Here is a 110990-nt window from a genome sequence, read left to right on the forward strand (position 1 = left end):
GCCGCCGGCCTCCGCGTCCCCCGCTGCTACGACATCGAGGCCGCCGAGCTCCTCCTCCTCGGCCACGAGGGCCGCCTCGGCGAGCCCCGCTCCGCCGCCGCGGCCCTCGCCCGCATCCGCAACACCCCGGTGCCCCCCGACCCCCCACCCCGCGCCGCCGAGCCCGGCACCCAGGACTCCCTCTTCGAGCCCCGCCCCGGCGGCACCGACGTCTCCCTCGCGGAGCTCGTGGAGGTCCACGCCGAGCAGCAGCGCAGACACGACGCGACCGCCCACCCCGGCCGCATGCGGCTGCTCACCGCGTCCGAGTCCGCCGGGATGCTCGTGGCCGCCGAGATGAACGCCGCGGGCCTGCCCTGGCGCGCCGACGTCCACCGCGCGCTCCTGACCGAACTGCTCGGCGAGCGGTACGCGGGCCGTGGTGAGCCCCGTCGTCTCGCCGAGCTCGCCGACGAGGTGTCCACCGCGTTCGGCCGCCGCGTCCGCCCGGATCTGGCCGCGGACGTCGTGAAGGCCTTCGCGCAGGCCGGCATCAGGGTGAAGTCGACGCGGCGCTGGGAGATCGAGGGGATCGACCACCCCGCGGTGAAGCCCCTCATCGAGTACAAGAAGCTGTACCGGATCTGGACAGCGCACGGCTGGAGCTGGCTCCAGGACTGGGTGCACGACGGCCGGTTCCGTCCGGAGTACACGCCGGGCGGCTCGGTCAGCGGCCGCTGGACGACCAACGGCGGCGGCGCGCTCCAGATCCCGAAGGTCATCCGCAGGGCCGTCGTCGCCGACCCCGGCTGGCGGCTCGTCGTCGCCGACGCCGATCAGATGGAGCCGAGGGTCCTCGCCGCGATCTCCCGCGACCGGGGCCTGATGGAGGTGGCGGGCAGCGAGGACGACCTGTACACCCGCCTCTCGGACCGCGCGTTCTCCGGCGACCGCGAGCACGCGAAGCTCGCGCTGCTCGGCGCGGTGTACGGGCAGACGTCGGGCGACGGCCTGAAGAACCTGGCGGCGCTGCGCCGCCGCTTCCCGCTCGCCGTCGCGTACGTCGACGACGCGGCGAAGGCGGGCGAGGAGGGCCGGCTCGTACGGACGTGGCTGGGCCGGACGAGTCCGCCGGCGGCGGGCGCCGGTGAGGACGACGAGGCGGGCATCCCTCAAGAGGGCCCGCCAGCCGCCCCCGAGGGGGGCCCGCCCTCCGACGGCGAGTTCACCCCGGGGTACGCCTCGTCCAACGCCCGCGCCCGCGGCCGCTTCACCCGCAACTTCGTGGTGCAGGGCAGCGCGGCGGACTGGGCGCTGTTGATGCTGGCCGCCCTGCGGCGGTCGATCGCGGAGGGCGGCCTCCGGGCCCAGCTCGTGTTCTTCCAGCACGACGAGGTCATCGTGCACTGCCCTGCCGAGGAGGCGGAGACGGTGGCGCTCGCGGTGCGCGAGGCGGGGGACCTCGCGGGCCGGATCGCGTTCGGGGAGACCCCGGTCCGCTTCCCGTTCACGACGGCTGTGGTGCGGTGCTACGCGGACGCGAAATAGACGAAGCGGCGGCGAGCTGACCGCCGACCGGGCAGTGAACCCACAGACCGGCACAGCGGACGGCACGGCGGACGACCCTGCGGGCGCTACGCCGCCGCCAGCAGCGTCCGCAGCTCGTCCGACACCTTGCTGTCCGTCCCGTCCAGCGCGCGCAGTGCGGCCCTCCACTGTTCGTACGCCTCTTCGTCGCGCCCCGCCGTCCGCAGGAGGAGGCCCCGCTGGTGCCGGGCGAGGCCTGTCATGTGGGTGTCGCCGCGCTGTTCGGCGCGGTCGAGCAGGGCGGCGCACTCACGCGTCGCGTCCACGGAACGGGAGAGTCCGCGCAGGGCGCGGACCAGCCCGAGGCGGGCCTGGGAGGCTCCGTGCCAGTCCTCGTACTCGCCGTGCAGCCGCAGGCTCTCCTCGAAGTGCCCGAGGGCGGCGGCCGGTTCGCCGAGGGTGAGGTGGGCATAGCCGATGTTGCAGTGGGCGGACTGGCGGACGACGGCGTGTCCGATGGTCTCGCCGATCGCGAGGCTGCGTTCGTGGTGGGCGATGGCGGCGCGGGCGTCGGTGTGCTCGTAGAGGTTGCCGAGGTGGCTGAGGGTGATCGCCTCGCTGAGCGGGTCGGCGAGGTCCTGCGCGAGGTCGAGGCTCTGGTGGAGTGCCTCGGCGGATTCGGCGTGGCGGCCGAGGCCTTCGAGGAGGAGCCCGCGGTTGTTGAGGCCGCGCCGTACGCAGGAGACGATGCCGAGGGTCCGCCAGAGGGTGAGGGCCTCGTCGTTGAGGGCGAGGGCCTCCCGGCTGCGGCCGGACATGAAGTGCAGGCCCGCGAGGTCGGTGAGGGCCTGCGCCTCGGCAGCGGCGTCGCCCTGCCGGCGTGCGCCGTCCAGGGCGAGGGCGCCGAGGACCGCCAACTCGGTGAGGCGGCCACGGCGTTGGAGGTACGGGAAGAGGCAGCGGACCAGGACGGGGAGCAGGCCGACGGGGTCGCTGTGGCGCTCGGCGAGGGCGAGGATGTTGGCGAGCTCGGTGTCGCCCCAGGCGAAGGCGGACTCGGCGGACATGGGGGCGTCCACCACGGACCGGGCGCCACCCTCCGACACCGACGCTGATGGGTACACGTCCGCCTCGGCGCGGTCGGCGCGTGCGAGGCGGGGCTCGACGCCGCGCAGGCGGTCGGAGCGGTCCAGGCCCTCGGGGAGGATCGCCAGCAGGACGCGGCGGGCGGACTCCGCGTACCAGCGGAAGGCCTCCTCGACGAGGCCCGCGCACACCGCTTCCCCGGTCCGGCCCTTGGTGGCCGTCTCCCGGGCGAAGTCGCGTACGAGATCGTGCGGTGCGTACCGCCCATACGACGTCTCTTCGAGGAGCGCGACGTCGACGAGGCGGTCGAGGGCCGCTCCCGCGCGCAGTTCGTCGGTGCCCAACAGGCGGGCCAGGAGCGGCACTCCGTACGTCGGCAGGTCGAGCGCGCCGATCCGGGTGAGGGCGCGCGCGGCGTCGCGGTCGGCCTCGCGGTCCGAGGTGCGCAGGGCGTCGAGGGCGACGGCGAGGGAGCGGCGCACGCTGAGGTCGTCGTACTCCAGGTGGTGCAGGCGGCCGCCGCTGACGGTGAGGAGTTCGGCGAGGGCGTCCGGGGTGAGGGCGCGGCGGGCGGCGAGCCGGGCCGCGACGATGCGCAGGGCGAGGGGGAGGCGGCCCGCGAGTTCGATCAGGGGGTGCCCGGCGTCGAGCCCCGCACGCCCGGAGACGGCACGCAGCAGTGCGGCGCTGTCCGCGTCGGACAGGGGTGCCAGCGGGAAGCGCGCGGCACCGTCGAGGGCCGTCAGCGGCGAACGGCTGGTGACGATCACCGCACAGCCGGCCCCCGCGGGCAGCAGGGGCCGCACCTGCGCCGCCGTCGCCGCGTCGTCCAGGACCATGAGGGTACGGGCGGGCGCGAGCAGCGACCGCAACAACGCACTCGCCGCGTCCTGCGACGCACAGCCCACGCCTGCCGCGTCCGGCGACGCGCAGCACGCGCCGCCGGCGGGGGTGGTGGGCGGTTCGCCGAGGTCGCGGAGGAGTGCGGCGAGGGCCTGGCACGGGGTGAGGGGGGTCATGCCCGGGGTCGCGCCGCGCAGGTTGACGTAGAGCTGCCCGTCCGGGAACTCCTCCCGCAGCGCGTGGGCCGCATGCACGGCGAGCGCGCTCTTTCCGACGCCGGCCATGCCGGAGACGACGGCGACGCGCGACCCGCCGGCCAGGGCGAGCCGGAGCGAGCGCACGGTGCCGTCCCGGCCGGTGAAGTGGGCGGGCGCGGGCGGCAGTTGTGCGGGGCGGGCGGCGCTCTCCGCGCGAATCGCCTCATCCGCGCCCGCACCCGCACCCGCACCCGCGCCCGCACTTGCATCCTCGGCCTGGGACGCTTCCGCGCGTACGGACGGCGGCGCGACCGCGGACGCCCCCACGCCTGACCCATCGGAGTGTCCCGCGCCTGACCCGTCGGGCTGTCCCGCGCCTGACCCATCGGACTGTCCCGCGCCCGGCACGTCGGGCTTCCCCGTCCCCGGAGCCGCCCCCAGCACCTCCCGGTGCGCGTCACGCACCGCTGCGCCCGGTTCCACGCCGAGTTCCTCGATGAGTCTGCGGCGCAGTTCGCGGTGGACGGCGAGGGCCTCGGCCTGGCGGCCCGTGCGGTGCAGGACGAGCATCAGTTGGCGGTGGAAGGCCTCACGGAGCGGGTGTTCCGCGACCAGCGCGGCGAGTTCGGGGGCGAGCGACGGCAGCCCGGTGCCGAGTGCCAGTTCGGCGTCGTACCGCCATTGGAGGGCGAGGAGACGTGCCTCTTCGAGACGCGGTACGAGGGGGTGGCCGTCCAGCGAGTCCGGGAGGCCGCTCAACGGCGTGCCGCGCCACAGCGCGAGCGCGTCCGTCGCGCGGGCGACGGTCCCCGCCCAGTCCCCCGCCGCGTGCGCGGCCCGCGCCTGCGCCACGCCGCGCTCGAAGACACGGACGTCCAACTCGCCCTCGGTGACGCGGAGTCGATACCCCGGCGGCACCGCTTGCAGCCGCTGCGGATCGTCGAGGAGGCGCCGCAGCCGGGTCACGTGGTTCTGTAGGGAGGCCTGTGCCGAAGCTGGCGGAAAGTCGCCCCACAGGGCGTCCTTGAGGGCGCCGAGGGAGACGACCCGGTCGGGTTCGAGCAGGAGCGCGGCCAGCAGGGCGCGCCCCTTCGCGCTGCGCACGGGATGCGGCTCGCCGTCGGCGTCGTACACGGCGGGTGCCCCGAGCAGACCGAACCGCAGCCCGCATCGCTCACTCACGCCGTTCCCCCGTGCCGTCCTCATATCGCCATGTCCCGCTGTGGGCCACGGAGTCCGAGTCGCAGTGCTCGGAGCCGTCGGCCCACATGTTAGCGATCTGTTGGCATGGCCTGATCTGATCACTGCATCGGATCTGGCCCGCCGGTACTCGCGCACAGCGCGTAGCTCGGGGGAGTGTCGCCGCCGCGGCCGGATCCGGGGGCAGAGAAAGCCCCGGTCGGCGGAGGTGACCGACCGGGGCTTTCGCCCTGCTGCCCTTTCCCCCCGGGGACCGGAAGCTACTGCTCCCCCACCAGCTCCCGCTCCCGCTCCCCCTCCCGCGGCAACCGCACCGTGAACAGCGATCCCTTCCCCGGCACGCTCTCTGCCGACACCGTCCCGTCGTGCGCCTCCACCAGCTTCCGTACGATCGACAGGCCGAGGCCGCTGCCGCCCGTCGCGCGGGTCCGTGACTTGTCGGCGCGCCAGAACCGGTCGAAGACGTGCGGCAGATCGGCGGGCACGATGCCGGTGCCCGTGTCGGCGACTTCGATGAGCACGGCGTCGGACGTGGTGCGGCAGGTGATGCGGACGTTGCCGCCCTCGGGGGTGTGGCGGACGGCGTTGGAGACGAGGTTGCCGATCGCCTGGCGCAGCCGCAGCGGGTCGGCCCTCACCCACGGGTCACCGAACGCGGTGGCCCTGAGCCTCACCCCGGCCGTGTCGGCGCGCGCCTGGTGCGCCGCCGCCACCTGGTCGGCGATCTCGGCGGCGCGCACCGGCTCGCGGTGCAGCCGGAGGGTGCCCGCGTCGGCGGCCGCCAGGTCCTGGAGGTCGTCGACGATGTGCTGGAGCAGCAGGGCCTCTTCGAGGAGCGAGGTGACCAGTTCGGGGTCGGTGTCGACGACGCCGTCCTCGGCCGCCTCCAGCCAGCCGCGGATGTTGGAGAGCGGGGTGCGCAGTTCGTGCGCCACGTCGCTGACCATGGCCTTGCGCTGTTCCTCCAGCGCCTTGCGGTGGGCGGCCATGTCGTTGAACGCGGCGGCCAGTTGGCTGATCTCACCCGCCGAGCGGGTGACCCGCTCGGGTACCGGCTCGGTCGGCTCGCCCGCCTTCATGCGGCGCGTCGCGGTGGTGAGCGCGCGCAGCGGCCGGGTGAGCCGGGTGGCGGCGAGCGCGGTGACGGCGACCGTGACGGCGAGGACGGCGGCGGCGAGCCCGGCCAGGCGGACGGTGTTGGCCCGGGAGAGGCTGAAGGCGGGGGTGCTGCGGGTGCCGTCGGAGCTGGTGATGAAGAGCAGGGCGGGTGAGGAGACGTAGGGGCCCAGTTGCTCGCGGCGCGCGGTGTCGACGCAGGATCTGATGGCGGCGTCGTTGGGCTCCCCTACTGCCTGCCCACCCTCTGCCTGCCCGCCCCCTGCCTGCGCACCTGACGCCTGCCCGCCTGCCGCCTGCTCGCCCGCGTCCGGCTCCGGGTATACGGGGGTGAGGGCTGGGTCGGGGTCGGGCTCGGCCGGAGAGCCGATGGGCGGGGTCTCGCGGGGCGCCACGGGCACCGCCGTCGGTGCGGCACCGATCGGCTTCGGTCCGGAGCGCGCGGTCAGGTCGAGGCTGATCGGGACGGGGGCGAGCCCGCGCCGCTTCATGCAGGCGTCGGCGAGGGAGTTGAGCTTGTCGAGGGCCTTCTGTTCGTGCGCGGTGGGTACGTCGAGCACACTCATGCGGCAGCGCGCGTCCATGAATTCGCCGGAGTGGTAGTCGAGTCGGACGAAGGGGCGCCCGCCGGTCCCGTGGACGACTTCGGGGCTCATGCCGAGCTCCGTCAGGCAGGCCGCGCTCCGGTCGGCGGCCTCCTTGAGCTCCCTGCGCTCCTGCTCGGGGAGGCGGTAGGGGCCGATCGCGCGCGGGTCGATGCGGTCGACGGCCGTGCCCTCGTCGGTGCTGCCAGGGGCCAGTGTCGTGTCGACGGAGAGGGGATCGAGCACGGCGGACGCGGTCGCGGGCAGGGCGGTGCGGCGGGCCGCCGAATCGGCGATGACCTTGTGGTCCTGGGTGGTGAGGGCGATGCGGCGGCCGGTGCTGCGGGACAGTTCGCGTACGGCCTTGTCGGCGCCCCGCCACTGCGGCGCGCCCGCGCCGACGCCGAGGAGCCGGTCGTAGATGCGGGCGTCGTCGGCGAGGAGCTGCCCCTGCTCCTGCCGCAGCGCACCGGACGTGGTCTGCGCAGCGAGCCACGCGGTGGCGGCGATGGAACCGATGGAGACCAGGACGGACACGGCGAGGAGCCGCGCGAGCAGGCTTTTGCGGAGCGGGACGTCACGCACGAGGGTGCGCCGCCACGCCGTCGACGGCCGTCCCTACGGAGCGCGTGCCACCCGCACCCGCACCCGCACCCGCACCCGCACCCGCACCCGCCAGCTTGTACCCCACCCCGAAGACCGTCACCAGCCGGTCGGGACGGCGCGGGTCGGATTCGATCTTCTTGCGCAGGTTGAGGATGTGCACGTCGACCGTGCGGGCGGATATGTAGCCGGACGAGCCGTGGATGCGGTCGAGGAGCTGCGGTCGGGTGAAGACGCGGTCCGGTTCCTCCGCGAGTGCGGAGAGCAGGTCGAACTCGCCCGGGGTGCAGTCCACGTGCCGCCCGTCGACCGTCACCTCGTGCCGCAGCGGGTCGACGACGAGGCCGCCGACGCGCAGGATCCGCCGGTCGGCGTCCGGCAGCGGCGGCTGGATGCCGCCCGCGCGGCGCAGCAGCGTCCGTACCCGGGCCATCAGCTCGCGCGGGCTGTACGGCTTGGTGAGGTAGTCGTCGGCGCCGGTGTCGAGGCCCGCGAGCAGGTCGTCCTCGGTGGTGCGGGCGGTCAGCATCAGGATGGGCAGCCGCGCGAGCTCGGGCGGCCCGCTGCCGTCCCGCAGGAGGCGGGTCACCTCCAGGCCGTCTGCACCCGGCATCATCACGTCGAGGATCAGCAGGTCCGGCAGCCGGTGCCGCACCTCGGCGAGGGCGGCGGAACCGTCGTGGACGACGGCGACCGCGTGGCCCTCGCGCTCCAGGTAGCGGCGGACCAGCTCGGCCTGTTTCTCGTCGTCCTCCGCGACCAGGACAAAAGCGCACATGGCGTTGAGGATAGGCATGCCGCGCCCGGTTCAGACGGGCCGAACGGGATCAGGACAGCGGCCTGACAGGATCCTCATAAGTGTCCGGCAGTCTGGTCCGGCCACGGAAGCGCCACCACTCACCGCACCCCGGGGCACCCGCACCCCCGGGGCACCCGCACCCCCAGGTCACCCGTTGCCCCGGGGCGCCCCGGGTCACCCGGGGCGCCTACCAGCCCGGCCCCGCCCCCACCCCGCCGTCCACCACCAGATCCGTCCCCGTGATCCACGACGCCGCGTCCGAGGCGAGGAACACGCAGGCGCTGCCGACGTCCTCGGGCCGTCCGAGCCGGCCGAGCGGCGCCGCCCTGCCCCATCGCGCCACGCCGTCGGGCCAGTCGTCGGCGAGGCCCGGCCGGTCGATGAGGCCGGGGGAGACACTGTTGACGCGGATGCCGCGCGGCCCGTACTCCAGGGCCGCCGAGCGGGCGAACATGATCAGGGCCGCCTTGGACGCGCTGTAGTGCGCATGGCCGGGCGCGGGGCTCGACCCCTCGATGGACGCGATATGGGTGACCGTGCCGCCGCCGTCCTGGCCCGCCATGACCTCGGCGGCCGCCTGCGTGCAGCAGAACGCGGCCGTCACGTTCGCCTCGGACACCTCGCGCCACTCGGCGGCCGTCATGCCGGGGAGCTCCCGCACCGGCTGGATCCCGGCACTGTTGACCAGCGCGTCCAGCCGCCCGCGCCATGCGTGCGCCTCCGCGACGAGGCGGTGGCACTCCTCCTCCCGCGTCAGGTCCGCCGCCACGGCGACGGCGTCGCCGCCCGCCGCGACGATCCGCCCGACCAGCTCCTCGGCCCGCTCACCGCCCCGCCGGTAGTGCACCACGACCGCGGCCCCCGCCTGCGCGAACCGCAGGGCGACCCCGGCACCGATGCCTCCGCTCGCCCCGGTCACCAGGGCGAGGCGGCCGTCCAGTCCGGGCAGTGTCCCGTCCCGCAGTGAGGTTCCGTCAGACATCGCCGCCACCGTCCCCGCCCAATCTCCCGCCATGTGCACCGCCGCCGTCCCCGGCGCCGTCCTCTTCCGGCATCCGCAGCGGCTCCCCGGCCCGGCACAGCTCCCGGATGAGTCCGGCGCGCCCCGGATGACGGGCACTCAGCTCCGCCGCGTCCCCGCCCTCGTAATCCTCGGGTACGAACCCGGGTGCCATCGTCGTCCCGAAGAGCGCCCACCCGTGCCGCCCGCCGGCGCGGACGCGCGCGCCCATCCACGTCCCCGCGGGCACCACCAGCTGCACCTGCCCCCCGGTGCCCAGCACGGCCGTCCGGTCCGTGCCGTCGGGCGCGAGGAGCAACAGTTCCAGCGCGTCGCCCTCGTATAAGTGCCAGACCTCGTCGATGGGCAGGCGGTGCAGGGCGGAGAAGTCACCGGGCGCCGTGGTCAGCAGCGCGACGATCGCCGACCCGGCGGGGCGCCCGGCCGCGTCCGGTGGCCCCGCCCAGACCCGCCGGAACAGTCCGCCCTCGACCGGCAGCGGGCGCAGCCCGTGCCGCGCGGCCACTTCATCAGCAGTTTCGATCTCCTCGACCATGGTCGATCGCTCCCCGGACCGCGGGCGTCATAACCGCGGAGGCCGAGACTCCGCTGAGCCCGCGACGGGGAGAGCCAGGTCACGGGGGTCGTGACCTGGCTCTGCCCGAAACTGCGCCCTGCGGGCGCGGGCCTACTGCGTCGGCGTCGCGTCGTACCCGAACCGAGCCGCCGTCGCGACCAGGCCCGGGTGGGCGAAGCGTTCGGCCAGGTCGCCCTCGCCGATCCACTCGCGCCACTCGCCCACCTGTCCGCGCCGCATGATGCGGGCGTTCTTCGTGGTGTCGCCCTCACCGGCGGACGCCGCGTCCTCGCGGGCGCGCATCGCCTTGAAGGAGCTGCGCTCGGCCGCCTGCTCGACGACCTCCGGCGGCACCGCGAGCCCCAGCGCCGCGAGCATCGCGGTGATGGCGCCCACGGGGTGCGACTTGAGATCCTCGAAGCGCACGACCGCGAACTTCGAGAACTCCGGCGCCGCCTCCAGCCAGCTCCGGTAGAAGCGGGCCCAGCCGGGGATCGAGGGCTCGCCGTCCCCGAGCCTGACGCGGTCCAGGAAGTCCGGGTACGTCAGCTTCCCGATCATGTCAGCGGCGTCCGGGATCCAGGAACCGCCGAAGGAGGAGAACCACTTGTACGACGAGTAGATGGTGTCGCGCGGGTCGCGCACCACCAGGATCGCGCTGTTCACCGACGACTCGGCGAACACCTCGGGGTAGAAGTGGGTCTTGATGAACCTCTTCGGCACGGCCCCGCTCGCCGCCCTGTCCAGCGCGGCCTGGCTCTTCTCGGAGGTGGCGGCGAGGCGCTGCCGGTAGTACTCGAGACGGCTCTCCACCGACTGGGCCGCGCCGTCCGCCTCGTCGGGCGACTCGACGTACGGGTCGAGGTAGTCGAAGCCGAGCTCGAACACGATGTTGGCCACGAGCGCCTGGCCGGACCCGGGGTCGCCGGCCACGACGATGTCGTTCTCGCCCAGCAGGCGCGCGCTGCGCCGGGCCAGTTCGTCGGGACGCAGTTCCCGGACGGATTCCTCGGTCATGTCAGAAGTCCTGTCTCTGGAGGGTCACTTCTTGGCGCGCGCCGCGACCGCCCTGGTCAGGTAGGTGACCTCGAGCTTCTCGGCGTCCGCAAGGCGCTCGCGGATGTAGTCGAGGAACTGCTCGAACTTGGCGTCGCCGAGCTGCACCCGCACGTCGTTCACGGACTGCCACAGGCCGATGTAGTGGTCGATGGTCTGCTCGACGGAGTGGCGGCCCTCCAGGACGACGACGTCGTCGAACCGCGGGCTGGCGTTGAACTTGTCCGACAGCTCCTTGATCATCTGCGGGTGCGCGGAGGTGATCCGCTTGCGCTCGCCCATCAGGCGCTTGAGCTCGTTCTCGATGTCCACGAGCACCGGGTTGACCTCGATCAGCCGCGGGTTGTAGAGCGCGACGAACCAGCCGCCCGGCCGCAGGACCCGGCAGAACTCGGCGGTGCCCACCTCGAAGTCCACCCAGTGGAAGGAGGACGCCATGCTGATGAGGTCGGCCGACTCGTCCGGCAGCCCGGTCTCTTCGCCCTTGCCGGCCCGCCAGGTGATCGAGTAGCCCGCCGAGTCGGAGATGCCCTCGGCGCGCATGTTGTCGTTCGGCTCGACCGCGGTCACCGAGCGGAATCCGCCGTCCGCCACGATGCGGGTCCACAGGCCCGTACCGGCGCCGACGTCGACGGCGTCGAGCTCGGCGGCCGGCCGGCCCACCAGGCCGATCAGCGCGTCCCGCACCGAGGTCGCGTACCCCTCACGGTACTTCGAGTAGTCCTTCGCCAGGTCGGTGAAATCTCCGTGCTTGAGCTTGGTCGACGTCGTCATGCGAGGCACAGCTCCTTATACATAGCTGAAACAGAAAATCCTTGTTGAGCCAGGCTCAAGAGGTTTATGAGGTGCGCGGAATGCGCACGGAATGCGCGCGGAACGCCAGGCAATACAGGGAGTACGAGGAATACGCGCGCGTCACGCCGCGGCGGACGGCACACGCTCCTCGTGCGCGAGTCGAATCATGGTGGCCGCGGCCTTCGGGTCGACGTCGCCGTAGTTGGTGACCACGAGGTCGGGGTGGGTGGGGAACTCGGCGGACTGCCCGATTCCGACCACGTCCTTGGCGTCGTTCCCGCTGTAGACGCCCTTGCTGTCCCGCCGCTTGAGTTCTTCGACGGGCACGTCGAGGAGCACCTCGAAGTAGTCGGGCTGGTTCTCGCGATTGTGCCGCTGCACCTCGTGGAAGAGCGAGATGGTCGCGACCACGACGAGATGCCCCTGTTCGGCGAGGAGCTGGGAAAGGCGCGCATAGGTCATGGATGTCTTTATGCGGCTTTCCCGGTCGAAACCGTGGGTCATCATGCCCAGCGCGGTCCGCACCTCGTTGCCGTCGAGCAGGATCGGCTGCCGTCCGCGCTGGACCAGCTGACGGACGAGCTCACGGGCGACCGTCGTCTTGCCGGCCTCGGCAAGCCCGGTCACCCAGATGACCGCGCCGCCGGAATCGGCGCCTCCAATTCCTGTGGTTCCCATGGATGACTCCCCTCAGTGCACGTACGGTGGCCCACTCGCCGCGGATGAACCCTTCACAGCCCGACCGCGCTGCTGTAAAGTTCCTCAGAAAATTTTGGGCACGCGCATTCCGCATGCATTACTCAGCAAATTCCGAGTATCCCCGTGAAAAGGCCGCTGACTGGCCGGCCGTTGAATGGCCGCTCTTTCATTCTTTTCCGAGCGACCCCGTCAGTATTGTCCCGGCGTTTACCGGGCGTCCAATATCTGTTCGTACTGAAGCCTAGATCGGTCAGTTATGGAGATACGCCAACTCGAGTACTTCGTCGCTGTCGTGGAGGACGGCAACTTCACCAGAGCCGCGGCCCGGGTCCATGTGACCCAGCCGGGAGTGAGCGCGCAGATCCGCCGCCTCGAACGGGAACTCGGGTACGAACTGCTCGACCGGTCCGGGCGCACCGTCCGCCCCACCGCCGCGGGTGAGGCCCTGCTCCCCCATGCCAAGGCCGCGCTTGCGGCGGTACGCAACGCCAGACTCGCCGTCGACCAGGTGGCCGGGCTGCTGCGGGGGCGGGTGAGCGTGGGCATGGTGACGGTGGTGGCGTCGCTGGACGTGCCCGGCATGCTCGCGGAGTTCCAGGCGAGCCATCCGACCGTGGAGATCGCGCTGCGTCAGGGCAGCACCGACGACCTCGTCGACGCGCTCAAGGACGGCGAGCTCGACATGGCCTTCCTCGGCATGGCGGTCGAACCGCCGTCCTTCCTGCGGACCGAGGTGGTCCGCGCCGACCCGCTCGTCGCGGTGGTGCGCGCGGACGACGAGTACGCGGACCGGGACTCCGTGCTCCTCAAGGAGCTCGCGTCCCGGCAGCTGATCTCACTGCCCGGCGACAGCGGCACCCGGCGCCAGCTGGACATCTCCCTGGCCACGGCCGGGATCGACGCGCCCATCGCCTTCTCGGCCAGCGACCCGCAGGTCCTGGTGGACATGGCGGCCCGGGGTTTCGGTGTGGCGATCCTGCCGCGGGGGGCGGTCCGGGCGGCCGGCGAGGATCTGCGGCTGATCCCGTTCCGCGACCCGGACATGCACGGGCGGCTGTACCTGGCGTGGCCGGACGACCGGACGATCGACCCGGCGGCACAGGCGGTCATCCAGCACGCGCTCGACCACATCCAGGAACGGGACGGGGCTGCGTGAGGTGACGGGGCTGTGTGACGTCACTTCACCGGCTGAGGCTCACCGGCCTCGACCCCGGCCCCGGCCTCCCGCGGCGGCGGCTTGGCGGCCAGGAAGTCCTTCGCGCGGATCAGGAAGAAGGAGAAGACCGCTCCGACCAGGGCCAGGACACCGGTGACGAGCAGCAGGTCGTTCAACGCTTCGGCGTACCCGGATTGGAGGGCGGTGGCCACCTGGTCCCGCAGCGGCGCCGGCACCTTCTCGGTGAGACCGGACACGTCACCGTGTTCGACGGCCGCGGCGATGCCCGGGGCGCTGCCCGCGAGTTCGGGGATGCCCGACAGGTTCCGCATGACGTCGTCGTGGAGCGACGCCGTGAAGATGGAGCCGAGCACCGGGATGCTGGCGGCCATGCCGACCTGGCGGAAGGTGATGTTGATGCCCGACGCCGTGCCCGACCGGTCCGGCGTGACGACGCCGACGGCGGTCGACGCGAGCGGCGGGTTGACGACGCCGCTGCCGATACCGGCGACGACGAAGCCCGGGATGAGGTGCGTCCAGCCGCTCGACGCGTCGTTGCCCGACATGAGGAGCAGGCCGACGCCGACGAGGAAGAGGCCGGGGCCGATGAGCCACTTCACCGGCACCTTCGCGCTCAGCCGGCCGGCGACGGTCGACGCGACCAGGGCGCACACGCTGATCACGAGCAGCCGCACGCTGGACTCCAGGACGGAGTAGCCGAGGCCGTTCTGGAGATAGAGCACCAGGTAGAGGAGCATCGCGAACAGCGAGCCGTTCATGGTGAACGCGGCGATCGACCCGCCGACGAACGTCGGCGTGCGGAACAGCGACAGGTCGAACAGCGGCTGCTCGGAGCGGAGTTCCACGATCAGGAAGGTGACGAGCAGGACGGCCGCCGCGCCGAGCCACAGCACGACGTCGGTGTTGCCCCACTCGGTCTCGCCGGCCCGGATCAGACCGTAGATCAGCGCGACCAGGCCGCTGGTGAAGAGGACGAACCCCGGCCAGTCCAGCCGCAGCTTGCGCCGCATCGGCGACTCGTCGACCTGCCACAGCGTCACCGCGATGGCGAGGAGACCGATGGGCACGTTGACGAGGAAGATGCCGCGCCAGCTGATGTTGCTGGCGATCAACCCGCCGAAGACGGGCCCGAGTCCGGTGGCGATGCCCGTCACCGCACCCCAGATGCCGAACGCGACGCCCCGCTCCTTCCCGGTGAAGTTCCGGGCGAGCAGCGCCAGCGACGTGGCGTACATGACGGAGCCGCCGATGCCCTGCGCGGCACGCGACAGGATCAGCATGAGAGGTGTGGAGGAGATACCGCAGAGCAGTGAGCTGACGGTGAAGACACCGAGGCCCACCAGGAACAGCTTGCGGTAGCCGAAGCGGTCCGCCAGTGAGCCACCGACCAGCAGCATCGCGGCGAGCGTCAACGAGTAGGCGTCGACCACCCATTGCGCGTCGGCGAAGCTGGTGTCGAGCCCGCTCTGGATCTGCGGCAGCACGACGGTGACGATGGTGGCGTCCAGCAGGATCATGAAGGTCGACGCGGAGACGACCACCAACGTCCACCATCGCTTGGCCATGACTGTTCTCCCCCACACTTCTTACGGCGACTGCGCGCCACTTCTTACGGCGGCCGCGCGCCGGCCGGGCCGGCTGCTTACTTGGGCTGGATGAACTCGGGCTGGTCGAGGATCCGCAGCCACGAGCCGTCGGGCTGGCGGCGCACCACCTGGGCGCGGGCGCCCGTGCCGTCCTTCGGCGGGGTGGACGTGAGCGCGATGTCACCGTTGATCAGAGTCGGAAGGGGCTCCTCCGGCTCGAACTTGGGGTTCCGCGTCATCGCCATCTCCCACAGCTTGCGGATGGCCTCGCGCCCCTGGGTGATCTGCCCGGGCGGGAAGGCGACGACCGCGTCCTCCGCGTAGAGCTCCGCGACACCGGTCGCATCGCCCTGGTTGGCGCGCTCGACGAACAGACGCGTGATGTCTTCCGGCTTGTAGGCCTTCTCATATTCGGACACAGGGGGGCCTCTCGTTCAGAGCTGATTTCCAGCACCAACAAGCTTGGCCGCGCGGAACTGACACGTCCAACTCCCCTTGCTTCTGGCAGCCAGAAGCAACAGATCTGGATCACGGCCGTCCGGGCGACTGAGGAATTCCTCAGTCGCCACCCCACGCGCCCGCGCCGACTCAGTCGTACGCTCACTGGCTTCACATCCCCACTGAGGTCACATCCCACTGAGGTCACATCCCCTCCCGCCGAAGACGGAGGCACCCATGACCAGTTACGCCCTGCGCATGCCAAGTCACCTTCTGCGAGTACCCCGATGAGGGTCGACGTCGCCTGGTGGCACCTCGACGGGACGCCCCAGACCATCGACTCCATGCGCGAACACCTGCGCGAGAACACCCTGGACCGGTGGACCAAGGTGCCGGGCCTGCGTCTCAAGATCTACTTCGCGGACCGCGAGCAGAACCGGTGGGGCGCGATGATGCTCTGGGAGAACGAGCGGCCACCGCTCGACCAGCTGCCGCCGAACGCCGCCCTCGCACTGATCGGCCGGCCACCGGACGTCCGCGTCACCTTCGAGGCGGAGGGCACCGTCGAGGGCCTGTACGAACTGGCCACGCTCCAGGCACTCGGCCCCGCCTTTGCGGGACAGAGGTCAGAAGAGATGGAACGGTTGGAACGGTGTTGACATTCCCGAATGGCCCCGTATCCAATGCCCTGGTTATTTCACGGGAAAAAATGCCGGGCGACCACGCGACAAGAATTCCAGGCAACAGCTGTACGACAAGGCCGGGAGGAAAACGACACCATGACGTCGACCACGTCGAGCACGCCACATGCGTCGCGTACGCCGAACGCGTCGAAGACCTGGGACATACTCGACCTGCCCCCCGGCGACCGGCCCGACCCCGACGAATACATCAGAGCCGCGATGGAGTGGCATTTCAGCCCCGAAACCGGCTCCCCCTACTGGCTGGAACGCGCGAAGTCCCTCGACTTCGACCCGCGCACCGACATCTCCTCGGTGGCCGACCTCGTCCGCTTCCCCAACGTCGCCTCCGAGCTGCGCACCGTCCCCGCCGAGGACCTCATCCCGCGTGGCTACGGCGATGATCCCGACGTACGAGGGGTGTTCGAGAGCGGTGGCACCACGGGCGCCCCCAAGCGGGTCGTCCTCCTCGGGGACTGGCGGAAGCGGCTGCTCCACTGGACCGCCGAACAGCTCGACGCCCATGGTTTCCCCCGGGGCGCAAACTGGCTGGGAATCGTTCCCAGCGGCCCGCACATCGTCGGCGAGTTCTTCCGGGGTTCGGCAACCACGCACGGCACCCACGGATTCACGCTCGACCTCGACCCGCGCTGGGTGAAGCGGCTGATATCCGCGGGCCGCGGCAGCGAGGCCGACGACTACGCCGAGCACGTCGTCGACCAGGCCGCGGAGGTGCTGCGCTCCCAGAACATCGGCGTCCTCACCGTCACCCCGCCGATCCTGGACCGCATCGCCCGCCGCGACGAACTGGTGGAGCTGATCAACGAGAAGGTACGGGCGATCCGCTGGGGCGGCACGCAGCTCGACCCCGACTCCCGCCAGGTGTACCGGACGGAGATCTTCCCCGACACCGTCTTCTCCGGGAACTACGGCAGCACGATGATCCTGGGCTTCGCCGGGGAGCGGCCCGGACTCGGCGACGACGACCCCTGCGTCTTCGACACCCTGAGCCCGTACGTCACCTTCTCGGTCGTCGACCCGGAGACACTCCGGCCGGTCCCCTACGGGGCGCGCGGCCGCGTCGTGGCCAGCCACGTCAGCAAGTCGTTCCTGCTCCCCAACAACCTCGAACGCGACATCGCCACCCGCGTCGAGCCGCTCGACGGCGGCCCCGGCGACTCGGTGGCCGACATCGCGCCCGTCAGCAGGTTCGAGAACGAGGACGTGGTCGAGGGGGTCTACTGATGGCGCCCGAACCGCTGCTGCTCGACGCGCTCGGGCCGCGCGGCGAGTTCCGCGCGAGGAACCGCCAGACGGTCGCCGACGTCACCGGTGTCCCCGCCGCCGAACTGAGCCTCGTACCCCCGCCGTTCGTCAGCCGCACCCTGTCGGCGCTGCGCCGCGCGGAGCCCGCGCCGGCCGACGAGCGGATACGGCGGATCGCGGCCGCCGCCGACCTCTTCGCCACCGGCACCGTCGCAGGGCAGAGCGTGGCGGAGTACTGCCTGCTGGTCAGCCGCGTCGGCGGAGTCCCCATCACGGAGGTCACCTCGGCGGTCGACCGCATCGCCGAACGGCTCCGCGACATCGGCACCGGCATCGCGCAGGCGCGGCCCGCCGGTGCGGTCACGGACTGGCGTGACCCCCTGGCCAGGGCCGGCCGGGCCGCCCACACCCGGCGCGGCCACGTGTTCGCCGTCCACGCGGCCGGCAACCACCCCGGCACCCACAGCCTGTGGCCCGAGGCGCTCGCGCTGGGCTACCGCGTCGCGGTCCGGCCCTCCCGGCGCGAGCCGTTCACCCCGCACCGGCTCGTCACGGCGCTGCGCCTCGCGGGCTTCGGGAACGACGAGGTCACGCTGCTGCCCACCGACCACACCGGCGCGGACGCCGTGCTGCGCGGCGCCGACCTCGGCATGGTCTACGGCGGCGAGGACGTCGTCCGCAAATACGGCGCCGACCCCACGGTCCTGCTCCAGGGGCCCGGCCGCTCGAAGCTCCTCCTGACGGCCGACGTCGACTGGCGCGACCACCTCGACACCCTCGTGGACTCGGTCGCCGGGCGCGGCGGCACGGGCTGCGTCAACGCGACGGCCGTGCTGGTCGAGGGCGATCCGACGCCGCTGTGCGAGGCCCTCGCCGAGCGGTTCTCGGCGCTTCCCAGCCTCCCACCGGACCACCCGAAGGCCGTGCTTCCGGTGCAGCCCGCCGCGGGCGCGCGGGCGATCGCCGAGTACGTGGGGCGCCGCGCCGGCGACGCCCGGCCCTGGCTCGGCGCCGACACGGTCGCCGACGACCTGGGGGACGGCAGCGCGGTCCTGCGGCCCGCCGTCCACCAGGTCGACCGCGCCGACGCACCGCAGCTCGGCGCCGAACTCCCCTTCCCCTGCGTATGGGTGGCACCGTGGCGCCCCGCCGACGGGATCGCGCCGCTGCGCGACAGCCTGGTGCTCACCGCGCTGACACGGCAGGAGGAACTGCTCGACCGGCTCCTGGCCGAACCGACCATCGCCAACCTGTACGTCGGCGACCACCCGACCCACTGGATGCGACCCGGGCTGCCGCACGACGGCTACCTCTCCGACTTCCTCATGCGCACGAAGACGGTCGTACGAGACTGACGTACGCCCCGCCTCTGATGGCCCAAGCGCCAGCCGCGCCTCACTGCACCTCACCGCGCCGAGGCGCGGCCGTCCACTTCCTGCGCGACGCTGAACCAGACCTCGCCGCAGGCCCGCGCCACGCTCGCCACCATGTCGACGCAGTGGGCGGGGACGCTCTCGATGAGCCGGCTCCACTCGTCAGGCGGGAGGGTGGCCGCGTCGAGGAGCCGCAGCAGCAGGCGCCCGGAGTCGGTGAAGCGGATCGAGGGATCGCGCTTCAGGATCGGGATCAGCTCGGCGGCAGCCGAAGGCACAGCGATACCCGCCGCCTCCGGCGCCCCGGGCGCGGGGGCCTCCGGGGCCTCGGGTGGCGCCACTCGTGCCGACACGGCCGATACGGCGCCGGGGTCGGCGGCGACCCGGGCGGACGCGACCCGCGCCGGCTGAGCCGTCACCGTGCCGACCCCCGCCGTACCGCCGGCCACAGCGGCCGGCCCAGGTACATCGGCCAGCCCAGGCACACCGGGCAGATCGGGCGCCCCTCCATGAAGCACCCGCGGCTTCGGGAAGACCACCTCGTCCTCCTCCAGCCTCCTGCGCACATCGCGTGCGGTGGCCCGGGAGACTCCGGCGGCACCGGCGATCTGCCGCAACGTCGCGTCGGGGTGGGTCCGAATGAACTCGCTCGTCGCGGCCCGCACCCCGCTGCTGTCGACCGGCCGCGTCCGGCCGTCGCGCCCGATCCGCACCGGCGCGGGCGGCAGGTCGTCGCCGAGCCGGCGCCGGATACTGCCGACCGTCTTGGGCGAGAGCCCCGCGAACGAGGCGATCATGCGGTCCGACCACTGCGGGTGCGAGTGGATGATCCGCGTCGCCGCGGCGTTGCGGTCGGCCCGGCTCAGCGGCAGGCCGTGCGTGGTGTTGGCCTGGACGGCGACGATGAAGACGTCGGACTCGTGCCCGTCGAGAAAACGGACGGCGATCTCCCGCTCGCCGCGCAGCACCGTCGCCCGCAGCCGGTGCATTCCATCGATGACCCGCATCGTCGACCGGTGGACGAGGATGGGCGGCAGGTCCGCGCCGGACTCGGCGAGGACCCGGATGTGGTCGACGTTCTCACCGACCAGGCGTGGTGAATCGGCCGACCAGAGCTGATCCACGGCAATGCGTTCAATGGGAAGGGAATGCGGCAATATTTCCCACGGCCGCTGCGCATCCACCCGCTCTATTCCAGCAAATACCCCCTCTCTTACATCTCCGGCCGTCTCGTCTTCCGCAACTTCTGCCGACTTGCTCGTATACATGAACCCGTCGCCCCCTGTCAGAGTTCGCGCGAGCGTGGAATAGTTGTTAACTTAAATTACCGCCACCGTACCCCTGCGGGCCACCGCAATAAGTGTCACGCTCGGCCCGCGAGCTCGTTTTCCCGCCAAATCCCGTAGAACGCTTGACAAATGCAAGCGACAAAGCCTAACAGACGCATTACTCGACCAGGACTCAAGCGAGATTCGACCAGAAGTCCCACATATGCCATCGCCAATTACTAGAATCACGAGGCATGGAACTCAGGCAGCTCGAATACTTCGTCGCCGTGGCCGAGGAGGAGAACTTCACTCGGGCCGCCGAGCGCGTGCACATCAGCCAGTCCGGAGTGAGCGCCCAGATCAGACAGTTGGAGCACGACCTCGGGACGTCCCTGTTCGACCGCTCCGGCCGCAGCGTCAGACTCACCCCCGCCGGGATGGCAGCCCTGCGGCACGCCCGGTCCGCGCTGGCCGCCGTGGACGCCGTCCGCCAGGCGGTGGACGAGGTGAACGGCCTCATCCGCGGCAGGCTCGTCGTCGGCATGGTCACCGCATGCACGGTCACGCCACTCTTCGACGCCCTGTCCGCCTTCCACCACAGGCACCCCGGTGTGGAGATCGTCCTCCTGGAGGACACCTCCGACCGGCTCATCGAGCGGCTGCGCGCGGGCAGCGCCGACCTGGCTCTGGTCAGCACCTCCGGCTCCACTCCGCCGGGCCTGGAGGCGTACGAGATCATCCGCGAGCCCCTGGTCGCCGCGATGCCGGTCGGCCACCCGCTCTGCGAGAAGCCCCAGGTGACCCTGGAGGACCTGGCCGGCTACTCGGTGGTGAGCCTGCCGACCGGGGCCGGGGTGCGCAAGGTCTTCGACGACGCATGCGCGGCGGCGGGCGTCAACATGGAGATCGCGTTCCAGGCCGGCGCGCCCAGCGCGATCGCCGACCTGGCCATCCGCGGCCTGGGCGTCGCGATCCTCTCCGAATCCCTCGTCGCCCAGCACCGCCCGCGGCTGACGACCCGCCGCATCGAGGACATCCACACGGAGCCGGTCCTCTCACTGGCCTGGACCTCGGCGGAGAACCCGGCCCTGCGCCAGCTCGTCCACCACTGCCGCCGCGCCTTCACCCGCCCGACCCCACCCCTGACCCCGGCGGACACCCCCCAGACGACGGCCATCCCGGAACCGACGCTGTCCACCCAGTAGTCAGCCTGCGGACACAAGCAAAAGCCCCAGGTCACGGCGAGTGAGTCCTGGGGCTTCCACAGAGCCGCCTTCGGGATTCGAACCCGAGACCTACGCATTACGAGTGCGTTGCTCTGGCCATCTGAGCTAAGGCGGCGCGCCGTCCGCACCATCGTGCGATCAGCAACGCGGCCAAGTCTACACAGTTTTTCAGAGTGCTCCGCACACCCCCCGCCGACGGCTATGAGCAGCGCTTTCCGTCCTTGGGGACGGTGCCCCGCAGGAGGTAGGCGTTGACCGTCGAGTCGACGCACTCGCTGCCGCGGCCGTACGCCGTGTGGCCGTCGCCCTCGTAGGTGAGGAGGTGGCCGGAGGAGAGCTGGGAGGCGAGGGCCTTCGCCCAGCGGTAGGGGGTGGCCGGGTCGCGGGTCGTGCCGGCGACGAGGATCGGGGCCGCGCCCTTCGCCTCGATACGGTGCGGCTCACCCGTGGCCCGCACCGGCCAGTACGCGCAGTTCAGCGCGGACCAGGCGAGGCCTTCGCCGAAGACCGGGGAGGCCTCCCGGAAGGAGGGCAGCGCCTTGCGGACCTCGGCCGGGGAGCCGAAGGACGGCGGCAGGTCCAGGCAGTTCACTGCGGCGTTGGCGAACATCAGGTTCGCGTACTTTCCTTCGCCGTCCCGCTCGTAGTAGCCGTCGGAGAGGGCGAGCAGGCCCGCCCCGTCCTTGTCCTTCATCGCCGAGGTGAGCGCGTCGCGCAGCTGCGGCCAGCCCGCCTCGTCGTACATCGCGGCGATCACGCCCGTCGTGGCGAGCGCCTCGCCGAGCTTCCTGCCGCCGGCCCCGTCGGCCTGACCGTCGCTGATGCCGCCGCCCTTCGCCGTCAACGGTTCACGGTCCAAGGCTCGGAAGAAGGCCTTGAGGCGCTTGCCCGCGGCCTCGGGGCTGCCGGTGCCCAGCGGGCACTCCGTGCCGCGCGCCACGCAGTCCTTCGCGAAGGACCGGAACGCCGTCTCGAAGCCGGCCGTCTGGTCGCGGTTCATCCGCCGCGCGGGCAGGGACGGGTCCATCGCGCCGTCCAGGACCAGGCGGCCCACGCGGCGCGGGAAGAGCTCCGCGTACGTCGCGCCGAGGAAGGTCCCGTACGAGGCGCCGACGTACGTCAGCTTCTTGTCGCCGAGCGCCGCCCGCAGGACATCCATGTCGCGGGCAGCCTCGACCGTGGAGACGTGCGGAAGGATCTTGGCCGACCGTGCCTCGCAGCCGTCCGCGAACGTCTCGAAGGCGGCACGCAGGCCGTCCGTCTCCTGCTGGTCGTCGGGGGTGACGTCGGTCTGCGTGTATGTGTCCATGTGCTCGCCGTCGAGGCACGTGACGGGCTCGCTGCGGGCCACCCCGCGCGGGTCGACGGCGACCATGTCGTAGCGGGCCCGGACCTTCGCCGGGTAGCCGAGCGCCGCGTACGACTGGAGGTAGCCGATCGCCGAGCCACCGGGGCCGCCCGGATTGACGAGGAGCGAACCGAGGCGGTCCTTCTTCCTGGTGGCCTGCTTGCGGGCGACGGCCAGCTCGATGTCGCCCGCCGCGGGTTGGGCGTAGTCGAGCGGGGCCTTCATGGAGGCGCACTCGAAGCCGGGGACACCGCACTCGTGCCAGCTCAGCTTCTGTCCGTAGTACGGCGCGAGCTCCGCGGGCGTCGAGCGGGACAGCGACGCCATCGAAGCGTCCGCGGTCGAACTTCCGGACGAACAGCCGGACATGAGCAGCCCGGCGGTCACGAACAGAGTGCCGCACGTACGGAACGGAAGGTGACGGCTGCGGCGGCTGCGGCGGCTGCGGCGGCCGTGACGGCTGAGGTCCATCACGCGAGAGTAACCGTCCGCGAGTGAACGATTACGCAACGCGCTCGTACGAGTGAACCGAATCCCCAGTCGGCCAACCACCCCCCGATCGCATTCGTGCGGTCCGTCAACCCACGCCCCGAACAGGCGCGTTCACGCGTTCACCCCGCCCGCAGCGCCACCGTCATCGCCTCGACCGCGAGCAGCGGTGCCACGTTCCGGTCGAGGGCGGTGCGGCAGGCGCCGATGGCCTCGATGCGGCGCAGCGTGGATTCGGGCGAGGTCGCGAGGGCCATGCGCTCCAGCATGTCCTGCACCTCGGTGTTGGCGATGGCCACCCGCGAGCCCAGCTGGAGGGCGAGAACGTCCCTGTAGAGCCCGGTCAGCTCGGTGAGCGCGAGGTCGAGGCTGTCGCGCTGCGTGCGGGTCTTGCGCCGCTTCTGTCTGTCCTCCAGCTCCTTCATCACGCCGGCCGTGCCGCGCGGCATCCGGCCGCCCTGCCCGCCGCCGAGCGCCGCCTTCAGCTCCTCGGTCTCCTTGCCGTCGATCTCCTCGGCGACCTGCTTCGCGTCCTCGGTCGCCGTGTCGATCAGCTCCTGCGCGGCCTTCAGGCAGCCGCCGATCTCCGTCACCCGCATCGGCAGCTTCAGGACGGCGGCCCTGCGCTCACGCGCGCGTGGATCGGTCGCGAGCCGCCGGGCGCGGCCGATGTGGCCCTGCGTGGCGCGCGCCGCGGCCGTGGCCACGTCCGGCTCGATGCCGTCTCTCCGTACGAGCACGTCGGCGACGGCGTCCACGCGCGGCGTGGTCAGAGTCAGGTGGCGGCAGCGGGAACGGATGGTCGGCAGCACGTCCTCCAGAGAAGGCGCGCAGAGCAGCCACACCGTGCGGGGGGCGGGCTCCTCGACGGCCTTCAGGAGGACGTTCCCCGCGCCCTCGGTGAGGCGGTCGGCGTCCTCCAGGACGATGACCTGCCAGCGTCCGACGGCGGGCGAGAGCTGTGCCCTGCGGACGAGGTCGCGGGTCTCCTTCACACCGATGGAGAGCAGGTCCGTGCGCACCACTTCCACGTCGGCGTGGGTGCCGATCAGGCTGGTGTGGCAGCCGTCGCAGAAACCGCAGCCGGGGGCGCCGCCGAGCGCCCGGTCCGGGCTCGTGCACTGGAGGGCGGCGGCGAAGGCGCGCGCGGCGGTGGCGCGGCCGGAGCCGGGCGGGCCCGTGAACAGCCAGGCGTGCGTCATCTTCGACGACTCCGGCGGCGGGGTGTCCGCGACGGCCGCCGTCACCAGCGCGTCGGCGTCCCGGGCCGCGGCGCCCAGCTGCTCGCTCACCCGCTCCTGCCCCACCAGGTCGTCCCACACGCTCATGGGGTCACCGCCTTACGCCGCACTCTGCTCCTGCCCGGACCGCCCAGCGCCTGCCCGGACTGCCCATTGTGGAGGACGCCTCTGACAATCCCGCCCGGCCGCCGTCCTCAGCGACTTCAGCTCTCGGCGACTTGAGCGACTTCAGCGACTTCAGCGGCCTCGTCGGCCGCGCCGCTTCTTGCCGTCACCGTCGTCGCCCGGGGCGTCCTCGTCCTCGTGCGACCCGAGCAGTTCGTCCGCGAGCGACGGCAGGTCGTCGAGCGGCGTCTCCTCGGCCCAGTCGGAGGACGCCGGCCGGGGCACGCCGTGCTCGTCGACCTCGATCTGGGGCAGCTCGCGGGTCCGGTCGTCGGAACCGTCGGGCGCGGGCGCGGGCGCGCTCGCGGGCCGCTCGTCCCGGAAGTACCCCGGCGGCACCTTGTCCTCCTGGACGGCCGGCAGCACGGCCGTCTCGTCGGCGGCACCCGCGGGCGCGGGCGGCTGCGGCAGCACCGCGGTGTCCTCCGCACCGGGCCCCTCCGAGGTTCCGGGATCCTCGGCGCCGACCGCCGGCAGGACGGTCGTCTCGTCGGCATCCCTGGAGGGCGGCTGCACCACGGGCGTGGGCACGGTCGTCTCGTTGTCGGGCACGGGCGGCGCCACCGGCTCAGGAGCGGAAGCCTTACGGCCCGCCGCAGTCTCAGGGGCAGCGACCTCCCGCTCGGGAGCAGAAGCCTTGCGGGTCGAGACCGGCTCAGAAGAAGCAGAAGCCTTCCGGGTCGAGACCGGCGACGAGGCGGCGGCCGGAGCCGAAGCAGCCGCCGTAGCCGCGGCCGCCGAAGCCGCCGCGAGCCGCCGCGCCTCCTCCGCCCGGAGCAGCGCGGCCTCCGCCTTGCGCTGCTTCTCCAGGCGCCGCTCCTCCGCCTCGGCGCGCAGCCGCGCCTCTTCCTCGGCCTCCCGGCGGCGCCGCTCCTCCTCGGCCGCCCGCGCCTTCTCCTCGGCGAGGAGCCTGGCCTGCTCCTCCTCGGCCTTGCGGCGGGCCTCCTCGGCGCGCTTCCTGGCCTCCTCGGCCTGCCGCTCGGCCTCGCGGCGCTGGGCCTCCTCCAGTTCGCGCCGCTTGCGCTCCTCCTCCTCGGCGCGGAGCTTGGCGAGCTGCTCCTGGCGCTCGCGTTCGAGGCGCTCCTCCTCGGCCTTGCGCGCGGCCTCTTCCTCGGCCTTGCGCCGCGCCTCCTCCTCGGCGGCCCTGCGGGCCTCCTCGCGCGCCTTCACCTCGGCTTCGGAGAGCGGGAGCACCAGGTCGAGCCGGTGCCGGATGACGGTCGTGACCGCCTCGGGCTCCTGGGACGCGTCGACGATCAAATACCGCCCCGGGTCGGCGGCGGCGAGCGTGAGGAAACCGGCGCGCACGCGCGCGTGGAACTCTGCGGGCTCCGACTCCAGGCGGTCGGGCGCCTCCGTGAACCGCTCGCGGGCGGCCTCGGGCTCCACGTCGAGCAGGCACGTCAGGTTCGGTACGAGGCCGCCGGTCGCCCAGCGGTTGATGCGGGCGATCTCGGTGGGCGACAGGTCGCGGCCGGCGCCCTGGTAGGCGACGGACGAGTCGATGTAGCGGTCGGAGATGACCACGGCGCCGCGTGCGAGGGCCGGGCGTACGACGGTGTCGACGTGCTCCGCGCGGTCGGCGGCGTACAGGAGCGCCTCGGAGCGGTGCGAGAGACCGGCCGACGACACGTCGAGGAGGATCGACCGCAGCCGCTTGCCGACGGGCGTCGCCCCGGGCTCGCGCGTGACGACGACCTCGTGGCCCTTGGCGCGGATCCACTCGGCGAGCGCCTCGGCCTGTGTCGACTTGCCCGCGCCGTCGCCGCCTTCGAGGGCGATGAAGAAGCCGGTGCCGCAGGGCACCTGTGCCGGGTCGTCGCCGCCGCGCAGCGCGTCCAGCAGGTCGCGCCGGAGCGGGATGCCCTGGCGGTCGTCGGCCTTGGCGAGGACGAGCGCGGCCACCGGCAGCAGCAGCGCGCCGACCAGCATCAGCGTGAAGGCGGCGCCGCCGTGGTCGAAGACGAACTTGCCGTTGACCATGCGGTGCGGCCCGATCGCGGCGGCGACCACCGGGGCCACCAGCGCGCCGAGCGCGAGGACGAGGCGTACGACCGCGTGGAGGTGCTCCGTGGTGCGTGCCCTGCGGTAGTCCTCGACCTCCTGGTCGAGCAGCGCGTGCCCGATGTTGGCGGCGACGCCCGCGCAGACGCCCGTGAGGGCCAGGAGCAGCAGCACGGTCGTGGTGTCGGGCACGAGACCGGCGGCGAGCAGGGCGACGCCGGTGAGGGCGATGGCGAGCGCGAGCAGCCGGCGGCGCGAGAGCGAGGGCAGCAGGGACGGGGCGACGCGGATGCCGACGGCGGTGCCGCCGGTCAGGGCGAGGACGGTCAGGCCGTACGTGACGGGCCCGCCGCCCAGGTCCTTGGCGTGCAGCACGGCGACGGCGACGGCCGCCGCGACGGCTCCGGCGACGGCGGCGCAGGCCGCGACGAAGAGCGGGATCGCGCCGGTGCGGCCCTTGTCGGGCCCGGTGCCGGTGCGCGGCCTGCGCAGCCCCTCCAGCGGGCTGCGCGCGCGGGGCGTCTGCGTACGGGGAAGTTCGAGGAAGTAGACGATCGAGAGGGACGCGGCGAAGAGGCCGGCCGCCACGAAGGAGGCGAGGCCCGCCTGGTGCAGGTCGAACCAGTCGACGCCTGCGCCGAGGACGTTCGAGACGAGGGTGATGGCGACGAGGGTCGCGGCCGCGATCGGCAGCGCCAGGAAGCCCGTACGCAGGGACAGGCGCCGCAGGGCGTCCATGTGGTCCGGCAGGGGCCTTATCGTCGCGCCCTCCAGAGGCGGCGCGGGCAGCAGGGCGGGCGCCGCGCTCTCCTTGGCGACCGTCCAGAAGCGCTCGGCGACGCCGACGACGAAGGACGTCACCAGGATCACCGCGAGGGCGTCGTCCGGGGTCCAGTCGATCCACAGCGGTGCGACGACCAGCAGGGCGGCCCGCACACCATCGGCGCCGATCATGGTCCAGCGGCGGTCGAGCGGCCCGTCCGGAGAGGTGAGCGAGGTGAGCGGGCCGAGAAGCACCGCTCCGAAGAGCAGCGTCGCGAGAACGCGCGCTCCGAAGACAGCGGTCACGGCGAAGGCCGCTCCCCGGTAGCCGCCTCCGAAGGCGCCTTCGGCGATGGACGACTGGAGCGCGAGGATCACCAGGACGAGCAGCGCGAGCGCGTCGCCGACACTGTCGACGAGATGGGCGCTCCACAACCGCTTCAGCTGCGGTACGCGCAGCAAGGCGCGTACGGCGCGCTCTCGGGAATCTGCGACCAGGGCGTCGTCGGGGGCCGGGATTCCGGCCGTTGGCTGCTCGGCACGCGTCATCCGTCCAGCCTATCTGGACGGACCCACTCCCCGAGGAGCCACCCGAACAAACGACCGTCTGGTTCGGGTGGCGTCCAGTGGAGAAGGACGGCGTCCAGTGGAGAAGGACGGCGTCCAGTGGAGAAGGACGTCGGAGGACGTCGGAGGTCAGTCCTCCGAAACGGCGGCCTTGCTGGAAGCAGCCGTCTTCTTGGCAGCGGTCTTCTTCGCAGTCGTGGTGGTCTTCTTCGCCGCGGTGGTCTTCTTGGCCGCCGTCTTCTTCGCCGCGGTCTTCTTGGCGGGCGCCTTCTTGGCGGCGGTCTTCTTCACGGCCTTCTTCGCCGTCTTCTTGGCGGGACCCTTCGCCCGCTTCTCCGCGAGGAGCTCATAGCCCCTCTCCGGAGTGATGTCCTCGACGGAGTCCGCAGCCCGCAGCGTCGCGTTCGTCTCGCCGTCCGTGACGTACGCCCCGAAGCGGCCGTCCTTGACGACGACCGGCTTTCCGCTGACCGGGTCCTCACCGAGCTCCTTGAGCGGCGGCTTCGCGGCGGCGCGGCCACGCTGCTTCGGCTTGGAGTAGATCTCCAGGGCCTCTTCCAGCGTGATGGTGAAGAGCTGCTCCTCGGTCTCGATGGACCGCGAGTCGGTGCCCTTCTTGAGATACGGGCCGTACCGGCCGTTCTGTGCGGTGATCTCGACGCCCTCGGCGTCGGTGCCCACCACACGCGGGAGGGACATCAGCTTGAGGGCGTCCTCCAGAGTGACCGTGTCGAGCGACATGGACTTGAAGAGGGAGGCCGTGCGCGGCTTGACCGCGTTCTTGCCGGTCTTCGGGGTGCCCTCGGGGAGGATCTCCGTCACGTACGGGCCGTAGCGGCCGTCCTTGGCGACGATCTGGTTGCCGGAGACCGGGTCGGCGCCCAGCTCGAAGTCGCCGCTCGGCTTGGCGAGCAGCTCCTCCGCGTACTCGACGGTCAGCTCGTCGGGCGCCAGGTCGTCGGGGACGTCGGCGCGCTGGTGGTTCTCGGAGTCGCGCTCGCCGCGCTCCACGTAGGGACCGTAGCGGCCGACGCGCAGCACGATGTCGTTGCCGACGGGGAAGGACGACACCTCGCGGGCGTCGATGGCGCCGAGGTCGGTGACGAGTTCCTTGAGGCCGCCGAGGTGGTCGCCGTCGCCGTTGCCCGCGTCCGCGGCGCCGCCGGCGGCCTCGCCCTCGCCGAAGTAGAAGCGCCGCAGCCACGGCACGGCCTGCGCCTCACCGCGGGCGATGCGGTCGAGGTCGTCCTCCATCTTGGCGGTGAAGCTGTAGTCGACGAGCCGGCCGAAGTGCTTCTCCAGCAGGTTGACCACGGCGAAGCTCAGGAAGGACGGCACGAGCGCCGTGCCCTTCTTGAAGACGTAGCCGCGGTCGAGGATCGTGCCGATGATCGACGCGTACGTCGACGGGCGGCCGATCTCGCGCTCCTCCAGCTCCTTGACCAGCGATGCCTCGGTGTAGCGGGCCGGCGGCTTGGTGGCGTGGCCGTCCACCGAGATCTCGTCGGCGGAGAGCGCGTCGCCCTCGGCGACCTGCGGGAGCCTGCGCTCACGGTCGTCCAGCTCGGCGTTCGGGTCGTCGGCGCCCTCCACGTAGGCCTTGAGGAAGCCGTGGAAGGTGATGGTCTTGCCGGACGCGCTGAACTCGGCGTCGCGGCCGTCGGAGGCGCGGCCGCCGATCTTGACCGTGACGGAGTTGCCCGTCGCGTCCTTCATCTGGGAGGCGACGGTCCGCTTCCAGATCAGTTCGTAGAGCCGGAACTGGTCGCCGGTCAGGCCGGTCTCGGCGGGCGTGCGGAAACGATCACCCGAGGGGCGGATCGCCTCGTGCGCCTCCTGCGCGTTCTTGACCTTCCCGGCGTAGGTGCGCGGCTTGTCCGGCAGGTAGTCGCTGCCGTAGAGCTGCGTGACCTGGGCGCGGGCGGCCGCGACGGCCGTGTCGGAGAGCGTCGTGGAGTCCGTACGCATGTAGGTGATGAAGCCGTTCTCGTACAGCTTCTGGGCCACCTGCATGGTCGCCTTGGCGCCGAAGCCGAGCTTGCGGCTCGCCTCCTGCTGCATCGTCGTCGTACGGAAGGGCGCGTACGGCGAGCGGCGGTACGGCTTGGACTCGACGGAGCGTACGGAGAACCGCGTGTCCTGGAGGGCCGCGGCCAGTGCGCGGGCGTTGGCCTCGTCCAGGTGGAGCGTGGACGCGCTGCCGGCCTTGAGCCGACCGACGGAGTCGAAGTCGCGGCCCTGCGCGACGCGCTTGCCGTCGACCGTGGTGAGGCGGGCGACCAGCTGCGACGGGTCGGAGGCGTCACCGGCGCGGCCGGTGCCGAAGGTTCCGGTCAGGTCCCAGTACTCGGCGGAGCGGAAGGCGATGCGCTCGCGCTCCCGCTCGACGACGAGGCGGGTGGCCACGGACTGGACGCGGCCGGCCGACAGGCGCGGCATGACCTTCTTCCACAGGACCGGCGAGACCTCGTAGCCGTAGAGGCGGTCGAGGATGCGGCGGGTCTCCTGGGCGTCGACCATGCGCTTGTTCAGCTCGCGCGGGTTGGCGACGGCGCTGCGGATCGCGTCCTTGGTGATCTCGTGGAAGACCATCCGGTGGACGGGGACCTTGGGCTTCAGGACCTCCAGGAGGTGCCACGCGATGGCTTCGCCCTCGCGGTCCTCATCGGTGGCGAGGAAGAGTTCGTCGGACTCCTTCAGGAGGTCCTTGAGCTTCTTGACCTGTGCCTTCTTGTCGGCGTTGACGACATAGACGGGCTGGAAGTCGTGCTCGACGTCCACGCCGAGGCGGCGCACCTCACCGGTGTACTTCTCGGGCACCTCCGCGGCGCCGTTGGGGAGGTCGCGGATGTGCCCGACGCTGGCCTCGACTACGTAGCCGGGGCCGAGGTAGCTCTTGATCGTCTTCGCCTTGGCAGGCGACTCGACGATGACGAGTCGGCGGCCGCCCTGTGCGGTCTCGCTGGTCGGGGACAACTTCGCTCTTCTCTCCGGTCGACGCTCGGTGGCAGTGCGCGGCGGCACCGCTCGGCCGCACCGCCCGGTGGCGCTGCGCGGTGGCAGGGCTCAGGCAGTGCGGTGGCAGTGCCCGCATGGCTTGCGTTGCGCTGTCGCTGCGGAGTGTGACGGTACATCCCGCCCCCGTGTCAAACGGGAAAAGCCCGCAACGGCCACTCGAACGGTAACCCGACTACCGCCATTCCTGCCGCCCGGAGTGGCCACCGCTCTTCCGGCGCCCCGTGCGGCCGGAGCCCTCACGGCAACGGGAAGGAGAGGGTCCGCCGCGTCGTCGACACCACGTCACAGCCGCGTGAAGCACCACACCCCGAGCAGCAGCGCACCCGTTCCGGCGAGCATGGCGAACGTCGCCGATGCGACGGGGTTCACACCCTGGGCGACGGGAGCGCGGTGCGCGACCCGCGCACCGGTCCACAGCATCAGTCCGGCCCCGAACAGTGCGAACACCGTCCCGGCGAAGATCGCTGGTCCGCTCTCCATGGTCGTGCCTCCCCGTGCCGAGTTCCCCTGCCGGGAGGCTGGCACGCACGGGAATCGGGAGGACGAAATCGGAGTGAACGGCGAACGGCCCCGCCGTACACCCCACCCGAAATGCCCCCTACGGGCTCCGAAATGCCCCGTACCGGCGCGATGTTGGCCGGTTTACCCCCACCGCGCGGGTGCGGTGCGCAGACCCGCTACGCCCCGACCGGCAGCAGGAAGCCCTGCTCCACGAGGAGCCTGATCTGCGCGGGTGTCCGGTCCCGCAGCAACACCGGGTCCTCCCCCACCAGTTGGGCGATGGCGTCCAGGATCCGCCCGGCGCTCAGCGAGCCGTCGCAGACGCCCGCGAAGCCGGCGCCCACGGTGTCCACCTTGGTGGCCCGCCGCATGCCGCGGTTCTGGCGCAGCACGACGTGCTCGGGGTCCTCGGCGCCCGGCAGGCCGACCTGTTCCTGCACGACCTCGTCGGCGAGCCTGAAGTGCCCGGCGAGCAGCGCCGCGTCGTCGTGCGTACGCAGGTACTCCTGCCGCTCGAAGAACTCCCGGACCGTGTCGCCGAGCGGCTGCTCGACGGGGTGCGGCCACTCCTCGATGGTGAGGGACGGCTCATCGGAACCGGTCTTCCTGAGCGTGATCCAGCCGAACCCGACGGCGCGCGTGCCCCGCGCCTCGAACTCGTCCAGCCACGCGTCGTACCGCGCCGCGTACTGCCCGGGGTCCGTGCGGTGGTCCCCGGCGTCCCGCAGCCACAGCTCGGCGTACTGCGTGATGTCCTGCACTTCGCGCTGCACGATCCAGGCATCGCAGCCGCGCGGCACCCAGGACCGCAGCCGGTCCTGCCACTCCTCGCCCTCGACGTGCTGCCAGTTGGCCAGGAAGTGCGCGTACCCCCCTTCGTTCAACCGCTCCCCCGCCTCCTGAACGAGCGAGCGGCACAGATCGTCCCCGCCCATCCCGCCGTCCCGGTAGGTGAGGCGCGCCCCCGGCGAGATCACGAAGGGCGGATTCGACACGATCAGGTCGTACGTCTCGTCCCCCACCGGCTCGAAGAGTGAGCCCTCGCGCAGGTCCGCCTCCGGGGCCCCGGAGAGGGCGAGCGTCAGCCGGGTGAACCGCAGCGCCCTGGGGTTGAGGTCGGTGGCCGTCACGCGCGTGGCGTGCTGGGCGGCGTGCAGCGCCTGGATGCCGGAGCCGGTGCCGAGGTCGAGGGCGCTCGCGACGGGCGTACGCACCGTGATGCCGGCCAGTGTGGTGGACGCGCCGCCGACCCCGAGGACGACGCCCTCGTCGTGGCTGCCGATGCCGCCCGCACCGCCGACGGCGCAGCCCAGGTCGGAGACGATGAACCAGTCCTCACCGCCAGGACCGCCGTACGGCCGCACGTCCACCGTCGCCCACAGCTCACCGTCCCGCTCGGCCAGCCAGTCGCTCTCCAGGAGTACGCCGACGGGGAGAACGTCCGCCACGCGCGCGTGGGGCACGGATTCCTGGAGCAGGAAGAGACGTACGAGCGCCGCGAGAGCACCGTCCCCCCGCGTGGCCCGCAGCGCCGGCACGGTCTCGCTGCGGGCGAGTGCCGTGTAGGCGGGGGCGCCGAGCAGTTCGAGCAGCCCGTCGGCGGTGAAGTCGGCGGCGAGCAGCGCGTCCCGCAGAGCGGCGGCTGCGTCGGCACGGTCGGACGCGGGCAGGGGAAGGCCGGTGTTGCGGCTGGCGTTACTCACGCCTCCATTGTGGCCCGCCCGGTGCGCCGACGCCCCCGGCGCCGCCTGGGCGTCGAGGGCATCGAGAAGGTACGGCCGGAAGGGGTCAGTCCTTGGCGGAGGGCGTGGCGGACGCGCTCTTGCAGCTGTCCTGCTTGCCCATCGCCTTGCCGACCTCGCCCTCCTGCAACTTCTCCAGCGCCTCGTTGCCGCTCTTGCTCAGCTTGTCCAGCTCTCCGGCTACGTCCTTGAGGCCGTCCGCGAAGTCCGCCTGGTTCTTGGTGTCCAAGCCGTCGACCTGCTTCTTGAGGTCGCCGTACGACTTGGAGATGGCGTTGAGCTCCTTGACGGCGTCGTCCGTCTTCTTCTTGCCGTCGTCGACCGGCGGCGCGCCCGCCTTCTGCACGGCGCTGCCCATTGATTTGTAGGCGTCGGACATGTCCTTGAACGCCTTGGAGTCGGTCTTCTGGACGTCGGACGGCGAGCTGTTGTCGGAGGTCTCCTTCTGGATCGCGGCGTTGGCGTCAGCGATCTTCTTCGACTCCGGCTGCACGGAGTCGCAGACCTTCTTGGCCCAGTCGTCCAGCTCCTTGTTGTCGTCGTCGCTGCTGCACCCTGACAAAGCGAGTACCAGTACCGCACCGCCGGACAGTGCGGCTGCAAGCTTCTTGTTCACCGGATTGGTCCCTTCCGTGGCTCTCGGCCCCGGAACTTACACGCCAACTGGGCGACATCCGCATGGTGGGGGCGCGGTACCACCGCTATTGCAGCCATTTGCACCAAGCGGGGGAACGGCACGGGGGCGGAGAGAGGGCTCACGGGTCGCCCCGCACACGCCGACGGGCGGACGGCGCATCAGAAAGCGCCGCCCGCCCGTGTGTTGCGGGGCCGGTTACCCAGGAGCGGTTACCCAGGTGCGGTCACGAGACCACGGCCGGGTCGGCCGACTTGGTCACCCGTCCCGAGTTGCCCTCGTCCCCGACGGCGATACCGCGCCGCTTGGAGACGTAGACCGCGCCGATGATGACCGCGATGGAGAGCACCGCGATCAGCACCCGCATCCCGACGCTGGCGTCGTCCCCGTAGCTGAACTTGACGACCGCCGGCGCGATGAGCAGCGCCACCAGGTTCATCACCTTCAGCAGGGGGTTGATCGCCGGGCCCGCGGTGTCCTTGAACGGGTCGCCCACGGTGTCGCCGATGACGACCGCGGCGTGGGCCTCACTGCCCTTGCCGCCGTGGTGGCCGTCCTCGACCAGCTTCTTCGCGTTGTCCCAGGCACCACCGGAGTTGGCGAGAAAGACCGCCATCAGGGTGCCGGTGCCGATCGCGCCCGCGAGGAACGCGCCGAGCGCGCCGACCCCGAGCGAGAAGCCGACCGCGATCGGGGTGAGCACGGCGAGCAGACCCGGCGTGGCCAGCTCGCGCAGCGCGTCCTTGGTGCAGATGTCGACGACGCGCCCGTACTCCGGTTCCTCGGTGTGGTCCATGATCCCGGGGTGCTCGCGGAACTGCCGCCGCACCTCGTAGACCACGGCGCCCGCCGACCGCGACACCGCGTTGATCGCGAGCCCCGAGAAGAGGAAGACGACCGCGGCGCCGAGGACCAGGCCCACCAGGTTGTTGGGCTGTGAGATGTCCATCACCAGGTTCATCGGAGCGCCGTCGCCGAGTTTCTCGCCGACGTCCTTGGCCGCTTCCGCGATGGCGTCGCGGTACGAGCCGAAGAGCGCCGAGGCCGCGAGGACCGCGGTCGCGATGGCGATGCCCTTGGTGATGGCCTTGGTGGTGTTGCCGACGGCGTCCAGGTCGGTGAGGACCTGCGCGCCCGCGCCCTCGACGTCGCCGGACATCTCGGCGATGCCCTGCGCGTTGTCGGAGACGGGACCGAAGGTGTCCATGGCGACGATGACGCCGACCGTGGTGAGCAGTCCCGTACCGGCGAGCGCGACCGCGAAGAGGGCAAGCATGATCGACGTACCGCCGAGCAGGAACGCCCCGTACACGCCGAGCCCGATCAGCAGCGCGGTGTAGACGGCCGATTCCAGGCCGATGGAGATACCGGCGAGGACGACGGTGGCAGGACCGGTGAGCGAGGTCTTGCCGATGTCCTGCACGGGCCGCCGGCTGGTCTCGGTGAAGTAGCCGGTGAGCTGCTGGATCAGCGCGGCCATCACGATGCCGATGGCGACGGCGACGAGCGCGAGGACGCGCGGATCGCCGTCGTGGCCCTTGATCGCGGCGTCCGTGACGCCGTCCAGGTCCGCGTACGTGGACGGCAGGTAGACGAAGACGGCCGCGGCCACGAGTGCGAGCGAGATGACGGCGGAGATGAAGAAGCCGCGGTTGATGGCGGTCATCCCGCTGCGGTCGGCGCGCCGGGGCGCCACCGCGAAGATGCCGATCATCGCCGTCACGACACCGATGGCCGGGACGATCAGCGGGAAGGCGAGCCCTGAGTCGCCGAACGCCACCTTGCCGAGGATCAGCGCGGCGACGAGCGTCACGGCGTAGGACTCGAAGAGGTCGGCGGCCATACCGGCGCAGTCGCCGACGTTGTCGCCCACGTTGTCGGCGATGGTCGCGGCATTGCGCGGGTCGTCCTCCGGAATGCCCTGCTCGACCTTGCCGACCAGGTCGGCGCCGACGTCGGCGGCCTTGGTGAAGATGCCGCCGCCGACACGCATGAACATCGCGATCAGCGCGGCGCCGAGGCCGAAACCTTCGAGCACCTTCGGCGCGTCGGCCGCGTAGACGAGCACCACACAGGAGGCGCCCAGCAGACCGAGCCCCACCGTGAACATGCCGACTACGCCGCCCGTGCGGAAAGCGATCTTCATGGCCTTGTGCGATACGGCGGTGAGATCCTTTTCAGGTTCGCCTGCTGCCGGAGTGGCCTCTCGGGCGGCGGCCGCCACGCGGACATTGCTGCGCACGGCGAGCCACATACCGATATAGCCGGTGGTCGCCGAGAACGCCGCTCCGACCAAGAAGAAGATCGATCGGCCGGCGCGCTGATTCCAGTCGTCCGCGGGCAGCAGCATGAGCAGGAAGAACACCACGACGGCGAATACGCCGACAGTGCGCAGCTGGCGTCCCAGATAGGCATTCGCGCCCACCTGGATCGCCTTCGCGATCTTCTTCATGCTGTCGGTGCCCTCGCCCGCCGCGAGTACTTGTCGTACGAGCACACCCGCGACGGCGAGCGCCGCCAGCGCGACGGCCGCGATGACCATCACGATGAGGCGGTTGTCGTCGGTCAGGACTGCGGCTGCGAAGGTTGAGGGGTGGTCAAACTGATGAGGGGTAGAAAGCCCCGCCATTCGTCCTCCTTGACGCTTGGGCTGAGCTCAAGATGTGGACGGATTGTAGGGAGCGGAACCTGATCAAAACAGAGCGCCACAAACGGAATTGACCTGAGATTGCTTCTCAGCAAATGATCGGGCGCGAAGATTGGCCCCGAAAGCGGTAACGCCCCAAAACCATTGACGCCCGGAGACGTGGCTGAATATGCGGGCGGGGATGTAGATCGCCGATCCGGCGCAATTAAATGATCAAAAAATAAAAGGCCCTGTTCACCGTGGTGGTGACAGGGCCTGAAGAGGCGAGGGCGAGCGCGGGTGCGTCAGGGCAGCAGCGTCGCCGGCGCCGTGGGCCACCTCATGCGGATGAGGCCGCCGGACTCGCCGGATGTGACCTCCACGTCGTCCACGAGGCCGCTGATGACCGCGAGGCCCATCTCGTCCTCGCCCTCGGGCTCCGCGTCGTCACCCTCGTCCGGTCGGGCGCCGGGCGTCCGGCCACCGGGCGCCGCACGAGGCGCCTCGTCCCCGACCTCGATGGAGAACTGCTTCTCGTCCTCGATCAGCGCCACCCGCACCGGCGCGTCCACCCCGCTGCTCTGGTGGAGCCCGACGGCACGCGTGCAGGCCTCGCCGACCGCGAGCCTGACCTCGTCGAGGACGGCCTCGTCGACCCCGGCCCTGCGCGCCACCGCGGCCGCCACGAGGCGGGCGGTCCTGACGTGTTCGGGCAGCGCGCTGAAGCGGAGTTCAACGGTGGCCATGCATCCCCCTCGACAGACGCGCGTGCTGTCAGAGGGCCGGGCCCGCAGGCCCGGTCCCCTGCTGTACTGCCGTCCCGGACCCGAAGGCCCGGGACGTCTCGCTTCCGGTCGGCCGAAGCCACTCGGCCGGAGCCACTCGGCCCAACAGGCCGAAGACGCTCCGCCGAAGGCGCTCAGCCGGAGCCACCACTCAGTCGGTGGCCTGGACCGCTTCCTCGACCGAGGTGTGAATCGGGAACACCTTGGTGAGGCCGGTGATGCGGAAGATCTTCAAAATGCGCTCCTGGTTGCAGACCAGGCGCAGCGAGCCCTCATGGGCACGCACCCGCTTCAGGCCGCCGACCAGCACGCCGAGCCCGGTGGAGTCGAGGAAGTCCACGCCCTCCATGTCGACGACAAGATGGAAACTGCCGTCGTTCACCAGCTCGACCAACTGCTCGCGCAGCTTGGGCGCGGTATATACATCGATTTCGCCACCGACCTCGACGACCGTACGATCGCCGACGGTACGGGTCGACAGGGACAGGTCCACGGATCCTCCAGCACCTTGCTATCGAGCGGTCATCCCTCGGGACACCTCGGCAGAGCCCCCAGGACGGATCGCCAGCCGCGATGGCATTCAATCACTTACAGGCACGCATGCACGACGCCTTCGGACCATTGTCCATCCCGCCAGTGACACACTCGATGCCGATGGCCAAAATTTCTTCTCCCGGAGGACCCGCTGCGGGCGCCCCGGCACGCACGTCCCCGCGGGCCGTTCTGGACCGGCTCACCGCGGGGCCGAGCCGTGCATCGCGCGTCACTCATACGGAGCACCTGCCCCCGCGCGCGGCCCGGTATGCAGTCTGGCCCGACCGCATCCGGCCCGAGGTCATATCCGCCGTACAAGCCGCGGGCATCGAGCACCCCTGGGCCCACCAGGCACAGGCCGCCGAGCACGCCCTGGACGGCGAGTCCGTCGTCGTCGCCACCGGCACCGCCTCCGGCAAGTCCCTGGCCTACCTCACACCCGTCCTCTCCGCCCTCCTCGACGGCTCCGAAGCGCCGAACGGTCGCGGCACCACCGCCCTGTACCTGGCCCCCACCAAGGCCCTCGCCGCCGACCAGCGCCGAGCCGTCCGCGAGCTGGCCGCCCCGCTCGGCAACGCGGTGCGCCCCGCCGTGTACGACGGCGACACGCCCTTCGAAGAACGCGAATGGGTGCGTCAGTACGCCAATTACGTCCTGACCAACCCCGACATGCTGCACCGCGGGATCCTCCCCTCCCACCCCCGCTGGTCCTCCTTCCTGCGCGCCCTCCGCTACGTCGTCATCGACGAGTGCCACACCTACCGCGGCGTCTTCGGCTCCCACGTCGCCCAGGTCCTGCGCCGCCTGCGCCGCCTCTGCGCCCGCTACGGCTCCGAGCCCGTCTTCCTCCTCGCCTCCGCCACCTCCGCCGATCCCGCGGTGTCCGCGGAGCGCCTCACCGGGGTGCCGGTGCGGGAGGTCGCCGACGACGCCTCACCCCGGGGCGACCTCGTCTTCGCCCTCTGGGAGCCGCCACTGACCGATCTGCACGGTGAGAAGGGCGCCCCCGTCCGCCGCACCGCCACCGCCGAGACCGCGGACCTCCTGACCGACCTCACCGTCCAGGGCGTCCGCTCCGTCGCCTTCGTACGCTCCCGGCGCGGCGCCGAACTCATCTCCGTCATCGCCCAGGAACGCCTCGCCGAGGTCGACCGCTCCCTCGTCCGCCGCGTCGCCGCCTATCGCGGCGGCTACCTCCCCGAGGAGCGCCGCGCCCTGGAGCGCGCCCTGCACTCCGGCGAACTCCTCGGCCTCGCCGCCACCACCGCCCTCGAACTCGGCGTCGACGTCTCCGGCTTGGACGCCGTCGTCATCGCCGGCTACCCGGGCACCCGGGCCTCCCTCTGGCAGCAGGCCGGGCGCGCCGGACGGTCGGGGCAGGGCGCGCTGGCCGTGCTCGTCGCCCGGGACGACCCACTGGACACGTATCTCGTCCACCACCCCGAGGCGTTGTTCCAGCAGCCCGTGGAGTCCACGGTTCTCGACCCCGACAACCCGTACGTCCTCGCGCCCCACCTCTGCGCCGCCGCCTCTGAACTCCCCCTCGTCGACGACGACCTGGCGCTCTTCGGCCCCGCCGCCGAGGAACTGCTCCCGCAGCTGGAAGCCGCGAAGCTGCTCCGGCGCCGGACCAAGGCCTGGCACTGGACCCGCCGCGAGCGGGCCGCCGACCTCACCGACATCCGCGGCGAGGGCGGCAAGCCCGTCCAGATCGTCGAGGAGGGCACGGGACGGCTCCTCGGCACCGTCGACGCGTCCGCCTCGCACACCACCGTGCACGAGGGCGCCGTCCACCTCCACCAAGGGCGTACGTATCTCGTCCGCCACCTCGACCTGGAGGACTCGGTGGCCCTGGTCGAGGAGGCCGCGCCGCCCTACTCCACGACCGCTCGCGACACGACGGCGATCTCCATCCTGGAGACGGACACCGAGGTTCCCTGGGGCGCCGGGCGGCTCTGCTACGGCTCCGTCGAAGTCACCAACCAAGTCGTCTCCTTCCTGCGTCGCAGAGTCATCACCGGCGAGGTGCTCGGCGAGACGAAACTGGACCTTCCTCCTCGTACGCTCCGCACGCGGGCGGTCTGGTGGACCGTCACCGAGGACCAACTGGACGCCGTCCGCATCAATCCGGAGATCCTCGGCGGCGCCCTGCACGCCGCCGAGCACGCGTCGATCGGCATGCTGCCGCTGTTCGCCACGTGTGACCGATGGGACATCGGTGGCGTCTCCGTCCCGCTGCACCCGGACACGCTCCTTCCCACGGTGTTCGTGTACGACGGCCACCCCGGCGGGGCGGGCTTCGCCGAGCGGGCCTTCCACACGGCTCGTGAGTGGCTGACGGCCACACGGCAGGCGATCGCCTCCTGCGAGTGCGAGGCGGGCTGCCCTTCGTGCATCCAGTCCCCCAAGTGCGGCAACGGCAACGACCCTCTCCACAAGCGGGGCGCGGTACGGCTCCTTTCGGTGTTGTTGCGGGATGCGGGGGTGGGGGCGGAGGGGGAGGGCTGAGGGAAGGGTTGGGGGACTGGTTACTGAGGGTTGGGGGGGCTGGTTGCTGAGGGTTGAGGGTCCTAGCCCGCTGGGGCGGTGCCGGGTGGACGGAGGGGTGGAGGAGCGAGGGTCGGCGGGCCCGCACGGGACCTGACCGTGGCGGAGAAGGGGCCGGCCGAAGAGGAGGCCGTGACCTCGGAGGTATCGCCCCGCAGCACGCACCGCACAACACGCGCCCCCTGCGCCTCGGCCACCCGGACGGCCCCCGCGCACGCCCCGGCGGAACCCGCCGCCCACCGTTCCGCCGCAGCGAGCGCCGCAAGGTCCGCCGCGCCGCCCGCCCGGTGCCGGACCGCGACGGCCTGCGCCATGGCGAGTACGGCACCGCAGATCACGCCGAGGACGGCCATCACGACGACCACCCACACGGTGGCGGCCCCTCTGTCCCGACCCCCGCCACGCCACCTCCCGGATTTCATACGCCCACCCCCACCGTCTCCTCCGCCAACGCCGCCGCCTCCGCGCGCAGACGCAGACCCAGACCCAGCACCCGCGGACCCGGCGCGTCCGCCGCCACGTCGACCCGCACCAGGTCGCCCTCGCGGCGCACCGACACACTCGCCCCGCGCGGCGCCGCCTGCCGCGCCGCCGCTGTGACGGCGCCGTCGGGGTCCTGTCGGGCCGCTGCGCGTGCTCCGGCCCGGGCGGCGTCCACGCACTGGATCTGCGCGGCCGCCGCCAGGAGGGTCCAGATCAGCGCCATGGTGAACAGCACCAGCGTCGGCAGCACCACCGCCGCCTCAGCCGTCACGAATCCCCGGTCTCTGAAGCGCCCTCGCCCCGGGAAGCGCTCGCTCTGCCCGGCCTGCCTGGTCTGCCTGGTCTGCCTGGCCTGTCTGGTCTGCCCGGACTCGGTACTGGACTCAGAACGGGACATCGAGCGCCTTCTCCACGACTGCGTGCAGCGCCGCTTTGACCTGCCCGCTCGTCACCACCTTGTAGAGCAACCCGGCGAAACCCACCGCCGCGATCAGCCCCATCGCGTATTCGGACGTGACCATCCCCGCGTCCGTGCCCAGCCGTCGGCTGCGTCGGACCCGCTTGCGTGTCGACGTCCACCCTTGGATCAGTTGTCCCCGCATCGCCAAACTCCTTGCCTGTCCCGCCATTTGTCGGTTGCTAGTTGTCGGTTGTCGGTTGTCGCCTCAAGTCCTCACCCCCCGCTCAGCAGTCCCTCCGCCAGTCCGATGACCACCGGCAGTACTCCCAGCGCCACAAAGGCCGGCAGGAAGCACAGGCCCACCGGGGCCGTCATCAGGACCGCTGCTCGTCGTGCTCCGGCCGTCGCCGTCCTGGCGCGCTCCGCCCTGACGTCCGCCGCCAGGCGGGCCACTGGGTCCGCTGCCGGCGCTCCGGATTCGCCCGCCCGCTCCAGGAGTCGGGCCAGTGGCGCGGCGCCGGGCAGGACGGCCAAGTGCTGCCAGGCGTGCGCTGGTTCGCCGCCCAGCCACACCTCAGCCGCGCCGCGTGCCAGTCGCGTGCCGACCGGGCCCTGGAGGGATTCCCCGACCGCCTGAGCCGCCGATACTGGGCTCGCACCCGCTGCGACGCAGGCCGCCAGGAGGTCTGCCGCCAAGGGGAGTTGTCGTGCTGCTTCCGGGGGCGGCACGCGTGTGCCGTGGTCCGGGGTCTGCGCGGCGGCTCGTTTTCGTTTGCTGTGTCGCCGGACGACGTAACCGACACCTGCTCCGGTCAGCAGGCCCGGCCATCCGCCCAGCAGGGCGTAGGCAGCGCTCGCCATGCCTGCCGCAAGGAGCCACTCGCGGGATCCGGGAGATCGGGACGCCCGGCTGGGCGCGGGTCGTTCTTTCTGCATGTGCAGGCCCTTCGCTGCCGCCTGAACGTTCAGGACCTTCGCCGCTCGGCGGCGCAGCGTTCTCTCGCGTCGCGACGCCAGCGCTGTCAGCGCGAGCCAGAGCACGGCCGCGATTTCCCACACGGTCACCCCCAGCCTGTGGAAAACGTTCATCGGCCCTCCGCCCCTCGCACGATGCGCAGCGCCCACCACACCCCGGCGCCCTCCAGCACTCCGCCCGCCGCCAGACACGCCATCCCCGGACCTGTATGGAGCAGCACCCGCAGCGGGTCCGCCCCGAGTGCGCTGCCCATCAGCAGACCCAGCACCGGCAGACCGGCGAGCATCACAGCTGTCGATCGGGAGCCCGCCAACTGGGCGCGCAGGTCGAGACGTTGGTCGCGCTCGGCACGCAGTGCGCTCTCCAGTCGTTCCAGGCCCACGGCGAGTCCCGCGCCGCGGTCCACCGCGACCCGCCAGCACGCCGCGAGCCCCAGCAGGCCTTCGGCACCCGGCTCTTGGGCCGCCTGCCGCAGGGCCCCCGGTACGTCGCCGCCGAACCGAGCCGCCGCAAGCACCGCGCTCCGGGTGACACCGGACCCCACGCCCGCGCCGGATTCGTCCAGGGCCAGTCGCAGTGACTCCCCCGGCTGCCGCCCCGCCCGCACCTCGCCCGCGATCTCTCCGCACAGCGCGATCACCGCCGCGCCCCGGCGCTCCCGCGCCCGGCCCGCGTCCCGGGCGCGCCGCACGCGTGCCGCGACCGGCACCCCTGCCGCGCCCACGATCAGCGGCGCGACGGACTCCCCCAGCAGCGAAATCACCGCCCCGGCCGCCAGGCACCACCATTCGTGGCCCATTCGGCCGCGCCCTGTGGCGAGCATGTGGCGCCAGCGCCGGGCTCGGGGTGCGTATGACGGATCGGTCGCGAACAGTGCGTGTGCGCGGCGGGCTTCGTGGTTCCAGCGGCCGAGGAACCAGGCCGCGCCTCCCGCGCAGAGGACGGACGCCCACATCAAGGTGCTCGGCAAGGTGCTCATCGGGGCGTTCATCGGGTTCCGCCCCAAGGCACGCTCCCGAGCAGGGCGTTCAGTCGCTTCCAACCCCGCTCGCGGGTGAAGGCCGTCTCGCCCCAGCGCAGCGCCGGCACGGTCTCCACCAGGCCGGAGTCCGCCCGCTCCAGTACATGCACCTCTGCGATGCGGCGGCGTCCGGCCCGGTCCCGTACGAGATGGATGACCACCGACAGCGCGGCCGCCAACTGGCTGTGCAGGGCTGCCCTGTCGAGTCCCGCGGCCGTTCCCAGGGCTTCCAAGCGGGCCGGTACGTCCGACGCGGCGTTGGCGTGGACCGTGCCGCAGCCGCCTTCGTGCCCCGTGTTCAGCGCGGCCAGCAGGTGCACCACCTCCGGGCCCCGCACCTCACCGACGACCAGCCGGTCCGGACGCATGCGCAGCGCCTGTCGCACCAGGTCGTCGAGGCCGACGAGACCCGCTCCTTCCTGGTTCGCCGGCCTCGACTCCAGGCGGACCACGTGGGGGTGCTCGGGCTTCAGCTCGGCGGAGTCCTCCGCGAGCACGATCCGCTCCGTGGTGCCCACCAGGCCGAGCAGCGCGCTGAGCAGGGTCGTCTTGCCGCTGCCGGTGCCACCGCTGATCAGGAAGGACAGCCGGGCGTCGAGCAGGGCCCGCAGGATCCGGTCGCCGCCGGGCGGGACCGTGCCCGCGGTGACCAGTTCCGTGAGGGTGAAGGCCTTGGGGCGCACGACCCGCAGGGAGAGGCAGGTCGAGCCGACCGCCACGGGTGGCAGGACGGCGTGCAGACGGGTGCCGTCCGGGAGGCGTGCGTCGACCCAGGGCCGCGCGTCGTCGAGGCGTCGCCCCGCCACGGCGGCGAGGCGCTGGGCGAGCCGCCGCACCGCGGCCGCGTCCCGGAACGTGACGCCCGTGAGCTCCAGGCCCCCGCCCCGGTCCACCCAGACCCGGTCGGGCGCGGAGACCAGCACATCGGTCACCGAGGCGTCCGCGAGCAGCGGTTCCAGAGGGCCGGCCCCGACCAGCTCCGACCGCAGCTGTTCCGCGGCGCCGAGGATCTCCGTGTCACCGAGGACCCGGCCCTGCGCCCGCAGCGCTTCGGCGACCCTGGCCGGGGTCGGCTCCGTGCCGCTCTCCGCGAGCCACTGCCGCACCCCGTCCAGCATCCGGGCCCCGACCACCGCGCTCATGCGCCACCTGCCGCGGCGTCGACCGGCAGCCGGTCCCACAAGGCGGTGCAGAACCGCGCCAGCGGCCCGCGCGCGGCTCCCCCGGGCGGCGACCCCGCGGCCAGCGACGCCGCGAGCCCGGCCTCCCAGGGCACCTCCCCTGCCAGTGGCAGCCCGAGCAGCCGCGCCACCTCCTCGGAGTCGAGCCCACCGGCCGCTCCGAGGCCCGCGCCCCGCGCGACCACCACGCGCAGATCGCGCAGCACCGCTCCCGCGTCCGACGCCACCCGGCGCGCCCCCGCCACCGCGCGCAGCTCCGGCGGCACCACCAAGAGCCCGAGATCCACCTGCGCCAGTGCCTCCGCGGCCGTCTCGTCGACTCGGCGGGGCAGGTCCAGGACCACCGTGCCGCCGCGCCTCCGGGAGGCCGCGACGACCGCCCGCACGGCCTCCGGGGTGATCGTGACCGCCTCTCCCCGGTCCCAGCTCAGGACCCGCAGCGCATGCAGCTCCGGAAGTGACTCCTCCAGCGCGCCGCCACCGACCCTGCCCCGCGAGGCGGCGAAGGCCGGCCACCGGAGTCCTTCGGCGCCCTCACCGCCGAGGAGCACGTCGAGTCCGCCGCCCAGCGGGTCCGCGTCGACGAGCATCGTGCGCCGCCCGGCGCGCGCCGCCGTGACCGCGAGGGCGCAGGCCAGGGTGGACGCCCCGGCACCACCACGGCCGCCGATGACCCCGACGGTGAGCGCGGCCCGCCCCACGCCCTCGGCCACGTCGGCGATGCGGTCCACGAGCCACTGCTCGCCGTCGGGCAGGAGCAGCACCTGGTCGGCGCCGATCTCCACCGCCCGCCGCCAGACGTCGGGATCGTCCGGGTCCCGCCCGATCAGCAGCACACCCCGCCGCCGCACGGCTCCCCGCACCCGGTCCACCGCGTCATCCCCGACCAGGACGAGCGGGGCCGCGTCCCAGCCCTCCCCGCACCCGGGTCCGCCGTGATGCACCTCGGGCACCGCTCCCGCCGCGGCGCACAGCCGCAACAGGTCGTCGAGCAGCTCCACGTCCTCCGTGACGATCAGCGGCCCGCCCTGCCGCCGGCCTTGCTGTCCGCCCTGCCGCCCGCCCTGCCATCCGTCGGTCGGCGCGGACCCGTCCCGCGCACCGACTCCACCCGCGATCCCCACGGTCTCCGCGATCCCCACGATCCTCATCCCCTTCGCCGCAAGTCTGTGAATGCAGCGCCCCGCGATCACGAAGAACCGGGCCGGCAATCCGGCCGGAACTTCGCGAGCGGGACGAGCAGAATCAGCGTGCGGCCCGGATGGAAATGGTGTGGATCTTGCTCAATAACTGTGGACAAGGCGATGGCTGTGAATATCCCGGTCACCCATACCAGTGACAACACACGCCGATGACAGAACTTCCGCAGAGCAGCGTCACGACTACCCTCGGTGACGGATCTTGGGCGCCACGAAAGACGGTCGAGGCGGCGAAGAGAACGGCTCAAGGGCCGAAAGAGGATCAACGGAGGGCCCAAAAACCCATCCGGACATGCGACGACCCCCGCCGGGGGGGAGAGCGGGGGTCGTCCCCACGGTCCGACTCGGGGGGGGAGGAGCCAGACCGGGTTAGCACGGTCGCGAACGATCCGTGACTTCCATGGTGTACCCGAGAGCCTTCTCAGGCAAACCCACGCGCCTCAGCTTACGCCGAATGGTGGGCGCCTATGCTCGGCCTCGTGGAAAACCACTCCTTGCCTCGCACCGCCGCGTTCTTTGACCTGGACAAGACGGTCATTGCGAAGTCGAGCACGCTCACGTTCAGCAAGTCCTTCTACCAAGGCGGCCTGATCAACCGCAGAGCGGTGCTGCGCACCGCGTACGCGCAGTTCGTCTTCCTGGCCGGCGGCGCCGACCACGACCAGATGGAGCGGATGCGCGAGTACCTGTCCGCACTGTGCCGCGGCTGGAACGTGCAGCAGGTCAAGGAGATCGTCGCCGAGACCCTGCACGACCTGATCGACCCGATCATCTACGACGAGGCCGCGTCCCTCATCGAGGAGCACCACGCCGCGGGCCGCGACGTCGTCATCGTCTCCACGTCGGGCGCGGAGGTCGTCGAGCCGATCGGTGAGCTCCTGGGCGCGGACCGAGTGGTGGCGACCCGCATGGTGGTGGGGGACGACGGCTGCTTCACGGGTGAGGTGGAGTACTACGCGTACGGCCCCACCAAGGCGGAGGCGATCAAGGAGCTCGCCCGGTCGGAGGCGTACGACCTCGACCGCTGTTACGCCTACAGCGACTCCGCGACCGATCTGCCGATGCTGGAGGCCGTCGGGCATCCCTTCGCGGTCAATCCGGACCGCGCGCTGCGCCGCGAGGCGCTCACGCGCGCGTGGCCGATCCTCGACTTCCACCGGCCGGTCCGCCTGAAGCAGCGCCTGCCCGCGCCGCCGCGCCCCGCCCTCGTCGCGGCGGCAGCGGTCGGCGCCGCGGCGGCCACGGCGGGCCTCGTCTGGTTCGCCAGCCGCCGCCGCCCGGCCGCGAGCTGAACCGTCGGACGACGCGAGCCGGACGCCGAACAATCAGGCCGCACGCATATGCCTGATTCGCTCCTGTTTGAACCTAAAAGTAAAGAAGTGCGGTCACCACTTCCGATCACTCCAGGACAGGAGTACAAAGGAGTCAACGGCCCGCGAGACCAAGGACATCCGAGAGGATCACCTTTTAACGCAGCAAAGGCCCCACGGACCGAAGCATGAACACCGAGCACCCACGCGACGTCGACCCGTCGATTACGGGCCAGCCGCACCAGGTGACGGGCAATGTTCCCGACCTGATGGGCAACACTTCGAGGACGCTTGGTAACTCGGTGGACATGCCAGCGGCGGTACGGATTCCGTACCGCCGCAACCCTTTTCGGGCCTCTACGTAGAGCGCCGTCGAGGGCGTGGAGCGCCCTTACGCCGCGCCCCGTTGCAGCGCCTCGCACACCGCCGCCGACTCCCTGACGCCGAGCTCGACCGCCTTGCCGCAGTGGGCGATCCAGGCCGCCATGCCCTCCGGCGTGCCGGACGCGTAACCGTCGAGAGCCGCCATGTAGGTCGCCCTGCCCAACTCCGCACACCCTGCCTCGGCCGGGCAGATCGACTTCGGGTCGAGGCCGCTGCCCACCAGGACGATGCGTTCGGCGGCCCGCGCCACCAGGCCGTTGTGCGAGCCGAAGGGGCGCAGGCTGAGGAGTTCGCCGTGGACCACGGCGGCCGTCACGAGAGCCGGCGCCGCGCTGCCCGCGATGATCAGCTGGGAGAGGCCTTCGAGGCGGCCCGCCACCTCGTCCGCGTCCGGCAGGGGCAGCTCGACCAGCGGTTCGTCGACGGGCTCGCCCGCCAGCCTCGGCCGGCCCGCGCCTTCGGTGGAGTCCGCGGCGGCGACCAGGTGCAGGCGCGCCAGGACCCGCAGCGGCGACTGCCGCCAGATGGACAGGAGTTGACCGGACTCGGCGGTCAGCCGCAGGGCCGCGCCCACCGTGCGCGCCTCGTCGTCGCCGCTGAAGTCGGTGCGCCGCCGCACCTCCTCGAGCGCCCACTCGGCGCCGGAGAGCGCGGCGGAGCCACGGGCGCCGCGCAGCGCCGCCTCGGAGGTGATCTCGTTGCTGCGGCGCCGCATGATCCGGTGCCCGTAGACCCGGTCCACGGCCTTGCGCACGGAGTCCACGGAGTCGGCCACGCCGGGCAGTGCGCCCAGGGCCGCAATCGGATCGGCTGTCGTACTCATGAGTACGACCCTACGTACTTCCGGGCCGCGCTCCACGAAGGAGTGGTCTTCTTCACGCGGGTCGGGCACGCACCGCACCCGAGCCGCTACGCTTCGTGGTTATGAAAATCGCTTTCGTAGGGAAGGGCGGCAGCGGCAAGACCACGCTGTCCTCGCTCTTCATCCGCCACCTCGCCGCCACCGGCGCGCCCGTCATCGCGGTGGACGCCGACATCAACCAGCACTTGGGCCCCGCGCTGGGGCTCGACGAGGCAGTGGCCGCCGAGCTGCCCGCCCTGGGCGCCCGCCTGCCCCTGATCAAGGACTATCTGCGGGGCTCGAACCCGCGGATCACCTCGGCGGACACCATGATCAAGACGACGCCTCCCGGCGAGGGCTCCCGGCTCCTGCGGGTGCGCGAGGACAACCCCGTCTACGACGCGTGCGCGCGGCCCGTGGAACTGGACGACGCCACCGTACGTTTGATGGTCACCGGGCCGTTCACCGAAGCCGACCTCGGTGTCGCCTGCTACCACTCCAAGACAGGAGCGGTGGAGCTGTGCCTGAACCACCTGGTGGACGGCCGCGACGAGTACGCGGTCGTGGACATGACCGCAGGATCGGACTCCTTCGCCTCCGGCATGTTCACGCGCTTCGACATGACGTTCCTGGTGGCGGAGCCGACGAGGAAGGGGGTCTCCGTCTATCGACAGTACAAGGAGTACGCCCGGGACTTCGGCGTCGGCCTCGCCGTCGTCGGCAACAAGGTGCAGGGCCCGGACGACGTCGACTTCCTGCGCGAGCAGGTCGGTGACGACCTCCTGGTGACCGTCGGCCACTCGGACTGGGTGCGCGCCATGGAGAAGGGCCACCCGCCGCGCTTCGAGCTCCTGGAGGAGGACAACCGCCGTTCCCTGCAAGTGATCCAGGACGCCGTCGACGCCTCGTACGACCGACGCGACTGGGAGCGGTACACCAGCCAGATGGTGCACTTCCACCTGAAGAACGCGCAGAGCTGGGGCAACGAGCGCACGGGGGCCGACCTGGCTGCCCAGGTCGACCCCGACTTCGTGCTGCGTGAGCGCATGACCGCCACGGCCTGACGGGCCGGCGCGGACTACCGCTTGATCGCCGGAGCGCCCGGGACCCCCTTCGGGGCCGGCGCGGGCTGGGCGGAGAGGAACGCCGCCCAGCCTTCCTTCGGCTCCTTGCCGACCCGCAGCTTGGTCAGCCTCTTCAGCGTCTTCGGGTCCTGCGCGTCGAGCCAGTCCGCGAGTTGGCGGAAGGAGACACAGCGCACGTCGCGCTTGGTGCAGACCGCCTCGATGGTCTCCTCGATGGCGCGCATGTACGCGCCGCCGTTCCAGGACTCGAAGTGGTTGCCGATGATCAGGGGCGCGCGGTTGCCGCGGTAGGCGCGGTCGAAGCCCTGGAGCAGACCGTCACGCATCTGGTCGCCCCAGTACTCGTGCATGTCCGGGTCCCCCTGTGAGGTCGAACCGGACTGGTTCACCATGAAGTTGTAGTCCATGGTGAGCGTCTCGAACTTGCGGCCGGGGACCGGGACGAGCTGCATCGACAGGTCCCACAGCCCCTCCTTCTTCTTGGGCCAGACCTGGTCGTTCACGCCGCTCGTGTCATAGCGGAAGCCCAGCTCCCCCGCGGCCCGCAGGAAGTTCTTGCGGCCTTCGAGGCAGGGGGTGCGGGCGCCGATCAGCTCCTTGTCGTAGTCGAAGGGCAGGGGCTGCGCCTTCTTCATGCCCGTGTTCGTCTTCCAGGCCTTCACGAAGGACTTGGCCTGCCGGATCTCGCTCTTCCAGTCCTCGACGGACCACTCGCCCACCCCGCGGCCGCTGCCGCAGAAGTGGCCGTTGAAGTGCGTGCCGATCTCGTTGCCCTCCAGCCAGGCGCCGCGGAGCTGCGTCACGGTGTCCTTGATCCCGCCGCGGTCATTGAAGCCGATGTCCGAACTGCCGGCCGCGTGCTGCGGCGGTTTGTAGAGCCTGCGCTTCCCCTCGGGGAGCATGTACACGCCGCTGAGGAAGTAGGTCATCGTCGCGTTGTTCCGCTTGGCCACCTTGCGGAAGTGGGAGAACAGCTTCTGGCTGTCCTCGCCCGCCCCGTCCCAGGAGAAGACGACGAACTGCGGTGGCTTCTGGCCCGGCTTGAGGCGGGCGGGTCTCGGCAGGTTCGGCTGTTTTCCGGTGAAGGCGGTGGAGCCGTCACCGATCAGGCGGACGGCGCTCTTGGGCGCCGGGGCACCGGCCGCCTTCTTCGCGCCGTGAGCGCCCTCCTTCGAGCCGGCGCTTCCGCCGGCACAGCCGGCCAGTGCGGCTCCACACGCCGCCAGGGCGGTGAGGCTCGCGGTGATCCTCCGGGTGGCGGCCATGTTCCGCCCACCTACTTTCCGTGCAAGTCGGGACATAACACACCGAAGTTCGCACGGAGTCCAAAAAGCGATGGTACGACAAGCCGCTTACCTTTTTTATTCACTCATCAGAGTGACCTATTGCCCCATTTGCCGCGAAAGTTCGCCCAGATCCTTTACTCTGGATTACGGTTCGTTTACCGAGAGTTGAGAAATCCCGCCGCTGTCACGCCGTGACCCACGGCCGCGATCTGCCTCCGGGGACCTCCGGAGGACCCCTTGTCCGCGACCGCGCTGCCCCGGAGGAGACGGGAAACATGTCTGCCTGCGTCCCCACTCGCACCACCGACTCGGATCACACGCCACGCGACCAGGAGCCCCACGCCCCGCCGCCCGGCAAGCGATTCCGCATCGCGGGGGCCGACCTCTCCGCGTCGGTCGCCGTCTTCCTGATCGCGTTGCCGCTGTCCCTCGGCATCGCCCTCGCCACCGGGGCACCGCTCCAGGCGGGCCTCGTCGCCGCCGCCGTCGGCGGCATCCTCGTCGGAGCGCTCGGCGGATCACCGCTGCAAGTCAGCGGCCCCGCCGCCGGGCTCACCGTGGTCACCGCCGACCTCATCCACCAGTACGGCTGGCGGACCACCTGCGCCATCACCGTCCTCGCCGGACTCTCCCAACTCGGCCTCGGCTGCCTGCGCGTGGCCCGCACGGCTCTCGCCGTCAGCCCCGCCGTCGTCCACGGCATGCTGGCCGGCATCGGCGTCACCATCGCCGTCGCCCAGCTGCACATCGTGCTCGGGGGCACCCCGCAGAGCGTCGTCCTCGACAACCTCAGAGCGCTGCCCGCCCAGCTCGCCGACCTGCATCCGGCCGCCCTGACGATCAGTGTCCTGACGCTGGCGATCCTGCTGCTCTGGCCGCGGATCCCCGGGCGGGCCGGGCGCATGGCCCGTGTGCTGCCCGCGGCCCTCGTCGCCGTCGCCGCCGCGACCGCCGTCTCCTCGCTCGCCCGGCTCCACGTCGACAAGGTCGACCTGCCGTCCTGGCGCAGTCACGCGCTCGTCGGGCTGCCGGAAGGTCCCGCGCTGGGGCTCGTCGCCGCAGTGCTCACCATCACGCTGGTGTGCAGCGTGCAGTCGCTGCTCGGCGCCGTCGCCGTCGACAAGGTCGTCGCGAGCCAGGCCGAGCTGCACGCGGGCGTGCGCCGCTCCGACCTCGACCGCGAACTGCTCGGCCAGGGCTCGGCGAACATCGTGTCCGGTGCGCTCGGCGGCCTCCCCGTCGCCGGAGTCGCGGTGCGCAGCATGGCCAATGTGCGCGCGGGCGCCGTCAGCAGGAACTCCACGATGCTGCACGGCGTTTGGGTAGTGGTGGCCTCACTCCTCCTGGTTCCCGTCCTGGAGCTGATCCCCCTCGCCGCCCTCGCCGCCCTCGTCATGGCCGTCGGCATCCAGATGGTCAGCCTGAACCACATCCGGACCATCACCCGCCACCGCGAGATCGTCGTCTACGCCGTCACCACCCTCGGCGTGGTCTTCCTCGGTGTCCTCGAAGGCGTGGCACTCGGCGTCGCCGTCGCCGTCGCCGTCTCGCTGCACCGGCTCGCCCGCACCCGTATCACCCACTGCGAGGACGACGCGGGCGTCCACCGCCTGCGGGTGCGCGGGCAGTTGACGTTCCTCGCGGTGCCCCGGCTCAGCAAGGCGCTGCACCTCGTCCCGCAGGGGTCGGACGTCATCGTGGAGCTGGACGGTTCCTTCATGGACCACGCCGCGTACGAATCGCTTCAGTGCTGGCAGGACTCGCACACCGCGCACGGCGGCAGCGTCGAGATCACCGGCCGCTCCGGGACCCGTATCGCCGAGCCCGCCAGCTCCTCCCACTCCTGCTGCCGGCCCTGGGCGCCGTGGCGCAACCACCACTGCGACCGGCCGCAGGAGGAGCAGCGGGACGGGCGGGCGGTGCGCCGGCCCAGCGGGCATCAACTGGCCAGCGGCATCAGCGCCTTCCAGCGGAACACGGCGCCTCATGTGCGGGGTGAGCTCGCCAGGCTCGCGCGCGAGGGCCAGCAGCCCGCACAGCTCTTCCTGACGTGCGCGGACTCCCGGGTCGTCACTTCGATGATCACGTCGAGCGGCCCCGGTGACCTCTTCGTCGTGCGCAATGTGGGCAATCTGGTGCCGCTGCCGGGTGCCGAGAGCGGTGACGACTCGGTGGGCGCCGCCATCGAGTACGCGGTCGATGTGCTCCAGGTGCGGTCCATCACCGTGTGCGGGCACTCCGGGTGCGGCGCCATGCAGGCGCTGCTCAGCGCCCCGCCCGGTGGCGCCCAGACACCGCTCAAGCGGTGGCTGCGGCACGGCCTGCCGAGCGTGGAGCGGATGGGCGCGCAGGACAGGGCGTGGGCGCGCCTGGCGGGAAGAGCCCCCGCCGACGCGGTGGAGCAGCTCTGTCTCACCAATGTGGTGCAGCAGTTGGAGCACTTGAAGGCGCATGAGTCGGTGGCGCGCCGACTTGCCGAAGGTGATCTTGAGCTGCACGGTATGTACTTCCACGTCGGCGAGGCGCAGGCCTATCTCCTGACGGAGGGCACCGGCCTGGAGCCGTTCCCCGAGGAGGTGTTCGATCAGGTGCTCGCGACGGAAGAGGACAGGGCTGAGCCGACCCCTTCGGGGTGAAGCGGGTAAAGGTCTAAACCAATTTCCGGCAGACCCTTGTCACCACGGGTCGCGTCTGATGAGCTGTGGCTTCGGACACAACGGTCGCCCCCGGCAAAGCAGCGCAAGGGAGATGTCGTGAGCAACGAAAGCCTGGCCAACCTCTTGAAGGAGGAGCGTCGCTTCGCACCGCCGGCGGAGCTGGCAGCCGCCGCGAACGTCACGGCGGAGGCGTACGAGCAGGCCAAGGCTGACCGGCTCGGCTTCTGGGCCGAGCAGGCCCGCCGGCTGACCTGGGCCACGGAGCCGACCGAGACGCTCGACTGGTCGAACCCCCCGTTCGCCAAGTGGTTCGCCGACGGGCAGCTCAACGTCGCGTACAACTGCGTGGACCGCCACGTCGAGGCGGGCAACGGCGACCGTGTCGCGATCCACTTCGAGGGTGAGCCCGGCGACAGCCGGGCCATCACCTACGCAGAGCTCAAGGCCGAGGTCAGCCGCGCGGCCCACGCGCTGACCGAGCTGGGCGTCCAGAAGGGCGACCGCGTCGCCGTCTATCTGCCGATGATCCCCGAGGCGGTCGTCGCGATGCTGGCCTGCGCCCGCATCGGCGCCGCCCACTCGGTGGTCTTCGGCGGCTTCTCCTCGGACGCGATCGCCAAGCGCATCGAGGACGCCGACGCGAAGGTCGTCATCACCTCCGACGGCGGGTACCGCAGGGGCAAGCCCTCCGCGCTCAAGCCCGCCGTGGACGAGGCCGTGAGCCGCGTCGACGGCGTCCGGCACGTCCTTGTCGTACGGCGCACGGGGCAGGACGTGGCGTGGACCGAGGGCCGCGACGTGTGGTGGCACGAGATCACCGAGCGGCAGTCCGCCGAGCACACCCCCGAGGCCTTCGACGCGGAGCACCCGCTCTTCATCCTCTACACCTCGGGCACCACCGGTAAGCCGAAGGGCATCCTGCACACCTCCGGCGGCTATCTCACCCAGGCGGCCTACACCCACCACGCCGTCTTCGACCTCAAGCCGGAGACCGACGTCTACTGGTGCACGGCCGACATCGGCTGGGTCACCGGCCACTCGTACATCACGTACGGCCCGTTGGCGAACGGCGCGACCCAGGTGATGTACGAGGGCACCCCCGACACCCCGCACCAGGGCCGCTTCTGGGAGATCGTCCAGAAGTACAAGGTCACCATCCTGTACACGGCGCCCACGGCGATCCGCACGTTCATGAAGTGGGGCGACGACATCCCCGCGAAGTTCGACCTCAGCAGCCTGCGGGTGCTCGGGTCGGTCGGCGAGCCGATCAACCCCGAGGCGTGGATGTGGTACCGGAAGAACATCGGCGCCGACAAGTGCCCCATCGTGGACACCTGGTGGCAGACCGAGACCGGCGCGATGATGATCTCGCCGCTGCCGGGCGTGACCGAGACCAAGCCGGGCAGCGCCCAGCGCGCCCTGCCGGGCATCTCCGCCACCGTCGTCGACGACGAGGCGAACGAGGTGCCGGACGGCGGCGGCGGCTATCTCGTCCTGACCGAGCCGTGGCCGTCGATGCTGCGCACCATCTGGGGCGACGACCAGCGGTTCATCGACACGTACTGGTCGCGTTTCGAGGGCCGGTACTTCGCCGGTGACGGTGCCAAGAAGGACGACGACGGCGACATCTGGCTGCTCGGCCGGGTGGACGACGTGATGCTCGTCTCCGGGCACAACATCTCCACCACCGAGGTCGAGTCGGCGCTCGTCTCGCACCCGGCGGTCGCCGAGGCGGCGGTCGTGGGCGCGGCCGACGAGACGACGGGCCAGGCCATCGTGGCGTTCGTGATCCTGCGGGGCACGGCGAGCGCCGAGGACGAGGGGCTCGTCGCGGACCTGCGCAACCACGTGGGCGCCACGCTCGGCCCGATCGCCAAGCCGAAGCGGGTCCTGCCGGTGGCCGAGCTGCCGAAGACCCGGTCCGGCAAGATCATGCGCCGCCTGCTGCGGGACGTCGCGGAGAACCGCGAGCTGGGTGACGTCACGACGCTCACCGATTCGTCCGTGATGGACCTCATCCAGACGAAGCTTCCGGCCGCTCCCAGCGAGGACTGAACCTCTCCGCAGGAGGGCAAGGGCACCCGGCGCCAAGCGCGCCGGGTGCCCTTTTTGCACTTAAGGTGAAGATCACTGGATTCGTCCGGGCGTACGTTAGGTAAGCTAAGGAACGCGTCAACGTCGCGACAAGATCACGCGGCGGTACGACGTACGAGAAGTACCCAGGTGCGCCGGGAAGTCTGGTCGGCATGTGCTCAGCCCTGCCTACCCGACCGGAGGTCGACTCACGTGTCCGCGCCCGTCCCCAGCAAGAACGACCGCAAGGTGCTCGGACGCCTCTCCCTGCCCGAGCGGAACTTCGTCGCGGAAGCCCTGCGCGCCGAGACCGTCGGCGGTGTCCTGCTGCTCGTCGCCGCGGTCGCCGCGCTGATCTGGGCCAACACGGCCGGCGGATCGTACGACTCCGTCCGCGGCTTCCACCTCGGCCCCGGCTCGCTCGGCCTGAACCTCTCCGTCCAGCACTGGGCGGCCGACGGCCTGCTCGCCGTCTTCTTCTTCGTGGCCGGCATCGAACTCAAGCGCGAGCTGGTCGCGGGCGACCTGCGCGACCCCAGGGCGGCGGCCCTGCCCGTCGTCGCGGCGCTCTGCGGCATGGCCGTGCCCGCGCTCGTGTACGTCCTGACCAACACCGTCGGCGGCGGCTCCCTGGACGGCTGGGCGGTCCCGACGGCGACCGACATCGCCTTCGCGCTCGCGGTCCTCGCCGTCATCGGCACCTCACTGCCGTCCGCGCTCCGCGCCTTCCTGCTCACCCTCGCCGTCGTCGACGACCTCTTCGCGATCCTGATCATCGCGGTCTTCTTCACCAGCGACCTCAACTTCGCGGCGCTCGGCGGCGCCGTCCTCGGCCTCGCCGTCTTCTGGCTGTTGCTCAGGAAGCGGGTGCGCGGCTGGTACATCTACGTTCCGCTGGCGCTCGCCATCTGGGGCCTGATGTACAACAGCGGAATCCACGCCACCATCGCGGGCGTCGCCATGGGCCTGATGCTGCGCTGCCACAAGGAGGACGCGAACGAGGAGCACTCCCCCGGCGAGCACATCGAACATCTCGTACGCCCCCTCTCCGCGGGTCTCGCCGTGCCGCTGTTCGCCCTGTTCAGCGCCGGGGTGGTCGTCTCGGGCGGCGCGCTCGGGGATGTGTTCACCCAGCCGGAGACGCTCGGCGTCGTCCTCGGCCTGGTCATCGGCAAGGCGGTCGGCATCTTCGGCGGCACGTGGCTCGCGGCGCGCTTCACCAAGGCCGAACTCAACGACGACCTGGCCTGGCCCGACGTCTTCGCGGTCGCCTCGCTGGCCGGCATCGGCTTCACCGTCTCGCTGCTGATCGGTGAACTCGCCTTCACCGCGGACCCGCTGCTCACCGACGAGATCAAGGCGGCCGTCCTGAGCGGCTCCCTCATCGCGGCCGTGCTCTCCGGCATCCTTCTGAAGATACGGAACGCCAAGTACCGCAAGCTGTGGGAGGACGAGGAGCGCGACGAGGACCTCAGCGGTGTGCCCGACATCTACGAGAAGGACGACCCCGAGTACCACCGCCGGATGGCCGCCATCTACGAGAAGAAGGCCGCCGAGCACCGAAGGCTTGCCGAAGTCTCGGGTGGGGAACGCGAGGACGGCAACGGTCCGGCATGATCTGAGCAGACATATCCCAGAAGAGATCAGAAGAGAAAAAGGGGAGAACGCGATGAGCTCACCCGACGGTCCTGTCGGCGCCGAGCGCAGCCTCGGCCAGCTGGTCGCCACGGCGACCGGCGAGATGTCCGCGCTGGTGCACGACGAGATCGCACTGGCCAAGGCCCAGCTGCGTCAGGACGTCAAGCGCGGCGCGATCGGCGGCGGCGCGTTCGCCGCGGCCGGCACGGTCCTCATCTTCTCGCTGCCGATGCTGAGCTTCGCGCTCGCGTACGGCATCCATACCTGGAGCGACTGGAACCTCGCCGTCTGCTTCCTGCTGTCCTTCGCCGCCAATGTGCTGGTGGCCGGGGTGCTCGCGCTGATCGGAGTCGTCTTCGCGAAGAAGGCCAAGAAGGGCAAGGGCCCCCAGAAGGTCGCCGCATCGGCCAAAGAGACGGCTGCCGTACTGGGGAACGTCAAACCCCACCCCCGCGCGGTGAGCCCCGCGAGTGCCGTCGAGGTCCGAGTCGGTGAGACGGGGGCCACTGTGGCACGCTCGTCCTCATGACGGACCCCGCCGCCCCATCGGCCCAATCCCCCGCCTCGGTCGTCCGCATCGAGGGACCCTGGACCCACCGGGACGTGGCCGCCAACGGCGCGCGCTTCCACATCGCCGAGCTGGGCGACGGGCCGCTGGTCCTTCTGCTGCACGGCTTCCCGCAGTTCTGGTGGACGTGGCGGCACCAGATGGTGGCGCTCGCCGACGCGGGCTTCCGGGCCGTCGCGATGGACCTGCGAGGGGTGGGCGGCAGCGACCGCACACCCCGCGGCTACGACCCGGCGAACCTCGCGCTCGACATCACCGGCGTCGTGCGCTCCCTCGGCGAGCCGGACGCGGCGCTCGTCGGGCACGACCTCGGCGGGTATCTGGCGTGGACGGCGGCCGTGATGCGGCCCAAGCTGGTGCGCCGCCTCGCCGTCTCCTCGATGCCGCATCCGCGGCGCTGGCGTTCGGCGATGCTGTCGGACCGCAAGCAGACCGCGGCCGCCTCGTACGTCTGGGGATTCCAGCGGCCGTGGGTGCCGGAGCGTCAGCTGGTCGCCGACGACGGGGCCCTGGTGGGGCGTCTGGTGCGGGACTGGTCGGGGCCGCGGCTGCCGGACGACGACGCGGTCGAGACGTACCGGCGCGCGGTGTGCATCCCCTCGACGGCGCACTGCTCGATCGAGCCGTACCGCTGGATGGTGCGGTCGATGGCACGGCCCGACGGAATCCAGTTCAACCGGCGCATGAAGCGTCCGGTGCGGGTGCCGACGCTGCATCTGCACGGTTCGCTGGACCCCGTGATGCGGACGAGGAGCGCGGCGGGATCCGGTGAGTACGTCGAAGCCCCGTACCGCTGGCGACTGTTCGACGGCCTCGGACACTTCCCGCACGAGGAGGATCCGGGGGCGTTCTCCACGGAGTTGGTGAACTGGCTGAAGGACCCCGAGCCCGACCGGTGAAACGGGAAGGGTGTGCGCGGCGAACACTTGTCCTACGAACGCCAATTGCCCGGCGCATAGGCCAATTGGGGCCCCTGCGCGCGGTTACCGACCTTGGGGCGCGGGCACACGTCGGGGTATGGGCTGGACGCACGACTACAGTGACGTAGCACGCAATCGCCGCTCGGCCGCAGCGCTGAACAGCCACGAGAGGGGCGTGCCGCAGCAAGACCCGGGCCACCACGGCCCCACTCAGGCGATGGGCATTCCCCGCATCCTCCGCCGGAGGGCCCGCTGGGTCTCCGCGCGGCTTCGGCACACACGCGACTGACGCGACGGGCCCCGGCTCTCCGGCCCCCCTGGCACGCTCCAGAGGGGCATTCGCGGCACCGCCACCGCTCTAGAGCGCGCAACCCTGGCTGTCGACCTCCTGGTTGGCGGTGCGGCCGCGCTCGATGTCCTCGCGCACCTCGTCCGTCGTCAGTACGTACCCCGTGTCGGGGTCGTCGAGGGACTTCGCGAAGACCACGCCGTAGACCTGGCCGTCGGGCGTGAGCAGCGGGCCGCCGGAGTTGCCCTGGCGGACCGTCGCGTAGAGCGAGTACACGTCGCGGCGGACGGTGCCGCGGTGGTAGATGTCCGGGCCCTTCGCCTGGATGCGGCCGCGCACGCGCGCGGGGCGCACGTCGTACGGCCCGTCCTCGGGGAAGCCCGCGACGATCGCGCCGGCGCCGCTGGGCGCGTCCTTCGACGTGAAGCGCAGCGCCGGCGCCTTCAGCGTGGGCACGTCCAGGACGGCGATGTCCCGCTCCCAGTCGTAGAGCACGACCTTCGCGTCGTACACCTGGTTCTGATCGCCTATCTGGACCGTCGGCTCGTCCACGCCGCCGACCACGTGCGCGTTGGTCATCACGCGGCGGTCGGCGAAGACGAAGCCGGTGCCTTCCAGGACCTTGCCGCAGCTGCGGGCCTCACCGCGGACCTTCACGATGGAGCGCTTGGCCTCCGTGGCGACCTTGCTCTTGGCGAGCTTCTGGTCCGGGGGCCGGACGTCCTTGATGGGCTCGTTCGAGAACGGGCTGAAGACCTGCGGGAAGCCGTTCTGCGCGAGGACCGACGAGAAGTCGTTGAACCACGTGTCGGCCTGGCCCGGCAGCGCGCGGGAGACCCCGAGGAGCACCTTGGAGTTGCGCACCTCCTTGCCGAGCGTCGGCAGCGTCGTGCCCGCGAGGGCGGAGCCGATCAGCCAGGCGACGAGGAGCATCGCCACGACGTTCACCAGCGCGCCGCCCGTCGCGTCGAGGGCGCGGGCGGGCTGCCAAGTGATGTATCTGCGCAGCTTGTTGCCGAGGTGGGTGGTGAAGGCCTGGCCGATCGAGGCACAGACGATCACGATGACGACGGCCACCACCGCCGCGGTCGTACTCACCGTGGCCGCGTCGTCCTCCTTGACCGCGTCCCAGATCACCGGCAGCAGATAGACGGCGACGAGGCCGCCGCCCAGGAATCCGATCACCGAGAGGATGCCGACCACGAAGCCCTGGCGGTACCCCACGACCGCGAACCACACGGCGGCGAGCAGCAGCAGGACGTCCAGCACGTTCACCGATTCAATCCTCGCCTCGCATCGCGGTCGCCCATTCCACGCAACCTTGTCATGCGTGCCAGTCGAGCGGGACCCGCCTGCCGCGGTCCCAGGGGCGCTCCCAGCCCGCGAAGTGCAGGATTCTATCGATCACCCCTGCGGTGAAACCCCAGACCAGAGCGGACTCGACGAGGAACGCAGGGCCGGCGTGGCCGCGGGGGTGCACCGCCGTCGCCCGGTTCGCCGGGTCCGTGAGATCGGACACGGGGACCGTGAAGACCCGCGCCGTCTCGTTCGGATCGACGACCCCCACCGGTGTCGGGGTGTGCCACCAGCCGAGCACGGGGGTGACCACGAAGTCGCTCACCGGGATGAAGAGGCGGGGCAGCACGGCGAAGAGCTGGACGCCCCGGGGGTCGAGTCCCGTCTCCTCCTCGGCCTCGCGCAGGGCGGCGCGCAGCGGGCCCTCGCCCTGTGGGTCGCCGTCCACGGGGTCGAGGGCGCCGCCGGGGAAGGAGGGCTGGCCCGCGTGCGAACGGAGGGAGCCGGCGCGCTCCATCAGGAGCAGCTCGGGACCTTTCTCGCCCTCTCCGAAGAGCACGAGTACGGCGGACTGGCGGCCGGCGCCGCTCTCCGGGGGCAGGAAGCGGCTCAGCTGGAGCGGCTCGACGGTTCGCGCGGCGTGGACGACCGGGTCCAGCCAGGCGGGCAGGCCTGCGGTGCTGAGCATGGGGCTGCCGTCACTCGTACTCGTATGGGTGCTGCTCGGGTGGCTGTTGCTCGCGTGGGCTGTGCTGCTCGGGTGGCTGTTGCTCAGGTGGGTCGTGTTGCTGGTCGTGCTGTCCGTCGTGTCGCTCGCGTGCGTCATCGGCACCCCCGTCCGTCTCTGGACAACGCTCTTGGCCCTGTGGTTCGTTCCGCTCCGCGCCGGTGCTGTCGGTACGTGTCCGCGGCGCCTCACCCCGCCGCGAGCGGCGGTGCCGGCTTGCCCGGATAGTCCGGCGGCGGCTTGAGGCGCTGGCCCGGGAAGCCGCCCATCTCGTACTTCAGGAGCTTCTTCGCCTTCTCCGGGTCCGTCTCGCCCTCCCCGTACGACGGGCAGAGCGGGGCGATGGGGCAGGCGCCGCAGGCGGGCTTGCGGGAGTGGCAGATGCGGCGGCCGTGGAAGATCACCCGGTGCGAGAGCATCGTCCACTCGCTCTTCGGGAAGAGCGCGGCGACGGCCGCCTCGACCTTCTCCGGGTCGGTCTCCTCGGTCCACTTCCAGCGGCGGACCAGCCGGCCGAAGTGGGTGTCCACGGTGATGCCGGGGACGCCGAACGCGTTGCCAAGGACGACGAACGCGGTCTTGCGGCCCACTCCGGGCAGCTTGACGAGGTCGTCGACACGGCCGGGCACCTCACCGCCGAAGTCGTCCCGCAGGGCCTTCGCCAGGCCCATGATCGACTTGGTCTTGGCCCGGAAGAACCCGGTGGGCCTGATCAGCTCCTCGACCTCCTCGGGCACGGCCGCGGCCAGGTCCTCCGGAGTCGGGTACTTGGCGAAGAGGCGCGGGGTCGTCTGATTCACCCGCAGGTCGGTCGTCTGGGCGGAGAGGACCGTGGCGACCAGGAGCTCGAAGGGGTTCTCGAAGTCCAGCTCCGGGTGGGCGTACGGATACACCTCCGCGAGCTCGCGGTTGATCCGGCGGGCGCGGCGGACGAGGGCGGTCGACGGCTTCTCGGGCGCCGCCTTCTTCTTCGGGGGCGTCCCCGGGGCCGTCTTCTTCGTCGCGGGCGTCCCGGGCGTCGCCTTCTTCTTGGCGGTCTTCTTGGTGGTCTTCTCGGGCGTCGTCTTCTCAGCGGTCACAGGGTCGACCTCTTCGCCGGGGACATCAGGGAAGGTGTCCGTTTTGTCGCTTTATTGGAAGCATTGGACGCGTGTTCGCCCACAGCGGAATCCCGGAGGGCGGCCACCGGCTCAGCCCCCTCGGCCTGTGCTCTCACCGGCTTTTTGGACACCCGGCCAGCCTAGAGCCCGACACTGACATCCGTCCCTGACCCCAGGGATCGGCCCCCAATTGGCCCCCTCCCGCACAGCTCGCGGCGCCGGTGCGGCAGACTTGTGACTGATCACACTGTTTGGACCGTCCGGCAAAATGGGGAACACGGACCCCTGATATGCGGGAAACCAAGATCCCCTGAGCAGGTCGACAAGGAGAGAACTCGTGGACGACGTTCTGCGGCGCGCCCCGCTCTTCGCGGCGCTCGATGACGAGCAGGCCGCGGAGCTCCGCGCCTCCATGAGTGAGGTGACGCTCGCGCGCGGGGATGCTCTTTTCCATGAGGGCGACCCCGGAGACCGGCTGTACGTGGTCACCGAGGGCAAGGTGAAGCTCCACCGCACCTCGCCCGACGGCCGCGAGAACATGCTCGCGGTGCTCGGCCCCGGCGAGCTGATCGGTGAGCTGTCGCTCTTCGACCCCGGCCCGCGGACCGCCACGGCCTCCGCCCTCACCGAGGTGAAGCTGCTCGGCCTGGGCCACGGCGACCTCCAGCCCTGGCTGAACGCGCGGCCCGAGGTAGCCGCCGCGCTGCTGCGCGCCGTCGCCCGGCGCCTGCGCAAGACCAACGACCAGATGTCCGACCTGGTCTTCTCCGACGTGCCGGGGCGGGTGGCCCGCGCGCTGCTCGACCTGTCGCGCCGCTTCGGCGTGCAGTCCGAAGAGGGCATCCACGTCGTGCACGACCTCACGCAGGAAGAGCTCGCCCAGCTGGTCGGCGCCTCCCGCGAGACGGTCAACAAGGCGCTCGCCGACTTCGCCGGTCGCGGCTGGCTGCGGCTCGAGGCCCGCGCCGTGATCCTGCTCGACGTGGAGCGGCTGGCCAAGCGGTCGCGCTGACGCTTCTTCCGTACAGGGCCTGCACGTGGCCTGTATGTGTTCGTACGTGGATGGGTCCCGCCTCTTCGGAGGCGGGACCCATCGCGCTTTCCGGGGTCAGATCAGGCCGTGTTCCCGCAAGTAGTCCAGCTGCGCCCTGACCGACAGCTCCGCGGCCGGCCACAGGGAGCGGTCCACGTCGGCGTACACGTGGGCGACGACGTCCGCGGCCGCGGTGTGGCCGCTCTCGACGGCCGTCTCGACCTGCGCCAGCCGGTGCGCGCGGTGCGCCAGATAGAACTCGACGGCCCCCTGCGCGTCCTCCAGGACCGGCCCGTGCCCCGGCAGGACCGTGTGGACGCCGTCGTCGACCGTCAGGGAGCGCAGCCGGCGCAGGGAGTCCAGGTAGTCGCCGAGGCGGCCGTCGGGGTGCGCCACGACCGTGGTGCCGCGGCCGAGGATCGTGTCGCCCGTCAGGACGGCGCGGTCGGCCGGGAGGTGGAAGCAGAGCGAGTCCGCCGTGTGGCCGGGGGTGGCGACGACGCGCAGCTCCAGGCCTCCCGTGGTGATGACGTCGCCGGCCGCCAGGCCCTCGTCGCCGAGGCGCAGGGCGGGGTCCAGGGCGCGTACGTGGGTGCGTGTCAGCTCCGCGAAGCGGGCGGCGCCCTCCGCGTGGTCGGGGTGGCCGTGCGTGAGCAGGGTCAGGGCGACGCGCTTGCCCGCCTTCTCGGCCGTCTCGACGACGCGGCTCAGGTGGGCGTCGTCGAGCGGTCCCGGGTCGATGACCACCGCCAGCGGGGAGTCCGGCTCGGAGACGATCCAGGTGTTCGTGCCGTCCAGGGTCATCGCGGAGGCGTTGGGCGCGAGGACGTTGACCGCGCGGGCGGTGGCGGGGCCGGTGAGGACTCCGCCGCGGGGCTGGCCCGGGAGGGCGGCGGCATCGGTCATGCGGGGGTGACTCCTGTCTCGGGGGCGGTGGCGGTTCTCTGTGGTCCTCTGCGGGCCGTGGTGTGAAGCGCCTCGGGTGCTTCGTGGGGCGGGGCCGCGGGGGTATGTGCGTACTCGCCATCCCTGCGCCGCGGCACACGGACAAAGACGCCAGCGTGCGCTCGGTGCTCCGTTCGCACATACCCCCACGTCCCCTCCGGCGCGTTTGCGGGTTCCGGCCGGTGGGGGGTCTCCCCGGGGGCACGGGGGTGTCACCGGTCGGTGGCCGCGGTGATGTGCTTTGTGAACTCGTCGTGGCCCGGCCAGGAGAGGACCAAGGTGCCGTTCTCCATGTGGGCTTGGGCCAGGACCGGTGTCATGTCCTGGGAGGGGGCGGCGGCCAGGGCGGCTCGGGGGGTCGGGTGGGCGCTCAGGGCGCGGAGGGTCGAGATCGTGGGCGGCATCATCAGGAGCTCGCCCTCGTCGTAGCCGGCGGCCGCCTCGGCGGGGCGGATCCAGACCGTGCGGTCGGCCTCCGTGGAGGCGTTGCGGGTGCGCTGGCCCTCGGGGAGCGCGGCCACGAAGAAGAACGTGTCGTAGCGCCTGGGCTCGAATTCGGGGGTGATCCAGCGGGCCCACGCGGCGAGGAGGTCGCTGCGCAGATGGAGGCCTCGGCGGTCCAGGAAGTGCGCGAAGGAGAGTTCGCGGGCCACCAGCGCCTCGCGGTCCGCCTCCCAGTCGTCGCCCGTGGTGTCGCCGACGACCGTCTCCGGGGTCCGGCCCGCCAGCAGGACGCCCGCCTCCTCGTACGTCTCGCGGACCGCGGCGCACACGATCGCCTGGGCGGCGGCCTCGTCCTCGACGCCCAGCCGGGCCGCCCAGGACGCGCGCGACGGGCCCGCCCAGCGCACCAGGTGGTCGTCGTCGCGCGGGTCAAGGCCGCCGCCCGGATACGCGTACGCGCCTCCGGCGAAGGCCATGGAGGCGCGTCTGCGCAGCATGTGTACTTCCGCGCCCTCCGCGCCGTCCCTGAGCAGCATGACGGTCGCGGCGCGGCGCGGGGTGGCCGGAGTCAGCTCGCCGCTCGCGAGGGCGCGGATGCGGTCGGGCCACTCCGGGGGGTACCACTGCCCATTTGCCATGGGCGGAGGCTATCCCCTAGTGGGCTGATGTTCGAGAGGCAACAATCGGGCCCTACGGAGCGCCGCTTGGTGTAATCGGCCACTCCGGAGGGACCGTTTCACGCCTCTGCGAGCTCCACCTGGAACTCGACCTCGACCGGGGCGTCCAGCGGCAACACGGCGACCCCCACGGCGCTGCGGGCGTGCACGCCCTTGTCGCCGAAGACCTCGCCGAGGAGTTCGCTGGCGCCGTTGATCACGCCGGGCTGGCCGGTGAAGTCCGGGGCCGACGCGACGAAGCCGACGACCTTCACGACGCGCGCGACGCGGTCCAGGTCACCGGCGACCGACTTGACCGCGGCCAGCGCGTTCAGCGCGCAGGTGCGGGCCAGGTCCTTGGCCTCCTCCGGGGTGACCTCGCCGCCGACCTTGCCGGTCACGGCGAGCTTGCCGTCCACCATCGGGAGCTGGCCCGCGGTGTAGACGTACACGCCGGACTGGACGGCCGGCTGGTACGAGGCCAGCGGCGGCACGACCTCCGGCAGGGTCAGGCCGAGCTCGGCGAGGCGGGCCTCGACGGCGCCGCTCATGCCTGCTTCTCCCGCTTCAGGTAGGCCACGAGCTGCTCGGGGTTGTTCGGCCCGGGGACGACCTGGACCAGCTCCCAGCCGTCCTCGCCCCAGGTGTCAAGAATCTGCTTCGTGGCGTGGACGAGCAGAGGCACGGTTGCGTATTCCCACTTGGTCATATGGCCGACTGTAGTCGGTGTGCGGGGCTGCTCAGGGTGGGCTCCTGCATGGTCCGTGCGGCGACTGGTTAGGCTCGGAAGGGTGAGCAGGCTCCAGGTCGTCAGTGGCAAGGGCGGTACCGGCAAGACCACGGTGGCCGCGGCCCTCGCGCTCGCCCTGGCGACGGAGGGCAAACGCACCCTCCTCGTCGAGGTCGAGGGCAGGCAGGGCATCGCGCAGCTCTTCGAAACCGAAGCGCTGCCCTATGAGGAGCGGAAGATCGCCGTCGCTCCCGGGGGCGGGGAGGTGTATGCCCTCGCCATCGATCCCGAGCTCGCGCTGCTCGACTACCTCCAGATGTTCTACAAACTGGGGGGCGCGGGCCGGGCCCTGAAGAAGCTCGGCGCCATCGACTTCGCCACCACCATCGCGCCGGGCCTGCGGGACGTCCTGCTGACCGGCAAGGCCTGTGAGGCCGTGCGCCGCAAGGACAAGAGCGGGCGGTACGCGTACGACTGCGTGGTGATGGACGCCCCGCCGACCGGACGCATCACCCGCTTCCTTAACGTGAACGACGAGGTCGCCGGGCTCGCGAAGATCGGCCCGATACACAATCAGGCGCAGGCCGTGATGCGGGTCCTGAAGTCCCCCGAGACAGCCGTGCACCTGGTCACCCTCCTGGAGGAGATGCCGGTCCAGGAGACCGCCGACGGGATCGCCGAGCTGCGGGGCGCCCAGCTGCCCGTGGGGCGGGTCATCGTCAACATGGTGCGTCCGGCCCTGCTGGGCGACGCCTCGCTGGAGCTGGGCCTCGACCGGACGCCTCGTACGGCGATCGCCAAGTCGCTGTCGGCCGCGGGCCTCGGCGGTGCGCGCCGCGGCGGCGGCGCCGAGCGGCTGGTCGATCCGCTCCTGGAGCAGGCCGCCGAGTACGCCGAGCGGTACGCCCTGGAGCGCGACCAGCGCGACCAGCTGACCGGATTCGGCCAGCCTCTGCACGAACTCCCGCTGCTCGCGGGCGGGATGGACCTGGCGGGCCTCTACGACCTCGCCACGGAACTGCGGAAGCAGGGGATCGCATGACGAGCAGCCAGGAAGCGGCACGGACGCTGGCCCCCGGGCGCGCGCTGGACGTGGACGCCCTGATCGACGACCCGAAGACCCGCATCGTGGTGTGCTGCGGCTCCGGAGGCGTCGGCAAGACGACCACGGCGGCCGCGATCGGGCTGCGCGCGGCGGAGCGGGGCCGCAAGGTCGTCGTGCTCACCATCGACCCGGCGCGCAGGCTCGCCCAGTCCATGGGCATCGACTCGCTCGACAACGTCCCGCGGCAGGTCAAGGCGATCGACGGCGCCGGTGAGCTGCACGCCATGATGCTCGACATGAAGCGCACCTTCGACGAGATCGTCGAGGCGCACACGGACGGGGAGCGGGCCAGGGCGATCCTGAACAACCCCTTCTACCAGTCGCTTTCGGCGGGCTTCGCGGGCACGCAGGAGTACATGGCGATGGAGAAGCTGGGGCAGCTGCGGTCCCGGGACGAGTGGGACCTGATCGTCGTGGACACGCCGCCCTCGCGCTCGGCGCTTGACTTCCTCGACGCCCCCAAGCGCCTCGGGTCCTTCCTGGACGGGAAGCTGATCCGGCTCCTCATGGCGCCGGCGAAGGTGGGCGGCCGGGCCGGGATGAAGTTCCTGAATGTCGGCATGTCGATGATGACGGGGGCCCTCGGCAAGCTGCTCGGCGGGCAGCTCCTGCGTGACGTGCAGATGTTCGTGACGGCGATGGACAGCATGTTCGGCGGTTTCCGCACGCGGGCGGACGCCACGTACCGGCTGTTGCAGGCGCCCGGCACGGCGTTCCTGGTGGTGGCCTCGCCGGAGCGGGACGCGCTGCGGGAGGCCGCGTACTTCGTGGAGCGGCTCGCCGCGGACGACATGCCGCTGGCCGGTCTCGTACTGAACCGGGTGCATGGCAGCGGCGCCGCTCAGCTGTCGGCCGAGCGGGCACTCGCCGCCGCAGAAAATCTTGAGGAGAGCGGCATTGTGGATCAGGGGGACGGGAAGGTAGGAGATCGTAACTCCCCCGAAAAACAAGCGACTTCAGAGGACTCCGCTTCCGATGCGTCCGTGGTGGCGCCCGACCCGTCCGTCGCTTCCGATGCGTCCGTGGCGCCCGACCCGTCCGTCGAGCAGTTGACCGCGGCTCTGCTGCGGCTGCACGCGGAGCGCATGCAGCTGCTCACGCGGGAACAGCGCACGCGCGATCGCTTCACCGCGCTCCACCCCGAGGTGGCGGTGGCCGAAGTGGCCGCGCTGCCCGGGGATGTGCATGACCTTGCCGGGCTCCGGGCCGTAGGGGACCGACTGGCGGGCTGACGGAACGTGGGGTGCGCCGGCCCGGACGCCCCGGCACGGGGCTCATCGCCCTGACGGCCTACCCCACCGCCGCGTAGCTCTCGTACGTCTCCTCGTCCTCCAAGTCCACGGGCAGCAGGCCCGCGCCGCGCTCGTACTCGGAGCGCGCAGTCTCCAGGAGCCTGCGCCATGAGGTGACGGTGGGACGCCTGCGCAGCAAGGCGCGTCGCTCCCGCTCCGTCATGCCACCCCACACGCCGAACTCGACGCGATTGTCCAGCGCGTCGGCCAGGCACTCGGTCCGCACCGGACATCCGGTGCACACCGCCTTGGCCCTGTTCTGCGCTGCTCCTTGAACGAACAGTTCATCCGGATCGGTAGTGCGGCAGGCCGCCTGCGCACTCCAGTCGGTTACCCAGCCCATACCGGCGCCGTCCTCTCCCGAATCGAGGCTCCCCCACGGCGGCAGCGGCATATGCACCGCCGCCAGTTGAGGACGTTACGGAAGGTGGGCACAGCGCAACACCCCCTTCGGGCCCAATCTTGGATGGCCCGAACGGACTATGCGTAAGCGGCAGATCACCCGACGGAGTGAGCGGGCGACATCCGTGAGGTACCCGGCATTCCGGGACAGTTCAGTTGCGTCACAACGGACGCCGGACGCCACATGAGGCGAATTCGGACAGGAATTCGTCGGATCCTGGAGCGATGCAGGGCTTGTTGCCGAACCGCACCGCTGTGACAGTTGGGAGCAGCTTAGGCCAAGGCATTAAGGCCTGTCCGGCGAATCAGAACGTAGGCTGCCCTCATGGGAAAGAAGCGCTCGGGCGGTGGTCTGTCACCAACTCAGCAGGCCGCGAAGTTCCTAGGAGTCAGCGTCCTGGCAGGTGCGGTGCTGGCCGGGATCGCCCTGCCCGCGGTCGGGGCCCTTGGTCTCGCGGCCAAGGGCTCGGTCGAGGGGTTCGACGAGATCCCCGCCAACCTCAAGCAGCCGCCGCTCAGTCAGCGCACCACGATCCTGGACAACAAGGGCGGAGCGATCGCGACGGTCTACTCACGTGACCGCACGGTCGTGCCGCTCAAGGACATCTCGCCGTACATGCAGAAGGCGATCGTCGCGATCGAGGACGCCCGCTTCTACGAGCACGGCGCGGTCGACCTCAAGGGCATCCTGCGCGCCCTCAACCAGAACGCGCAGAGCGGCGGCGTCTCGCAGGGCGCGTCCACGCTCACGCAGCAGTACGTGAAGAACGTCTTCGTGGAGGAGGCCGGCGACGACCCGACGAAGGTCGCCGAGGCCACGCAGCAGACGCTGGGCCGCAAGATCCGCGAGCTGAAGTACGCGATCCAGGTCGAGGAGAAGCTCGGCAAGAAGCGCATCCTCAAGAACTACCTGAACATCACCTACTTCGGTCAGCAGGCGTACGGCATCGAGGCCGCGTCCCAGCGGTACTTCTCCAAGCCCGCCAAGGACCTGCTGGTCCAAGAAGCCGCGCTCCTCGCCGGCATCGTGCAGTCGCCCAGCAGGTACGACCCGGTCAATGACGCGGCCGAGGCCACCAAGCGGCGCAACGTGGTGCTCCAGCGGATGGCCGACACGCACGACATCTCGCAGGCGGAGGCCGACGCGGCCAAGAAGACCGACCTCGGCCTGAAGGTGAGCCGGCCCAAGAACGGCTGCATCACCTCGGTCAGCGGCGCCGGCTTCTTCTGCGACTACGTGCGCGAGGTGTTCCTGAACGACCCGGTCTTCGGCAAGACGAAGGAAGAGCGGGCCAAGGTGTGGAACCGGGGCGGCCTGAAGGTCCGCACGACGCTGGACCCGCAGGCCCAGGACTCGGTGCAGGCCTCGATAAAGAATCACGTGAACAAGACCGACGACGTGGCGACCGCCGCCACCATCGTCGAGCCGGGCACGGGCCGGATCCTCGGCATGGGCCAGTCCCGTCCCTACGGCTTCAAGAAGGACGAGACCACGATCAACCTCTCCGTGGACGACGCCATGGGCGGCGGCGCGGGCTACCAGCCCGGTTCGACGTTCAAGCCGATCGTCGCGGCGGCGGCCCTGGAGGGCGGCAAGTCGGCGGGGCAGGTCTACTCGTCCCCGTACGAGATGCCGTATCCGCAGCGGGTGGCCACCTGCGGCGGCAAGCAGTGGGTGAACACGGGCGGCGCGAAGCTGACCAACGAGAACGAGACCGAGGTCGGTCCGTACGGCATGGAGGAAGCGACCGCGAAGTCGGTCAACACCTACTACGTGCAGCTCATCGGAGACATCGGCATCTGCCCGGTGACGAAGCTGGCCGACAAGATGGGTGTGAAGCGGGCCGACGGCAAGGAGATCGTGCAGGCGCCGTCCATCGCCCTCGGCACCCAGGAGATGTCGCCGCTGACGATGGCGGGCGCGTACGCGACCTTCGCCTCGCGCGGCACGTACTGCACGCCGATCGCCATCGAGGCGATCACGACGCTCGGCGGCAAGTCGCTGCCGGTGCCGAAGTCGAAGTGCTCGCGCGCCATGTCGGAGAAGACCGCCGACACCATCAACACGCTCCTCCAGGGCGTGGTCGAGGACGGCACGGGCAAGAAGGCGGGCCTCGGCTCCCGCCCGAGCGCGGGCAAGACGGGTACGACCGACTTCCGCTACGCCGCCTGGTTCGTGGGCTACACCCCGAACATGTCGGGCGCGGTCTGGGTCGGCGACCCGATGCACAAGCGGCAGATGGTCAACATCACCATCGGCGGCGTCCCGTACGACAAGGTCTTCGGTGGCGAGGTGCCGGGCCCGATCTGGCGCGACGCGATGAGCGGCGCCCTCGCGGGCAAGCCGGCGCCGGGCTTCAGCACCGTCCACATCCCCGGCGGGGGCAAGGCCAAGGACCGGGACCACGGCGGCGGCCACGACGACGGCAAGCCGGGCGGTGACGGCGGCAACGGAAACGGGGGCGGCGGTCACGGCGGCGGTGGCAGTGACGGTGGCGCGATCGGCGGCGGTATCGGTGGTGGGGGCGGCGGCGAGCCGTGGCCCGGCTTCTCGATCCCGCCGGACGTGCTCGGCGGCGGCGGGAACGGCGGCGGTCACGGAGGCGGCGGGAACGGCATCGGGGGCGGGATCGGCGGCGGCTGGCCGCGGTAGCCTCCGCGCTCTGTGCTTCTCCTGTACGTGAATGAGGGCGTCCCCTGAGGCAGGGGGCGCCCTCATCGGCGTTACGGGTGCGGGAGGCGGCGCGGCGCTACGGGCGCCCGGCGACGGCGTGCTTTCCGCCCGTTCTCAACCCACTGGTCTCAGCCCGCGAGGAGCTTCTTGACCGTGGCGGCGACGCGGCCGCCCTCGGCCAGGCCCGCGACCTTCGGGTTCACGATCTTCATGACCTGGCCCATGGCGCGCGGCCCCTCCGCGCCGGCGGCCTTCGCCTCCGCCACGGCCTGGGCGACGATTTCCCGGAGCTCGTCGTCGGAGAGCTGCTTCGGGAGGTACTCGGCGAGGATCTCGCCCTCCGCCTTCTCCTTCGCGGCCTGCTCGGCGCGGCCGCCCTCGGCGAAGGCCTCGGCGGCCTCACGGCGCTTCTTCGCCTCGCGGGCGATCACCTTCTGCACCTCGTCGTCGGAGAGCTCGCGCGCCTCCTTGCCCGCGACCTCCTCCTTCGTGATCGCGGTGAGGGTCAGCCGGAGCGTCGAGGAGCGCAGCTCGTCGCGCCCCCGGATCGCGGCGGTGAGGTCTTCGTGCAGCTTGGCCTTGAGGGTGGTCATGGGTTGATTGTGGCAGGTGCGGGGAGTCGCCTGCCCCTCGATTTCCGCTCGGTCGGCCTGCTGGGGCCGGTGGTTGGCCCCCAACGCCCTCCGGATGGACGGCTGCCGGTGTCTGACACGATGGGGGGATGCGCGCGCGATACGCAGTACCTCTGGGCATCACGGCGACGGCAGCGGCCGGTCTCGCCTACTCGTTCGGCATCGAGCCCCGATCTTTCCGGTTGAGGCGGGTCACCGTGCCCGTACTGCCGTCGGGGATGCGTCCCCTGCGGGTCCTCCAGGTCTCCGACATCCACATGGTGTCCGGACAGCGCAAGAAGCAGCGGTGGCTGCGGTCGCTGGCGGGGCTGCGGCCCGACTTCGTGATCAACACGGGCGACAACCTGTCGGACCCGGAAGGCGTCCCGGAGACGCTGGACGCGCTCGGCCCGCTGATGGAGTTCCCCGGGGCGTACGTCTTCGGCTCGAACGACTACTACGGCCCGAGGCTGCGCAACCCCGCCCGCTACCTGCTGGAGAAGGCGCAGGGCAAGCACGGACTGAACGGCAACGCCCCCGCGGTCGGCGTCATCCACAACCCGTGGGAGGGCCTGCGCGACGGCTTCGACGAGGCGGGCTGGGTCAACCTCACGAACACCCGCGGCTCGCTGAAGATCGACGGCTACGAGATCGGCCTCACGGGCCTGGACGACCCGCACATCAAGCGCGACCGGTACGCGCAGGTGGCGGGCGGCCCGGAGTCCGGCGCCGACTTCTCGATGGGCATCGTGCACGCCCCGTACCTGCGCTCCCTGGACGCGTTCACGGCGGACGGCTACCCCCTGATCCTCGCCGGCCACACCCACGGCGGCCAGCTCTGCATCCCCTTCTACGGCGCCCTGGTCACCAACTGCGACCTGGACACGGACCGCGTGAAGGGCCTCTCCCGCCACGAGGCGGAGGGCAAGAAGTCCTTCCTCCACGTCTCCGCGGGCTGCGGGGCGAGCCGCTACACGCCGATGCGTTTCGCGTGCCCTCCGGAGGCGACGCTGCTGACGCTGGCGCCTCGGGACTGAGGCGTGCTTGGACCGGGGGCCGGGGGCTGTACCGGGCCTGCCCGGGGCCTGCCCGAGGGCTGAGAGGAAACCGGATTTCGTCTCCGGCCGCCGGTCCGCTAAAGTAATCGATGTCGCCACGGCCTGCCCGTCAGGCCAGTGGAGCAACGACATCGGGGTGTAGCGCAGCTTGGCAGCGCGCTTCGTTCGGGACGAAGAGGTCGTGGGTTCAAATCCCGCCACCCCGACAGCTGAAGCAGATGGCCAACCCACTCTTGAGAGTGGGTTGGCCATCTGCTTTTTGTGCGTTCTATCTGCGTTCTATCTGGGTGACTCCACTCCATGAACACGTCGAGGGGCCCTGGTGCCGTACGACACCAGGGCCCCTAAGGAGTTGCTACATCATCTGCCGACCTTGATATCGCGTCGGCCTTCTGTGGCCGCAGGCCCGACCTGAAGGCTGTCGGGGGTGCGGGGATCGCGGTTGTTTGACCGGAGACCACCTCACTATCGCTGTCCTGCGGGACTTGCGGGTACTGCTACTGCGGGTACTGCGGTCCTGCTGGTGGCGGCCCCTGATCACTGCGGGCCGCCCGGTCCGGTCGTCAGCCCCGTCGCCGTCCTGACTGCAACCCTGGCTTCGGAACTCCACCACCGGACCGTCCTGCGTACTGCTACTGCGGGTACTGCTGCCCGGCAGTTCGTCTCTGCCGGGCCCTGCGGTCTCTCTGGGGTACGAGAGAAACCATAACCACGTCAGCACTCAATGTCTACTCTGGCGGGCTTAGGTTTTTGGGTGTTCGGCAGTTAGGTAATCGAGTGTGAGTGCGGCGGGAGGCGCGCAGCCATGAACGCGTGAAAGCCCGGCCACGCCGATGCCGGCGTGCGGGCTGTGATGAGTAGCGGGAGTAGCGGTGCGTCGGACCGGTGCCGGTCCCTCCCCTCGTGGGGACCGGCACCGATCGACGCGTACAACGCCGACCGTGATGGAACTCCGCATCGGCGCGGATCAGGGAAAGTCCGGAAACGCCTTCGATGTGAACGCGGTCCGTATATGACCGTCTGCACTGATCTCTGGGACCACGCGACGATCCCGTCGTCACTGTGACGCAAGCCAGGCTCAGAACCATCGGTGGCGTGAGCCGCCTCCGTGAGCACTGCGCCGGTGACCTGCCAGGACGCTGCGTGGTTGGTTCGCTACTGCGACGAAATCCTGCCAGTTACCGGTCTCCGGGAGGAGGGCCCGCCCTCGTCCGGACGCCTTCCGCGCAGGTCAGCCGTATAAAGTGAGTTTTCCGGTCCGGATGTCCAGGCGCGGCGGAAGTAAGGGGTGGAGGCCTTGAGTTCCGACTCAGGGGCACGCACAAGCTTCGCGGAACGTCTCGCGCTGCTGTACAAGGAAGCCGGTAACCCGCCCCTCAAGCGTGTGGCCGAAGCGGTCGTCAGGTTGCAGCGCGTCGACGAGCGGGGGCGGCCCGTACGGGTGTCCGCTCAGCGGATCAGCGACTGGCGGCGGGCGAAGAACGTGCCGGCCCAGTTCGCCGCGCTCGCGGCCGTACTGCACGTCCTGATCCCCGAGGCGCGGCGCGAACGGCCCGTGCCCGTCTCCGCCGGTCTGTACGACATGGCCCAGTGGCACCGCCTGTGGGAGCGCGCCGTGGCCGACCCGGTCGGCGACCGGGCTCCGGGGGCCGAGGAGGGCGGGGAACCGCCGGGCGCCGGCGAGGATCCGGCCGCCCCCAGCGTCTGCCCGTACCGGGGACTCGCTTCGTACCGTCAGCAGGACGCCCAGTGGTTCTTCGGCCGGGAGCGGAGCACCGAGGCCCTCGTCCGCCAGCTCCGCACGGCGGAGGCGACGGGCGGTCTCGTCATGCTCGTGGGCGCGTCCGGCGCGGGGAAGTCCTCCCTCCTCAACGCCGGCCTGGTGCCCACCCTGCGCAACGGCGCGCTCGACGAGGAGGGCGGTCGGGCCACCGGGCCCGTCCTCCAGCTCGTTCCGGGCAGCGAGCCTCTGACCGAGTTGCTTCGTCAGATACCCGAGCTCGCGCACGCCCTCCCGGAGGACGGCACGGCAGCCGACGAGCCCGTCACGCCCGAATTCGCCCGGTCTGTGTGTCGGTCCGTCAGTGCATGGGCGGCACGCGCCGTCTCGGGTGCGGAGACCGTCTCCGGCACAGAGGCCGGTATAGAGGCTGTTTCGGACAATGAAGCCGTCTCGGACAAGACCCGTCCCGTCATCATCGTCGACCAGTTCGAAGAGACCTTCACCCTCTGCTCGGACGAGTCGGAGCGGCGCGCCTTCATCCAGCTGCTCCACGCCGCCTGCACCCCGGACAAGGGCAGTAAGGACGACAAGGAGCACAAGGGCGGCGAAAGCGCCCCCGCCCTCGTCGTCCTCGGGATACGCGCCGACTTCTACGAGGAGTGCCTCGGCTATCCCGAGCTGGCCGACGCCCTCCAGCACCGGCACATGGTGCTCGGGCCGCTGACCACCGGTGAGCTGCGCAAGGCCGTGACCGGGCCCGCCAAGGCCGTCGGTCTCGAACTCGAACCCGGGCTCGCGGAGCTGATCGTCCGGGAGGTGAGCACGGACGGGCCGCGCGGGGCGCACGACGCGGGGGTGCTGCCGCTGCTCTCCCACGCGCTGCTCGCCACCTGGCAGCGGCGGAAGACGGGGCGGCTCACCCTGGCCGGCTACCGCGCGGCGGGTGGCATCCAAGGCGCGGTGGCGGCGACGGCCGAGCGGGCCTGGTCCGGTCTCGACCCGGCGGCGCGGCAGGCCGCGCGGCTGCTGCTGCTCCGCCTCGTCCGGCTCGGCGAGGACACCCAGGCGACCCGGAGACGGGGGACGCGCCGTCAGCTGGCGGACGAGTCGACGGACCCCCACAAGACGGAGGAGTCCCTCGAAGCGCTGGTCCGCGCCCGGCTCGTGACGCTCGACGCGGAGACCGTGGAGATCACGCACGAGGCGCTGCTGCACGCCTGGCCGCGGCTGCGCGACTGGATCGACGAGGACCGCAGCGACCATCTGCTGCGCCAGCGCCTGGAGGAGGACGGGAAGGCCTGGGAGGACTCCGGGCGCGACTCGTCGCTGCTCTACCGGGGCTCCCGGCTCGAACAGGCGAGCGCCTGGGCGAAGAGCGCGGGCGACACGTATCTGACCCGGGGCGCGGTGGAGTTCCTGGCCGCTTCGGGCCGGCTGCGCCGGCGGTTCGTCTGGCTGAGCCGTGGCGCGGTGGCGGTCCTCGTCGTACTCGCGATGGTGGCCGTCGTCTCGGCGGTGGTGGCGCGGCAGCAGCGGGACGACGCGGTGTTCCAGCAGGTCGTCGCCGAGGCCGACCGGGCCCAGCACACGGATCCGTCGCTGTCCGCGCAGCTCGACCTGGTGGCGCACCGCCTGCGGCCCGGCGACGAGGGCGTACGGAACCGGCTGATCTCGATCGTCAACGCACCGCTGGCCACACCGCTCCTGGGTCACAAGGGTGCCGTGTACCTCACTTCGTTCAGCCCGAACGGGCGAGTTCTGGCCACCGCGAGTTATGACCGGACCGTCCGCCTGTGGGACGTGTCGGACCCGACGCACGCCGAGCCGTTGGGCAAGCCCCTCACCGGCCACACGAGTTGGGTGAGCACCGCGGTGTTCAGCCCGGACGGCAAGACCCTCGCCAGCGCCGCGGACGACGGCACGATCAGGCTGTGGGACGTGCGGGACCCGAGCCGTCCGCGGCCGCTGGGCGCGCCGGTGACCGGGCACGGCGGCACGATCTACCTGCTCGCCTTCAGCCCGGACGGGCGCACGCTGGCCGCCGCCAACGAGGACCATGCCGTACGCCTGTGGGATGTGGCGGAGCCTTCCCGGCCGAAGGCGCTCGCCGAGCTGACCGGCCACACCGCGGCCGTGCGGTCCGTGGCGTTCAGCCCCGACGGGCGGACGCTGGCGGCCGGTGGCGACAACGGCCCGATCAGACTGTGGGACATGGCCGACCGGCGCCGCCCCGAGCCGATCGGCAAGGTGCTGCGCGGGCACACGAGCACGACGCACTCCGTCGCCTTCAGCCCGGACGGCACCACTCTCGCCAGCGGCGGCTCGGACAACACGATCCGCCTCTGGGACGTCCGTGACCCGCGCCGCGGCAAGCCGCTCGGCACGCCGCTGACCGGCCACGCGGGACCGTTGTGGTCCGTGGCGTTCAACCCGGCGGGCACGATGCTCGCGGCCGCCAGCGCGGACAGCACGGCGAGCCTGTGGAACGTCCGCGATCCGGCGCATCCGTCCCAGGTCGGCGAGCCCCTCGCGGGCAGCAGCGGGGAGATGTACGCCCTCGGGTTCAGCCCCGACGGACGGACCCTGGCCACCGGCACGGGCGACAACAAGGTGCGTCTCTGGTCGATCTCGACGGCGGACATGCTCGGGCGTATCGGGGCGTTCCGGCCCGACGGGAAGGTGCTCGCGACGGCGGCGGGGGACGAGAAGGTCCGGCTGTGGAACGTGCGGCGCCCCGACCGGCCGGTGGCGCTCGGCAAGCCGTTCCGGCCCACGGAGGGTCCCGTCCGTTCACCGGTGTTCTCGCCCGACGGCCGCACGCTCGCGGTGCTCACGGGCGATCGCGCGGTACAGCTGTGGGACGTCTCCGATCCCGGGAAGGCCGTGGCCCACGGCCCGCCCGTCGCGCTGCGGACGCGGTTCGCCGCCGCGCTCGCCTTCAGTCCGGACGGGCGCGTACTGGCGACCGCGGAGACGGACCGCACCATCCAGCTGTGGGACGTCAGCTCGCCGGACCGGCCGCGCAGGCTCGGCCCGCCGCTCACCGGCCATCAGGGGTACGTCAACTCCCTGGACTTCAGCAACGACGGCCGCACGCTGGTCAGCGGCAGCGCGGACGCCACCGTCCGGCTCTGGGACGTGACCGACCCGCGCCGCGTCAAGCGGCTCGGCGCGCCCCTCAAGGGGCATCTGGGGCCGGTCAACGAGATCGCCTACAGCCCGGACGGCCGCACGCTGGCCGCCGGCAGCGACGACGGGACGGTCCTACTCTGGAACGTCGCGGACCGCCGTGCGAAGCCCCGCCTCGACGCGACCCTGACGGGGCACACCGACGCGGTGGTGTCGCTGACGTTCAGCGAGGACGGCCGCACGCTGGCGACCGGCAGCAACGACAACACGGTCCGGCTCTGGGACGTCGGCGATCCGACGGACGTCTCCCCCATCGGCCAGTCGATGAGCCCCAACGCCAAGACCGGCAGTTTCCTCGCGTTCAGCCCGCAGAGCCACATGCTCGGGGTGTCGAGCGGTACGGATACGGTCCGGCTGTGGGACCTGGACACCGAGGAAGCCGTCAGCCGTATTTGCTCGACCACGCGGGGTGTGCTGACGCGGGATAAATGGGATGAGTATCTTCCCCGCCTCTCGTACGACCCGCCGTGCGACGAGTAACGGGCCGGCGCCGTCGCGTGATCCCGATCACAACTCCATGGTCAAAAGGGTGAGTTGACTCCCGTCCCGCAATAAGCCTTGTTACTGTTGTCAGCAGAGCCCGATCGCTGGTGCATCCCCCGTCGCCAGCGGTCGGGCCCTTCCATTCCCCGGCGCTATTCAGCGCCCACGGCGATGTGCCGTCGCCCGTTCAGGTTTTAAGTCGCGAGATCGTTTCGTACCGAAACTTCCTGGTGTTCTCGTCCACTCCCTTTCGGAGTCATAGGGTGTGGCGCAGGAAAGGTGGGTGAGTGCCGTGCGCAGGCGCGTCATCGTCGTCACAGCCGTCCATGCGCCCTCGGCGCCCTTCCTGGCGGACGCGTACGCATCGCTGTGCCGGCAGGAGCTTCCGGCGGGCTGGGAGTGGCGCTGGCTCATCCAGGAGGACGGCAGCAGCGACCGCGTCGCGCCGCACGTCCCGGACGACGAGCGGGTGTCGTTCGCGCAGGGGCGGCCCGGCGGCCCCGGGGTCGCGCGCACCATGGCGCTCGCGCGCGCCGACGGCGAGTACGTGAAGATCCTGGACGCCGACGACCAGCTCACCCCCGGCGCGCTGGCCCGCGATCTCGCGGCGCTCGAAGGCGACACGACCATCGGGTGGGCCACCTCGCGCGCCCTCGACCTGCTGCCCGACGGCTCCACGGCCGGGTTCCCCGGCGATCCCGGGCACGGGCCCGTCGAGCGCGGGACGGTCCTCGACCACTGGGCGCGCCACGACTACCGTGCGCCGGTCCACCCGGCGACGCTGTTCGTCCGCCGTGGGCTGCTCGTCGCCCTGGGCGGCTGGATGGCGCTGCCCGCGTCCGAGGACACGGGTCTCCTGCTGGCGCTCGACGCGGTGGCGCGCGGCTGGTTCACGTCCGAGGTGGGGCTGCTCTACCGCAAGTGGGAGGGCCAGGCGACCGGCCAGCGCGCGCACGTCGACACGGGTGAACGGGGAGCGCGGATGGCGGTGGTGGAGGCCCGGGCCAGGGCGCTCGCGGAGCTCGGGTGGCACTTCGGACCCGGCACCGGCTGACCAAAGCCACGTCAACGCCCCCGCTCACTTCAGCGTCTCCGCGTCGACCCGCGAGAAGACCAGCTCGGTCTCGCCGACCACCGGCTGTCGCCACCGCACCGGTGGCGCGGGGCGCCGGATCGCGCCGGGGTAGCTCTCGGGCGCGTACTCGTTGATCAGCCGGTAGGGATGGAAGCCCGCCTTCTCCAGGGTGTCCATCAGCTCCTCGACGGAGTCCCCGAGCTGTGTCATGCGGTCCGGGGTCACCTCCACCGCGATCTCCACGTCGGGCCGCAGCCGGTCGAGGGCCGGGGCGAGGCCCCTGATGACGCCGCCTTCCGCCCCTTCCACATCGATCTTGATCACGCGCGCGCGGGCGAGCTCGTCGGGCTCCAGGAGCTCGGGCAGCGGCGTGGCGTCCGCGTCGAAGGTGGACTCGGCGGGTCCGTCGTACGGGACGATGCTGTTGGCGCCCATGTTGTTCGAGCTGGCGAGGATGAACGTGAGCCGCTTGTGCTCGTCCGACACGGCCGCGTTGACCGCACGGATGTTGGAGCAGCCGTTCAGTTCGGCGTTCCGCAGCACACGCCGGTGGAAGACGGGCGAGGCCTCGATCGCCACGACCCGCCCCTCGGGCCCGACGAGCCCCGAGCCGAGGACGGCGAAGTAGCCCACGTTCGCGCCGACGTCGACGAAGACGTCCCCGGCACCGAGCCGCCCCCGCAGCCACCGCGTCATGTGCGGCTCCCAGGCCCCGAAGAGGTACACGTAGCGCTGGATGAGGTCCTGGGTGTCGACGGCGAACCGGTGGCCGTACCGGTCGGCGACGACACGGCGGCGCGGGCTCCGGCGCAGGCGCGGGTTGAGGAAGCGGGCGGCCAGCGCCGCCTTGCCGAGGGTGCCGGGGGCGGCGCGCACGTACCGGCGGCCGAGCGTGACCAGCGTCTCCGAAAGGGGGGTGCTGATCCGGGGGGTGCTCATCCGATCGCCTCTCCGTCGGGGGGTCGGATGAACCGTATCGGCCCGTGGTCGGCCGCCTACCGGCCGGTCCGGTCGAACGGCAGGTCCAGCATGCGGATCGCGTTCCCGCGCAGCAGCTTGTACTGGAGCTCCGCCGGCAGGTGGCCGACGTGGTCGGCCGCGACCTCCTTGGTGTGCGGCCAGGTCGAGTCGACGTGCGGGTAGTCGGTCTCGAAGGTGGCGTTGTCGACGCCCACCGTCTCGATCGCCTCGATGCCGTGCTTGTCGCGGAAGAAGCAGCAGAAGATCTGCCGGTAGTAGTACGTCGACGGCGGCTCGGGGATCAGGTCCTGCACGCCGCCCCAGGCCCGGTGCTCCTCCCACACGTCGTCGGCGCGCTCCAGGGCGTACGGGATCCAGCCCATCTGGCCCTCGCTGTACGCGAGTTTCAGCCGCGGGAACTTCACCAGGACGCCGCTGAAGAGGAAGTCCATCATCGACGCCATCGCGTTGTTGAAGGAGAGCGACGCCTGGACCGCGGGCGGCGCGTCCGGGGAGGCGGCCGGCATCTGCGACGACGAGCCGATGTGCATGTTCACGACGGTCCCCGTCTCCTCGCACGCCGCGAAGAAGGGGTCCCAGTACCCGGAGTGGATGGACGGCAGCCCCAGATACGTGGGGATCTCGCTGAAGGTGACGGCCCGCACCCCGCGCGCGGCGTTGCGCCGGATCTCGGCGACGGCGAGGTCGACGTCCCAGAGCGGGATCAGGCAGAGCGGGATCAGCCGGCCGCCGCTGTCGCCGCACCACTCCTCGACCATCCAGTCGTTGTACGCCCGGACGCAGGCGAGGCCGACCTCCTTGTCCTTGGCCTCGGAGAAGGTCTGCCCGCAGAAGCGGGGGAAGGTCGGGAAGCAGAGGGACGCCTCGACGTGGTTGAGGTCCATGTCGGCCAGGCGGGCCTTCGGGTCCCAGCAGCCCTTGCGCATCTGCTCGCGGGTGATGCCGTCGAGCGTCATCTCGTCGCGCGAGAAACCGACGGCGGCGATGATGCGCTTGTACGGGAAGATGTTGCCCTCGTACTCCCACCAGTCGGTGATCTGGCCCGCCGGATCCGTCGTGAACCTGTACTTGCCGCCGACGTACTCCAGCTCGCCGATGCCCGCGGTGAAGGGCTTCGGGCCCCGGTCGCGGTACTTGGCCGGGAGCCACTTCTCGAAGAGGTGCGCGGGCTCGATCACGTGGTCGTCCACGCTGATGACCCGGGGGAGTTCCTTGGTGCCGACCTCGCTGCTGACCACTGTTGTGCCCCCTACCGCTGCTGCCGCTGCCTGCCGGTTACACCCGACTAAATCTGACGCTCCATCAGATTCCATCGGATCGAGGTTATGGCCTCACCCGGGCGACGGCAAGCGCCCGCCCGCAACTCGACCCCTTGCGCACCACGGCCCGATCCGCTGAACTGACGCCCCGTCAGTTGGCCTCGGGAGGGCGCGCGATGCAGACGATCTGGCTCGGTGGAGCCGAGTGGGTGGCCGTACTCCGGATCGGCATCGGTCTGTGGTGGCTGGAGAGCTGGCGCCACAAGGACAAGAAGCAGTGGTTCGGCGGCGGTGGCATCGGCTGGGCGGCGGGCATCGCCGAGAAACACCGCTGGCCCGCCGTGCGCCGGGGGTTCGACGTCGTGGTGAGGCCCCGGCCGCGCGTGATGGCGTACGTCGTCGCCTACGCCGAACTGGCCCTCGGCCTCGGCCTGATCCTCGGCTTCCTCACCCCGGTCGCCCTCGTCTGCGGCCTCGTCCTCAACCTCATCTACCTCGTCCTGATGATCCACGACTGGGCCGAGCAGGGGCAGAACCTCATGATGGCGCTGGCCTCCCTGGTCGCCTTCTTCACCTGGAGCTGGCAGACGTGGTCGCTGGACTCGGCCCTCGGAATCCTTGTCTGACCCTGGCCTGTTGCGGCCGCAGCTGTCACCCTGCCGGACATTCGCCGCCGTCACCGGCACGTCCCGCGGACGAGGAGACGACCATGAGCGACCGCGCCCACGACGAGCAAGCGCCCCCGGAGGCAGGCCCCGCGTCCGGTCCCGGGGCGGACCCCGAAGCGGCCCTTCGGGCAGGTCACGCCGCCCGCGCCAGGAGCGCGGCCCGCCGCGCCGCGGCGATCTGCCACCACATCGAGCGGCACGGCGCCGAACAGCACACCGTCCGGCAGGCCTCCCACGCCGCCCGCGCCGCCGTCCAGGCCCTCGCCGTGCTCTCCGAGTCCGCCCCCGACCCGGCGGCCGACTCCCGCTGCGCGCGCAACGCCGCGGCCGCCGCCGCGCAGACCGCGCAGCTCGGGCAGTCGGGCGACGGGGAGAGCGGGGCCGCCGTCGCCGCGTACCGTGCCGCGCTCACGGCGTCGCAGGCCGCCTCGGCCGCGGCGGGCCGGGACGCCCTCGGCGCGGACGAGGCGCTGAACGCCGCTGCGGACCGGGCGGAGACGGCCGCCGTCACCGCCGCCGAGCAGGCGGGCTGGATACGACCGGACCAGCGCCTCCCGGAGGCGCCGACCGGCCTGCGCAGCCCCGAGCTCCTGTCGATGCTGCACTTCTGAGACGTACGACTGAGACGTACGACTGAGACGTACGGCCGCTAGGAGCCGCTTCCCTCCCGGCCCCGGCGGCTCTGCAACGTGCGGGCGAGGCGGGGGCCCAGGCGCTGCTTGAGCCAGCGCAGGGCCTGGAGGCGGCCGACGGCCTGGTCCAGGTGGAAGTAGAGCTGCGGCGGCACGTGGGGCAGGAGCGGCGAGTGCCGCTGGCCGAGCAGCGCGAACATCTGGTGCGGCTCAAGGCCCATGTAGCGGGGCAGGTTCTCGTACCACTGGGCACTGTGCCGCGCGGCGCTCTGCACCGAGAGCAGGGCCTGCTTGCGCTCCCTCTCGTACGCGGAGAGGGCGGCCGGGAGCTCCGCCGGCGCGGTGGCGGTGCGCAGGGCGCGGGCGAGGCCCATCGCGTCGCGGAGCGCGAGGGTCGTGCCGGCGCCGATGGAGTAGTGCGTCGTGTGGGCGGCGTCGCCGATCAGGACGAGGCCGTCGTGCGACCAGGACTCGTTGGTGACGGTGGGGAAGGCCTGCCACTGGGCGGCGCTCTCGACGTCCCTGCGGCCGAGCAGCTCATGGCCTTCGAGCAGGTCGGCGAAGAGCTTCTCCAGCAGCCGCAGGGTCTCGTCGTGGCCGAGCCGGTCGAAGCCGAGCCCCGCCCAGGTCGTGGCGGAGCACTCGACGACACAGGTGCTGTGCCCGGCGCTGAAGCCGTAGGCGTAGCACCAGATCCAGCCGTGGTCGGTCTCGACGAAGGCGAAGGTGAACGCGGTGAGGACGCGGGTCGTGCCGAGCCAGATGAAGCGGTTGGCGCCCGTGGTCACCCGGGTGCCGAGCCGGTCCGCGTGTTCCGCGCGGAGCCTGCTGCGCGCCCCGTCCCCGGCCACGACGAGGTGCGCGTCGGGGAGGTCCGCGCGGCCGCCGATCTCCCGGCCGTACTCCAGGTGTACGCCCAGCGAGCGGGCCCGGTCGGCGAGGATCGTGCGCAGCCGGTGGCGGGCGATGGCGTGCCCGGGGTCGCCGTCGTGGGCCGTGGTCCGGTCGCCCACATAGGCGAACCCGCCCTGCCAGCGCACGGACTGCTCCTCGATGAGCCGGGCGGAGTCGGGGTCGTGGGCGTACAGGTCGGCCAGGAGGTCCGGCCAGTAGGTGACACCCCAGCCGAAACGGGCTCCGGCCGCGTGCCGCTCGTGGACCGTGATCTCGTGGGCCGGGTCCTGGAGTTTGGCGAGGATGGCCAGGTACAGGGAGGCAGGCCCGCCACCGACGCAATCGATCTTCACGCGCGCTCCTGATGTTGTCGGCCCGGTGTCTTCGGCCCGATGTCCTCGGGAGAGGGACCGAGGAACCAACGTATGCGTGGGCGGAGCGCTCAGGGCGTGTCCCACTGCCGGACGGATGGGTGAATTGTCCGTTTCGAGTGGCCGGTTGGCGCGGACCGGTGTCAGCTGTGACTCGGACCCCGCGGGCAGACGGCACCCAGTCGATCCTGTATACCCGGAGAGCAGATCTCCGAGCCGGTCCGGAGCCGACGTCCGACCGGTGCCCGCCGACGGCCCTTGGAGGTGTGAGGGGCATGCCGTCCCACCGATTGTCCATTGCGCGTCTCGCCCACTCCGACCTCTGCGCCGTACTGCGGCTCAGCGGCGAACTCGACCAGGCCTCCGAGAAGTTCTTCATGGACACGCTGGCCGGCGCGGTCGACGCGGGCCGGCGCCACATCGTCCTCGACGTGACGGCGCTGACGTTCTGCGACTCCCGCGGCCTCAACTGTCTGCTCGCCCTGCACTGGCTGCTGCGGCGGCAGGACGGTGAGCTGATGCTGGCGGGCGTGGGCCGCAGGCTGGCCACCCTGCTCGAACACAGCGGGAGCACGGCCCTGTTCTCGTCCCACACCTCGGTCGGGCAGGCCCTGCGTTCGCTCCCCGAGTCCGCCCGTCCCCACTGGCCGCCGCCGGCCGAGCTCGGCGCGGACGAAGGGGTGTCCCCGTCGGCCTAGGCCGGGGCGGGTCCCGCGCGGCCGGGATACGCCAGGCGGGTCACCCGAGATGCAGGCCGGGCCCGGCACCAGTGAAGTAGCTGCATGAAACAGGAGATAGCGAGAGCGGCAGAAGCGGCCACCACCACACGACGGCGCGCCCTGGGCACCGCAGCGGCGCTGCTGGCCGGCGGAGCGATACCGCTGACGGCGTCCCGCGCCGCCGCCCGGCCGGACCCCGCCCCGCCCGGCCACGTCTGCACCGGTGCGTACGACGCCGAGTTCGAAGCCGCCCTGAGAACGGCCGACGACCGCTACGGCGCGGACCGGACCGGCGGCCTCCCGGACGCGCCCCAGCAGTACGCACTGCCCCTGCGCCGCACCTTCACGGTCACCGCGGCCTACGGAGTGCGCGGCAACTGGCTCGCCGGGCACCATACGGGCATCGACCTGGCCGTCCCGACGGGGACGCCGACCTACGCGGTGGGCGGTGGCGTCGTCCTCGTCGCCGGCTGGTCGGGGGCGTACGGCAACGCCGTGACGATTCTGCTGCCGGACGGCCACTACGCCCTCGCGGCCCACCTGTCGAGCATCTCGGTGCGCCAGGGAGCCGACGTCGCCGCCGGGGACCTCCTCGGCACCACCGGGGCCACCGGACGCGCCACGGGCCCGCACCTCCACCTGGAGATACGGGCCCGCCGCGAATACGGCTCGGACATCGATCCGGTGGCCTACCTGGCCCGTAACGGCGTACAACTCCTGTGACCTTTACCCGGCCGGGGGAATCACTGTCGCAGGCATCGGCCGAACGGGTGTAAATGGGCCTCAAGCCGGGCGAAGGCACCACTAGCATCCGCGAGCATGACCTCTACCACTGCTGTGAAGCCAGAACAGGAGGGTTCCCTCCTGGGCACCCTCGTCGCCATTCCGTGGGCCAACGAGCCCGTGCGGGACGACGGGCCCGTGACGCCGTTCCTCCTCATCTGTTCGCGGGGGGACGGCCGTGACGGGCCGGAAGCGGGCTCGGAGGCCCTGCGGGCCGAGTTGGAGAAGGCCGGTCTGACGGTCGGTGGCGGGGTGGCTGACCTCACGCGCGTCGCCCGCACCTCGGTCTCGCTGCTCGTGGAGGCCGAACAAGCCGTACTCAGCCTGCCCTTCCTGCATGTCCAGTGCCCCGTCTCGCCGCAGTGGCAGCAGGCCGCCCACAAGAGCGGCACGGCTTATCTGATCTGCGCCCTGCGCCCGTGGCCCCAGCAGGCCGTGCACGGAGAGCCGGTCGGCGCGGAGGAGTTGCGCGCGTTCGTCTCGGACGAGCAGATGGTTTCGTCCAGTGCCCGTTGCCTCCTGCCGGTGCGCAGGGTGCGCTTCTGACATGTGACGTCGACCGCGTGACGCCGACGGGGGCGGCGGTCCACTCCTGGACACGCCGCCCCCGTCAGGGAACATCTTGTGAACACCTGTGCCCCGAGGTCCGGAAGGTCACCTTCCGGACCTCGGGGCACTTCAGTGGATCCTCAGTTGTGGACCGCGCCCAGGAGGGGAAGGGCGGGCGCCGAGGAGTCGTCGTGGACCTTCGAGTGCTGACGGACCTCGTTGCACTGGAAGGTGCGGGCCTCGTCGAGCACCTCGATGGTGATGACGTCGATGTCCTGGATGGTCGGGCAGACATCGCGGATGATCTCGATGTTCTGCGAGTAGTGACCGTGGGTCTCCTCGTCGGCCATGGCCGGCGTGACAGCCATTCCGGTCGCCGCCAGAGTCAGCATCGAGCCGGCCAGCACCTTTTTATTCATAGAGTTCATTTTACTGAGCGCTCCTTCCCGGATGATTTAGCACCCGACTGGGTGCCGACGCCGAACTAAACCGTCGAGACGCGACGGAAGTTGCGCGCACCGAAGATCTTTCACTCATTTGCACGCCCGACTCGCCCAAAAATATTATCGCGCCATACCCAATAGACATATTGATGCTGCAACCGGGTGATTACTGCGCCCGCAGGGAAACGTCCAACTCGGCCTCCCGTTAAGAGGGTGCTGGCGCACTCACTGGGAGATGCCCGCATATGCGTAGGAAGGTACACACCATGAGTGTGAAGAAGATTGTCGCTGGTTCCATGCTGACCCTCACCGCCACCGGCGTTGCCGTTACCCCGGCCATGGCCGACGAGGAGGTGCACGGTCACTACTCGCAGAGCATCGAGGTCATCCGCGACATCTGCCCGACCATCCAGGACATCGACGTCATCACCATCGAGGTGCTTGACGAGGCCCGCACCTTCCAGTGCAACGAGGTCCGCCAGGGCTCCAAGGTCCACGACGACTCCGCCGCGCCGGCCCTGCCGCTCCTCGGCCAGGTGGTCGACCAGTAGGACTTGGGCATTCTTGCGGGATGCTGAACACCCTCGTATAGAGGGGAACGGGCCCCGGGCGGCGGTACGACCGTGCGCCCCGGGGCCCATTTATTTACCCGCCCCAGGGCAGGTAATGCGACATACGGATGATAAGTGAAGCACTCGGCCGCTGCCTGTTGCTGCAAAAGGGTGAATGGGTTTTGCGGGTCGGAACCCCGACAACTTAAATCCCGTTAGAAGGACTGTCGACGCTTACTGAAAAGCGTCGCAGCTACCGGACGCCAGGAAGGCACCAAGAAAGCCATGAACACCAAGAAGATCCTCGCGGGCTCCATGCTGACGCTGACCGCCACCGGCATGGCCGTCACCCCTGCCATGGCTGACGAGGAGGTGCACGGTCACTACTCGCAGAACATCGAGATCATCCGCGACGTCTGCCCGACCATCCAGGACATCGACGTCATCACCATCGAGGTGCTCGACGAGGCCCGCACCTTCCAGTGCAACGAGGTCCGCCAGCACTCGAAGGTCCACGACGACTCCTCCGCCCCCGCGCTGCCCATCCTCGGCGCCGTCATCGACTGACGCTGAAGCAGTCCGGCGGTAGGCGAGTCCTACTACGGCTCCGGGGCCGCTGTCTCGACAGCGGCCCCGGCGTTTTGTTGTTTCCCTGCTGTTCGTTGTTTGACAAATAAAAAAGCCCCTCACGGGGTGGTCTTGCAACCGCCCCGTGAAGAGCCGACGAGAACTGCGGCTACTCAGTCGTCGTCTTCTTCGCCACGGAAGCCACCGAAGCTACCGCCGCTGAAGATTCCCGCGTTGGACGAAGACTTGACGATGTCAAAGTTGTTGCCGCCCCAGCCCGCGGAGTACTCGCGGTCGCAGGCGGACGCCGAGCCCGCACCGACTGCCATGGCAGCGACAACAACGGCCGCACAAGCAATTGCCTTCTTGATCATCTTCACCCTCTGGTCGAGTGTTCGCGCCGCCCCGGGCATGGGGAGGCGTTCGCGACGATCCTCCCCGGGGCATCGGAAAAGAGAGACCGCGAAAAGCCGGGCCCACTCCTTCGAGAGCGGATATTGGGCCGATTGGCACGTCGGCCGGCAGGCGCCCGCCGCTCGCCCTTTCAGCCGGTCCAGAAATGCCACCAGCGCGTCACGACCGCCATTCCGATCGCGCCCACGTGCATCACGGGAGGCGCCCACGCGAACTCGCTCAGGAATGCGCGCACTCCCCGCGGGGCGGGCAGAAATCCGGCACGTACGTTGTGCGCCGTCACGTACCAGAACATGAGCGTGGTGGCGGCCCAGGCCAGAGCGCACCACAGGCAGAGAGAGTTGATGCGGTAGAGCGACTGGAATTGCAGCCAGCTACAGAACGCGACACCGAATGCGGTGCCCGCATGGAAGGTGAGCCAGTACCAGCGGGGGTGGCGCGCCCCGCAGATCAGGCCGACGCCGACGCAGATCACGACGGAATAGGCGACGAGCCCCAGCAGCGGATTGGGAAACCCGAACACCGCCGCCTGTTCGCTGCGCATGATGTTGCCGCAGGCGACCACGGGATTGAGGCTGCACGCGGGGACGTACTCCGGGTCCGCGAGAAGACGCATCTTGTCGAGGGTGATGACCCACGCCGCCAGCAGCCCCGCCGCGCCGGTGGTCACCAGCAGCAGACCGAAGGACCGGTCGGCCTCCTGTGCAGGGGGCGCATCCGCGGAAGGCGCGCCGGCACGGTGCGTACCGCGCTCGCCGACGGCCTGGAGCGGTACTCGGTGCGGCCGTTCGGTGGTGCGGCGCATCAGCGCGGGGTCCGTGCGGGCGGCGGGCGGTGGTGAGGCCGTGCGCCGGAAGTCGAGGTCATGGGGGGAACCGTATAGACGCGGGCGTACGGGTCCCGCGCGGTTGTCACTCGTGTGGCGCAGCCCAGGTCCGCCATCACACGAAAGAGGTCACCCGGTCGGCTGCGGCGCCGGTGTGCCGCCTGGAAGCGCCGGAGGGCCGGTCCGTGGAAGAGGTGACCGGCCCGGCCGGGGGCGGTGGTGCGGTACTGCGGGCGCCCGGTGGGGCGAACGGACGCTACTTGGCGAGGGGAAGCTGACCGATGAACTTGGCGGGGCCGTCCGCGGACTTCACGATGTCCATGGTGTCCTTGCTGTCCCTGGTGCCCTTGGTGGCCTTGCCGGCGCCGGAGTCGCTCTTCTCGGGGTTGAGCACGTCCGTGACCGGCTTGGTGTCGAGCGCGGAGCGGCCGGTGAGGCTGTCGAGGCCACCGTTCAGGCCGGCGGGCGTCGGACCCACGGCGAACGCGGGCGCGGCGGAACCGGCGAGGGCGAGCGAACCCGCAAGGACAGCAACAGCCTTCAGGGCCTTCATCATGTTCCTTCCTCGGCGACGTGCGTCGCCTGTGGGTGAGCACTGTGCAGGCAACGTCTGCCCGCTGTCTCTCTTCGCCGGAACTAACGAGCCGAGTCCGGTACGGAAACCCCTGGCCCGTGGGGCCGCCGGGAACTCACTCGAATGAAGTGGCCGCTCACTCTCAGATCAACCGGTCAATTCAGGCGGCTCGTTGAGGGCCTCTTCGGCCGGGTCTTCGGCCGGGACTTCGGCCGGGCCTTCGGCGGGGACTTCGGCCTTCGGGGAGTTCTGCGCGGGCGGGCCGCCCAGCACGGAGCCGAGGAGAGAGCTGACCAGGCCGGTGAGGGCGGGCCCGACCGACCCGAGCAGCGACTTGGGCTCGCCGTCCTTGGTGTCACCGCGCGGTTCGTCAAGCGGCTCCCGCAGTTCCGTCACGGTGTCGTCCGTGTCGTCCAGCGGGTCGGGCACGGTGTCGTCCGTGGGGTCGGGCGGTGCCGGGGCGGCGTCCTGCGGCACCCGGTCCTTCTGGTCGGTGAGCGCCCAGGCGGGCGGTTCGTCGGCCGTCCGGGAGGCGAAGGCCGGTCCGGCCGTGCCGAGAAGCAGCGTCGCGCACAGAGTGGTGGTCGCGAGGCGCCGTACGGGCAGAGCGCGCATAGGTGAATTCCCCTTCGGTGCTGCGTCGGATCTTGTGCTCACCGTGGGAGCGGCGGACGCCGACCGCAACCGATCAGCCGTGCCGGGCAGCGTGCCTGCGCGGGCCGCCGAGACCGTTCGCGCAGGTAGGAAGGGGAGGGGTCGGCCGGGCGCCGGCCGGCGGGCGCCCACTCCATTCGGGGCACGGCGGCCGGCACGGCCGAGTGCCGTGCCGACACACGGAACGGCCGCCCCGGCTCTTCCGCGGGCGGCCGTTCGTCGGACGGTGCGTCAGTGGTTGGCGCACCGGTTGCCGAACGCGGGGTTCAGCAGACCGATGACGTCGATGGTGTTGCCGCACACGTTCACCGGGACCTCCACGGGGGTCTGGACGACATTGCCCGAGAGCGATCCCGAGGAGTCGACGGCGGTGCCGTGCGCGCCGCTGTCGGCCGTGGCGACACCGGCGGAACCGGCCGCGGCTGCGGCGGCGACGGCGGACAGGGCGAAGGCCTTGGTGGTGCGCGACATGGAGTACTGCTCCTCGGTGCTGGTGCGACATACGGGTGGGACCCCGTACGGACGGACGGTGGGTGCCCGTCCTGAGGGACCAACTGCCGCCCCCGGTGCCTGGTTGTCGCCCGGACGGGTGATGCGCGGCCGAATCCATTCCGGTGATGGCGTCCCGCACCGCCCTCTTCCCCTTCCGACACACGTGCCGAGGTTGGCCGAGCCGCTCGCCTCAGCGGTTACTGTTGCGCTTCCCTTTAGGACATTCCTCTCATAGACCTCAGATTCGGTCATTAAGTACGAATCACCCCAGCTATGCATCGCCACATCTCCGTCGTGGTGCAGAGTTCTCCCCTCGGAAGGTCAACGCCGTCATGCGTCACTCTCTGGGCCCGAGTCGCGTGTCGCGCATCCTGCACGTCAGCCAGCCCGTGGACGGCGGCGTGGCGCGGGTCGTCGTCGACCTGGCCACCGCGCAGGCCGCCGCGGGGACGGACGTACACGTGGCCTGCCCCCAACAGGGCTTCCTGCCGCGGGCGTTGGGCGCCGCCGGCATCCGCGTCCACCCCTGGGACGCCTCCCGCTCCCCCGGCCCCCGGCTCAGGACCGAGGTGAGGGAGCTGAAGCGCGTCATCGGGGCGGTGGGGCCCGCGCTCGTCCACGCGCACAGCGCCAAGGCCGGGCTCGCCGCCCGCCTCGCGCTGCGCGGCGGCGTACCCACGGTCTTCCAGCCGCACGCCTGGTCCTTCGAGGCGGTCGGCGGCCCCACCGCGCTCCTGGCCCGCAGCTGGGAACGGAGCGCGGCCCGCTGGGCGACGCGCATCGTCTGCGTCAGCGAGGCCGAGCGGGCCACCGGCCTGCGCGCAGGTGTCGTCGGCTCGTACGCGGTGGTCCCCAACGGCGTGGACACCACCCGGTTCGCGCCCGGCCCGCCCGCGCCCGGCCACCACGGCCCCTCGGACGGACCGCTCGTGGTGTGCGTCGGGCGGCTCTGCCGGCAGAAGGGGCAGGACGTGCTGCTGCGGGCCTGGCCGGCGGTGGCCGCGCGGGTGCCCGGGGCCCGGCTCGTCCTCGTCGGGGACGGGCCGGACGCGGAGCGGCTGCGGGAACGGGCCGGGCCGCGGGTCGCGTTCGCCGGGGCGACCGCCGACGCCGCCCCCTGGTACCGGGCGGCCGACGTGGTCGTCCTGCCGTCCCGCTGGGAGGGCATGGCGCTGGCCCCGCTCGAAGCCATGGCCTGCGCCCGTCCGGTCGTCGTCACCGACGTGGACGGCGCCCGGGAGAGCCTGCCGCCCGCCCACCACGCGCACGCCCTCGTACCACCGGAGGACGACGTGGCCCTGGCACGGGCGCTGACCGCCCTGCTGCGGGACGGAGAACTCCGCGCCGAGCTGGGGCGGCACGGCCGGCGGCACGTACTGGACCACCACGACGCACGGTGTGCCGCGGCCGCGATCGACGCGGTCTACGGCGAGCTTCTGGGCACGGCGCCCACCGAACGCAGGGAGTGCACCACCACGTGAGTGCGGAACGGACCGTTGCCTCCTCATCGGCTCAGCCACGGCAGGACACCCAGGCCCCGCCCGGAACCTTCGTCGTCGCACCACGCGAGGCGACGGCCCGCCGCGCCGGGGCGGCGGCACGGCGGCCCGCCCGCCGCCGGCGCTCGGCCGCCGCACTGGTGACCGTCGACTGCGCCGCGGCCCTCCTCGGCCTGCTGCTCCTCGACGACCCGCGGCAACAGGCCGTACTGGCGCCCCTGCTCGTGGCCAGCGTGCTGGTCCTCAACGCGCGGGGCCGCCTGTACGAGTACGCCCCGCTGCCCGACACACTCGGCCGGCTGCCGTCACTCGCCGGGCGGATCGCGCTCGGCTGGTCCGTCACCGCCGTCCTCGCGCCCGCGCTGCTCGCCGCGGAGCACCTGCCGCCGGGCACGCTGCTCGGCATGGCCGCGGCACAGTCCCTGCTGAGCTTCGCCGGGCGCGCCCTCGTCCACCGGCGGCGGCGGGCCGCCACCCTGCGCAGGCCGCTCCCGGTCCTGGTGCTGGGCCCCGCCGCGCAGGCGCACGGTGTGGCCGCGGCGCTGCTGCGGCGCCCCGGCTGCGGTATGCGGCCCGTCGGCATCGTCAGCGAGGCGGCGGCGGAGTCCGGGCCCGAACTGCCAGTACCGGAACTGCCGGTGCCCGAGCAGCCGGTGTCCGAGGCGCCGCTGCCCGAGCTGCCGGTGCTCTGCACGGAGGACGAACTCCACCGGGCGGTGATCCAGAACGACGTCCGGGCCGTGTTCCTCCTCGCCGGGCGCGGCGCCGAGCCCGCCGGATGGCTGCCGGCCCTGCACGGCCTGGGCTGCGACCTGTGGGAGCTGGACCCGCACTGCGCGGAGGGCGGGCACAGACCGGACGGGCCCCGGCAGTACGTGGCCGGGTTCGCCTGCCGTCCGCTGAGCGCCGGGTGCCGGGGGGCCGGGGCCGGCAAGCGTCTCCTCGACATCGCGGTGTCGGGCGTCCTGCTCCTCGCGGCCGCACCGGTCCTCGCCGTCTGCGCCCTGGTGCTGCGGGCCGTGGAGGGCCCCGGCGTGATCTTCCGGCAGGAGCGCGTCGGCAAGGACGGGCAGCTCTTCACCCTGCTGAAGTTCCGCACCCACCGCCCCGCCGACCAGCAGGAGGCGGCGACCCGGTGGAGCGTCGCCGACGAGCACCGCATGAGCGCGTTCTGCCGGTTCCTGCGGGGCACCTCGCTGGACGAGCTGCCCCAGCTGTGGAACGTGCTCAGGGGTGACATGAGCCTCGTCGGACCGCGGCCCGAACGGCCCTTCTTCGTCACGCAGTTCAGCCAGACCTATCCCGGCTACGCCCACCGGCACCGCATGCCGACCGGCATCACCGGCCTTGCCCAGATCCACGGACTGCGCGGCGACACCTCCATCGAGGACCGGTGCCGCTTCGACAACGCCTACATCGACAGCTGGTCGTTCTGGCAGGACCTGTGCATCCTGCTGCGGACCGTCGGCTGCCTCGTACGCCGCACGGGGAGCTGAGCGCGGTGAACCACCTGTCGACCGCGCTGCCGCACGGGTCCCGCCCGTACGACGTGGTGCTGTCCGAGCTGAGGCGGAGCGCTCCGGTGCTGCCGGTGGTGCTCCTGGTCGCCCTGCTCGCGCTGCCGGTGCCGTCCGAGGGCGCCGCCTCCGCGGGCGGCGGGGGCGGCACCGGCACCCTCGCCGACGCGGCGTCCGCCCTCGTCGTCGGCTTCTGCGCCGTCCGTGCCGTCCGCGGCGTGCGGGCCGGGCGGCGCCCGCTGACCCGCACCGCCGCGGTCCTCCTCGGGCTGCCGGTCGTCGGCATCACCGTGGCCGCCTTCGGCGCCTCGTCCGCCGCGACCGGCGTCACCGGGGCCGCACGCTATCTCCAGATCTTCGTCCTCGTGCCGGCCGCCGTGCTGCTGCTGATCCGCGACGCCCACCACTTCCGCCTCCTCGCCTGGTCGTTCGTGGCGCTCGGGCTGTGGCAGGGCGTCATCGGCGTACACCAGAACCTGACCGGCACCGGCGCCTCGTACATGGGCGAGGACATCCGCGCGGTGGGCACGTTCGGCTCCACGGACGTCATGGGGATGGCCACCGTCGTCTCGTACGGACTCGTCTGCGCGCTCGCGCTGGCCTTCCGTCCCCATGCGCCGCGCCAACGCTCCGCCGCGGTGGTCTGCGCCGCCCTGCTGACCGTGCCGCTCGCCCTCTCCTTCAGCCGCGGCGCGTGGATCGCCGCCGCGGTGGCCTGCACCGGGGTGCTGCTGCTCGCCGGGGTGCGCCGGGCGGGCCGGGCCCTGCTGGCCGCGGGCGCCGCCGGCGTGATCCTGGTGGCAGGCTTCGGGGTGGGCTCCACGATGCTCCAGGAACGCCTCAGCAGCATCACTCAAGTCACCGGCACACCCGACCAGTCGGTCACCGACCGGTACACGATGTGGGCCGCGTCGGTCGACATGTGGCGGGAGCGGCCGGTGACCGGAGTGGGCCTGAAGGGGTTCCCCGACCACCGCGACAGCCACGCCTCGCTGGCCCTCTCCGCGGGCAGTGACACCGCGGGGGCCGGCAGAGGCTTCGTCCGGCAGCCCTTGTTGTCCCCGCACAACATGTACCTGTTGGTCCTCGGCGAACAGGGGTTGCTCGGTCTCACCACGCTGGCCGGCTGCTGGGCGGCGCTCGCGGTGTGCGCGGTGCGGCGGTGGCGGCGGGTCCGGCGGAGCGGCGCCGGTGGCCCGGGACTCGACTGTGCGCTGGTGGCCTGCGGGCTGCTGCTCTGGCAGCTGACCGACTTCGTGTACGCCGACATCGGCGGCCCCTCCACCGTCCTGACCGGCGTCGCCTTCGGCCTCGCGGCCTGGTGGGCGGTCGGCGTCCACGAGCGGCCCGGGACGGGGGGTGCCCGATGACGGCCGTGCCGTCGCCGACGGTCGGGGCGGCTCCCCCTGGCGGCCGGAAGGCGGCCGGCGGTGGTCGGGAGGCGGCCGGGAAGACCGGCGGCTCGTTCCTCGCCAAGGCCGCGCTCGTCACGGCCGCGCTCTCCGTCGCCGGTTCGCTCCTCGGGCTCGTACGCGACCAGGCGCTGGCGCACTTCTTCGGCGCCGGCACCGACACCGACGCCTTCCTGGTGGCGTGGACGGTCCCCGAGGTGGCCGCGACGCTGCTCATCGAGGACGGCCTCGCCTTCTTCCTCGTGCCCGCGTTCAGTCTGGCCCTCGCGCGCCGCGCGGACGGCCCGTCCGCCGACCCGGTCCTTGAGCTCGTACGGGCGTCGCTGCCGCGGATGGCCCTGTGGTTCACGGGCGCCGCCGCACTCCTGATCGCGGCGGCCCCGTACCTGGTCGCCGTGCTGGCCCCCGGCCTGCCCGATCCGCGGCTGGCCGTCGACTGCACCCGGCTGACCGCCACCTGCGCCCTGACCTTCGGGCTCACCGGCTATTGCAGCGCGGCGCTGCGGGCGCACCAGCGGTTCGTGGCGCCCGCGACGGTCTACGTCGCCTACAACGCGGCCATCATCGCCGCCGTGTTCGCGCTCGCGGTACCGCTCGGGGTGCGGGCCGCGGCGGCGGGCGTGGCCGTGGGGGGCGCCCTCATGGTCGTCGTACAGGCGCCCTCGCTGTGGCGGCAGCTGCGGCGCCCGTACGGTCCTGGGTCCGCGACCACGAGTGGGTCCAAACCCGAGCCCGAGCCCGCCAAGGCCCTCCAGACCGCCATCATCTGGACGGTCCTGCTGTTCGCCCTGTGCCGTCAGTCGCAGGTCCTCATCGAGCGGTTCCTCGCCTCGTCGCTGCCCGCCGGGGCCATCTCGCACCTGAACTACGCGCAGAAGGTCGCGCAGATGCCGATGGCCCTGGCCCTCATGATCTGCACGGTCACCTTCCCCGTGGTCGCACGGGCCCTGGCCATGGGCGAGAAGGAGCGTGCCCGCGACCGCGTCGAGCGCGATGTCGTCCTGGCCGGGTGCGTGGTCCTCGTGGGCGCGGCCGCCGTCGTCGCCGCCGCGCCACCGCTCATCGAACTGCTCTTCCAGCGCGGCGCCTTCACCGCCCGGGACACGGCCACCACCGCCTCGGTGATGCGCGTCTACGCGCTGGGCCTGCTCGGCCACACGCTGGTGGGCGCGCTGGCCCGGGCGCACTTCTCCGTGGCCAGGACCACCTGGGTGCCGCTCTTCGCCATGTCCGTCGGCGTCGTCACCACCGCGGGCATCGGCTTCCTGACCGTCGGCACGTGGGGCGTCCACGGGATCGCCGGGGCCAACGCGACGGGCGTCTGCGTCAGCGCCCTGCTCCTGCTGCGCGGGCTCGGCCCGCGCACCGTGCCGGTCAGGACACGGGCCCTCGTCGGGCAGCTCGGCCGCCTGACGCTCGCCGCCGGGGGCGCCGCGCTGCTCGGCGCCCTGGTCGCGGGGGCCGTGCCGCGGCCCGCCCTCGCCGTCCTCGCGAGCTTCACCGCGGTCACCGTCTCCTTCGCGCTCCTCGGCCGGCTCCTGGGGGTGCGGCCGTGGACCACCGTCCTTCGCTCCGTCGGCAGAAAGCTGCGTCATGTCCGTTGACCTCACTCCGCCCGCGCCGTCCGGTACGGAGCCCTTCCTGCGGCTGCGGCCGCCGCGCAACCCGGCGTGGGTGGCGATGTACCACTCCGTCGCGGACCCCTCCGACGACCCGTACGAGATCACCGTCGCGCCGGACCGGCTGGCCGAGCAGCTGCGGTGGCTGCGGCGCCAGGGGCTGCGCGGCGTGTCGATGAGCCACCTGCTGGAGGCGTGCGCGCGGGGCCGGGAGCACAACCTCGTGGGCCTCACCTTCGACGACGGCTACCGCGACTTCGTCGAGCACGCGCTGCCGCTGCTCGGGGAGTACGACTGCACGGCGACCCTCTTCGTCCTGCCGGGCCGGCTCGACGGCGACAACGCCTGGGACCCGCTCGGCCCCCGCAAACCGCTCCTCGGCGCGGACGGCATCCGGCACGCGGCCGCGAGCGGCGTCGAGATCGGCTCGCACGGCCTGACCCACATCGACCTGACCGCCGCCGACGACGGGCTGCTGCGCCGCGAGGTGAGCGACAGCCGCGCGGCGCTGCGCGAGCTGACCGGCGGCGAGGTGCGGGGCTTCTGCTACCCCTACGGCCACGTCGACGAGCGCGTCGTGGCGGCGGTGCGGGACGCCGGATACGGGTACGGGTGCGCGATCGCGCCGGGCACGCTCGCCGGGACGTACGCCCTGCCCCGCGTCCACGTCGGCCAGGGCGACACGGCCTGGCGCCTGCGGCTGAAGCTGCGCACGAACCGGCTGCGGCGCCGCGCGCTCGACGGCTCGGCGGTGGCGGAATGAAGGTCCTGCACATCATCACCGGGCTCGGGGTGGGCGGCGCCGAGCAGCAACTGCGCCTGCTGCTGCGCCACTTGCCGGTGCCGAGCGACGTGGTCACGCTCACCAACGCGGGCACCGTCGCGCAGGGCATCGAGGCCGACGGCACCCGCGTCACCGACCTCGGCATGGCCGGCAACCGCGATGTGGCGGCGCTGCCGCGGCTGACCCGGCTGATCCGGGTGGGCCGGTACGACGTGGTGCACACCCACCTCTACCGCGCCTGCCTGTACGGGCGCGTCGCGGCCCGGATGGCGGGGGTGCGCGCGGTGGTGGCCACCGAACACTCCCTGGGCGACTCGCAGATGGAGGGGCGGCCGCTGACGCCGGGGGTGCGCGCCCTGTATCTGGCCGGGGAGCGGCTCGGCCGGATGACGGTGGCCGTCTCGCCCGCCGTGGGGGCGCGGCTGCACCGGTGGGGCGTGCCGCACCAGCGCATCCGGGTGGTGCCGAACGGCATCGAGGTCGAGCGCTTCCGCTTCGACCCGGTGGCCCGCGCCCGCACCCGCGCCCGCCTCGACCTGCCGGAGCACGCGTTCGTCGTCGGCGGCGTGGGGCGGCTGGCCACCGGCAAACGCTTCGACGTCCTCCTCGAGGCCGCCGCCCGGCTGCCCGAGGACTTCGTCGTCGTCCTGGTGGGGAGCGGTCCTCAGGAGGAGGGGCTGCGGCGGCTCGCGCACCGGCTCGGCATCGCCGACCGGGTGCGGTTCACCGGTGAGTCCACCCACGACGCGGACGGCCTGCCCGCGCTGCTCTCCGCCATGGACGTCCTGGCCTCCCCCTCCCCCGAGGAGGCCTTCGGCCTGGCGCTCGTCGAAGGTCTGGCCGCCGGGCTCCCCGTGCTCTACGCGTCCTGCCCCGCCGTCGAAGGCCTCGGCGCCGCCGAACGGACCGGCGCCGCCCACTGCCCGAGCGACCCGGACTCCTTCGCGCAGGCCCTGCACGGCCTGCGCGGCGACGTCCCGCCGCACCGCGAGGCACCGGCGGCGGTGCGCCACTACAGCATCACCCGAAGCGCCGGTCAACTGATGGACGTCTACACGTCGGTCGTTCCCGGCCCGACCCTGGAGGTGACCCCTCGATGAGTGACTCCGCGCACGCGCACTCGCGCACCGGACCCCTGCGAGCCCGCCTCGCCCGGCTGCCCCGCTGGTCGGCCCTGCCCGCCTGCGCGGTCCTCGGCGCCCTCTTCGGTGCCGGGTACGGCGCCGCGCAGACCCCGGAGTACACCGCCACGAGTTACGTCGTCGCCGTCCCGCAGGCGAAGGCGGACCCGGCCACGGCGCTGGGCTTCGCCCAGGCGTACGGCCGGGTGGCGACGCAGCTCGCCGTGCTGGGCGACGCGCAGGTGGCGGCGGGCATGTCGGCCACGGAGCTGCGGGACAGGGTGCGGGTGGCCACGTCCCCCGACGCGCCGATGATCGCGGTCTCGGCCACCACGGAAGACCCCGGCTCCGCCGTCACCGCCGCCAACGCCGTGGCGCGGTCGCTCGCCACGAGCGCCAACCACTCCAAGGGCAGCACCCAGGTCAAGCTCCTGCCGTTCTCCCGCGCCCTGGCGCCCGACGCGCCCTCGTCGCTCTCCACCGGGGTGACGACCCTGGTCGGCGCGAGCGCCGGCGGGCTGCTCGGCGGCCTCGCGCTCCTGGTCCGCCCGCGCGCGCGTACGGAGACGGCGGCGGGGGCCTCCGTCCCCGGGCCCGCGTCCGGCCTGGTCCGGAGCGCCCCATGAGCACGGCACCGGCGAGCACGGCACCGAGCAGCCTCCCCACGGCCCAGCTCTGCGTGGACGAGGACGAGTTCGAGGCGCTGGCCGAGCAGTGGGGGCGGCTGCACCGGGCGTGTGCGGCGGCGACGCCGTTCCAGAGCCATGCGTGGCTGGCGTCCTGGTGGCGGTCGTACGGCAGCCGCGGCCGGCTGCGGGTGCTGCTCGTCCACAGCGGCGGGCGGCTGATCGCGGCGGCGCCGCTGATGCGGGTGGACCGTCCGCTCCCGGCGCTCAAGCCGCTGGGCGGCGCGATCTCCGACTTCACCGACGTGCTCCTTGACGGCGCGCACCGCGAGGAGGGGACGGAAGCGCTCCTCTCCGGCCTGTACGCGCTGGCCAGGACCGCGCTGATCGACTTCGGGGAGGTCAGGCCGGGCGCGTGCCTGGAGAGCCTCTACGAGCGGTGGCCGGGGCCGCGGCGCACGCTGGCCGCCTCCGACTGCCTGGAACTGCCCGCGCTGCCGATGGACGGGCTGCTCAAGCGGCTGCCGACGCCGCGGGCCCAGCGCGCCCGGGCCAAGATCCGCAAGCTGGCGGCGCTGGGGGTGGAGAGCCGCATCGTGCCCGTCGAGGAGGTGGAGTCCTCGGTGCGGACGCTGCTGCACCTGCACCAACTTCAGTGGCAGGGGCGCAAGGTGACCTCCGAGCACCTCCAGCCGCGGTTCCACGAGCACCTGCTCCGCTCCATGCGCCCGATGGTCGCGGCGGGCGAGGCCGTCCTCACCGAGTTCCGCCTGGACGGCGAGGTGCTGGCCGCGGACCTGACGCTGCTGTCGGGCACGCTGGCGGGCGGCTATCTGTACGGCGCCCATCCGCGGCTGCGGGAGCGCAAGGTGGATGTGGCGACGATGCTCCTCGATGCGTCCACCCGGCACACCGGGGGCGACCATCCGCGCGCGCTGAGCCTGCTGCGCGGCAACGAACCGTACAAGCACCACTGGCGGCCCGAGCCGGTCGCCAACCGGCGCTTCCTGCTGGCCCGCAGGCGCACCGCCCCCCTGGTGCACGCGGTGGCCTGGGGCGTGTCGGGTCGCCAGTGGGCGAAGCGGCGGCTGCGCGAGCGCGAGGAGGACGCGCGCCGCGGTGACGGGGACGGACGCCGCGGTGACGGGGACGGACGCCGCGGTGACGGGGACCCACGCCGCGGTGACGGAGCCTCGTCGTGACGGCTCGCGCCACCGCGGCGCGGCGGGATGTCAGCCCTTGTCGTCCTTCACCCAGCCGAAGGGCAGACACAGCCTGCCGCCGAGCCAGGACTCCACCCAGTCGCCGAGCTCCACCGGGGCGCAGGCCGGAAGCTTCGAGGGCTCGGCCGGCCGGGCCGGTCCCGGCGGGTTCACGTCGCGGCCGGAGAGCAGCTCGCGGTAGACGCGCGCCGCGGCGGGGTTGTCCTTGCACTGCCAGACACCGTGCGGGCAGTAGTCGGTGACCGTGTTGTACAGCGGCTTCTTCTCGCGCATCCATTGCAGCATGCGGCGCATATATTCTTCGTTGTCGCCGTTGCGGAAAAGCCCCCATTCCGGGTACGAGATGGGTTTGTTGTGCTCCGCCGCGAAGTCGACGTGCCGCTGGAGCCCGTAGGGCTCGGTGATCTGCTCGTCGAACGGCATTCCGCGCGGCTGGTCGTACGAGTCCATGCCGATGATGTCGACGGTGTCGTCACCGGGATAGCACTCCGTCCAGGGAACGGCGTCCCGCCCTCTGCTGGGGGTGAAGTCGAACCTGAATTTCTGCCCCGGGACGGACCGCATCGTGGTGACGATCCTGTTCCAGTACTTCTTCCAGGACTCCGGGTCCGGACCGCAGCGATGGGTGTACGTCGTGCCGTTCATCTCCCAGCCGAGCACGATCACCGTGTCGGGCACACCGAGGTCGACCAGGCGCTCGGCGAGCACCCTGTAGTGGCCGTCGAAGTCGCCCGCGGCGCCCTGTCCGAGCAGCCGGGCCACCTCGCGGTCGCCGACGCCCTCCTCGTTGCGTTCGAGCATCGGGACGTTGAGGACGAAGAGCCTGTCGTCCTTCTCCTTGCGCCACGCCGCCCAGCTCTCCAGGAAGTCGGGGGCTCCCTCGATGTTGCTCCAGAGGTCACCCGGGAGGTACGTGTGCCCGACCCGCAGCTCGGTGCCGCCGAGCCACTGGCTGAGCCCGCCGATGCGCTCGACCCCGCGCGGGCCGTAGTCGAGGTACGCGCCGAAGGCGGGTGCGGCGGCGGGGGCCGGGGCGGCGGCGGGGTCCGGGACGGGGCCCGGGACGGGGTCCGGCGAAACGGCCAGGGCCGTCGACGAGACGATTCCGGCGGCGATGAAGGCGAGACGTTTACCGCTTCGCAGACGTTTACTGTTCCGGAGATGTTTACCCCGTCGAAGGCGTTTACCGCGCCGGAGGCTCTGTGGGGCGTGTACGCCCATACCTGCTCCTCGTTTCCGACCTCACTCCACTGACACTTCGTCATATGTATTTCTATTGCGCCAATCGTGTTTCTAATCCCGTATTCCGCCACATCGCCCGCATGGGCGATCGACAAGCGAGGGTGACGTTGCAGCCTCTGGATACACGCATTCCTGCGGTCCTGTTGCGGATCGACAGGAACCCCTTCCACCACGGGACGCTGGGTGCCGTGCGCTCCCTGGGCCGCGCGGGAATCGAGGTCCATCTGGTGGCCGACGACTGCGGAAGTCCCGTGCAGCGGTCCCGCTATCTGCACCGGATGCACGCGCCGCCCGCTCCGGGAGCGTCGCTCGCCGAGGTGGCCGCCGTGCTGCGGCGGGTCTCGCACCGGCTCACCGGACCGGCCGTGCTGATCCCCCTCGACGACGCAGGCGCCCTCGCGGTGAGCGCCCTGTACGAACAGCTCACCGACCTCTTCCTGGTGCCCCGGGTGCCCGGCGACGTGGCCGAGCGCGTGGCGGACAAGGCGGCGCTCGCCCGGGTCTGCGCCCGGGCGGGCGTGGCGCACCCGACGACCCTGGCGCCGGAGTCCGCCGCCGAGGCCGCCGAGGCCGTGGAGCGCCTCGGGGCCCCTGCCGTGGCGAAGTGGAGCCGCCCCTGGCTGCTGCCCCACGACACCGGCCTGCGCAGCACCACCGTGCTCGGCTCCCCGCACGAGGCGGCCGCCCTGTTCGAGCGCCGTACCGAGGCCGGCAGCCGCCTCCTGATCCAGGCCTTCGTGCCCGGCACCCGCGACGCGGACTGGTTCGTGCACGGCTGCGCGGGGCGTGACGGTGTCGTGCGCGGCGGGGGCACGGGCCGCAAGCACCTGTCGTGGCCGCGCTCCGCGGGCCTGACGGTGAGCGGCGACTGGACCCCGAACCCCGCGCTCTGGGCCGCGGCCGCGCGGATCGTGTCGGCCCTGGAGTACCGCGGGATCTTCGACCTGGACTTCCGCAGGGACACCGCGACCGGCGACTTCCACCTCATCGACTTCAACCCGCGCCCCGGCGCCCAGTTCCGCCTGTTCGCCGACGGCACGGGCACGGACGTGGTGCGCGCCCTGCACCTCGACCTGACCCACCGGCCGGTGCCCGACCCGCGGCCGCTGCCGGGCCGCACCTTCGTGGTGGAGAACTACGCCCCTCTGGCGGCGCTGCGCTCCCTATGCAGGTCCGGGTCCGCGCGTGGCGTTCCCTCGCCGCGCGGCGAACTCGCCTGGCACGCCGCCGACGACCCGGCTCCCGGGGCCGCCCTGCGCCGGATGTGGCGCCGGCACGTGGTGCGCCGGCTGTGGGACGGCGTGGGCCACCGCTCGCGCGAAGCGTCGCCGGTCGAAGTCCTGGAGCACGGGCCCGCCGTACTCCCCGCCCAGGCGACCAGGGAGCGAGCCGGCACGGGGCCCGGCTTCCGCGCGAGTGATCGCTCCGCCGAATTCGAGCCACCCATTCCCGGGTGATCACCGGCCCTGGGCAACGCCCGCAATTCCGGCCGCTCTTATGAGTGACGCGGCGGGCGAATGGGTGAACCTCGTTACTCGGCCGGGCCATTCGATGATGCACTGAATGCGCTACACCGGGACAGGCCGGGTCGCTTTCCCGCCAGCCGTCGGCGCCTATGCCGTGGGTGAGCGACATTCCCCCGAGGGCCGGTCCGAGTCTCTTCCTCCTTTACGCCGGCAGGGAAGCCGTCCAGTAATTCCTCCTGGGCTTCCCTGTCGGCGTACTGCCGTTTCCGGCAGCACACCTATCACCGCGTCGAGTCCGGCATCACCCCGTCAGGGCCGGGCCGAGGCACGCCTGCGCCGGTACAGGATCGACCCGCCGAGCAGCAGGCCCGCACCTGCGGCCGCCGCGCCGAGCAGCGCGGGGTCCGCGCCCGTGGCGGCCAGTTGGGCGTCGGGCGTGTCCTGGTGGTCCGGCCGCGGGGTGTCCTGCTCCCTCGGCTCACGCTCCGGTGCCGCCTCCGGGGCCGCCTTGGCGCGCTTCGGGGCCTCGGGGCGCGCGGACGGCACGGTCCGCTCGACGGGGTCCTTCGGCGGGGCCTCGGCCGCCGGGTGGTGGTCCGGGGCGTCGTTGGCACAGGAGTTGCCGGCGGCGCTGTTGAGGGCGCCCACGACGTTCGCGCTGTTGCCGCAGGCGTTCACGGGAACTTCCACGGGGGCCTGCACGGTGTTGCCCGACAGCACGCCGGACGAGCGTGCCGTCTCGCGGTGCGCGACGGCGTCGGTGCCGCCGGCCGTGGAGCGGTGCTCGGTGTGCGGCGCGTGCGGCGCGTCGTGCCGGGAGGTGTGGGCGTGGGCGTGCGCGTCGGAGCGGGAGGCGCACTTGTTGCCGCTGGCCGGGTTGCCCACCCCGACGACGTTCGCGGTGTTGCCGCAGGCGTTCACCGGAACTTCCACGGGGGCCTGCACGGTGTTGCCGGACAGGAAGCCGGGCGAGTCCTGCGCATGCCCGTTCGCTTCGGAGGCGGCGAACGCGTGGGCGCCGGACAGGGACAGGATGCTCGTGGCCGCGGCGGCGGAGAGCATTCCTTTACTGAGGGCGTGTCGCAATGTAGTGGTCTTTCTCTGTCCGAAGGGGGGAACGGGCCCCGGCGCCGGGACGGATGCCGGGGCCGGTCGCGGCACAGCGGGAACGGCCGGGCCGGTACATCACTTGTTGACGCAGGTGTTGCCGGCCACCGGGTTCAGCAGAGCGACGACGTTGATGCTGTTGCCGCACACGTTGACCGGGACGCTGACCGGGGCCTGGAACACATTGCCGGAGCCGGTCCCCTCGGAACCCATGGCCGCGCCCTCCGCACCGGCGCCGGCGAATGCCGGGCTGCCCGCACCCAGAGCCATGACGGCGCCGGCAACAATGGTCGCGCTCTTCTTGAGCTTCACAGCTTTCCCTTCATTCGGATCACGCCTGAATGGCGGCCGAGGCCGGGCGGGAACTCCCTGTTCGCGCACCGTGACCTGAGCCCTGCTCAACGAGCGTTCGGGGCAGAGGAAACCGCAGCGTTGACAGCTTTGTGAATTCACTCGAATGCAAATCATAAAACTGGAAGCAATATGGAAAGGGTGCCGGTTTCTCTTCCGTCGAATGCAGCAACCAGCCGCGCACGGTGTGTGGGGCGGGAGTGAGGGGGCAACCGAAGGAGGACAGTCCCCACAACATCGGTGGGAGTGATGCGCTGTGACAACCGACAGCACACAGGAAAGCCGCATCCTCGCCCGTCCCCGCAGCCCGGCAGCGGCCCGGGAGGCCGTACGCGCGGCGTTGCGCCAGGGGCGCCGGCACATCGGCGAGATGGCGGTCGCGGACGCGGTTCTGGTCACCTCGGAACTGGTCACCAACGCACTCAGGCACGGCGGAGGCCTGCGCGCGTTCCAGTGCCGCGTACGGTCCGACTCCGTCGAGATCACCGTCGAGGACGGCAGCGACACCGTTCCGGTCACCCGCCCCCGGACGGCCCTCCTCGTGAGCGGCGGACACGGCTGGCCCACGGTGTGCCGGCTGGCCGACGACGTCAGCGTGACGCGCCTGCCCGGCGGCGGGAAACGCATCGTCGCCCGGGTGCCGCTGGCCGCGTGAAGGTCATACGCGTGACCGTGTGAAGGTCATACGCGTGACCGTGTAAGCGTCATACGCGGCCGGTCACCGTCACCGTGACCCGCGGGGGTTCCCGCTCACCCGTCATCCGCAGCAGCGTCCCGGTCACGGCGGCGCGCACGTCCCGGGTGACGTCCACGGCCCGGTAACCGCGGCGCAGGACGACGTGGATCTCGGCGTGCCAGGCCGCGGCACCCTTGTCCCTGGTGACGCGGACCGCCGAGGAGCGCCTGGCCAGCGGGGTGGTGACGCGCAGGAGTTCGGCGATGCCCGGGCGCAGGAAGGCGACGCCCGCGGTGCCGAGCACCGCTTCCTGGACGGCGTCGGCCAGTTCACCGGCAGTACGTCGGTCCGTCACGGGTGCCGCCTCTCCGCGCTGTCGTCGGCTTCGTCGTCGTCGGCTTCGTCGTCGATGATGTCGGCGACCGTCACGTCGACGGACGCGACCCGCATGCCGAGCTCGGCGTCCACCGCCTCGACGACCCGTCGGCGGACCAGCTCGGCGACCTCCGGGAGATGCCAGGTGAGGGTCACCGCGACCTCCGTGCGGATCCGCACGGGCCCGCGCGGGCGGTCTCCCGCGGCGGCGTCGGTGCGGCCTTCCCCGGTGAGCGCCTCGATGCGGCAGCTGCCCGCCCGTACGCCCGGCAGGGACTCGGCGGCGGCGCGGACGGTCCTGGCCGCCGCGGCCTCCACGATCCACGCGTCCTCGTCCTCCTCGCCCAGCGGCAGCGTGCGGCCGGGGCGCAGTTCCAGGCGCACCACGTCCATGACGCGCCCCACGAGCGCGGAGGCGTCGGGCTCGGGCTCGCGCGGGTCCGCGTCGCGGGCCGCGGCGACGACGTCCTCCAGGTGCCGCAGCGTGTTCCGCGCGTCGGTGCAGTGCGGGCAGCCGACGGCATGCGGATCGGTCTCGCCGTTCTCCGCGCGCTCCCAGACGCTCCACACGTCGCGGCCGCACGGCAGCAGTTCGTTCTCCTCGTTCAACGCCATGCGGCCATCGCCTCCGTGAGATAGCGCCGCGCCCGGAAGACGCGGCCCCGTACCGCCTCCGGACTGATGCCGACCGTCTCGGCGATGGTTTCGTAGGCGAGGCCGTTGAGCTCGCGCAGCACCCAGCACACGCGCTGCTCCGGAGAGAGGCCCTCCATCGCCCTGCCGAGCTCCGCGACGGCGGCGTGCGCCTCGGCGACGCGCGCCGGAGATGCCTCGTGCTCGGGTGCCTGCGGCTCGGGCACGTCGCCCAGGTCGACGGCGGGGCGGCGGGCCCGCAGGACGTTCAGGCACCGGTTCGTGACGATGCGGTGCATCCATGTGCCGAACCGCGCGTCCCTGCGGAACTCCGGCATCTTGCGCCAGGCGCTCACGAAGGACTCCTGGACCGCGTCCTCGGCCTCCGTCCGGCTGCCGAGCAGCCGGGTCGCGAGCCGCAGCAGGCCCGGCGCGTGGCGGCGCACCAGCACCTCGAAGGCCTCCTCGTCGCCCTCCGCGGCCCGTACCGCGAGCAGTCCGTCGTCGGACCGCGCGGAGTCGTCCGCCTCGGCCGGCGCTCTGTCCGGGTCGCCCGGCACACGCGGCTCCTCTCACTCAGGTCGTACTCCTACGACACGCGGCGAGCGCCCGCGTTACGCGACGCGGGTCCGGGGGCCGCCGGGGAGAGAAATTCCACCGGGACGCGTAACGAATCCTCCGCCCCGGTGTCAGACATGCGACGGGCCGGGCACTCGGCCCGCAGTGAGCGAGCGGACAGCAGGCGACAGCAGTCGGAAGACAGCAGGCGGAACACAGCAGGCAAAGCAGCGACAAGTCACTGACGACGAGGAGATGGCCTCATGTCGACCCAGGAGATCACTTCGAAGACCGCCGCCTCCGGTGGCGGCGGGCAGGACGTCACCGGCGCCCCGCACCAGGCCGTGCCGGGCAGCACCACCGTGGCGGGCAGGACGGGGGCCGCCGAGCCGGCCGCGACCCGCGGGAAGACCTCCATCGCCGACGTGGTGGTGGTGAAGATCGCCGGTACGGCCGCGCGCGAGATCCCCGGTGTGTACGACATGGGCGGCGGGCTCTCCCGCACCATCGGCGCCGTCCGCGACCGCGTCCCCGGCGGCCGGCCCAACGTCGGGCGCGGGGTGAAGGTCGAGGTCGGCGAGCGGCAGACGGCGATCGACCTGGACATCGTCGTCGAGTACGGCGTGCCCATCACCGACGTCGCCCACGACGTGCGCGAGAACGTCATCGCGGCCGTGGAGCGCATCACCGGTCTTGAGGTCGTCGAGGTCAACGTCGCGGTCAACGACGTACGACTGCCCGACGACGACGGCTCGGACTCCGCCGCCGAGACGCGCGTGGAGTAGGTGAGTGGTGAGCACTGCTCTGGTAGGCCTGATCGCCGGGATGGCGCTGGGGTTCGCCGGGTGGTTCGGCGGCTTCGGCGCCTTCCTCCTGGTCGCCGCGCTCGGCGCGGTGGGCTTCGTCGCGGGACGCCTCGTCGACGACGGCACGGACATCAGGGGCTTCCTCAGCGGCCGTGACCGGGGGCGGCGATGAGCACCCCGGCGGCGGACCGCGGCTCGACGACCGTCGCGGACCGCGCGGTGCGCCGCATCGCAGGGCGGGCCGCGACGGAGGCGCTCGCGCCCGGCGAGGTGCGCACGACCCGGAGTTCGGCGTCCGTACGCGGCCGTCGGGCCCGGGTCGACGTCACCGTGACGCTGCCCTATCCCACGGTGCTCGACGACGCGGGCGAACGCGTCCGGTCCCACGTCGCCGACCGTACGGCGCGGCTCACCGGCCTCACCGTGCCCTCGGCGCGGGTGCGGGTCAGGTGGCTGTGTCTGCGGGAGGAGGCGGAGGGCGGCACTTCGGCGGTCGGTGTTTCGGCGGAGGAGGGCGCTTTTGCGGAGGCGGGTGGCGTGGGGCGGGCGCGGCGGCCGTGGTCCTCGCGGCGTGTGCCCGTCGCCGTGGCGGCGTTCGCCGCCGCCGTGGTGTGCGGCGTCTTCCTGTACGACGTGCTGGCCGTGCGTGCGGCCGACCGTCCGCCCTCCCGGTGGCGGGCCGACCTGATGGGGTGGCTCACCACGCACGGCCCGGACAGCGGCGTCTGGCCGGGCGCGGCGGTGGCGTTCGGCGTGTTCTGCCTCGGTGTGTGGCTGCTGGTCCTCGCCGTCACTCCGGGCCGTCGCGGGCGGCTCCCCATGCGGCCACCGCTGCCGGGCGTCCACGCGGTCCTCGACCGGCGCGCGATGGCGTCGCTGCTGCGGGACGCCGTGTCGGAGCTGCCCGGCGTCACCCGGGTGCGGGTCCGTGTCGGCCGTCGTCGGGCACGCGTGCGTGCCGGGCTCGCCTTCGGCCTGCCGGAGGAGGCGCACCGGGCGGTGACGGAGGCGGCGGAGCGGGCCCTGGCGGCCTGCGGGGTGGCCAGGCCGCCACGGCTCCGCGTCCGGCTGCGCCCCGAGCCCGCCTGGCGCGCTCCCGCGCCGGAGCCGGTGCCTGTGGAGGACGGGGATGCGGCTACGGAGAGCGGGGTCCGATGAGCGGACTCCGGAGCGGCACCAATCGCGCTGCCCTGCTCTGTGCGGCCGTGGGACTCCTCGGCGCCGGGGCCGTGCTGGCGTCCGCCACGGACGGCGTGCGCGAGCGGCTGCCGTCGGGCTGGCCGCGGCTCGGGGCCGACAGGGTGTGGCTCGACGGGCGGGACCTCGGCAGGTGGCGCGATCAGGGCTGGTGGACGCCTCTGGTGATCGCCGCGCTCTCCGTCGGCGTACTCCTGTTCCTGGGGTGGGCGGTGGCGCAGGTCCGCGGCGGGCGCGTGCGCGAACTGCCCCTGGGGCGGCCCGATGTGACCCTGTCCGGGGCCGCGCTGGCGGCCGCGATGGCGGAGCGGGCACGCGCCGTCGAGGGCGTGGCCGACGCGCGCGTACGCCTTCGGGGCGGCTCGCGGCGGCTGCGCGCCCGCATCACCCTGGTCCTGCTGCCGGACAGCTCTCCGGAGACGGTGCTGCGGCTCCTCGCCCGGCACACGGTGGCGGAGGCGCGGGCGGCGACGGCACCCCGCGTGCTGACCGTCGACGTCCGTCTGAGGATGCAGTCGCACACGTCCCGGCGCCTGCGCTGAGAAAGCCGAGAGACGCTGAGAGACACCGAGAGACGGGGTCAGTGTTCGGTGAGCAGTCCGGAGCGCAGCTTGGCGAGGGTGCGGTTCAGCAGCCGCGAGACGTGCATCTGGGAGACCCCGAGCACCTGTCCGATCTGGCCCTGCGTCATCTCCTGGCCGAAGCGCATCTCGATGATGTGCCGCTCGCGCTCGTCCAGTTGCTCGACGAGGGGTGCCAGGGCGTGCAGGTCCTCGAAGAGGTCGAGCGCGGGGTCCTCCTCGCCGAGGATGTCGGCGTAGTCACGGCCCTTGGAGCCGTCGTCCTGGCTGAGGGGGACGTCGATGGACCCCGCGGTGTAGCCGTTGGCGGCGACGAGGCCGTCGTTGACCTCGCGCTCGGTGAGGCCGAGGTGGTCGGCGAGCTCCGGGACGGTGGGCTCGCGGTCCAGCTCGGCGCCGAGGGCCTCCTTGGCCTTCACGAGGTCGACGCGGAGCTCCTGGAGGCGGCGCGGCACGTGGACCGCCCAGCTGGTGTCGCGGAAGAACCGCTTGATCTCCCCGGTGATGTAGGGCAGCGCGAAGGTGCTGAACGCGACGTCGCGGGCGAGCTCGAAGCGGTCGATGGCCTTGATCAGGCCGATCGTGCCGACCTGCACGATGTCGTCGACGTCGGTGCTGCCGCCGCGGAAGCGGGCGGCCGCGAAGTGCACCAGCGACAGGTTCATCTCGATCAGGGTGTTGCGTGCGTACTGGTATTCGTGCGTGCCCTCTTCGAGGTGCTGGAGCCGGTCGAAGAAGATCTTCGACAGAGCCCGCGCGTCCTTGGGCGCGACACTTCCCGCGTCCTCGACCCACGGCAGTTCGGTCAACTGTGTGGAGGTCCTCACTGGTTCACCTTCGCTCGGTGGGGGGCGGCGGGCGGCACGTCACCAGACCGCCTGCCCACTGATCTGCTGGTTAAGCCTAGTAGTGCTTCGTTGCGTGCTGGTCCTGCCCGTCGCCCCGTTCCCCTCGCCGGTCGGTGCTGACACGATGCGGAGTCCAGGGTGCGGGGGGAGTCGCCCTCAGCGGGGGCGGGGCGGGAGGCGTAGATGCCAGAGGTGTTCTTGCGGCGGCTGAGCCGTTGGCAGGCGGAGATGCAGCGCGAGGCCGTGGCCGATCTCTACGTGGAGTCCTGCCGCGGCACGGCCGGCTCCGGGCCCGGGGACCGGCGTGCGTTTCTGCACCGCTTCGAACACGACGTACAGCAGACGGACTTCGACATGGTCGTGGCCGACTCGGCGGGCCTGGTCGGGTGTCTCTACGGATACCGTGCCGAGCGCGGCGGGACGTGGTGGGAGGGGTTCAGCGGCGTCCTGCCCCCGGCGATCGAGGAACAGACCGGGTCGGGGCGGGTCTTCCTGCTCAGCGAGCTGATGGTCGCGCCCGCCGAGCGCGGCTCGGACCTCGCCTCCCGCCTCCGTACGCTGCTCCTGACCCGGCACACGGCCGAGGTCGTCGTCGCCGTCCTCAAGCCGGGCGACGAGCGGGGGCGGGAGGTGCTTCAGGCGTGGGACTGGACGAAACTGGGCGAGTTCGCCCCCGAACAGGAGGGCTGGCTGCGGCCGCCCTCGCCCCTGCCCTGACCGTTCGCACTCGTCCCGAGTGCCCGCTCACTCGTCCCGGTCCCTGCTCGCCCGCAGGGAGTACATGAGCGGGATGCGGGGCCGGTCCGCGGGGAACCGGTAGATGCCGTCGCGCGGTTCGAGCAAGCCGAACCGCGCGAAGAGGGTGTGGTCGCGCTCGCGCAGGAACTCGACGCGCAGCCCCGCGGCGGCGACCGCCGAGACCACGTCGCCGATGGGGTGCTGCCACTCGACGGTGCGGTTGTGGACGGTGGGGGTGACGGTGTCCGCGTAACCGCCGGGCGTCTCGTCGACCCAGGCGTCGCGCGCGAAGTAGTCGTGCTCGACGCGGGAGCCCGTGGCGTCGTCCAGGACGTCGGTGAG

At 71.7% G+C, this 110990-nt stretch carries 100 protein-coding genes and 2 tRNA genes (2 of these 102 running past the window's edge); 45 read left to right on the forward strand and 57 right to left on the reverse strand.

Translation table 11 applies throughout. The features are described 5' to 3' along the window. Positions 1-1527 carry the 3' portion of a bifunctional 3'-5' exonuclease/DNA polymerase gene (locus tag ACZ4Z4_RS20105; RefSeq protein ID WP_468328678.1) on the forward strand. 186 nt of this gene lie to the left of the window's left edge, so only the last 1527 of its 1713 coding nucleotides appear in the window; its start codon lies off the left edge, out of view; the stop codon is at positions 1525-1527. Between the two features lie 86 nt (positions 1528-1613). On the opposite strand, the gene ACZ4Z4_RS20110 is transcribed toward ACZ4Z4_RS20105, so the two are convergent. The 8 genes from ACZ4Z4_RS20110 to ACZ4Z4_RS20145 all read right to left on the reverse strand — a co-directional run bounded on the left by ACZ4Z4_RS20110 (position 1614) and on the right by ACZ4Z4_RS20145 (position 12040). Then, positions 1614-4838, reverse strand: a complete 3225-nt coding sequence (locus ACZ4Z4_RS20110; RefSeq protein WP_468328680.1) for an AfsR/SARP family transcriptional regulator — start codon at positions 4836-4838, stop codon at positions 1614-1616. A gap of 254 nt (positions 4839-5092) precedes the next feature. Further along, positions 5093-7117, reverse strand: coding sequence for an ATP-binding protein (locus ACZ4Z4_RS20115; protein WP_468328682.1), 2025 nt, complete (start codon positions 7115-7117; stop codon positions 5093-5095). After that, complete coding sequence (locus tag ACZ4Z4_RS20120) at positions 7110-7913, reverse strand: response regulator transcription factor (RefSeq protein ID WP_468328684.1); 804 nt, start codon at positions 7911-7913, stop codon at positions 7110-7112. Before ACZ4Z4_RS20120 ends, ACZ4Z4_RS20115 begins: the two co-directional genes overlap by 8 nt. Before the next feature lie 208 nt (positions 7914-8121). Then, positions 8122-8916 carry an SDR family NAD(P)-dependent oxidoreductase gene (locus ACZ4Z4_RS20125; protein ID WP_468328686.1) on the reverse strand — a complete coding sequence of 265 codons (795 nt, stop codon included), beginning with the start codon at positions 8914-8916 and terminating at the stop codon, positions 8122-8124. Beyond that, positions 8909-9490 (reverse strand): cupin domain-containing protein, encoded by a 582-nt coding sequence (locus tag ACZ4Z4_RS20130; protein ID WP_468328688.1) that lies wholly within the window; start codon positions 9488-9490, stop codon positions 8909-8911. Before ACZ4Z4_RS20130 ends, ACZ4Z4_RS20125 begins: the two co-directional genes overlap by 8 nt. Positions 9491-9622: 132 nt before the next feature. Next, on the reverse strand, positions 9623-10528 hold the full coding sequence (locus ACZ4Z4_RS20135; RefSeq protein ID WP_468328690.1) for a sulfotransferase domain-containing protein: 906 nt from the start codon (positions 10526-10528) through the stop codon (positions 9623-9625). A 24-nt stretch (positions 10529-10552) separates the two neighbouring features. Continuing rightward, positions 10553-11341 (reverse strand): class I SAM-dependent methyltransferase, encoded by a 789-nt coding sequence (locus ACZ4Z4_RS20140; RefSeq protein WP_468328692.1) that lies wholly within the window; start codon positions 11339-11341, stop codon positions 10553-10555. 141 nt (positions 11342-11482) lie between these two features. Beyond that, positions 11483-12040 carry an adenylyl-sulfate kinase gene (locus ACZ4Z4_RS20145; protein WP_468328694.1) on the reverse strand — a complete coding sequence of 186 codons (558 nt, stop codon included), beginning with the start codon at positions 12038-12040 and terminating at the stop codon, positions 11483-11485. A gap of 277 nt (positions 12041-12317) precedes the next feature. Between ACZ4Z4_RS20145 and ACZ4Z4_RS20150 the strand changes: the two genes are divergently transcribed. After that, positions 12318-13217: a LysR family transcriptional regulator gene (locus ACZ4Z4_RS20150; RefSeq protein ID WP_468328696.1), complete on the forward strand. Its 900-nt coding sequence runs from the start codon at positions 12318-12320 to the stop codon at positions 13215-13217. 20 nt (positions 13218-13237) lie between these two features. Here the strand turns inward: ACZ4Z4_RS20150 and ACZ4Z4_RS20155 are convergent, their stop codons facing one another. Together ACZ4Z4_RS20155 and ACZ4Z4_RS20160 are read right to left on the reverse strand one after the other, a co-directional pair. Continuing rightward, entirely contained in the window at positions 13238-14803 is a 1566-nt protein-coding gene (locus ACZ4Z4_RS20155; protein ID WP_468328698.1) for an MFS transporter, read from the reverse strand. Between the two features lie 77 nt (positions 14804-14880). Then, positions 14881-15243: a YybH family protein gene (locus ACZ4Z4_RS20160; RefSeq protein ID WP_468328700.1), complete on the reverse strand. Its 363-nt coding sequence runs from the start codon at positions 15241-15243 to the stop codon at positions 14881-14883. A 306-nt stretch (positions 15244-15549) separates the two neighbouring features. On the opposite strand from ACZ4Z4_RS20160, the gene ACZ4Z4_RS20165 reads away from it, so the two are divergent. From ACZ4Z4_RS20165 to ACZ4Z4_RS20175, 3 genes are all read left to right on the forward strand, one after another. Next, on the forward strand, positions 15550-15921 hold the full coding sequence (locus tag ACZ4Z4_RS20165; protein WP_468328702.1) for a hypothetical protein: 372 nt from the start codon (positions 15550-15552) through the stop codon (positions 15919-15921). Positions 15922-16041: 120 nt separating this feature from the next. Beyond that, the gene (locus tag ACZ4Z4_RS20170) at positions 16042-17187 is read left to right on the forward strand and encodes a phenazine antibiotic biosynthesis protein (RefSeq protein WP_468328704.1); all 1146 of its coding nucleotides are present in this window, start codon (positions 16042-16044) and stop codon (positions 17185-17187) included. Then, a complete protein-coding gene (locus ACZ4Z4_RS20175) occupies positions 17187-18563 on the forward strand; it encodes an aldehyde dehydrogenase family protein (RefSeq protein ID WP_468328706.1) in 1377 nt (458 codons plus the stop codon). The genes ACZ4Z4_RS20170 and ACZ4Z4_RS20175 overlap by 1 nt, the downstream gene beginning before the upstream one ends. A 50-nt stretch (positions 18564-18613) precedes the next feature. On the opposite strand, the gene ACZ4Z4_RS20180 is transcribed toward ACZ4Z4_RS20175, so the two are convergent. Then, on the reverse strand, positions 18614-19705 hold the full coding sequence (locus ACZ4Z4_RS20180; protein ID WP_468328708.1) for a ParB/RepB/Spo0J family partition protein: 1092 nt from the start codon (positions 19703-19705) through the stop codon (positions 18614-18616). A gap of 398 nt (positions 19706-20103) precedes the next feature. Here ACZ4Z4_RS20180 and ACZ4Z4_RS20185 point away from each other — a divergent pair, with 398 nt between their 5' ends. Beyond that, positions 20104-21054: a LysR family transcriptional regulator gene (locus ACZ4Z4_RS20185; protein ID WP_468328710.1), complete on the forward strand. Its 951-nt coding sequence runs from the start codon at positions 20104-20106 to the stop codon at positions 21052-21054. 62 nt (positions 21055-21116) lie between these two features. Here ACZ4Z4_RS20185 and ACZ4Z4_RS20190 read toward each other — a convergent pair. The 11 genes from ACZ4Z4_RS20190 to bldG all read right to left on the reverse strand — a co-directional run bounded on the left by ACZ4Z4_RS20190 (position 21117) and on the right by bldG (position 37450). After that, a tRNA-Thr gene (locus tag ACZ4Z4_RS20190) sits at positions 21117-21190 on the reverse strand. An 84-nt stretch (positions 21191-21274) separates the two neighbouring features. Further along, a complete protein-coding gene (locus ACZ4Z4_RS20195; protein ID WP_468328712.1) occupies positions 21275-22894 on the reverse strand; it encodes an alpha/beta hydrolase in 1620 nt (539 codons plus the stop codon). Positions 22895-23034: 140 nt separating this feature from the next. Continuing rightward, entirely contained in the window at positions 23035-24240 is a 1206-nt protein-coding gene (locus ACZ4Z4_RS20200; RefSeq protein ID WP_468328714.1) for a DNA polymerase III subunit delta', read from the reverse strand. 150 nt (positions 24241-24390) lie between these two features. Then, complete coding sequence (gene tmk, locus ACZ4Z4_RS20205; RefSeq protein WP_468328716.1) at positions 24391-27633, reverse strand: dTMP kinase; 3243 nt, start codon at positions 27631-27633, stop codon at positions 24391-24393. 147 nt (positions 27634-27780) lie between these two features. Next, the gene (topA, locus tag ACZ4Z4_RS20210; protein WP_468328718.1) at positions 27781-30627 is read right to left on the reverse strand and encodes a type I DNA topoisomerase; all 2847 of its coding nucleotides are present in this window, start codon (positions 30625-30627) and stop codon (positions 27781-27783) included. 324 nt (positions 30628-30951) lie between these two features. Next, positions 30952-31149 (reverse strand): hypothetical protein, encoded by a 198-nt coding sequence (locus ACZ4Z4_RS20215; protein ID WP_398302362.1) that lies wholly within the window; start codon positions 31147-31149, stop codon positions 30952-30954. A gap of 197 nt (positions 31150-31346) precedes the next feature. Further along, a complete protein-coding gene (locus ACZ4Z4_RS20220) occupies positions 31347-32873 on the reverse strand; it encodes a DUF7059 domain-containing protein (RefSeq protein WP_468328720.1) in 1527 nt (508 codons plus the stop codon). Between the two features lie 85 nt (positions 32874-32958). Beyond that, entirely contained in the window at positions 32959-33528 is a 570-nt protein-coding gene (locus ACZ4Z4_RS20225; RefSeq protein WP_468328722.1) for a small secreted protein, read from the reverse strand. Positions 33529-33772: 244 nt separating this feature from the next. Beyond that, positions 33773-36175: a sodium-translocating pyrophosphatase gene (locus ACZ4Z4_RS20230; protein ID WP_468328723.1), complete on the reverse strand. Its 2403-nt coding sequence runs from the start codon at positions 36173-36175 to the stop codon at positions 33773-33775. A 302-nt stretch (positions 36176-36477) separates the two neighbouring features. Continuing rightward, on the reverse strand, positions 36478-36918 hold the full coding sequence (locus tag ACZ4Z4_RS20235; protein WP_468328725.1) for an ATP-binding protein: 441 nt from the start codon (positions 36916-36918) through the stop codon (positions 36478-36480). Between the two features lie 190 nt (positions 36919-37108). Then, positions 37109-37450, reverse strand: coding sequence for an anti-sigma factor antagonist BldG (gene bldG / locus ACZ4Z4_RS20240; protein WP_362999272.1), 342 nt, complete (start codon positions 37448-37450; stop codon positions 37109-37111). Between the two features lie 80 nt (positions 37451-37530). Here bldG and ACZ4Z4_RS20245 point away from each other — a divergent pair, with 80 nt between their 5' ends. Next, positions 37531-39999 carry a DEAD/DEAH box helicase gene (locus ACZ4Z4_RS20245; RefSeq protein ID WP_468328727.1) on the forward strand — a complete coding sequence of 823 codons (2469 nt, stop codon included), beginning with the start codon at positions 37531-37533 and terminating at the stop codon, positions 39997-39999. A 62-nt stretch (positions 40000-40061) separates the two neighbouring features. Here the strand turns inward: ACZ4Z4_RS20245 and ACZ4Z4_RS20250 are convergent, their stop codons facing one another. The 7 genes from ACZ4Z4_RS20250 to ssd form a co-directional block, all read right to left on the reverse strand. Then, on the reverse strand, positions 40062-40460 hold the full coding sequence (locus tag ACZ4Z4_RS20250) for an Rv3654c family TadE-like protein (protein ID WP_468328729.1): 399 nt from the start codon (positions 40458-40460) through the stop codon (positions 40062-40064). Then, a complete protein-coding gene (locus tag ACZ4Z4_RS20255; RefSeq protein ID WP_468328731.1) occupies positions 40457-40918 on the reverse strand; it encodes a TadE family type IV pilus minor pilin in 462 nt (153 codons plus the stop codon). The genes ACZ4Z4_RS20250 and ACZ4Z4_RS20255 overlap by 4 nt, the downstream gene beginning before the upstream one ends. After that, a complete protein-coding gene (locus ACZ4Z4_RS20260) occupies positions 40905-41123 on the reverse strand; it encodes a DUF4244 domain-containing protein (RefSeq protein WP_468328733.1) in 219 nt (72 codons plus the stop codon). The genes ACZ4Z4_RS20255 and ACZ4Z4_RS20260 overlap by 14 nt, the downstream gene beginning before the upstream one ends. Positions 41124-41194: 71 nt before the next feature. Continuing rightward, the gene (locus tag ACZ4Z4_RS20265) at positions 41195-42010 is read right to left on the reverse strand and encodes a type II secretion system F family protein (RefSeq protein ID WP_468328735.1); all 816 of its coding nucleotides are present in this window, start codon (positions 42008-42010) and stop codon (positions 41195-41197) included. Next, positions 42007-42876: a type II secretion system F family protein gene (locus ACZ4Z4_RS20270; RefSeq protein WP_468328737.1), complete on the reverse strand. Its 870-nt coding sequence runs from the start codon at positions 42874-42876 to the stop codon at positions 42007-42009. The genes ACZ4Z4_RS20265 and ACZ4Z4_RS20270 overlap by 4 nt, the downstream gene beginning before the upstream one ends. An 8-nt stretch (positions 42877-42884) precedes the next feature. Continuing rightward, positions 42885-44060: a TadA family conjugal transfer-associated ATPase gene (locus ACZ4Z4_RS20275; RefSeq protein WP_468328739.1), complete on the reverse strand. Its 1176-nt coding sequence runs from the start codon at positions 44058-44060 to the stop codon at positions 42885-42887. Then, on the reverse strand, positions 44057-45118 hold the full coding sequence (ssd, locus tag ACZ4Z4_RS20280; RefSeq protein WP_468329441.1) for a septum site-determining protein Ssd: 1062 nt from the start codon (positions 45116-45118) through the stop codon (positions 44057-44059). Before ssd ends, ACZ4Z4_RS20275 begins: the two co-directional genes overlap by 4 nt. 647 nt (positions 45119-45765) lie before the next feature. Between ssd and ACZ4Z4_RS20285 the strand changes: the two genes are divergently transcribed. Further along, complete coding sequence (locus ACZ4Z4_RS20285; RefSeq protein ID WP_468328741.1) at positions 45766-46590, forward strand: HAD family hydrolase; 825 nt, start codon at positions 45766-45768, stop codon at positions 46588-46590. 409 nt (positions 46591-46999) lie between these two features. On the opposite strand, the gene ACZ4Z4_RS20290 is transcribed toward ACZ4Z4_RS20285, so the two are convergent. After that, positions 47000-47815: a Fic family protein gene (locus ACZ4Z4_RS20290; RefSeq protein ID WP_468328743.1), complete on the reverse strand. Its 816-nt coding sequence runs from the start codon at positions 47813-47815 to the stop codon at positions 47000-47002. 101 nt (positions 47816-47916) lie between these two features. On the opposite strand from ACZ4Z4_RS20290, the gene ACZ4Z4_RS20295 reads away from it, so the two are divergent. After that, positions 47917-48897, forward strand: a complete 981-nt coding sequence (locus ACZ4Z4_RS20295) for an ATP-binding protein (protein ID WP_468328745.1) — start codon at positions 47917-47919, stop codon at positions 48895-48897. A 14-nt stretch (positions 48898-48911) separates the two neighbouring features. On the opposite strand, the gene ACZ4Z4_RS20300 is transcribed toward ACZ4Z4_RS20295, so the two are convergent. Then, positions 48912-50183, reverse strand: coding sequence for a polysaccharide deacetylase family protein (locus ACZ4Z4_RS20300; RefSeq protein ID WP_468328747.1), 1272 nt, complete (start codon positions 50181-50183; stop codon positions 48912-48914). A 296-nt stretch (positions 50184-50479) separates the two neighbouring features. Between ACZ4Z4_RS20300 and ACZ4Z4_RS20305 the strand changes: the two genes are divergently transcribed. From ACZ4Z4_RS20305 to ACZ4Z4_RS20330, 6 genes are all read left to right on the forward strand, one after another. Beyond that, on the forward strand, positions 50480-52840 hold the full coding sequence (locus ACZ4Z4_RS20305; RefSeq protein WP_468328749.1) for a bifunctional SulP family inorganic anion transporter/carbonic anhydrase: 2361 nt from the start codon (positions 50480-50482) through the stop codon (positions 52838-52840). Between the two features lie 117 nt (positions 52841-52957). Then, positions 52958-54916 (forward strand): acetate--CoA ligase, encoded by a 1959-nt coding sequence (gene acs, locus ACZ4Z4_RS20310; protein ID WP_468328751.1) that lies wholly within the window; start codon positions 52958-52960, stop codon positions 54914-54916. Positions 54917-55147: 231 nt separating this feature from the next. Continuing rightward, positions 55148-56551 (forward strand): Na+/H+ antiporter NhaA, encoded by a 1404-nt coding sequence (gene nhaA, locus ACZ4Z4_RS20315; RefSeq protein ID WP_468328753.1) that lies wholly within the window; start codon positions 55148-55150, stop codon positions 56549-56551. A gap of 52 nt (positions 56552-56603) precedes the next feature. Further along, entirely contained in the window at positions 56604-57101 is a 498-nt protein-coding gene (locus ACZ4Z4_RS20320) for a phage holin family protein (protein WP_468328755.1), read from the forward strand. Then, positions 57098-58039: an alpha/beta fold hydrolase gene (locus tag ACZ4Z4_RS20325; protein ID WP_468328757.1), complete on the forward strand. Its 942-nt coding sequence runs from the start codon at positions 57098-57100 to the stop codon at positions 58037-58039. The genes ACZ4Z4_RS20320 and ACZ4Z4_RS20325 overlap by 4 nt, the downstream gene beginning before the upstream one ends. A 118-nt stretch (positions 58040-58157) precedes the next feature. Beyond that, positions 58158-58349, forward strand: coding sequence for a hypothetical protein (locus ACZ4Z4_RS20330; protein WP_468328759.1), 192 nt, complete (start codon positions 58158-58160; stop codon positions 58347-58349). 69 nt (positions 58350-58418) lie between these two features. Here ACZ4Z4_RS20330 and ACZ4Z4_RS20335 read toward each other — a convergent pair whose 3' ends face one another. The 3 genes from ACZ4Z4_RS20335 to nth all read right to left on the reverse strand — a co-directional run bounded on the left by ACZ4Z4_RS20335 (position 58419) and on the right by nth (position 61451). Beyond that, the gene (locus ACZ4Z4_RS20335) at positions 58419-59624 is read right to left on the reverse strand and encodes a MarP family serine protease (protein WP_468328761.1); all 1206 of its coding nucleotides are present in this window, start codon (positions 59622-59624) and stop codon (positions 58419-58421) included. Between the two features lie 49 nt (positions 59625-59673). Continuing rightward, on the reverse strand, positions 59674-60333 hold the full coding sequence (locus ACZ4Z4_RS20340) for an NUDIX hydrolase (protein WP_468329444.1): 660 nt from the start codon (positions 60331-60333) through the stop codon (positions 59674-59676). A gap of 227 nt (positions 60334-60560) precedes the next feature. After that, positions 60561-61451, reverse strand: coding sequence for an endonuclease III (gene nth, locus ACZ4Z4_RS20345; RefSeq protein WP_468328764.1), 891 nt, complete (start codon positions 61449-61451; stop codon positions 60561-60563). 358 nt (positions 61452-61809) lie between these two features. Here nth and ACZ4Z4_RS20350 point away from each other — a divergent pair, with 358 nt between their 5' ends. After that, positions 61810-62484: a Crp/Fnr family transcriptional regulator gene (locus ACZ4Z4_RS20350; protein WP_016642758.1), complete on the forward strand. Its 675-nt coding sequence runs from the start codon at positions 61810-61812 to the stop codon at positions 62482-62484. A 96-nt stretch (positions 62485-62580) separates the two neighbouring features. On the opposite strand, the gene ACZ4Z4_RS20355 is transcribed toward ACZ4Z4_RS20350, so the two are convergent. The 4 genes from ACZ4Z4_RS20355 to ACZ4Z4_RS20370 form a co-directional block, all read right to left on the reverse strand. Next, positions 62581-63411 carry an MBL fold metallo-hydrolase gene (locus tag ACZ4Z4_RS20355; RefSeq protein WP_468328767.1) on the reverse strand — a complete coding sequence of 277 codons (831 nt, stop codon included), beginning with the start codon at positions 63409-63411 and terminating at the stop codon, positions 62581-62583. A 251-nt stretch (positions 63412-63662) separates the two neighbouring features. After that, positions 63663-64532: an NUDIX hydrolase gene (locus tag ACZ4Z4_RS20360; RefSeq protein WP_468328770.1), complete on the reverse strand. Its 870-nt coding sequence runs from the start codon at positions 64530-64532 to the stop codon at positions 63663-63665. A 98-nt stretch (positions 64533-64630) separates the two neighbouring features. Beyond that, positions 64631-65101: a RidA family protein gene (locus tag ACZ4Z4_RS20365; RefSeq protein WP_468328773.1), complete on the reverse strand. Its 471-nt coding sequence runs from the start codon at positions 65099-65101 to the stop codon at positions 64631-64633. After that, the gene (locus ACZ4Z4_RS20370) at positions 65098-65259 is read right to left on the reverse strand and encodes a DUF4177 domain-containing protein (protein ID WP_003975360.1); all 162 of its coding nucleotides are present in this window, start codon (positions 65257-65259) and stop codon (positions 65098-65100) included. The genes ACZ4Z4_RS20365 and ACZ4Z4_RS20370 overlap by 4 nt, the downstream gene beginning before the upstream one ends. An 82-nt stretch (positions 65260-65341) precedes the next feature. Here ACZ4Z4_RS20370 and bagA point away from each other — a divergent pair, with 82 nt between their 5' ends. Then, on the forward strand, positions 65342-66322 hold the full coding sequence (gene bagA / locus ACZ4Z4_RS20375; protein ID WP_468328776.1) for an ATPase BagA: 981 nt from the start codon (positions 65342-65344) through the stop codon (positions 66320-66322). Beyond that, the gene (gene bagB / locus ACZ4Z4_RS20380; protein WP_468328779.1) at positions 66319-67617 is read left to right on the forward strand and encodes an ATPase BagB; all 1299 of its coding nucleotides are present in this window, start codon (positions 66319-66321) and stop codon (positions 67615-67617) included. Before bagA ends, bagB begins: the two co-directional genes overlap by 4 nt. Positions 67618-67675: 58 nt before the next feature. Here bagB and ACZ4Z4_RS20385 read toward each other — a convergent pair whose 3' ends face one another. Then, positions 67676-68020: a WhiB family transcriptional regulator gene (locus ACZ4Z4_RS20385; protein WP_030782081.1), complete on the reverse strand. Its 345-nt coding sequence runs from the start codon at positions 68018-68020 to the stop codon at positions 67676-67678. A gap of 384 nt (positions 68021-68404) precedes the next feature. Here ACZ4Z4_RS20385 and ACZ4Z4_RS20390 point away from each other — a divergent pair, with 384 nt between their 5' ends. Next, positions 68405-70732, forward strand: coding sequence for a transglycosylase domain-containing protein (locus ACZ4Z4_RS20390; protein ID WP_468328782.1), 2328 nt, complete (start codon positions 68405-68407; stop codon positions 70730-70732). Between the two features lie 149 nt (positions 70733-70881). On the opposite strand, the gene ACZ4Z4_RS20395 is transcribed toward ACZ4Z4_RS20390, so the two are convergent. Beyond that, positions 70882-71346 carry a GatB/YqeY domain-containing protein gene (locus ACZ4Z4_RS20395; protein WP_468328785.1) on the reverse strand — a complete coding sequence of 155 codons (465 nt, stop codon included), beginning with the start codon at positions 71344-71346 and terminating at the stop codon, positions 70882-70884. A gap of 128 nt (positions 71347-71474) precedes the next feature. Between ACZ4Z4_RS20395 and ACZ4Z4_RS20400 the strand changes: the two genes are divergently transcribed. The 4 genes from ACZ4Z4_RS20400 to ACZ4Z4_RS20415 all read left to right on the forward strand — a co-directional run bounded on the left by ACZ4Z4_RS20400 (position 71475) and on the right by ACZ4Z4_RS20415 (position 78871). After that, entirely contained in the window at positions 71475-72401 is a 927-nt protein-coding gene (locus tag ACZ4Z4_RS20400) for a metallophosphoesterase (RefSeq protein WP_468328788.1), read from the forward strand. A gap of 153 nt (positions 72402-72554) precedes the next feature. Beyond that, a tRNA-Pro gene (locus ACZ4Z4_RS20405) sits at positions 72555-72628 on the forward strand. 1082 nt (positions 72629-73710) lie between these two features. Beyond that, positions 73711-77814, forward strand: a complete 4104-nt coding sequence (locus ACZ4Z4_RS20410; protein ID WP_468328791.1) for an NACHT and WD repeat domain-containing protein — start codon at positions 73711-73713, stop codon at positions 77812-77814. Positions 77815-78109: 295 nt separating this feature from the next. Further along, the gene (locus ACZ4Z4_RS20415; RefSeq protein ID WP_468328794.1) at positions 78110-78871 is read left to right on the forward strand and encodes a glycosyltransferase family 2 protein; all 762 of its coding nucleotides are present in this window, start codon (positions 78110-78112) and stop codon (positions 78869-78871) included. Between the two features lie 24 nt (positions 78872-78895). On the opposite strand, the gene ACZ4Z4_RS20420 is transcribed toward ACZ4Z4_RS20415, so the two are convergent. After that, on the reverse strand, positions 78896-79831 hold the full coding sequence (locus ACZ4Z4_RS20420) for an FkbM family methyltransferase (RefSeq protein ID WP_468328797.1): 936 nt from the start codon (positions 79829-79831) through the stop codon (positions 78896-78898). A gap of 56 nt (positions 79832-79887) precedes the next feature. After that, a complete protein-coding gene (locus ACZ4Z4_RS20425; protein ID WP_468328800.1) occupies positions 79888-81111 on the reverse strand; it encodes an amidohydrolase family protein in 1224 nt (407 codons plus the stop codon). 197 nt (positions 81112-81308) lie between these two features. Here ACZ4Z4_RS20425 and ACZ4Z4_RS20430 point away from each other — a divergent pair, with 197 nt between their 5' ends. After that, complete coding sequence (locus tag ACZ4Z4_RS20430) at positions 81309-81758, forward strand: DoxX family membrane protein (protein WP_468328803.1); 450 nt, start codon at positions 81309-81311, stop codon at positions 81756-81758. An 83-nt stretch (positions 81759-81841) separates the two neighbouring features. After that, a complete protein-coding gene (locus ACZ4Z4_RS20435) occupies positions 81842-82411 on the forward strand; it encodes a hypothetical protein (protein WP_468328806.1) in 570 nt (189 codons plus the stop codon). A gap of 38 nt (positions 82412-82449) precedes the next feature. Here the strand turns inward: ACZ4Z4_RS20435 and ACZ4Z4_RS20440 are convergent, their stop codons facing one another. Beyond that, positions 82450-83679 (reverse strand): FAD-dependent monooxygenase, encoded by a 1230-nt coding sequence (locus ACZ4Z4_RS20440; protein ID WP_468328809.1) that lies wholly within the window; start codon positions 83677-83679, stop codon positions 82450-82452. Positions 83680-83972: 293 nt separating this feature from the next. On the opposite strand from ACZ4Z4_RS20440, the gene ACZ4Z4_RS20445 reads away from it, so the two are divergent. The 3 genes from ACZ4Z4_RS20445 to ACZ4Z4_RS20455 all read left to right on the forward strand — a co-directional run bounded on the left by ACZ4Z4_RS20445 (position 83973) and on the right by ACZ4Z4_RS20455 (position 85745). Continuing rightward, complete coding sequence (locus ACZ4Z4_RS20445; protein ID WP_468328812.1) at positions 83973-84395, forward strand: STAS domain-containing protein; 423 nt, start codon at positions 83973-83975, stop codon at positions 84393-84395. 84 nt (positions 84396-84479) lie between these two features. Further along, entirely contained in the window at positions 84480-85139 is a 660-nt protein-coding gene (locus tag ACZ4Z4_RS20450; RefSeq protein WP_468328815.1) for a M23 family metallopeptidase, read from the forward strand. A 96-nt stretch (positions 85140-85235) separates the two neighbouring features. Next, entirely contained in the window at positions 85236-85745 is a 510-nt protein-coding gene (locus ACZ4Z4_RS20455; RefSeq protein ID WP_468328818.1) for a DUF5949 family protein, read from the forward strand. A 143-nt stretch (positions 85746-85888) separates the two neighbouring features. Here ACZ4Z4_RS20455 and ACZ4Z4_RS20460 read toward each other — a convergent pair whose 3' ends face one another. Continuing rightward, positions 85889-86176 carry a hypothetical protein gene (locus ACZ4Z4_RS20460; protein ID WP_468328821.1) on the reverse strand — a complete coding sequence of 96 codons (288 nt, stop codon included), beginning with the start codon at positions 86174-86176 and terminating at the stop codon, positions 85889-85891. A 281-nt stretch (positions 86177-86457) separates the two neighbouring features. Here ACZ4Z4_RS20460 and ACZ4Z4_RS20465 point away from each other — a divergent pair, with 281 nt between their 5' ends. Beyond that, positions 86458-86742, forward strand: coding sequence for a hypothetical protein (locus ACZ4Z4_RS20465; RefSeq protein ID WP_468328824.1), 285 nt, complete (start codon positions 86458-86460; stop codon positions 86740-86742). A 285-nt stretch (positions 86743-87027) separates the two neighbouring features. Continuing rightward, on the forward strand, positions 87028-87309 hold the full coding sequence (locus ACZ4Z4_RS20470) for a hypothetical protein (protein WP_468328827.1): 282 nt from the start codon (positions 87028-87030) through the stop codon (positions 87307-87309). Positions 87310-87482: 173 nt separating this feature from the next. Here the strand turns inward: ACZ4Z4_RS20470 and ACZ4Z4_RS20475 are convergent, their stop codons facing one another. The 5 genes from ACZ4Z4_RS20475 to ACZ4Z4_RS20495 form a co-directional block, all read right to left on the reverse strand. Further along, positions 87483-87689 (reverse strand): hypothetical protein, encoded by a 207-nt coding sequence (locus tag ACZ4Z4_RS20475; RefSeq protein ID WP_468328830.1) that lies wholly within the window; start codon positions 87687-87689, stop codon positions 87483-87485. A 164-nt stretch (positions 87690-87853) separates the two neighbouring features. Further along, positions 87854-88528, reverse strand: coding sequence for a vitamin K epoxide reductase family protein (locus ACZ4Z4_RS20480; RefSeq protein WP_468328833.1), 675 nt, complete (start codon positions 88526-88528; stop codon positions 87854-87856). A gap of 277 nt (positions 88529-88805) precedes the next feature. After that, the gene (locus tag ACZ4Z4_RS20485; RefSeq protein WP_468328836.1) at positions 88806-89105 is read right to left on the reverse strand and encodes a hypothetical protein; all 300 of its coding nucleotides are present in this window, start codon (positions 89103-89105) and stop codon (positions 88806-88808) included. A gap of 165 nt (positions 89106-89270) precedes the next feature. Further along, a complete protein-coding gene (locus ACZ4Z4_RS20490; protein WP_468328839.1) occupies positions 89271-89738 on the reverse strand; it encodes a hypothetical protein in 468 nt (155 codons plus the stop codon). 270 nt (positions 89739-90008) lie between these two features. Then, entirely contained in the window at positions 90009-90248 is a 240-nt protein-coding gene (locus ACZ4Z4_RS20495) for a chaplin (RefSeq protein WP_468328842.1), read from the reverse strand. A gap of 353 nt (positions 90249-90601) precedes the next feature. Here ACZ4Z4_RS20495 and ACZ4Z4_RS20500 point away from each other — a divergent pair, with 353 nt between their 5' ends. The 8 genes from ACZ4Z4_RS20500 to ACZ4Z4_RS20535 are packed head-to-tail and all read left to right on the forward strand — an operon-like array spanning position 90602 to position 100049. Then, positions 90602-91750 carry a glycosyltransferase gene (locus ACZ4Z4_RS20500; RefSeq protein WP_468328845.1) on the forward strand — a complete coding sequence of 383 codons (1149 nt, stop codon included), beginning with the start codon at positions 90602-90604 and terminating at the stop codon, positions 91748-91750. Continuing rightward, positions 91747-93264, forward strand: a complete 1518-nt coding sequence (locus ACZ4Z4_RS20505) for a sugar transferase (protein WP_468328848.1) — start codon at positions 91747-91749, stop codon at positions 93262-93264. The genes ACZ4Z4_RS20500 and ACZ4Z4_RS20505 overlap by 4 nt, the downstream gene beginning before the upstream one ends. A 14-nt stretch (positions 93265-93278) precedes the next feature. Next, positions 93279-94655 (forward strand): O-antigen ligase family protein, encoded by a 1377-nt coding sequence (locus tag ACZ4Z4_RS20510; protein ID WP_468329447.1) that lies wholly within the window; start codon positions 93279-93281, stop codon positions 94653-94655. Next, a complete protein-coding gene (locus ACZ4Z4_RS20515; RefSeq protein ID WP_468328851.1) occupies positions 94652-96301 on the forward strand; it encodes a lipid II flippase MurJ in 1650 nt (549 codons plus the stop codon). The genes ACZ4Z4_RS20510 and ACZ4Z4_RS20515 overlap by 4 nt, the downstream gene beginning before the upstream one ends. Continuing rightward, a complete protein-coding gene (locus ACZ4Z4_RS20520; protein ID WP_468328854.1) occupies positions 96291-97079 on the forward strand; it encodes a polysaccharide deacetylase family protein in 789 nt (262 codons plus the stop codon). Before ACZ4Z4_RS20515 ends, ACZ4Z4_RS20520 begins: the two co-directional genes overlap by 11 nt. Next, on the forward strand, positions 97076-98200 hold the full coding sequence (locus ACZ4Z4_RS20525; protein WP_468328857.1) for a glycosyltransferase: 1125 nt from the start codon (positions 97076-97078) through the stop codon (positions 98198-98200). The genes ACZ4Z4_RS20520 and ACZ4Z4_RS20525 overlap by 4 nt, the downstream gene beginning before the upstream one ends. Beyond that, complete coding sequence (locus ACZ4Z4_RS20530) at positions 98197-98847, forward strand: YveK family protein (protein ID WP_468328860.1); 651 nt, start codon at positions 98197-98199, stop codon at positions 98845-98847. The genes ACZ4Z4_RS20525 and ACZ4Z4_RS20530 overlap by 4 nt, the downstream gene beginning before the upstream one ends. After that, complete coding sequence (locus tag ACZ4Z4_RS20535; RefSeq protein ID WP_468328863.1) at positions 98844-100049, forward strand: GNAT family N-acetyltransferase; 1206 nt, start codon at positions 98844-98846, stop codon at positions 100047-100049. Before ACZ4Z4_RS20530 ends, ACZ4Z4_RS20535 begins: the two co-directional genes overlap by 4 nt. Positions 100050-100079: 30 nt before the next feature. On the opposite strand, the gene ACZ4Z4_RS20540 is transcribed toward ACZ4Z4_RS20535, so the two are convergent. Beyond that, entirely contained in the window at positions 100080-101291 is a 1212-nt protein-coding gene (locus tag ACZ4Z4_RS20540) for a glycoside hydrolase family 26 protein (protein WP_468328866.1), read from the reverse strand. 128 nt (positions 101292-101419) lie between these two features. On the opposite strand from ACZ4Z4_RS20540, the gene ACZ4Z4_RS20545 reads away from it, so the two are divergent. Further along, on the forward strand, positions 101420-102769 hold the full coding sequence (locus ACZ4Z4_RS20545) for a carboxylate--amine ligase (RefSeq protein ID WP_468329450.1): 1350 nt from the start codon (positions 101420-101422) through the stop codon (positions 102767-102769). 318 nt (positions 102770-103087) lie between these two features. Here ACZ4Z4_RS20545 and ACZ4Z4_RS20550 read toward each other — a convergent pair whose 3' ends face one another. Together ACZ4Z4_RS20550 and ACZ4Z4_RS20555 are read right to left on the reverse strand one after the other, a co-directional pair. Further along, the gene (locus tag ACZ4Z4_RS20550; RefSeq protein ID WP_468328869.1) at positions 103088-103840 is read right to left on the reverse strand and encodes a chaplin; all 753 of its coding nucleotides are present in this window, start codon (positions 103838-103840) and stop codon (positions 103088-103090) included. 123 nt (positions 103841-103963) lie between these two features. Then, a complete protein-coding gene (locus ACZ4Z4_RS20555) occupies positions 103964-104155 on the reverse strand; it encodes a chaplin (protein WP_468329452.1) in 192 nt (63 codons plus the stop codon). Positions 104156-104492: 337 nt separating this feature from the next. Here ACZ4Z4_RS20555 and ACZ4Z4_RS20560 point away from each other — a divergent pair, with 337 nt between their 5' ends. Then, a complete protein-coding gene (locus ACZ4Z4_RS20560; protein WP_468328872.1) occupies positions 104493-104891 on the forward strand; it encodes an ATP-binding protein in 399 nt (132 codons plus the stop codon). A 49-nt stretch (positions 104892-104940) separates the two neighbouring features. On the opposite strand, the gene ACZ4Z4_RS20565 is transcribed toward ACZ4Z4_RS20560, so the two are convergent. From ACZ4Z4_RS20565 to ACZ4Z4_RS20575, 3 genes are read right to left on the reverse strand one after another with little or no spacing between them, the layout of a single operon-like run. Next, positions 104941-105267, reverse strand: a complete 327-nt coding sequence (locus ACZ4Z4_RS20565; RefSeq protein ID WP_468328875.1) for an Asp23/Gls24 family envelope stress response protein — start codon at positions 105265-105267, stop codon at positions 104941-104943. Next, positions 105264-105902, reverse strand: a complete 639-nt coding sequence (locus tag ACZ4Z4_RS20570) for a hypothetical protein (protein ID WP_468328878.1) — start codon at positions 105900-105902, stop codon at positions 105264-105266. The genes ACZ4Z4_RS20565 and ACZ4Z4_RS20570 overlap by 4 nt, the downstream gene beginning before the upstream one ends. Beyond that, the gene (locus ACZ4Z4_RS20575; RefSeq protein WP_468328881.1) at positions 105893-106480 is read right to left on the reverse strand and encodes an RNA polymerase sigma factor; all 588 of its coding nucleotides are present in this window, start codon (positions 106478-106480) and stop codon (positions 105893-105895) included. Before ACZ4Z4_RS20575 ends, ACZ4Z4_RS20570 begins: the two co-directional genes overlap by 10 nt. Positions 106481-106741: 261 nt before the next feature. Between ACZ4Z4_RS20575 and ACZ4Z4_RS20580 the strand changes: the two genes are divergently transcribed. The 4 genes from ACZ4Z4_RS20580 to ACZ4Z4_RS20595 are packed head-to-tail and all read left to right on the forward strand — an operon-like array spanning position 106742 to position 109023. Continuing rightward, positions 106742-107263 carry an Asp23/Gls24 family envelope stress response protein gene (locus ACZ4Z4_RS20580; RefSeq protein ID WP_468328884.1) on the forward strand — a complete coding sequence of 174 codons (522 nt, stop codon included), beginning with the start codon at positions 106742-106744 and terminating at the stop codon, positions 107261-107263. Positions 107264-107270: 7 nt separating this feature from the next. Further along, positions 107271-107456 (forward strand): hypothetical protein, encoded by a 186-nt coding sequence (locus ACZ4Z4_RS20585; protein WP_468328887.1) that lies wholly within the window; start codon positions 107271-107273, stop codon positions 107454-107456. Beyond that, complete coding sequence (locus tag ACZ4Z4_RS20590) at positions 107453-108442, forward strand: DUF6286 domain-containing Asp23/Gls24 family envelope stress response protein (RefSeq protein ID WP_468328890.1); 990 nt, start codon at positions 107453-107455, stop codon at positions 108440-108442. Before ACZ4Z4_RS20585 ends, ACZ4Z4_RS20590 begins: the two co-directional genes overlap by 4 nt. Further along, positions 108439-109023 (forward strand): hypothetical protein, encoded by a 585-nt coding sequence (locus ACZ4Z4_RS20595; RefSeq protein WP_468328893.1) that lies wholly within the window; start codon positions 108439-108441, stop codon positions 109021-109023. The genes ACZ4Z4_RS20590 and ACZ4Z4_RS20595 overlap by 4 nt, the downstream gene beginning before the upstream one ends. Before the next feature lie 38 nt (positions 109024-109061). On the opposite strand, the gene ACZ4Z4_RS20600 is transcribed toward ACZ4Z4_RS20595, so the two are convergent. Next, entirely contained in the window at positions 109062-109889 is an 828-nt protein-coding gene (locus tag ACZ4Z4_RS20600; RefSeq protein WP_468328896.1) for an RNA polymerase sigma factor SigF, read from the reverse strand. A 204-nt stretch (positions 109890-110093) separates the two neighbouring features. Between ACZ4Z4_RS20600 and ACZ4Z4_RS20605 the strand changes: the two genes are divergently transcribed. Further along, positions 110094-110627 carry a GNAT family N-acetyltransferase gene (locus ACZ4Z4_RS20605; RefSeq protein WP_468328899.1) on the forward strand — a complete coding sequence of 178 codons (534 nt, stop codon included), beginning with the start codon at positions 110094-110096 and terminating at the stop codon, positions 110625-110627. 27 nt (positions 110628-110654) lie between these two features. Here the strand turns inward: ACZ4Z4_RS20605 and ACZ4Z4_RS20610 are convergent, their stop codons facing one another. Further along, positions 110655-110990, reverse strand: partial view of a class I SAM-dependent methyltransferase gene (locus ACZ4Z4_RS20610; RefSeq protein ID WP_468328902.1) — the final stretch only. 498 nt of this gene lie beyond the right edge of the window; only the last 336 of its 834 coding nucleotides appear in the window; its start codon lies off the right edge, out of view — the gene reads right to left on this strand; it ends in the stop codon at positions 110655-110657.

The organism is Streptomyces sp. NPDC030245 (genome assembly GCF_055572995.1).

What these genes read in the sequence shown, in the direction of transcription:
- ACZ4Z4_RS20605 (WP_468328899.1), top strand. Translation starts at nt 110,094, where the DNA reads ATGCCAGAGGTGTTCTTGCGGCGGCTGAGCCGTTGGCAGGCGGAGATG.
- ACZ4Z4_RS20295 (WP_468328745.1), top strand. Translation starts at nt 47,917, where the DNA reads ATGAAAATCGCTTTCGTAGGGAAGGGCGGCAGCGGCAAGACCACGCTG.
- ACZ4Z4_RS20360 (WP_468328770.1), bottom strand. Translation starts at nt 64,532, where the DNA reads ATGGCAAATGGGCAGTGGTACCCCCCGGAGTGGCCCGACCGCATCCGC.
- ACZ4Z4_RS20195 (WP_468328712.1), bottom strand. Translation starts at nt 22,894, where the DNA reads ATGGACCTCAGCCGTCACGGCCGCCGCAGCCGCCGCAGCCGCCGCAGC.
- ACZ4Z4_RS20290 (WP_468328743.1), bottom strand. Translation starts at nt 47,815, where the DNA reads ATGAGTACGACAGCCGATCCGATTGCGGCCCTGGGCGCACTGCCCGGC.
- ACZ4Z4_RS20520 (WP_468328854.1), top strand. Translation starts at nt 96,291, where the DNA reads ATGTCCGTTGACCTCACTCCGCCCGCGCCGTCCGGTACGGAGCCCTTC.
- ACZ4Z4_RS20300 (WP_468328747.1), bottom strand. Translation starts at nt 50,183, where the DNA reads ATGGCCGCCACCCGGAGGATCACCGCGAGCCTCACCGCCCTGGCGGCG.
- ACZ4Z4_RS20430 (WP_468328803.1), top strand. Translation starts at nt 81,309, where the DNA reads ATGCAGACGATCTGGCTCGGTGGAGCCGAGTGGGTGGCCGTACTCCGG.
- ACZ4Z4_RS20200 (WP_468328714.1), bottom strand. Translation starts at nt 24,240, where the DNA reads ATGAGCGTGTGGGACGACCTGGTGGGGCAGGAGCGGGTGAGCGAGCAG.
- ACZ4Z4_RS20435 (WP_468328806.1), top strand. Translation starts at nt 81,842, where the DNA reads ATGAGCGACCGCGCCCACGACGAGCAAGCGCCCCCGGAGGCAGGCCCC.
- ACZ4Z4_RS20515 (WP_468328851.1), top strand. Translation starts at nt 94,652, where the DNA reads ATGACGGCCGTGCCGTCGCCGACGGTCGGGGCGGCTCCCCCTGGCGGC.
- ACZ4Z4_RS20175 (WP_468328706.1), top strand. Translation starts at nt 17,187, where the DNA reads ATGGCGCCCGAACCGCTGCTGCTCGACGCGCTCGGGCCGCGCGGCGAG.
- ACZ4Z4_RS20230 (WP_468328723.1), bottom strand. Translation starts at nt 36,175, where the DNA reads ATGGCGGGGCTTTCTACCCCTCATCAGTTTGACCACCCCTCAACCTTC.
- ACZ4Z4_RS20390 (WP_468328782.1), top strand. Translation starts at nt 68,405, where the DNA reads ATGGGAAAGAAGCGCTCGGGCGGTGGTCTGTCACCAACTCAGCAGGCC.
- ACZ4Z4_RS20215 (WP_398302362.1), bottom strand. Translation starts at nt 31,149, where the DNA reads ATGGAGAGCGGACCAGCGATCTTCGCCGGGACGGTGTTCGCACTGTTC.
- ACZ4Z4_RS20265 (WP_468328735.1), bottom strand. Translation starts at nt 42,010, where the DNA reads ATGAACGTTTTCCACAGGCTGGGGGTGACCGTGTGGGAAATCGCGGCC.
- ACZ4Z4_RS20185 (WP_468328710.1), top strand. Translation starts at nt 20,104, where the DNA reads ATGGAACTCAGGCAGCTCGAATACTTCGTCGCCGTGGCCGAGGAGGAG.
- ACZ4Z4_RS20255 (WP_468328731.1), bottom strand. Translation starts at nt 40,918, where the DNA reads ATGTCCCGTTCTGAGTCCAGTACCGAGTCCGGGCAGACCAGACAGGCC.
- ACZ4Z4_RS20450 (WP_468328815.1), top strand. Translation starts at nt 84,480, where the DNA reads ATGAAACAGGAGATAGCGAGAGCGGCAGAAGCGGCCACCACCACACGA.
- ACZ4Z4_RS20305 (WP_468328749.1), top strand. Translation starts at nt 50,480, where the DNA reads ATGTCTGCCTGCGTCCCCACTCGCACCACCGACTCGGATCACACGCCA.
- ACZ4Z4_RS20275 (WP_468328739.1), bottom strand. Translation starts at nt 44,060, where the DNA reads ATGAGCGCGGTGGTCGGGGCCCGGATGCTGGACGGGGTGCGGCAGTGG.
- ACZ4Z4_RS20465 (WP_468328824.1), top strand. Translation starts at nt 86,458, where the DNA reads ATGAGTGTGAAGAAGATTGTCGCTGGTTCCATGCTGACCCTCACCGCC.
- ACZ4Z4_RS20150 (WP_468328696.1), top strand. Translation starts at nt 12,318, where the DNA reads ATGGAGATACGCCAACTCGAGTACTTCGTCGCTGTCGTGGAGGACGGC.
- ACZ4Z4_RS20110 (WP_468328680.1), bottom strand. Translation starts at nt 4,838, where the DNA reads ATGAGGACGGCACGGGGGAACGGCGTGAGTGAGCGATGCGGGCTGCGG.
- ACZ4Z4_RS20595 (WP_468328893.1), top strand. Translation starts at nt 108,439, where the DNA reads ATGAGCGGACTCCGGAGCGGCACCAATCGCGCTGCCCTGCTCTGTGCG.
- ACZ4Z4_RS20525 (WP_468328857.1), top strand. Translation starts at nt 97,076, where the DNA reads ATGAAGGTCCTGCACATCATCACCGGGCTCGGGGTGGGCGGCGCCGAG.
- ACZ4Z4_RS20155 (WP_468328698.1), bottom strand. Translation starts at nt 14,803, where the DNA reads ATGGCCAAGCGATGGTGGACGTTGGTGGTCGTCTCCGCGTCGACCTTC.
- bagB (WP_468328779.1), top strand. Translation starts at nt 66,319, where the DNA reads ATGACGAGCAGCCAGGAAGCGGCACGGACGCTGGCCCCCGGGCGCGCG.
- ACZ4Z4_RS20145 (WP_468328694.1), bottom strand. Translation starts at nt 12,040, where the DNA reads ATGGGAACCACAGGAATTGGAGGCGCCGATTCCGGCGGCGCGGTCATC.
- ACZ4Z4_RS20570 (WP_468328878.1), bottom strand. Translation starts at nt 105,902, where the DNA reads ATGGCGTTGAACGAGGAGAACGAACTGCTGCCGTGCGGCCGCGACGTG.
- ACZ4Z4_RS20250 (WP_468328729.1), bottom strand. Translation starts at nt 40,460, where the DNA reads ATGAAATCCGGGAGGTGGCGTGGCGGGGGTCGGGACAGAGGGGCCGCC.
- ACZ4Z4_RS20130 (WP_468328688.1), bottom strand. Translation starts at nt 9,490, where the DNA reads ATGGTCGAGGAGATCGAAACTGCTGATGAAGTGGCCGCGCGGCACGGG.
- ACZ4Z4_RS20420 (WP_468328797.1), bottom strand. Translation starts at nt 79,831, where the DNA reads ATGAGCACCCCCCGGATCAGCACCCCCCTTTCGGAGACGCTGGTCACG.
- ACZ4Z4_RS20460 (WP_468328821.1), bottom strand. Translation starts at nt 86,176, where the DNA reads ATGAACTCTATGAATAAAAAGGTGCTGGCCGGCTCGATGCTGACTCTG.
- ACZ4Z4_RS20495 (WP_468328842.1), bottom strand. Translation starts at nt 90,248, where the DNA reads ATGTCGCGCACCACCAAGGCCTTCGCCCTGTCCGCCGTCGCCGCCGCA.
- ACZ4Z4_RS20395 (WP_468328785.1), bottom strand. Translation starts at nt 71,346, where the DNA reads ATGACCACCCTCAAGGCCAAGCTGCACGAAGACCTCACCGCCGCGATC.
- ACZ4Z4_RS20125 (WP_468328686.1), bottom strand. Translation starts at nt 8,916, where the DNA reads ATGTCTGACGGAACCTCACTGCGGGACGGGACACTGCCCGGACTGGAC.
- ACZ4Z4_RS20270 (WP_468328737.1), bottom strand. Translation starts at nt 42,876, where the DNA reads ATGAGCACCTTGCCGAGCACCTTGATGTGGGCGTCCGTCCTCTGCGCG.
- ACZ4Z4_RS20235 (WP_468328725.1), bottom strand. Translation starts at nt 36,918, where the DNA reads ATGGCCACCGTTGAACTCCGCTTCAGCGCGCTGCCCGAACACGTCAGG.
- ACZ4Z4_RS20490 (WP_468328839.1), bottom strand. Translation starts at nt 89,738, where the DNA reads ATGCGCGCTCTGCCCGTACGGCGCCTCGCGACCACCACTCTGTGCGCG.
- ACZ4Z4_RS20445 (WP_468328812.1), top strand. Translation starts at nt 83,973, where the DNA reads ATGCCGTCCCACCGATTGTCCATTGCGCGTCTCGCCCACTCCGACCTC.
- ACZ4Z4_RS20140 (WP_468328692.1), bottom strand. Translation starts at nt 11,341, where the DNA reads ATGACGACGTCGACCAAGCTCAAGCACGGAGATTTCACCGACCTGGCG.
- ACZ4Z4_RS20245 (WP_468328727.1), top strand. Translation starts at nt 37,531, where the DNA reads ATGGCATTCAATCACTTACAGGCACGCATGCACGACGCCTTCGGACCA.
- ACZ4Z4_RS20325 (WP_468328757.1), top strand. Translation starts at nt 57,098, where the DNA reads ATGACGGACCCCGCCGCCCCATCGGCCCAATCCCCCGCCTCGGTCGTC.
- ACZ4Z4_RS20590 (WP_468328890.1), top strand. Translation starts at nt 107,453, where the DNA reads ATGAGCACCCCGGCGGCGGACCGCGGCTCGACGACCGTCGCGGACCGC.
- tmk (WP_468328716.1), bottom strand. Translation starts at nt 27,633, where the DNA reads ATGACGCGTGCCGAGCAGCCAACGGCCGGAATCCCGGCCCCCGACGAC.
- ACZ4Z4_RS20540 (WP_468328866.1), bottom strand. Translation starts at nt 101,291, where the DNA reads ATGGGCGTACACGCCCCACAGAGCCTCCGGCGCGGTAAACGCCTTCGA.
- ACZ4Z4_RS20165 (WP_468328702.1), top strand. Translation starts at nt 15,550, where the DNA reads ATGAGGGTCGACGTCGCCTGGTGGCACCTCGACGGGACGCCCCAGACC.
- ACZ4Z4_RS20530 (WP_468328860.1), top strand. Translation starts at nt 98,197, where the DNA reads ATGAGTGACTCCGCGCACGCGCACTCGCGCACCGGACCCCTGCGAGCC.
- ACZ4Z4_RS20485 (WP_468328836.1), bottom strand. Translation starts at nt 89,105, where the DNA reads ATGATGAAGGCCCTGAAGGCTGTTGCTGTCCTTGCGGGTTCGCTCGCC.
- ACZ4Z4_RS20285 (WP_468328741.1), top strand. Translation starts at nt 45,766, where the DNA reads ATGCTCGGCCTCGTGGAAAACCACTCCTTGCCTCGCACCGCCGCGTTC.
- ACZ4Z4_RS20355 (WP_468328767.1), bottom strand. Translation starts at nt 63,411, where the DNA reads ATGACCGATGCCGCCGCCCTCCCGGGCCAGCCCCGCGGCGGAGTCCTC.
- ACZ4Z4_RS20135 (WP_468328690.1), bottom strand. Translation starts at nt 10,528, where the DNA reads ATGACCGAGGAATCCGTCCGGGAACTGCGTCCCGACGAACTGGCCCGG.
- ACZ4Z4_RS20370 (WP_003975360.1), bottom strand. Translation starts at nt 65,259, where the DNA reads ATGACCAAGTGGGAATACGCAACCGTGCCTCTGCTCGTCCACGCCACG.
- ACZ4Z4_RS20535 (WP_468328863.1), top strand. Translation starts at nt 98,844, where the DNA reads ATGAGCACGGCACCGGCGAGCACGGCACCGAGCAGCCTCCCCACGGCC.
- ACZ4Z4_RS20500 (WP_468328845.1), top strand. Translation starts at nt 90,602, where the DNA reads ATGCGTCACTCTCTGGGCCCGAGTCGCGTGTCGCGCATCCTGCACGTC.
- ACZ4Z4_RS20480 (WP_468328833.1), bottom strand. Translation starts at nt 88,528, where the DNA reads ATGCGCCGCACCACCGAACGGCCGCACCGAGTACCGCTCCAGGCCGTC.
- ACZ4Z4_RS20170 (WP_468328704.1), top strand. Translation starts at nt 16,042, where the DNA reads ATGACGTCGACCACGTCGAGCACGCCACATGCGTCGCGTACGCCGAAC.
- ACZ4Z4_RS20555 (WP_468329452.1), bottom strand. Translation starts at nt 104,155, where the DNA reads ATGGCTCTGGGTGCGGGCAGCCCGGCATTCGCCGGCGCCGGTGCGGAG.
- ACZ4Z4_RS20330 (WP_468328759.1), top strand. Translation starts at nt 58,158, where the DNA reads ATGGGCTGGACGCACGACTACAGTGACGTAGCACGCAATCGCCGCTCG.
- ACZ4Z4_RS20260 (WP_468328733.1), bottom strand. Translation starts at nt 41,123, where the DNA reads ATGCGGGGACAACTGATCCAAGGGTGGACGTCGACACGCAAGCGGGTC.
- ACZ4Z4_RS20340 (WP_468329444.1), bottom strand. Translation starts at nt 60,333, where the DNA reads ATGCTCAGCACCGCAGGCCTGCCCGCCTGGCTGGACCCGGTCGTCCAC.
- ACZ4Z4_RS20320 (WP_468328755.1), top strand. Translation starts at nt 56,604, where the DNA reads ATGAGCTCACCCGACGGTCCTGTCGGCGCCGAGCGCAGCCTCGGCCAG.
- ACZ4Z4_RS20455 (WP_468328818.1), top strand. Translation starts at nt 85,236, where the DNA reads ATGACCTCTACCACTGCTGTGAAGCCAGAACAGGAGGGTTCCCTCCTG.
- ACZ4Z4_RS20400 (WP_468328788.1), top strand. Translation starts at nt 71,475, where the DNA reads ATGCGCGCGCGATACGCAGTACCTCTGGGCATCACGGCGACGGCAGCG.
- ACZ4Z4_RS20470 (WP_468328827.1), top strand. Translation starts at nt 87,028, where the DNA reads ATGAACACCAAGAAGATCCTCGCGGGCTCCATGCTGACGCTGACCGCC.
- ACZ4Z4_RS20120 (WP_468328684.1), bottom strand. Translation starts at nt 7,913, where the DNA reads ATGTGCGCTTTTGTCCTGGTCGCGGAGGACGACGAGAAACAGGCCGAG.
- ACZ4Z4_RS20385 (WP_030782081.1), bottom strand. Translation starts at nt 68,020, where the DNA reads ATGGGCTGGGTAACCGACTGGAGTGCGCAGGCGGCCTGCCGCACTACC.
- ACZ4Z4_RS20580 (WP_468328884.1), top strand. Translation starts at nt 106,742, where the DNA reads ATGTCGACCCAGGAGATCACTTCGAAGACCGCCGCCTCCGGTGGCGGC.
- ACZ4Z4_RS20365 (WP_468328773.1), bottom strand. Translation starts at nt 65,101, where the DNA reads ATGAGCGGCGCCGTCGAGGCCCGCCTCGCCGAGCTCGGCCTGACCCTG.
- ACZ4Z4_RS20550 (WP_468328869.1), bottom strand. Translation starts at nt 103,840, where the DNA reads ATGCTCTCCGCCGCCGCGGCCACGAGCATCCTGTCCCTGTCCGGCGCC.